The sequence below is a fragment of the Bacillus pinisoli genome, assembly GCF_023036475.1.
In the GTDB taxonomy this organism is placed as follows: Bacteria; Bacillota; Bacilli; order Bacillales; family SA4; genus Bacillus_BS; species Bacillus_BS pinisoli.
In genome coordinates, this window is record NZ_JAJQKI010000002.1 from 1 (window position 1) to 115,343 (window position 115,343).

Annotated in this window: 117 protein-coding genes, 2 pseudogenes and 1 riboswitch (1 of these 120 running past the window's edge); of the genes and pseudogenes, 26 read left to right on the plus strand and 93 right to left on the minus strand. The window is 35.9% G+C overall.

What is annotated here, in order from left to right:
• Positions 1-907: 907 nt before the first annotated feature.
• From LT143_RS02335 to LT143_RS02365, 7 genes are all read right to left on the minus strand, one after another.
• Complete coding sequence (locus LT143_RS02335; protein ID WP_246939185.1) at positions 908-1,483, minus strand: hypothetical protein; 576 nt, start codon at positions 1,481-1,483, stop codon at positions 908-910.
• Between the two features lie 114 nt (positions 1,484-1,597).
• On the minus strand, positions 1,598-3,391 hold the full coding sequence (gene pepF, locus LT143_RS02340) for an oligoendopeptidase F (protein ID WP_246939189.1): 1,794 nt from the start codon (positions 3,389-3,391) through the stop codon (positions 1,598-1,600).
• Positions 3,392-4,341: 950 nt separating this feature from the next.
• Positions 4,342-4,950 carry a hypothetical protein gene (locus tag LT143_RS02345; protein ID WP_246939192.1) on the minus strand — a complete coding sequence of 203 codons (609 nt, stop codon included), beginning with the start codon at positions 4,948-4,950 and terminating at the stop codon, positions 4,342-4,344.
• 329 nt (positions 4,951-5,279) lie between these two features.
• Positions 5,280-6,083: an IseA DL-endopeptidase inhibitor family protein gene (locus tag LT143_RS02350; protein ID WP_246939195.1), complete on the minus strand. Its 804-nt coding sequence runs from the start codon at positions 6,081-6,083 to the stop codon at positions 5,280-5,282.
• Positions 6,067-6,606, minus strand: a complete 540-nt coding sequence (locus LT143_RS02355; RefSeq protein ID WP_246939198.1) for an RNA polymerase sigma factor — start codon at positions 6,604-6,606, stop codon at positions 6,067-6,069. The genes LT143_RS02350 and LT143_RS02355 overlap by 17 nt, the downstream gene beginning before the upstream one ends.
• A 163-nt stretch (positions 6,607-6,769) precedes the next feature.
• Positions 6,770-7,768, minus strand: a complete 999-nt coding sequence (locus LT143_RS02360; RefSeq protein ID WP_246939201.1) for a DUF3231 family protein — start codon at positions 7,766-7,768, stop codon at positions 6,770-6,772.
• A 24-nt stretch (positions 7,769-7,792) separates the two neighbouring features.
• Entirely contained in the window at positions 7,793-8,362 is a 570-nt protein-coding gene (locus LT143_RS02365) for a CBO0543 family protein (protein ID WP_246939204.1), read from the minus strand.
• Between the two features lie 753 nt (positions 8,363-9,115).
• Here LT143_RS02365 and LT143_RS02370 point away from each other — a divergent pair.
• Complete coding sequence (locus LT143_RS02370; RefSeq protein WP_246939206.1) at positions 9,116-9,481, plus strand: GtrA family protein; 366 nt, start codon at positions 9,116-9,118, stop codon at positions 9,479-9,481.
• Positions 9,482-9,654: 173 nt separating this feature from the next.
• On the opposite strand, the gene LT143_RS02375 is transcribed toward LT143_RS02370, so the two are convergent.
• The 16 genes from LT143_RS02375 to LT143_RS02450 form a co-directional block, all read right to left on the minus strand.
• Positions 9,655-10,119, minus strand: a complete 465-nt coding sequence (locus LT143_RS02375) for a hypothetical protein (RefSeq protein WP_246939210.1) — start codon at positions 10,117-10,119, stop codon at positions 9,655-9,657.
• Between the two features lie 21 nt (positions 10,120-10,140).
• The gene (locus tag LT143_RS02380) at positions 10,141-10,779 is read right to left on the minus strand and encodes a response regulator transcription factor (RefSeq protein WP_246939213.1); all 639 of its coding nucleotides are present in this window, start codon (positions 10,777-10,779) and stop codon (positions 10,141-10,143) included.
• A 4-nt stretch (positions 10,780-10,783) separates the two neighbouring features.
• Positions 10,784-11,818: a sensor histidine kinase gene (locus LT143_RS02385; RefSeq protein ID WP_246939216.1), complete on the minus strand. Its 1,035-nt coding sequence runs from the start codon at positions 11,816-11,818 to the stop codon at positions 10,784-10,786.
• Complete coding sequence (liaF, locus tag LT143_RS02390; RefSeq protein ID WP_246939220.1) at positions 11,815-12,546, minus strand: cell wall-active antibiotics response protein LiaF; 732 nt, start codon at positions 12,544-12,546, stop codon at positions 11,815-11,817. Before liaF ends, LT143_RS02385 begins: the two co-directional genes overlap by 4 nt.
• A 106-nt stretch (positions 12,547-12,652) precedes the next feature.
• Positions 12,653-13,288 (minus strand): PspA/IM30 family protein, encoded by a 636-nt coding sequence (locus tag LT143_RS02395; protein WP_246939223.1) that lies wholly within the window; start codon positions 13,286-13,288, stop codon positions 12,653-12,655.
• A 20-nt stretch (positions 13,289-13,308) separates the two neighbouring features.
• Entirely contained in the window at positions 13,309-13,656 is a 348-nt protein-coding gene (locus tag LT143_RS02400) for a lmo0954 family membrane protein (RefSeq protein WP_246939226.1), read from the minus strand.
• Between the two features lie 161 nt (positions 13,657-13,817).
• The gene (locus LT143_RS02405; protein ID WP_246939228.1) at positions 13,818-14,588 is read right to left on the minus strand and encodes a hypothetical protein; all 771 of its coding nucleotides are present in this window, start codon (positions 14,586-14,588) and stop codon (positions 13,818-13,820) included.
• A gap of 312 nt (positions 14,589-14,900) precedes the next feature.
• Positions 14,901-15,392, minus strand: a complete 492-nt coding sequence (locus LT143_RS02410; RefSeq protein WP_246939231.1) for a hypothetical protein — start codon at positions 15,390-15,392, stop codon at positions 14,901-14,903.
• A gap of 258 nt (positions 15,393-15,650) precedes the next feature.
• Complete coding sequence (gene mntR / locus LT143_RS02415; protein WP_246939234.1) at positions 15,651-16,070, minus strand: transcriptional regulator MntR; 420 nt, start codon at positions 16,068-16,070, stop codon at positions 15,651-15,653.
• An 84-nt stretch (positions 16,071-16,154) separates the two neighbouring features.
• Positions 16,155-17,051, minus strand: coding sequence for a metal ABC transporter permease (locus tag LT143_RS02420; RefSeq protein WP_246939237.1), 897 nt, complete (start codon positions 17,049-17,051; stop codon positions 16,155-16,157).
• Positions 17,041-18,333, minus strand: a complete 1,293-nt coding sequence (locus tag LT143_RS02425; RefSeq protein ID WP_246939240.1) for a metal ABC transporter permease — start codon at positions 18,331-18,333, stop codon at positions 17,041-17,043. The genes LT143_RS02420 and LT143_RS02425 overlap by 11 nt, the downstream gene beginning before the upstream one ends.
• A gap of 18 nt (positions 18,334-18,351) precedes the next feature.
• Positions 18,352-19,098: a metal ABC transporter ATP-binding protein gene (locus LT143_RS02430; RefSeq protein ID WP_246939243.1), complete on the minus strand. Its 747-nt coding sequence runs from the start codon at positions 19,096-19,098 to the stop codon at positions 18,352-18,354.
• 15 nt (positions 19,099-19,113) lie between these two features.
• Positions 19,114-20,049: a metal ABC transporter solute-binding protein, Zn/Mn family gene (locus LT143_RS02435; protein ID WP_246939246.1), complete on the minus strand. Its 936-nt coding sequence runs from the start codon at positions 20,047-20,049 to the stop codon at positions 19,114-19,116.
• A 525-nt stretch (positions 20,050-20,574) separates the two neighbouring features.
• Complete coding sequence (locus tag LT143_RS02440) at positions 20,575-21,081, minus strand: GNAT family N-acetyltransferase (protein ID WP_246939249.1); 507 nt, start codon at positions 21,079-21,081, stop codon at positions 20,575-20,577.
• A gap of 65 nt (positions 21,082-21,146) precedes the next feature.
• Positions 21,147-21,605: a DinB family protein gene (locus LT143_RS02445; RefSeq protein ID WP_246939253.1), complete on the minus strand. Its 459-nt coding sequence runs from the start codon at positions 21,603-21,605 to the stop codon at positions 21,147-21,149.
• A gap of 157 nt (positions 21,606-21,762) precedes the next feature.
• Positions 21,763-22,239 carry a hypothetical protein gene (locus LT143_RS02450; RefSeq protein ID WP_246939256.1) on the minus strand — a complete coding sequence of 159 codons (477 nt, stop codon included), beginning with the start codon at positions 22,237-22,239 and terminating at the stop codon, positions 21,763-21,765.
• Between the two features lie 189 nt (positions 22,240-22,428).
• On the opposite strand from LT143_RS02450, the gene LT143_RS02455 reads away from it, so the two are divergent.
• On the plus strand, positions 22,429-23,019 hold the full coding sequence (locus LT143_RS02455) for a CBO0543 family protein (RefSeq protein ID WP_246939259.1): 591 nt from the start codon (positions 22,429-22,431) through the stop codon (positions 23,017-23,019).
• Positions 23,020-23,181: 162 nt separating this feature from the next.
• Here LT143_RS02455 and LT143_RS02460 read toward each other — a convergent pair whose 3' ends face one another.
• Positions 23,182-24,555 carry an MATE family efflux transporter gene (locus tag LT143_RS02460; protein WP_246939262.1) on the minus strand — a complete coding sequence of 458 codons (1,374 nt, stop codon included), beginning with the start codon at positions 24,553-24,555 and terminating at the stop codon, positions 23,182-23,184.
• Between the two features lie 191 nt (positions 24,556-24,746).
• Between LT143_RS02460 and LT143_RS02465 the strand changes: the two genes are divergently transcribed.
• On the plus strand, positions 24,747-25,319 hold the full coding sequence (locus LT143_RS02465; RefSeq protein ID WP_246939265.1) for a YdcF family protein: 573 nt from the start codon (positions 24,747-24,749) through the stop codon (positions 25,317-25,319).
• Positions 25,320-25,566: 247 nt separating this feature from the next.
• On the opposite strand, the gene LT143_RS02470 is transcribed toward LT143_RS02465, so the two are convergent.
• The 14 genes and pseudogenes from LT143_RS02470 to LT143_RS02535 all read right to left on the minus strand — a co-directional run bounded on the left by LT143_RS02470 (position 25,567) and on the right by LT143_RS02535 (position 37,348).
• Positions 25,567-25,761, minus strand: coding sequence for a hypothetical protein (locus LT143_RS02470; protein WP_246939268.1), 195 nt, complete (start codon positions 25,759-25,761; stop codon positions 25,567-25,569).
• A 208-nt stretch (positions 25,762-25,969) separates the two neighbouring features.
• Positions 25,970-26,941: an aldo/keto reductase gene (locus LT143_RS02475; RefSeq protein ID WP_246939271.1), complete on the minus strand. Its 972-nt coding sequence runs from the start codon at positions 26,939-26,941 to the stop codon at positions 25,970-25,972.
• Between the two features lie 24 nt (positions 26,942-26,965).
• The gene (locus LT143_RS02480) at positions 26,966-27,814 is read right to left on the minus strand and encodes a M55 family metallopeptidase (RefSeq protein ID WP_246939273.1); all 849 of its coding nucleotides are present in this window, start codon (positions 27,812-27,814) and stop codon (positions 26,966-26,968) included.
• 217 nt (positions 27,815-28,031) lie between these two features.
• Positions 28,032-29,486 carry an ATP-binding protein gene (locus LT143_RS02485; RefSeq protein WP_246939275.1) on the minus strand — a complete coding sequence of 485 codons (1,455 nt, stop codon included), beginning with the start codon at positions 29,484-29,486 and terminating at the stop codon, positions 28,032-28,034.
• Between the two features lie 100 nt (positions 29,487-29,586).
• A complete protein-coding gene (locus LT143_RS02490) occupies positions 29,587-30,657 on the minus strand; it encodes an acyl-CoA dehydrogenase family protein (RefSeq protein ID WP_246939277.1) in 1,071 nt (356 codons plus the stop codon).
• Positions 30,654-31,805, minus strand: coding sequence for an acyl-CoA dehydrogenase family protein (locus tag LT143_RS02495; protein ID WP_246939279.1), 1,152 nt, complete (start codon positions 31,803-31,805; stop codon positions 30,654-30,656). The genes LT143_RS02490 and LT143_RS02495 overlap by 4 nt, the downstream gene beginning before the upstream one ends.
• A 24-nt stretch (positions 31,806-31,829) precedes the next feature.
• Positions 31,830-32,651 carry a nickel pincer cofactor biosynthesis protein LarC gene (gene larC / locus LT143_RS02500; protein ID WP_246939282.1) on the minus strand — a complete coding sequence of 274 codons (822 nt, stop codon included), beginning with the start codon at positions 32,649-32,651 and terminating at the stop codon, positions 31,830-31,832.
• Positions 32,652-32,696: 45 nt separating this feature from the next.
• The gene (gene larB, locus LT143_RS02505; protein WP_246939284.1) at positions 32,697-33,470 is read right to left on the minus strand and encodes a nickel pincer cofactor biosynthesis protein LarB; all 774 of its coding nucleotides are present in this window, start codon (positions 33,468-33,470) and stop codon (positions 32,697-32,699) included.
• Complete coding sequence (larE, locus tag LT143_RS02510; RefSeq protein WP_246939287.1) at positions 33,471-34,292, minus strand: ATP-dependent sacrificial sulfur transferase LarE; 822 nt, start codon at positions 34,290-34,292, stop codon at positions 33,471-33,473.
• The gene (larC2, locus tag LT143_RS02515; RefSeq protein ID WP_246939290.1) at positions 34,283-35,290 is read right to left on the minus strand and encodes a nickel pincer cofactor biosynthesis protein LarC2; all 1,008 of its coding nucleotides are present in this window, start codon (positions 35,288-35,290) and stop codon (positions 34,283-34,285) included. The genes larE and larC2 overlap by 10 nt, the downstream gene beginning before the upstream one ends.
• Before the next feature lie 36 nt (positions 35,291-35,326).
• Positions 35,327-35,503, minus strand: a complete 177-nt coding sequence (locus LT143_RS02520; RefSeq protein WP_246939293.1) for a UxaA family hydrolase — start codon at positions 35,501-35,503, stop codon at positions 35,327-35,329.
• Positions 35,481-35,762 (minus strand): annotated as a pseudogene (locus tag LT143_RS02525) (UxaA family hydrolase). Before LT143_RS02525 ends, LT143_RS02520 begins: the two are co-directional and overlap by 23 nt.
• 14 nt (positions 35,763-35,776) lie before the next feature.
• Positions 35,777-36,067, minus strand: a complete 291-nt coding sequence (locus LT143_RS02530; protein WP_246939296.1) for a UxaA family hydrolase — start codon at positions 36,065-36,067, stop codon at positions 35,777-35,779.
• Positions 36,068-36,082: 15 nt separating this feature from the next.
• Positions 36,083-37,348, minus strand: a complete 1,266-nt coding sequence (locus LT143_RS02535) for a nickel pincer cofactor-dependent isomerase, group 22 (protein ID WP_246939299.1) — start codon at positions 37,346-37,348, stop codon at positions 36,083-36,085.
• A gap of 312 nt (positions 37,349-37,660) precedes the next feature.
• Between LT143_RS02535 and LT143_RS02540 the strand changes: the two genes are divergently transcribed.
• Entirely contained in the window at positions 37,661-39,358 is a 1,698-nt protein-coding gene (locus tag LT143_RS02540) for an IlvD/Edd family dehydratase (protein WP_246939302.1), read from the plus strand.
• A 112-nt stretch (positions 39,359-39,470) separates the two neighbouring features.
• Here the strand turns inward: LT143_RS02540 and LT143_RS02545 are convergent, their stop codons facing one another.
• The 3 genes from LT143_RS02545 to LT143_RS02555 are packed head-to-tail and all read right to left on the minus strand — an operon-like array spanning position 39,471 to position 42,446.
• Positions 39,471-40,424: a 2-hydroxyacid dehydrogenase gene (locus LT143_RS02545; RefSeq protein ID WP_246939305.1), complete on the minus strand. Its 954-nt coding sequence runs from the start codon at positions 40,422-40,424 to the stop codon at positions 39,471-39,473.
• A 5-nt stretch (positions 40,425-40,429) separates the two neighbouring features.
• Positions 40,430-41,617, minus strand: coding sequence for a CaiB/BaiF CoA transferase family protein (locus LT143_RS02550; RefSeq protein ID WP_246939308.1), 1,188 nt, complete (start codon positions 41,615-41,617; stop codon positions 40,430-40,432).
• 19 nt (positions 41,618-41,636) lie between these two features.
• Positions 41,637-42,446, minus strand: a complete 810-nt coding sequence (locus LT143_RS02555) for an enoyl-CoA hydratase/isomerase family protein (protein WP_246939311.1) — start codon at positions 42,444-42,446, stop codon at positions 41,637-41,639.
• A 183-nt stretch (positions 42,447-42,629) separates the two neighbouring features.
• Here LT143_RS02555 and LT143_RS02560 point away from each other — a divergent pair, with 183 nt between their 5' ends.
• Positions 42,630-43,583, plus strand: a complete 954-nt coding sequence (locus LT143_RS02560) for a bile acid:sodium symporter family protein (protein ID WP_246939314.1) — start codon at positions 42,630-42,632, stop codon at positions 43,581-43,583.
• Between the two features lie 50 nt (positions 43,584-43,633).
• Here LT143_RS02560 and LT143_RS02565 read toward each other — a convergent pair whose 3' ends face one another.
• On the minus strand, positions 43,634-44,788 hold the full coding sequence (locus tag LT143_RS02565) for a lactate 2-monooxygenase (protein ID WP_246939318.1): 1,155 nt from the start codon (positions 44,786-44,788) through the stop codon (positions 43,634-43,636).
• Between the two features lie 213 nt (positions 44,789-45,001).
• Between LT143_RS02565 and LT143_RS02570 the strand changes: the two genes are divergently transcribed.
• Both LT143_RS02570 and rluF read left to right on the plus strand, forming a co-directional pair.
• Positions 45,002-46,348 (plus strand): hypothetical protein, encoded by a 1,347-nt coding sequence (locus LT143_RS02570; protein ID WP_246939321.1) that lies wholly within the window; start codon positions 45,002-45,004, stop codon positions 46,346-46,348.
• Positions 46,349-46,485: 137 nt separating this feature from the next.
• Positions 46,486-47,211: a 23S rRNA pseudouridine(2604) synthase RluF gene (gene rluF, locus LT143_RS02575; protein WP_246939324.1), complete on the plus strand. Its 726-nt coding sequence runs from the start codon at positions 46,486-46,488 to the stop codon at positions 47,209-47,211.
• 125 nt (positions 47,212-47,336) lie between these two features.
• On the opposite strand, the gene LT143_RS02580 is transcribed toward rluF, so the two are convergent.
• From LT143_RS02580 to LT143_RS02595, 4 genes are all read right to left on the minus strand, one after another.
• Positions 47,337-47,645 carry a DUF962 domain-containing protein gene (locus tag LT143_RS02580; RefSeq protein ID WP_246939327.1) on the minus strand — a complete coding sequence of 103 codons (309 nt, stop codon included), beginning with the start codon at positions 47,643-47,645 and terminating at the stop codon, positions 47,337-47,339.
• Between the two features lie 151 nt (positions 47,646-47,796).
• Positions 47,797-49,155 (minus strand): GntP family permease, encoded by a 1,359-nt coding sequence (locus LT143_RS02585; RefSeq protein ID WP_246939330.1) that lies wholly within the window; start codon positions 49,153-49,155, stop codon positions 47,797-47,799.
• A gap of 13 nt (positions 49,156-49,168) precedes the next feature.
• Positions 49,169-50,293 carry a glycerate kinase family protein gene (locus tag LT143_RS02590; RefSeq protein ID WP_246939333.1) on the minus strand — a complete coding sequence of 375 codons (1,125 nt, stop codon included), beginning with the start codon at positions 50,291-50,293 and terminating at the stop codon, positions 49,169-49,171.
• Between the two features lie 117 nt (positions 50,294-50,410).
• Positions 50,411-51,577: a CdaR family transcriptional regulator gene (locus LT143_RS02595; RefSeq protein WP_246939336.1), complete on the minus strand. Its 1,167-nt coding sequence runs from the start codon at positions 51,575-51,577 to the stop codon at positions 50,411-50,413.
• A gap of 1 nt (position 51,578) precedes the next feature.
• On the opposite strand from LT143_RS02595, the gene LT143_RS02600 reads away from it, so the two are divergent.
• On the plus strand, positions 51,579-51,788 hold the full coding sequence (locus LT143_RS02600) for a hypothetical protein (RefSeq protein ID WP_246939339.1): 210 nt from the start codon (positions 51,579-51,581) through the stop codon (positions 51,786-51,788).
• 314 nt (positions 51,789-52,102) lie between these two features.
• Positions 52,103-52,603: a hypothetical protein gene (locus LT143_RS02605; protein WP_246939342.1), complete on the plus strand. Its 501-nt coding sequence runs from the start codon at positions 52,103-52,105 to the stop codon at positions 52,601-52,603.
• 687 nt (positions 52,604-53,290) lie between these two features.
• Here LT143_RS02605 and LT143_RS02610 read toward each other — a convergent pair.
• A complete protein-coding gene (locus LT143_RS02610) occupies positions 53,291-53,629 on the minus strand; it encodes a hypothetical protein (RefSeq protein ID WP_246939345.1) in 339 nt (112 codons plus the stop codon).
• Between the two features lie 36 nt (positions 53,630-53,665).
• Positions 53,666-54,982: a S1 family peptidase gene (locus LT143_RS02615; protein ID WP_246939348.1), complete on the minus strand. Its 1,317-nt coding sequence runs from the start codon at positions 54,980-54,982 to the stop codon at positions 53,666-53,668.
• A gap of 943 nt (positions 54,983-55,925) precedes the next feature.
• Here LT143_RS02615 and LT143_RS02620 point away from each other — a divergent pair.
• Positions 55,926-56,723 carry a VOC family protein gene (locus LT143_RS02620; protein WP_246939351.1) on the plus strand — a complete coding sequence of 266 codons (798 nt, stop codon included), beginning with the start codon at positions 55,926-55,928 and terminating at the stop codon, positions 56,721-56,723.
• 62 nt (positions 56,724-56,785) lie between these two features.
• Here LT143_RS02620 and LT143_RS02625 read toward each other — a convergent pair whose 3' ends face one another.
• The 4 genes from LT143_RS02625 to LT143_RS02640 form a co-directional block, all read right to left on the minus strand.
• On the minus strand, positions 56,786-57,472 hold the full coding sequence (locus tag LT143_RS02625; RefSeq protein ID WP_246939354.1) for an aspartate/glutamate racemase family protein: 687 nt from the start codon (positions 57,470-57,472) through the stop codon (positions 56,786-56,788).
• 39 nt (positions 57,473-57,511) lie between these two features.
• Positions 57,512-58,483, minus strand: coding sequence for an alpha/beta hydrolase (locus LT143_RS02630; RefSeq protein ID WP_246939357.1), 972 nt, complete (start codon positions 58,481-58,483; stop codon positions 57,512-57,514).
• 1 nt (position 58,484) lies between these two features.
• Complete coding sequence (locus LT143_RS02635) at positions 58,485-59,030, minus strand: helix-turn-helix domain-containing protein (protein WP_246939360.1); 546 nt, start codon at positions 59,028-59,030, stop codon at positions 58,485-58,487.
• A gap of 177 nt (positions 59,031-59,207) precedes the next feature.
• Positions 59,208-59,378 carry a hypothetical protein gene (locus LT143_RS02640; RefSeq protein WP_246939370.1) on the minus strand — a complete coding sequence of 57 codons (171 nt, stop codon included), beginning with the start codon at positions 59,376-59,378 and terminating at the stop codon, positions 59,208-59,210.
• A gap of 308 nt (positions 59,379-59,686) precedes the next feature.
• Between LT143_RS02640 and LT143_RS02645 the strand changes: the two genes are divergently transcribed.
• Positions 59,687-59,860 (plus strand): hypothetical protein, encoded by a 174-nt coding sequence (locus LT143_RS02645; RefSeq protein WP_246939372.1) that lies wholly within the window; start codon positions 59,687-59,689, stop codon positions 59,858-59,860.
• Between the two features lie 204 nt (positions 59,861-60,064).
• Here LT143_RS02645 and menC read toward each other — a convergent pair whose 3' ends face one another.
• The 4 genes from menC to LT143_RS02665 all read right to left on the minus strand — a co-directional run bounded on the left by menC (position 60,065) and on the right by LT143_RS02665 (position 64,379).
• On the minus strand, positions 60,065-61,195 hold the full coding sequence (gene menC / locus LT143_RS02650; protein ID WP_246939374.1) for an o-succinylbenzoate synthase: 1,131 nt from the start codon (positions 61,193-61,195) through the stop codon (positions 60,065-60,067).
• A gap of 11 nt (positions 61,196-61,206) precedes the next feature.
• Positions 61,207-62,016 (minus strand): GNAT family N-acetyltransferase, encoded by an 810-nt coding sequence (locus tag LT143_RS02655; RefSeq protein ID WP_246939376.1) that lies wholly within the window; start codon positions 62,014-62,016, stop codon positions 61,207-61,209.
• Between the two features lie 3 nt (positions 62,017-62,019).
• A complete protein-coding gene (locus tag LT143_RS02660; protein WP_246939377.1) occupies positions 62,020-63,138 on the minus strand; it encodes a M20 peptidase aminoacylase family protein in 1,119 nt (372 codons plus the stop codon).
• 71 nt (positions 63,139-63,209) lie between these two features.
• Positions 63,210-64,379 (minus strand): LL-diaminopimelate aminotransferase, encoded by a 1,170-nt coding sequence (locus LT143_RS02665; protein ID WP_246939379.1) that lies wholly within the window; start codon positions 64,377-64,379, stop codon positions 63,210-63,212.
• A 155-nt stretch (positions 64,380-64,534) separates the two neighbouring features.
• Here LT143_RS02665 and LT143_RS02670 point away from each other — a divergent pair, with 155 nt between their 5' ends.
• Positions 64,535-64,690 (plus strand): hypothetical protein, encoded by a 156-nt coding sequence (locus LT143_RS02670; protein ID WP_246939381.1) that lies wholly within the window; start codon positions 64,535-64,537, stop codon positions 64,688-64,690.
• Between the two features lie 235 nt (positions 64,691-64,925).
• On the opposite strand, the gene LT143_RS02675 is transcribed toward LT143_RS02670, so the two are convergent.
• The 4 genes from LT143_RS02675 to LT143_RS02690 all read right to left on the minus strand — a co-directional run bounded on the left by LT143_RS02675 (position 64,926) and on the right by LT143_RS02690 (position 67,930).
• Positions 64,926-65,378 carry a pyridoxamine 5'-phosphate oxidase family protein gene (locus tag LT143_RS02675; RefSeq protein ID WP_246939383.1) on the minus strand — a complete coding sequence of 151 codons (453 nt, stop codon included), beginning with the start codon at positions 65,376-65,378 and terminating at the stop codon, positions 64,926-64,928.
• Between the two features lie 89 nt (positions 65,379-65,467).
• Positions 65,468-66,307 (minus strand): oxidoreductase, encoded by an 840-nt coding sequence (locus tag LT143_RS02680; RefSeq protein WP_246939385.1) that lies wholly within the window; start codon positions 66,305-66,307, stop codon positions 65,468-65,470.
• 99 nt (positions 66,308-66,406) lie between these two features.
• Positions 66,407-67,060, minus strand: coding sequence for a DsbA family oxidoreductase (locus LT143_RS02685; RefSeq protein ID WP_246939386.1), 654 nt, complete (start codon positions 67,058-67,060; stop codon positions 66,407-66,409).
• A 183-nt stretch (positions 67,061-67,243) separates the two neighbouring features.
• Entirely contained in the window at positions 67,244-67,930 is a 687-nt protein-coding gene (locus LT143_RS02690) for a helix-turn-helix domain-containing protein (RefSeq protein WP_246939389.1), read from the minus strand.
• Positions 67,931-68,092: 162 nt separating this feature from the next.
• Here LT143_RS02690 and LT143_RS02695 point away from each other — a divergent pair, with 162 nt between their 5' ends.
• Entirely contained in the window at positions 68,093-69,616 is a 1,524-nt protein-coding gene (locus tag LT143_RS02695) for an aldehyde dehydrogenase family protein (protein WP_246939393.1), read from the plus strand.
• Between the two features lie 45 nt (positions 69,617-69,661).
• On the plus strand, positions 69,662-70,876 hold the full coding sequence (locus LT143_RS02700; RefSeq protein ID WP_246939396.1) for an iron-containing alcohol dehydrogenase: 1,215 nt from the start codon (positions 69,662-69,664) through the stop codon (positions 70,874-70,876).
• Positions 70,877-70,910: 34 nt separating this feature from the next.
• Here the strand turns inward: LT143_RS02700 and LT143_RS02705 are convergent, their stop codons facing one another.
• The 5 genes from LT143_RS02705 to LT143_RS02725 all read right to left on the minus strand — a co-directional run bounded on the left by LT143_RS02705 (position 70,911) and on the right by LT143_RS02725 (position 76,474).
• Positions 70,911-72,002 carry a GerAB/ArcD/ProY family transporter gene (locus tag LT143_RS02705; RefSeq protein WP_246939399.1) on the minus strand — a complete coding sequence of 364 codons (1,092 nt, stop codon included), beginning with the start codon at positions 72,000-72,002 and terminating at the stop codon, positions 70,911-70,913.
• Positions 71,999-72,220, minus strand: a complete 222-nt coding sequence (locus tag LT143_RS02710; protein WP_246939401.1) for a hypothetical protein — start codon at positions 72,218-72,220, stop codon at positions 71,999-72,001. Before LT143_RS02710 ends, LT143_RS02705 begins: the two co-directional genes overlap by 4 nt.
• A 6-nt stretch (positions 72,221-72,226) precedes the next feature.
• Positions 72,227-73,372: a Ger(x)C family spore germination protein gene (locus tag LT143_RS02715; protein WP_246939403.1), complete on the minus strand. Its 1,146-nt coding sequence runs from the start codon at positions 73,370-73,372 to the stop codon at positions 72,227-72,229.
• A 26-nt stretch (positions 73,373-73,398) separates the two neighbouring features.
• Positions 73,399-74,943: a spore germination protein gene (locus LT143_RS02720; RefSeq protein ID WP_246939405.1), complete on the minus strand. Its 1,545-nt coding sequence runs from the start codon at positions 74,941-74,943 to the stop codon at positions 73,399-73,401.
• 247 nt (positions 74,944-75,190) lie between these two features.
• The gene (locus LT143_RS02725; RefSeq protein ID WP_246939407.1) at positions 75,191-76,474 is read right to left on the minus strand and encodes a Zn-dependent hydrolase; all 1,284 of its coding nucleotides are present in this window, start codon (positions 76,472-76,474) and stop codon (positions 75,191-75,193) included.
• Positions 76,475-76,626: 152 nt separating this feature from the next.
• On the opposite strand from LT143_RS02725, the gene LT143_RS02730 reads away from it, so the two are divergent.
• Entirely contained in the window at positions 76,627-77,328 is a 702-nt protein-coding gene (locus LT143_RS02730; RefSeq protein WP_246939409.1) for a hypothetical protein, read from the plus strand.
• A gap of 210 nt (positions 77,329-77,538) precedes the next feature.
• Here LT143_RS02730 and LT143_RS02735 read toward each other — a convergent pair.
• Positions 77,539-77,616, minus strand: a pseudogene (locus LT143_RS02735) (YjcZ family sporulation protein); the annotation flags it as partial.
• Positions 77,617-77,783: 167 nt separating this feature from the next.
• On the opposite strand from LT143_RS02735, the gene LT143_RS02740 reads away from it, so the two are divergent.
• The gene (locus LT143_RS02740) at positions 77,784-77,897 is read left to right on the plus strand and encodes a YjcZ family sporulation protein (RefSeq protein ID WP_246939413.1); all 114 of its coding nucleotides are present in this window, start codon (positions 77,784-77,786) and stop codon (positions 77,895-77,897) included.
• A gap of 38 nt (positions 77,898-77,935) precedes the next feature.
• Here the strand turns inward: LT143_RS02740 and LT143_RS02745 are convergent, their stop codons facing one another.
• From LT143_RS02745 to LT143_RS02755, 3 genes are all read right to left on the minus strand, one after another.
• Positions 77,936-79,150 (minus strand): lamin tail domain-containing protein, encoded by a 1,215-nt coding sequence (locus LT143_RS02745; RefSeq protein WP_246939416.1) that lies wholly within the window; start codon positions 79,148-79,150, stop codon positions 77,936-77,938.
• Positions 79,151-79,325: 175 nt separating this feature from the next.
• Positions 79,326-80,549, minus strand: a complete 1,224-nt coding sequence (locus LT143_RS02750; RefSeq protein WP_246939419.1) for an MFS transporter — start codon at positions 80,547-80,549, stop codon at positions 79,326-79,328.
• Positions 80,550-80,779: 230 nt separating this feature from the next.
• Positions 80,780-80,932: a hypothetical protein gene (locus LT143_RS02755; protein WP_246939422.1), complete on the minus strand. Its 153-nt coding sequence runs from the start codon at positions 80,930-80,932 to the stop codon at positions 80,780-80,782.
• Between the two features lie 194 nt (positions 80,933-81,126).
• Here LT143_RS02755 and LT143_RS02760 point away from each other — a divergent pair, with 194 nt between their 5' ends.
• A complete protein-coding gene (locus tag LT143_RS02760; protein ID WP_246939426.1) occupies positions 81,127-81,528 on the plus strand; it encodes a hypothetical protein in 402 nt (133 codons plus the stop codon).
• Positions 81,529-81,682: 154 nt separating this feature from the next.
• Here the strand turns inward: LT143_RS02760 and LT143_RS02765 are convergent, their stop codons facing one another.
• The 4 genes from LT143_RS02765 to LT143_RS02780 form a co-directional block, all read right to left on the minus strand.
• Positions 81,683-82,684, minus strand: coding sequence for a serine hydrolase domain-containing protein (locus tag LT143_RS02765; RefSeq protein ID WP_246939428.1), 1,002 nt, complete (start codon positions 82,682-82,684; stop codon positions 81,683-81,685).
• Between the two features lie 263 nt (positions 82,685-82,947).
• Positions 82,948-85,308, minus strand: coding sequence for an FdhF/YdeP family oxidoreductase (locus tag LT143_RS02770; protein ID WP_246939432.1), 2,361 nt, complete (start codon positions 85,306-85,308; stop codon positions 82,948-82,950).
• A 284-nt stretch (positions 85,309-85,592) separates the two neighbouring features.
• Positions 85,593-85,952, minus strand: a complete 360-nt coding sequence (locus LT143_RS02775; RefSeq protein WP_246939434.1) for a Na-translocating system protein MpsC family protein — start codon at positions 85,950-85,952, stop codon at positions 85,593-85,595.
• A gap of 70 nt (positions 85,953-86,022) precedes the next feature.
• On the minus strand, positions 86,023-87,291 hold the full coding sequence (locus tag LT143_RS02780; RefSeq protein WP_246939438.1) for an L-lactate MFS transporter: 1,269 nt from the start codon (positions 87,289-87,291) through the stop codon (positions 86,023-86,025).
• A 462-nt stretch (positions 87,292-87,753) separates the two neighbouring features.
• Here LT143_RS02780 and fdhD point away from each other — a divergent pair, with 462 nt between their 5' ends.
• Genes fdhD through LT143_RS02795 form a run of 3 tightly spaced genes read left to right on the plus strand, consistent with a single transcriptional unit; the run spans position 87,754 to position 89,810 of the window.
• Positions 87,754-88,545 (plus strand): formate dehydrogenase accessory sulfurtransferase FdhD, encoded by a 792-nt coding sequence (fdhD, locus tag LT143_RS02785; protein ID WP_246939441.1) that lies wholly within the window; start codon positions 87,754-87,756, stop codon positions 88,543-88,545.
• 19 nt (positions 88,546-88,564) lie between these two features.
• Positions 88,565-89,581, plus strand: a complete 1,017-nt coding sequence (gene moaA / locus LT143_RS02790; protein WP_246939443.1) for a GTP 3',8-cyclase MoaA — start codon at positions 88,565-88,567, stop codon at positions 89,579-89,581.
• Between the two features lies 1 nt (position 89,582).
• Positions 89,583-89,810, plus strand: coding sequence for a group-specific protein (locus LT143_RS02795; RefSeq protein WP_246939446.1), 228 nt, complete (start codon positions 89,583-89,585; stop codon positions 89,808-89,810).
• A gap of 176 nt (positions 89,811-89,986) precedes the next feature.
• Here LT143_RS02795 and LT143_RS02800 read toward each other — a convergent pair whose 3' ends face one another.
• The 15 genes from LT143_RS02800 to LT143_RS02870 all read right to left on the minus strand — a co-directional run bounded on the left by LT143_RS02800 (position 89,987) and on the right by LT143_RS02870 (position 103,405).
• Positions 89,987-90,361, minus strand: a complete 375-nt coding sequence (locus LT143_RS02800; RefSeq protein WP_246939448.1) for a hypothetical protein — start codon at positions 90,359-90,361, stop codon at positions 89,987-89,989.
• Positions 90,362-90,425: 64 nt separating this feature from the next.
• Complete coding sequence (locus LT143_RS02805) at positions 90,426-90,617, minus strand: hypothetical protein (protein WP_246939451.1); 192 nt, start codon at positions 90,615-90,617, stop codon at positions 90,426-90,428.
• Positions 90,618-91,079: 462 nt separating this feature from the next.
• Complete coding sequence (locus LT143_RS02810) at positions 91,080-91,520, minus strand: YhfM domain-containing protein (protein ID WP_246939454.1); 441 nt, start codon at positions 91,518-91,520, stop codon at positions 91,080-91,082.
• A gap of 111 nt (positions 91,521-91,631) precedes the next feature.
• Positions 91,632-92,609 carry a quinone oxidoreductase family protein gene (locus LT143_RS02815; RefSeq protein WP_246939457.1) on the minus strand — a complete coding sequence of 326 codons (978 nt, stop codon included), beginning with the start codon at positions 92,607-92,609 and terminating at the stop codon, positions 91,632-91,634.
• A 389-nt stretch (positions 92,610-92,998) separates the two neighbouring features.
• Positions 92,999-93,232, minus strand: coding sequence for a molybdopterin converting factor subunit 1 (moaD, locus tag LT143_RS02820; RefSeq protein WP_246939459.1), 234 nt, complete (start codon positions 93,230-93,232; stop codon positions 92,999-93,001).
• A complete protein-coding gene (locus LT143_RS02825; protein ID WP_246939461.1) occupies positions 93,229-93,699 on the minus strand; it encodes a molybdenum cofactor biosynthesis protein MoaE in 471 nt (156 codons plus the stop codon). The genes moaD and LT143_RS02825 overlap by 4 nt, the downstream gene beginning before the upstream one ends.
• Entirely contained in the window at positions 93,692-94,225 is a 534-nt protein-coding gene (gene mobB / locus LT143_RS02830; RefSeq protein ID WP_246939463.1) for a molybdopterin-guanine dinucleotide biosynthesis protein B, read from the minus strand. The genes LT143_RS02825 and mobB overlap by 8 nt, the downstream gene beginning before the upstream one ends.
• Positions 94,210-95,478 carry a molybdopterin molybdotransferase MoeA gene (locus tag LT143_RS02835; RefSeq protein WP_246939465.1) on the minus strand — a complete coding sequence of 423 codons (1,269 nt, stop codon included), beginning with the start codon at positions 95,476-95,478 and terminating at the stop codon, positions 94,210-94,212. Before LT143_RS02835 ends, mobB begins: the two co-directional genes overlap by 16 nt.
• A gap of 130 nt (positions 95,479-95,608) precedes the next feature.
• A complete protein-coding gene (locus LT143_RS02840; RefSeq protein ID WP_246940357.1) occupies positions 95,609-96,640 on the minus strand; it encodes an acyltransferase family protein in 1,032 nt (343 codons plus the stop codon).
• 464 nt (positions 96,641-97,104) lie between these two features.
• Positions 97,105-98,436 (minus strand): ATP-binding protein, encoded by a 1,332-nt coding sequence (locus LT143_RS02845; protein WP_246939467.1) that lies wholly within the window; start codon positions 98,434-98,436, stop codon positions 97,105-97,107.
• 68 nt (positions 98,437-98,504) lie between these two features.
• A complete protein-coding gene (locus LT143_RS02850; RefSeq protein WP_246939469.1) occupies positions 98,505-99,182 on the minus strand; it encodes a response regulator transcription factor in 678 nt (225 codons plus the stop codon).
• A gap of 106 nt (positions 99,183-99,288) precedes the next feature.
• Positions 99,289-100,485, minus strand: a complete 1,197-nt coding sequence (locus tag LT143_RS02855; protein WP_246939471.1) for a S1C family serine protease — start codon at positions 100,483-100,485, stop codon at positions 99,289-99,291.
• A 233-nt stretch (positions 100,486-100,718) separates the two neighbouring features.
• Positions 100,719-101,279 (minus strand): DNA-3-methyladenine glycosylase I, encoded by a 561-nt coding sequence (locus LT143_RS02860; protein WP_246939474.1) that lies wholly within the window; start codon positions 101,277-101,279, stop codon positions 100,719-100,721.
• A 98-nt stretch (positions 101,280-101,377) separates the two neighbouring features.
• Positions 101,378-102,331: an ATP-grasp domain-containing protein gene (locus LT143_RS02865; RefSeq protein ID WP_246939477.1), complete on the minus strand. Its 954-nt coding sequence runs from the start codon at positions 102,329-102,331 to the stop codon at positions 101,378-101,380.
• 21 nt (positions 102,332-102,352) lie between these two features.
• Positions 102,353-103,405, minus strand: a complete 1,053-nt coding sequence (locus LT143_RS02870) for an LLM class flavin-dependent oxidoreductase (RefSeq protein WP_246939479.1) — start codon at positions 103,403-103,405, stop codon at positions 102,353-102,355.
• A gap of 214 nt (positions 103,406-103,619) precedes the next feature.
• Here LT143_RS02870 and LT143_RS02875 point away from each other — a divergent pair, with 214 nt between their 5' ends.
• The gene (locus LT143_RS02875; protein ID WP_418909796.1) at positions 103,620-104,540 is read left to right on the plus strand and encodes a CobW family GTP-binding protein; all 921 of its coding nucleotides are present in this window, start codon (positions 103,620-103,622) and stop codon (positions 104,538-104,540) included.
• A 202-nt stretch (positions 104,541-104,742) separates the two neighbouring features.
• On the opposite strand, the gene helD is transcribed toward LT143_RS02875, so the two are convergent.
• Complete coding sequence (gene helD / locus LT143_RS02880; protein WP_246939483.1) at positions 104,743-107,073, minus strand: RNA polymerase recycling motor HelD; 2,331 nt, start codon at positions 107,071-107,073, stop codon at positions 104,743-104,745.
• Positions 107,074-107,392: 319 nt separating this feature from the next.
• Here helD and LT143_RS02885 point away from each other — a divergent pair, with 319 nt between their 5' ends.
• Entirely contained in the window at positions 107,393-108,709 is a 1,317-nt protein-coding gene (locus LT143_RS02885) for a YheC/YheD family endospore coat-associated protein (protein WP_246939485.1), read from the plus strand.
• 46 nt (positions 108,710-108,755) lie between these two features.
• Here LT143_RS02885 and desB read toward each other — a convergent pair whose 3' ends face one another.
• Positions 108,756-109,880 (minus strand): Delta(10) desaturase DesB, encoded by a 1,125-nt coding sequence (gene desB, locus LT143_RS02890; RefSeq protein WP_246939487.1) that lies wholly within the window; start codon positions 109,878-109,880, stop codon positions 108,756-108,758.
• 190 nt (positions 109,881-110,070) lie between these two features.
• On the opposite strand from desB, the gene LT143_RS02895 reads away from it, so the two are divergent.
• The 3 genes from LT143_RS02895 to LT143_RS02905 all read left to right on the plus strand — a co-directional run bounded on the left by LT143_RS02895 (position 110,071) and on the right by LT143_RS02905 (position 112,351).
• Complete coding sequence (locus LT143_RS02895) at positions 110,071-110,361, plus strand: hypothetical protein (RefSeq protein WP_246939489.1); 291 nt, start codon at positions 110,071-110,073, stop codon at positions 110,359-110,361.
• 152 nt (positions 110,362-110,513) lie between these two features.
• On the plus strand, positions 110,514-110,759 hold the full coding sequence (locus LT143_RS02900; RefSeq protein WP_246939492.1) for a DNA alkylation repair protein: 246 nt from the start codon (positions 110,514-110,516) through the stop codon (positions 110,757-110,759).
• A 335-nt stretch (positions 110,760-111,094) separates the two neighbouring features.
• Positions 111,095-112,351, plus strand: a complete 1,257-nt coding sequence (locus LT143_RS02905; protein WP_246939495.1) for a two-component system sensor histidine kinase NtrB — start codon at positions 111,095-111,097, stop codon at positions 112,349-112,351.
• A gap of 104 nt (positions 112,352-112,455) precedes the next feature.
• On the opposite strand, the gene msrB is transcribed toward LT143_RS02905, so the two are convergent.
• The gene (gene msrB, locus LT143_RS02910) at positions 112,456-113,418 is read right to left on the minus strand and encodes a peptide-methionine (R)-S-oxide reductase MsrB (RefSeq protein ID WP_246939498.1); all 963 of its coding nucleotides are present in this window, start codon (positions 113,416-113,418) and stop codon (positions 112,456-112,458) included.
• Positions 113,419-113,599: 181 nt separating this feature from the next.
• Positions 113,600-113,776 carry a hypothetical protein gene (locus tag LT143_RS02915; RefSeq protein ID WP_246940404.1) on the minus strand — a complete coding sequence of 59 codons (177 nt, stop codon included), beginning with the start codon at positions 113,774-113,776 and terminating at the stop codon, positions 113,600-113,602.
• 144 nt (positions 113,777-113,920) lie between these two features.
• On the opposite strand from LT143_RS02915, the gene wrbA reads away from it, so the two are divergent.
• Positions 113,921-114,529: an NAD(P)H:quinone oxidoreductase gene (gene wrbA / locus LT143_RS02920; RefSeq protein ID WP_246939501.1), complete on the plus strand. Its 609-nt coding sequence runs from the start codon at positions 113,921-113,923 to the stop codon at positions 114,527-114,529.
• A 436-nt stretch (positions 114,530-114,965) separates the two neighbouring features.
• A riboswitch (SAM riboswitch) is annotated at positions 114,966-115,077 on the minus strand.
• A 52-nt stretch (positions 115,078-115,129) separates the two neighbouring features.
• Here the strand turns inward: wrbA and LT143_RS02925 are convergent.
• On the minus strand, positions 115,130-115,343 hold the 3' portion of the coding sequence (locus LT143_RS02925) for a hypothetical protein (protein ID WP_246939504.1). 272 nt of this gene lie beyond the right edge of the window; 214 of the gene's 486 nt are visible here — the last part of the coding sequence; its start codon lies beyond the right edge, outside the window — the gene reads right to left on this strand; its stop codon occupies positions 115,130-115,132.

The window sequence follows — 115,343 nt, forward strand, 5'->3', positions numbered from 1 at the left end:
CGCGTTAGCGAAAATAAACTTCCTTATTATGCGCTGGCATTAATAAGTTTTCAAAAAATTGTTGTCGGTTTTATAAACCAACACGCTTGACGTTTTGTTTAGTTTTCAAAGAACTCTTTAGAAAGATTATCAATATACCATGTTTCAATCAAAGATTTCAATATGAAGTTGTTTCCAATTAATTCACCGTATATCAAATCTACTTACACTCGCAATATAGAGCGGACTATCAATATACTATGTTTCAATCAGAGATTTCAATATGAAGTTGTTTCCAATTTAATTCAACGTATATCAAATCTACTTACACTCGCAATCTGGAGCGGACTATCAATATACCATGTTTCAATCAGAGATTTCAATATGAAGTTGTTTCCAATTAATTCACCGTATTTCAAATCTGCTTACACTCACAATATAGAGCGGACTATCAATATACCATGTTTCAATCAGAGATTTCAATATGAAGTTGTTTCCAATTAATTCAACGTATATCAAATCTACTTACACTCGCAATCTGGAGCGGACTATCAATATACCATGTTTCAATCAGAGATTTCAATATGAAGTTGTTTCCAATTAATTCACTGTATATCAAATCTACTTACACTCGCAAACTGGAGCGGACTCTTAATTTATCATAAACTAAACAGCAACGCTAATGTTGTTTTTTTCCATTATAATTAGATCGTCTACCATGCAGCAATATCTAATAGTTAGTAGCTAAAAGCTTGCTAGTTATTGGATGGGCTAAAATAGATGTATCCTTTTGGTCTTTAATTAGAAGTGTTGGACTAGAAGATGATTAAAAACTCATTATTTTGGATCTAAAACGAAAAAACCTTTAGAACCGGTATATACCAGTTTTAAAGGTTTTTAGATTTTTTTAGATAAGCTAAATTTATGACTACTTATCTTTCTCAGCTTTCATCTTGTATAGAAGTACAGTATAACCCTTTTCTATCATCTCATTAATGGAATCTTCGTCTTGAAAGTCGAATGATTCTATAATGTTATTTGTACTCTGCTGAAAAACTGCCAGTGTTATCGTTTCTCCTGACCTAATTCCAACTTGATCATTACTTATCCCGTATCCTGAACCAAAAGGTTTAGAAGCCTCTATTGGATTAAGGCTAATGTGATGAGGCTCTACTCTTCCAGAAGGAGTATAGATCATCAAGGATTCCTCTCCAGTACTAGGTTTAAATAATGCAAAACCTAAACGACCTTTTTCTTCTTTTTCAGGACTGTGCCCGAATCCAATTCCCGATAAATCCTCTGGAAGCTTTTCACCATCCTTATAGCCCTCAATCCAAAGATTCACTTTCGTCTTGTCCGCATACGGTAGGTCAATTTGAAAATCATAAAGGATCCCCATCCCTAATTCTTCTATTGTCTTTTCATATTCTGATTCAGGATTAGCCGAAATATAGGCAACATAATTCTCACCATTGGTTGGTTTACTACAACCTATTAAGAACATAAGTATTATAGCTGTTAGAATTAACTTAAATCTTCTTTTATCCAGATATACCACTCCCTCTGTTACCCATTAAGAAAAAAAGAGAATATTCATTGAACATACTCGTCTTATCTGTTATGACTTTGAAAACTCATCAACTAAATCACTAAAAATAGCTAATGCGTTTTGAATTGGCTCAGGTTTGGATAAATCTACTCCCGTTTTTTTAAGAAGTTCTAATGGGTATTCTGAACTCCCACTCTTTAGGAAAGTCAAGTAATTCTCTAGGGTTTCATGGTCACCTGAAAGAATTCGGTCGGCAATTTCAATGGCTGATACATATCCTGTTGCATATTTGTATACATAGAATGGACGATAGAAGTGCGGGATACGAGACCATCCATATTTCACCTCGTCGTCAAGAACGAGAGTATCACCGTTATATTCGCTGAAAATCTCTTCATATATTAAATTAAAAACATCAACATTTAATGGCTCACCGTTCTCAGCTTTTTCGTGTGTAATCTTTTCGAACTCTGCAAACATGACCTGTGTAAAGAAAGTACCCTTAAAACTATCTATAAAATAATTTAGAAGATATTTCTTCATCTTACTGTCTTCTGTTGTTTTTAATAAGTAACGAATTAATAAAATCTCGTTGACGGTTGAAGCGACTTCAGCAACAAAGATTGAATACCCTGCACTTATTTGCGGTTGATACTTACCGCTATAATATGAATGCATGGCATGACCACATTCATGCGTTAACGTAAATAAGCTTCGGATATCATCTTGATGGTTAAGTAGGACATAGGGATGGACTCCGTATACCCCCATATTATAGGCTCCTGAACGTTTGGCTGGGGTTTCCCTAACATCAAAATAACGTTTTTCTTTAAAACTCTTTAATGTTGAAACATATTCCTGCCCAAGTGGCTCAAGACTTTTTAACATGATATCATAAGCTTCATCGTATGATATTTCCTTTTCAACCCCTTTAACAAGAGGGACACTTAAGTCATACGGTCGCAATTCCTCGACTCCAAGCAGTTTTTTTCTAATTTCTGTGTATGTATGCATAGGAGAAATATTCTCTTTCGTTACCTTAAGGAGGTTTTCGTATACTTCCTTAGGTACAACATCAGCAAATAAGGCTTTCTCTAAGGCGGAAGGATATTCCCTTAACTTTGTAGTTAACACATTGTTCTTGATGGCAGCAGCTAATGTTGCGGCAATCGTATTTTGACCTTCTACGTATGGCTTGTAATACGCTTTATATGCTTCTTTCCGCTTTTCTCTATCTTCATTCTTCATAATTTTTGCGAACATGCCACGAGTCAGTTCCACTTTCTCTCCACCATCACTCGTAACTTCCCCAAACTTAATATCCGCATTGTTGATCATGCCAAAAATCTTACTTGGTGCAGAGAGTGCTTCTCCCATTAAGGCAAGTACTTCTTCTTTTTCCTTTGTTAGAACATGTTTTTTATATCGATATGCTTCATATAGATCCTTTTCAAAATATCGAAGATCATCCGCTTCACTTATGTATTCTTTAAGAGTTTCTTCATCCAAGCTTAACAAGAAAGGCATGAAGAATGATCGAGCAGCACTAATTTGTTGTCCTAATTGAGTCGCTTTATCACGTAATACCTGCGCATGTGTAACGCGAGTATCTAGGTCATTTAACAGCATTCCATAAGCAAAGACTTTTCTGTAGAGGAAGTTAGTTTCTTCTTCTAACTTCAAATATGTTAACAAGGACTCACCATTGTGAATGTTTTGATAAAATTCTTTTAATTTTGTTGTCAATTCAACAATCTTATCATAATCAGTTTGCCATGTTGACGAATCACTATAAATATCTTCTAGTCTCCAGGTTTCTTTAGCCGGTACGGACTCTCTTGTCTTATATGTTGTAGTACTCATAATTTAAGCTCCTTTCTACTTGTCTTATTCATTATACGTTATTTTCCAAAATTTTGTATGTATTTAGAATCATCTAATCTTATTAAATAGATAGATTGTTCTGCAAACTAGATGACTTTCTTCTAATCTCTTTACATTTAAATTTTAACTAATGTATTTTTTCATTGTACTGGCCTTCTATTGAAAGTACCGGCATTGCGACTTCAAGATTTTGACTAGATAAAACTTTTAATAACTCAATCTCAGATTGTAAATGATCAAGAGATTTTTCTTCGACATCAATAAATCTTAGAAATTTTGTCAAACCTTTTTCTTTGAACACAACTATAAAATTTGAAGAGGCACGGTAAAAATATGCAGAACCAGGATCAGAATTCCACCTATAAAGGATTTCATTTTCAATAAAACTTCTATTCCAGTTTTAGTCTACAGTTCTTAAAATTTTCATCATCTTACTAAGTTTCATCATAGTGTAAGCTCCTCTTTCTTTTAGGCTCTTTTCTAAGACTTTGTTGCTTTTCAAGCTAACACTTCTAAATATCCACCCTATTTTGTACGAAAAAACGAAGTAATAATTGTTAGAAAAGAGCAGCTCTCTCTATTTAAAGGACTGGACGTTGTACTACCTAGTAAAAATCCGGCTTCCTGAGATTTTTACGAAAGCAACAATCTTTGCGAAAACAGCCTTCTATTACGTAATACTTTGGTTCAATAACCCTAGAAATACAGCCTTTAATTGAAACAAAAAAAACCACAGGGGTTTCCGTTACCCTGTGGCTAGCTGGTTATACTAAATAATACGTCTATCACTGCTTCTCTATCACGTAAAAGTGAGAAGCAATGATATTAAGTTCCAAGGTTGTCTTTACTTTATTGTTCATTACACGATCTCACTCCCCGCTAATTTATCTTCCAAAAAAGAAATGTAAACATCTACGAAACATTAAGTGTCATTCGCAATCATTTTCCAAATAAATTGATTCAGAGACTAATAATTTCCCTTGATATAGCTCTAGCTTTTCTTTCTCTTGGATCGTGTATGCCTCTAATAAATGTAAATCTCCCTCATTTTTTTCTAGCTCTACAGGTCCGGTTACAAAAAACGTATTGTCGTCTTGGTCTATAAGTTGTAAAACAACACCAGCTACACACGAATCAGTTTGGCTAAGTTCATCAAACCAAAATAAACCATCTGATTGAAGAGATTTAGAAATAAATGATGTCTGAACAACAGAGTAAATCGTGGGTTTCTCTTTTGCGATTACTTTTCTTACATTCTCTTTTAGTTCGATTAGTTCCATCGTTTCCTTATGATCCTTAATCAGTGGGAACACGGAGAATATAAAAGTAAAGAAAAAAATGAATGCCCCAAGAATACCTAATATTCTAGTAGAGGATACCGTTTTCAACGTAAAAACAACAACTAAAGTAATCGTTACGAATAACACAAAGATCGTCAGAATAGAAGTAATTCCTGTCTCCTCTATTAAAATACTAACAACGTCGTCAATACTAAACTCTTCTCCTTTACTACTATAGCTTTTAAATCCAAATAACATTTATAACCACCTTCACTTCTCACACATACAGTTTATATTTAATTATAAGTCAAAACACGTTATTACAGTCTTATTATAAAAACGTGACATAAAAAAAGACCGCTAACTTGCAGCAGTCTGCTAATTTATTAGGCTCTTTTCTAAAGCTTTGTTGTTTTTCAAGCTAATATTTCTAAAAACGTACCCTTTTTGTAAGGTATATCGAAGTAATTATTGTTAGAAAAGATCAACTCTCTCTATTGATAGCACTGGACGCTGTACTACCGAGTAAAAAATCCGGCTATTAAGATTTTTACGAAAGCAACAATCTTTACGAAAACAGCCTTTATTCATTCCAATGTAATTGGCAAAAAGCTCGCGACTCTCCATCCCTGATCTGCAACATACTTTAATCGTACTACCTGGGAGGTGTACTTCGCTTCTTCATCACTTTGTTTTTCAAAATAAGGTACTTCTAGACTCACTTCCACTTCCGTCTCATTTATTTGACTAATAGTTGCAGTACCCTGTTGCCAATCTAAGAAATTACGTCCCTTAAAGAAATAATCATCTTTATGTGGATGCGCCAAACGTCCTTCATGCATCATAAATTTATAATCAGTGTAAATTTTTTCTACTATATCAACGGTATAGCTATTTAGTAAATATTCATAGAGGGCATCTTTAGAATTGAAGAAACTATCTCCTAAGTAGCGATAGGTTTCTCCATTATATTCAAAGGTTTCTGCTTGCTTGCCGCCACCCTCTTGATGCAGCACAATTGTAAAACTTGCGAATGCACTTCCTATTAAGCCCTCTGCTTGTTTATAGTTAATGGAAGGCACCAACTGGTTTGTTTCTGTTGACTCCTTAGGAGTTTCCACTATATTAGAAAGTACATCTTTATTTTTTGTGTCAAAAATAGCTTGCTCACTTAGGGATAACGAACTTATATAGAAAATGCCTATTAAGAACACACCAACTGTTAATATACGAGGGAATAAAGACAGCCTGATTCTTTTTTGAACAACGATCGGTTGATGGATATCATTTAGAATACGATTTCTTATTTCACTATTATTATCTTCGTTTATTATTGTATTTAGATCTAGTTTCTTTAAAGCAGTATCTAATGAATTATCGATTCTCTTCATAAATAATCCCCTCTTTTAAAAGCTTAGTTTCTAAAACTTTTAACCCCCGAGCCAATGTATTCTTTACTTTACTTTCTGACCAGCCAAGAATCTGACAAGTTTCTAGTATGGAAAACTCCTTAATTTTTCGGAGTATGATTACTTCTCGATGGGATTCTTTTAGACTAGTTAAAGCTTTGTATAATTGAACGGACTCCTCTCTTATTTGATACATTCTTTCCGTCTCATTAGATGCCTCTATTTGACTTTGAAATAAATTCAACAAACTTCTATATTTATTTTGTCTTCTCATATAATCAATCGTAATATTTCTTGCGATACTAAAGAGCCATGTTTTAGGATGAATCATTTGTTCTCCTTGATTCAATTTGTTAAATGCACGTATGAATGTCTCATGAGTTAAATCCTCTGCACGATGATAATCTTTTATCATCATTGTTATATATTTTAAAATACTGTCACTATATAAGGAGTATAAATCCAGTAACTCCTGTTCTCGGTCTATCTTTTGGGCAGTTATCATTATCATCCATCTCCAATTTGTTCTTATCATTAATTAGACGTTTCACAGAGTGAAAAAGTCTGACGTGAACGAAAAATTAATATAAAAAAACCATACTCCAAAAAGTATGGCATAGAAAAATAATGGTATAAAGAAGTTATTTTATAACTTTTTTTCACGAGTACTACTTCGTTAACTGATCTCGATTTACTGCCTGCGGTGGGCGTTCCATCCAGTTATGCTTAATATTAATATTAGCCCCATCTTCAGCATATAAGCCAGTCTCAGCAATATACTTTACATACATGGCTGCAAGATCTTTTCTTGGAGATAAAGAGAGAGCAAGACCATAATTACCCATCCCTGTAGCACTTAATAGGCCAATGTGATACATCATTAGCTTATCAGAAAATGGTGCAATTGTAGACTCTGATACCATCTCATCAGAAGTCATTGGAACAGGAAGATAGTTTGTTTTTAAGAGGTTTGAAAAGCTATCTATATGCTTTTTGGTAATTTCAATGCCCCTTAGCATATATTCCTTAACTTCCTTTTGTTTTGCAGATTGAGCAAAAGCTAATGATAATGATTGTCCTAGCTTATTTGTTTGTATGTTTGCGTATAAGTGTGTAATCTCCAAACCCGAAAGAGGCCGTTGTTCCCCTAACCACCCCGATAGAAAACTCTGCTTTTCTACAAATTCAACCTGTTGTTGATAAGGAATATATGGTGATCTAACTTCTAACCCTTTTGACAAAAGCAAGTCTGTAGCCTTATCGTACAACTCCATTGTAGAGGTAAGACACGATATAAAATAATGACGTATGTCTTGTCTAAACACATTGGGTAAAACAGCAGAGTATGTAGCTAAACTTCCTTTTGTTACATGCTTTATGTATTGTAAATAGAATGTATCTTCAAATAAACGTGGTGCTTGAGTATTTACATCTTCACTCGTAAATCCTCGTGGAACAGGTATTCCTTCTGCTTCAAATATTTTTGAAATTATATTTAAATGTTGTTTTGAAATAGACAATGCATGCTCAACAATAGGTTTTATCTCTACGTCCTCGATATGAGAAAGAAAGAAGGTAAATATACAAATTGACATACTGTCACCAATATAATTTGCCCATAAACTAGAATACTCGGACGAGGTTAGTTTAACCTTATGCGCCTCCATTTGAATTCCCCTTTTTATTTATTTTCAAGTAACTGAACTTGTTCTGGAATATTTATGAAAGATCTTAGTAATGATGACCGCAATGACTACCCCTCCTATATAATATAGAAAAAGCTTAGGATAAGTCATAGTAGGATTTAAATAGAATAGACCCATCTTCTCAAATAATGGTTTAACAATAAATGAAAACAGAATGGCCAAGCCAATCATACCTGTATAGAAGATGAAACCTTTTTTGTAAGTAAACTGATACATAAACATACAGCTTATTGGAAGCAGAGAACCGTCCAAAGCAAAATTTGAAGCGAGGTAAGAAGTTACTTGATAAGGATATCCCCAATATCCTTCGTGAATCCCAAATACATCTAGGTAGATAGAAATGGAATGAATAGCAAAGCCAAAGAAGCCAATTTCAAAAATACGTTTTCTGTCGATAAAAAGAGCTAAGAGTACAAGCGGGATTAGTAGAAATGAGACGTTTACCCAAAACTGCCAAGTATGAAAACTAGAATATTGTTCCCAATATTGATGAAACAAAGATGAAAGCTCTCGTCTTCTATCTATGATCTGCTGAAATAACTCTTGTTGACTCAATTTATCCCACTCTTTTCTTAGATTAGATATTTATCAAATCGTGAATCCTTCAATTAGGTCTTTTCTAATCGATAAATACGAAAATTTATTCATAAAAGTGTGTTGGACTTCAGATGAATTAGGTTAGTAAGCAACAAAGTTTTAGAAAAGAGCCTTTATTTAACATGTTTTCAATTACGTATATTTTGTACAAAAAACAACAGTTTAGCCGGAAAGTTTACATTTTTATTCCCTATTCACTAATGGATATAATTGTACTTGTTTGTGGACATCACAAAATTTAGTATTCTTAGCTGTTATTTCTGGACTTTCTCAGATTCAAAAATACTTTAACCCAACAAAAAAGAGCACTTCTGCTCTTATTTCTTGCAAAATGCCTAAGAAAATTCGGCTTATCATCTCGGAGTATTTCATCAAGAGTAAGCTGTAGTTAGATCTTTTTCTATCCTTTCAACTAAAATCAGTTTATTTGTGTACAATCCCAACTAGTGAATCCTGCGCTTTTCATCGATCTTGAATAAGTGTAAACTCAGTCTTGTAACCTAAACTATCTAAAACAGGATTTTACGTATAGATTTGTTTGCTTCCATACAAGTTCCAAATGTCGGATAGTTGCCTAGTCGTTCATCGTCTACGCTATTAGTCTAGAGAGTTGCACTACTTCAAACTATAAAAATGATTCTTATGAAATAAAAAAGGATGAACAATAGAAAAAATAGAAAGGAACTCTATATGTTGGTAGTAAGAGATTTTTTGAGTAAATTCTTAAAATACAGTGGAGTAGGTATTATTAGCACGATTATATACTTTCTGTCAGTCTACATTTTCGTTGAAGTTTTCAGTTCAGAACCTGTATTAGGGTCTGCCATAGCGTTTATCATTATGACATTTTTCTCTTTCATTCTTAATAAGACATTTACATTCGGAGGGAATTATACGAAGAAGAAGCTAACTCGCTTTTATATAGTAGCGGCTATTGGGTTTACTCTAAACTATTTCATTATGAATACAATTGTAAATGTACTTAGCTATCACTATGTTATTGGAGAATTAATAACTATTGTCATCATTCCAATAATTAATTTCACCCTGAATTACTTCTGGACGTTTAAGGGGTAATTTGGAATTTCCGATGATTTAAGATAATTTAAGGTATGTATTTTTCACATTGTAATTTCCGCTCTTATTATCGTTTTGAGCTTTTCAGGTGGATTACAAAACGGCTGGTTAATGTAGATTTCACGTTTCTCTCCTCTTATACTATAATCGTTGCTAGTGCAGTAATTGGTTATTTATTTATATGTTTCATTTATTTGGTTATAGGGACCTAGATGGGTTGCTTGAACAGCAAGCTGTTGATCATATATTTCTAACCTGACTGGTACTTTTACGTTACGATTACGCCTTTCTAATTCTAAAAGAGCTTGAGTAAACATATCAGAAGTGATAAATTCTGGCAGCTGCATGTAAGCAGTCCACGTCCAATCACTCGCTTCTGTCTCCACCTTTGACCAAATTATTACTAGAGGCATTAGGTTAAATTTTTTCTGCGAATTATTTTTAGACATATCCTTTAGCCGATTAACAACCCTGCTTAATGACCATAGCCCTTCTCCTTCATGTATGCTATATACATTTCGCTGACCCTTTCCTTTGGTCACCACATAATGTAAGGATGGCACCTCTACTATTTCTATTAACTGAGGATTACCTCTATATAAATTTTTGTATATTTTTCTATAGTCATAGACTTCCATACCTATACTCCTATGTGAAATTTATTCTGGACTGATTAAATTATGTTTAAATGCATAAATTACAGCTTGCGTTCGGTCCTGAACATGTAGTTTTGCTAAAATGTTGCTCACATGTACTTTAACTGTCTTTACAGCAATAAAGAGTTCATTTGCAATTTCCTGGTTAGTCTTGCCATCTGTCATGAGTAACAGAATCTCACGTTCTCTTTCTGTTAATTCATCATGAGGTTGTGTTATATGTTTCTGTCGCATCTTATTCATGATCTTGCCAGCGACTTCAGGCTCTAAGATCGTTTGTCCTGCAAAGGTTGCCCTAATTGCATCAGCTATTTCATTAGCTTTTGACGTTTTAAGCATATAACTCGCTGCACCTGCCTCTAAAGCAGGATACACTTTCTCGTCGTCTAAAAAACTAGTTACAATAATAATCTTAGCTTCCGGCCATGATTCTATTATTCTCTTCGTAGCTTCAATACCATCCATTTCCTTCATAACAAGGTCCATTAAAATAATGTCTGGTTTATCTTTCAGAGCAAGTTCCACTGCTTTTGTTCCATCATCTGCTTCTGCAATAACTTCAATATCAGGTTGTGCAGATAAATAAGCTGATACACCAATTCGAACCATTTCATGGTCATCCACAAACAATACTTTTATCATCATCTCACCCCTCATTTGTTATGTATGGGACTTTAACTTCCAAGCGAGTCCCTTGGTTCTCTACACTAACAATTTTTAATGTACCTCCTATTTCTAGTGCACGCTCTTGCATATTTTGCAAACCATACGAACTTGATTTTACATCATCTACTTTAAATCCAGCACCGTCATCTTCTACACGCAAAATGACCTGCTCATCACGCTTGATTAAGATAACTTGTAAAGAGTTGGCGCTAGCATGACGAAGTGAATTTGAAACAGACTCCTGAAGTATTCTAAATAGGTGATCCTCTACTCCTTTATCCAGCTCAAAGGATTCAACTTTCCAATTTATCGTCATAGGCACTTTGTGAGTCAGTTCTTTTAATAATTCTTCAATACCCACTTTTAATGACTTTCCTTTTAATGCAACAGGGCGTAAATGTAATAGTAGTGCTCTCATTTCTAGTTGAGATTGATGAATCATGTTCTCAACTAATAGTAACTGTTTCTTTAATTTTGACTCAGTATTGGAGGAAGTTTCATTTATTGCAGACATAAGCATAGAAGCTCCGAATAGCTGCTGACTAACAGAATCATGAAGCTCTCTTGCTAGTCTATTACGCTCTTGTATGACCACCTCTTGTAAACTTTGTTCCCGTTCATTTGCCCTTTCTGTAACAAGTCGTTGGGAAACTTCTGCCTGTCTCATCAATTTTCTTTCCAGCCTAATAATTTGTTGCTCAATCTCTATCATTTCTTTAAGACTTTTGTTATTACTTACGACAACTTTCTTTCCTCTTACTAGCTCTTCAAGTTGCAGATGAATCCGGTTAAGTTTTTCTCGCCAAAATAATGCGTACGTAATCCCGCTAATAAATCCAATGCTAATTGTAAGAATAGAAACGAGCATCCAATATGAAAATCCGTACACATGGGCTGACCATATTTCATTGATCTGGTCTGGAGGGAATGTTAAAAAAGTAAGAAGCAAAACTAATAAGATACCTATCATGAAGACCACTACAATAACCACTGTCTGTTTTAAAACTAGAATCATATTCTCTTCACCTCAATATCTCCAGACAATATAGAGGTAATAATTTTCACACGTGGTTTATTTATTAAATAATCTTGTGTCTTATAAGAGAGCGTTTGGTTTATTAGTCTTTCACCAGTGTTACCAAATATATTTACTCTCCCCAATAGAGAACTATGAAGTAAACTTACTTCAACCTCATATGGAACATAGACAGTGATATTCCCGACAAAATGTCTAATTGAAATAATGGCTTCATCTGGCAGAACGGTATTGCTTAAATCAATCACTCTATTTCCAAAACCTCCATGAATATTTATATCGTTCCATTCGTAGGTAAGTTCACTTGTCTTTTCGTCTCCAAATAGCCTTTGTTGTAATAAAGGTTCAACCTTAATTAAAGATTCTTGATCAGATGTATCTATGTTACGAGATTTATAAGGTTTTATTTTTGATGGAGACTTTTGATACTGAAAATAATTAATCAAAAAGAAAATAATGGCAGCAACTAATAGAAAGCGAAAAGTTGTCATATTTAAAATTGTAATGATTAGTAAAACAAGACCAAACCAGAAAAATACTTTACCAAAAAGTTTGTTGTATTTCTTCCATCCTAGATAGACTACTAAAGAAGAAAAAGCAACTGTGAAGATTAATCCTTCATTCATGAAGAGCAGCTCAAAAATTAAGAGGGCTGTCCCTATAATTAATAGTTTATTAAGTGTATCAGTAGATAATCGATTAAACATAAGGTCCCCCCTTTCATTGCTGGATCAATATTGAACTGCTTTTTAATTGACGAAAAGACGCAGTACTTTTCTGCGTCTCATATATCTACTCTTAGAATACCATATTCTAGTTAATGGTAGTTTTTTCTTTTAACTCTTTTTCAAGCATCGCTATTTTACTGTCAAAAGTATTACGATAAAAAGCACTGTTTACTTTGTGTTCCAAGTTCTGAATATATTGATCTATTTCATTAAATCGCGAAAATGATTGGTCTGCTGTATTTTCGAATATTTGATTAATTTGGTAAGAAGCTCTGGCTATATTTTCTCGTCCCATAAGTTCCATTCTTCTTATTTGCATATCCTTTAACCGATGCTTCATTTGCTCATATTTCTGTTCAAGCTCAAGGAGTTGCATGTTCGAAGAATCATACATCTCTTTCATACGTGAAGCACGTGCCTCGTATTCTCCAAATTCCTTCAGAGCATAATTTTCTAATTCGTTCTCTTCGGCATGTCGAGCGACCTCTGCTTGATATTTTCGTTTAGTCGCCATATTCATTGCTTGTTGATATTCTTTTTGGAATTCCTCCTTTAATCGGTATTGTCTTTCAACTAGTTTTCTAACCTTCTCAGTTTCGTGTTCACTTTGACGTAAATAATGGTTTAATTTAGCAATAGGATTTTTCTCTTCTTTTGCATCCACCAATTCGTGCAAGTCTGCTGAAATTGAATCCCTTAGTCTTGAAAATAAGCTTGCCATTATACATTCTCCTCTACTGTTTATTTTGTTAATTCTGCCCATTGTTTTTCAAAATTTGTAAAAGGGTCATTCTCGTTTTTTTCATCTTGTGCAACTTTCTTTACTTTCCACTCTTTCACAATTAGGTAAAGACCGTATGCGGCAACCACGCCGATTATTGCATAAATATTAGCTACTGCAATACTAAGGACTACAAATCCAACTATCACCCATCCGCATTTCATTAAAGTTGAATCGACTTTAACAAACTGCTTAAAAATCAAATAGAGCAGCCAGACACTAATTCCTAATAAAACCATTGGGCCTAGATTAGCAACGACGATGGCTAAAGCAGTTAGACCTCCAATAAATAATAAAAACTTTTTCATATAAGTTTACCTCCTTTCTAATCTCTTGCATTCATTCTATCTCGATTAAAGATTTTCTATAATGAACCTTAGCAATATTTTCTACTAAGACTTGGGGCTTATATTGTCTAGGACCGAAAAGAGCAATTAAAAAAGAACCGGTCAAAACCGATTCCTTATCTTTATTCTTCAACTGTCCATTTAACAAAATAACTTCCTTGTAGGTCATCACCTTTCAACACTATTTTATATGCTTGTTCCCTTTCAGCTTTTAATGAGTATGTATGATTATTCGTTTCATTTATGCCAACTAGATTATTATGATCATCGAGTATATGTAGTCCATGTCCTCCACCATTTTTATTTATTATGTCAACCGAGAAGGTTAAAGTATTTCCCTTTTCCACATGGATAGGAATTTCGTGATGCCCGTTAAAGTAGTCAAACTCTGCTGAAAAAGTTTTATTTGTATGATCTAACCGCTCAACCCAGTGCTTCTTGACAGTAAAATCTAGACTGGCTACTATTACTAAAATGATAGGTAAAGCAATGGAAAAGATATATTTAAACAACTTTGATTTTGAAGAGAGATTCATTGCTATATAGAATAGAAATGCTGATCCAGCACCAATCACTCCAGCCATAATCGTTATCAGGTTTACCCCTTGAATTAGAAAAATTATAAATCCGGCTCCTATATACAGTCCTCTTCTCACAACATCATTTAAATTATACTTAAGATTTAGTAAGTCAATGACAAGTGAACAGAAGATTCCATAACCGTATAGAATCACCCATAAGAATGGAGTTGATAAGGTTTCACTAAAGTCAAATAAATCAAATCTATTATTAATTAATAGAAACAAACCAATTAGGCTTAATATAAAGCCAGCACCAGCTAATTTAGTTAGTATGTATGTATAGATCTTGCTTGCTGTCCATTTATTAGACATGATTTCTCTCCTCGAAATTAGTGATTTAGTAATCCAGATTCACTCCACTACTATCTTTATGATCTAACTCGTGTCAAAAAATAGACTTTATCTCTTTCTATGAATCTACTAAAGTATAGCTGTTAATTCCTCTTTAGATATCTGTCTTGATACACCTTTTATATTAACATATTTTCCAAACTAGTAAGTTAATTGGTAAGACAGAGTTTGAGACATAACCAAATAGAAGACCCGAACTTCTTAGGTTAAAGTTTTAAAAGATTACCTAATAGTTCGGGGCTATTATTAAGGGAAATACTTGTGTTCCAGCTTCTAGTAGCTAATCATACATTCTCGATTGATATCCCTTAACGTTATGTATCGACCTCTACCTATGCGTTTCTTCACAACTTTCCATTTTTTCTTATTTCGTTTTATTTCTAACAGAACATTCGTTCCGTTCACCTCTTTATAGTATATATACCCTCGTGATGCATCTGCTAATGAATGAGTATGATTATTCTTAAGAACTAACAAATGTTTATTGCCTAAAGATGAACCATGAAAAAGTTGGATTAGAGATTCCAGCCGTCGGTCACGCTTATTACTTTTACCGATTTTCTTAGCTATTTCCTCATAGGTATAGTGCCAATGATGATGATCTTCTTCAATTACTTTTAAGTCTGGGAAACTTAGATATAAATCTTGTTGAATCTCTTCATTTAATAAGGCTATACAGTCGTCCAACGTTAATGAGGCTGCATCAAAACTTTGTTGCTCAAACATAAAAAACAGTAGAAAGAAAGATAATAATACCTTTACCAAGAAAGATGCCCTCCACATATACTTTTTTGGTTATCCTTCCTAATTAATTATATTTTATGCATATTAGTACTAAGAACTACGACTGTATAATTATCTTTATAGACTTTAATTTAGGCTCTTTTCTAATACTTTGTTACTTGTTAGGCTGATTCTTATAGTAACTATCTTTCAAACTAAATTATAATTCTTAGTACGAGGGAATAAATGGAGCAAATCATTAAAAATAGGATTGATCCGCCAAATAGGATCAATCCTTAGTTATGTTTCATTTTGAACCTGAACCTTTTTTAATTCCTTAAGCCTGCTTTCTTCTTCTTCAAAAAATTGGACAAGGTCTCCAATTCTGTCGATAGAATCCCAACTTAAGTGATGCTCAATACCTTCTACATCTGAATAAATATTTTCTTCTTTAACCCCTATCAATCGTAAAAACTGCTCTAATAGCTCATGACGATACACCAGTCTTTTTCCTATTTTAGTACCTTTTGATGTTAGGATAAGACCTCTATATTTCTCATAAATTAAATATTCATCTTTATCAAGCTTTTGAACCATTTTCGTTACTGATGAGGGATGTACAGATAAAGCTTCGGCAATATCGGATACTCTGGCATATCCTTTATTCTCAATAAGGAGAAAGATTTGCTCTATATAATCTTCCATACTTGGTGTAGGCATTCTGTACCCTCCAATTTTTCCATATATCACAAAATTTTACTATAAGTACAGAATGAATACAACCTTCCTTATAATTTAAACGGTTTATTGTTCTAAAAATGTTTTACTTTTTTCACTGTAACTTCTTTTCATCCATTTAGAAAGAAGTCCATACTTAGGAGAAAACATCCATGAACATAAGAATACGAGACCTGCTGCAACTGCCATTGATCCAGATATGGAAACATCAAATAATTTTGCTCCATAATAGCCTATCACTGAGTCAAAAATACCGATGGCTCCACTCAATAAAAGCATTGTTTTAAAACGGTCCGTTAGCAAATAGGCAGTCGCTCCTGGAGCTATAAGCATGGCAACAACCAAGATTGCACCAACACTATCAAAAGCAGATACCGTTGTAACAGATACCATGCCCATTAAAATGTAATGAATGGCTAAAACGGGAATGCCAATTGCTGCTGCCATACTCGGATCAAATGAAGTGATTTTGAATTCCTTATAAAACAGATTGATTAATAGTAAATTTAAGATAAAGATAGACGCTAACATCACGACTGCTTTCGGAATATCTCCTATAAACGGAAGGCTTATTGTCTCCCAAGGGATAAATGAAATCTCTCCCATTAATGCATGCTCAACATCTAAATGTACATCACCTGCATAAAGAGATAGTAAGATAACACCCACTGCAAATAATGAAGTGAATACAACCCCGATCGCTGCATCTTCTTGAATTCCTCCAGAACTTAATAATTGAACAATAAAGGTTGTTACAAGGCCTGCCACTGCTGCACCGATCAGCATGTATACACCGTTTAAACTATGACTAATTAAAAAGGCTAACACAATACCTAATAAAACTGTATGACTAATAGCATCAGCAAGCATTGACATCTTTCGAAGAATTAAGAAACAACCCATGATTCCACAAGACAAGCCAACTAAGCCTCCTGTAACCAAGATCCAAATCTCATAGCTCATAGCTGGTACCTCCTCTTCTGGTTAGAAAAGGATGTTGTTGGTAAACTTGATTTAGCATTCTCTTCAATGCTTGAAATTGCTCTTTTGAAAGTCCTTCTTTCCGACTTTCTTCAATATAGTCTAGATTTAAACTACTAAGTTCACTTGGATACATTTCTTTTAATTCAACTAACTCATCAACAAAGATATATTCTTCAGCACGTTGTTTTCCTTTATCTGTTAATATGATGTGATTGTTATTAAAAGTGACAAATCCCTTCTTGCTAATTTCTCTAATTATTTTCTGATAACGGGACTGAGCCATTAAGTGTTTTGTATCTAACTGTTGCTCTTTTATTTGAGTTTCTCCTTGTTCAGCTAGCTTATATAGCTTCTTTAATGTTGCACGTGCTGCAATTCTATGGTCATTTGCTTTTCTCCTTATCCAAATAGCAAGTAATCCTCTACTTGGTGCAAATAACATAGAGAATAAAAACACGATCGTAGCAGCTACAACAATAAAGGGTCCTGTTGGTAGTCCTTTTCCAAGTGTACTAATTATAGTCCCAATTGCTCCAGACACACCACCGATAATTCCAGATATGACCACCATGACTCGAAGCGAATCAGTCCAGTATCTAGCCGCGATTGCAGGTGTAATTAAGAGGGCAGCCATTAAAATGACTCCAACTGCTTGAATACCTACAACAACTGTTAACACAAGCAGTGAGGAGAATAGAAGATTAAGAAATCCAACAGGCAAGCCGATCCCTTTTGCAAATTGAGGATCAAATGTACTCACCTTAAGCTCTTTAAATAGTAAAGCAGTCACGATTATTAGAGAAGTAGCTGTAATTCCCATTATCTTTACATCCGTACCAACTAGAGCTGCTGCCTGACCAAAAATATAATCATCTAATCCACTTTTATTACCTGATGCCATTTTTGTAACCTTTGTTAAAAGAACGATTCCAAGTCCAAAAAAAACAGAGAGTACTAGGCATATAGCTGTGTCTTCTTTAATTCTAGTTGTATTTCTAATAAATTGAATGGTATAGGCAGCAAGTAATCCAGTAGCAGTAGCACCTATTAGTAAGAAAAGGAAGTCTCTTTCTCCTGTAAACATAAAGGCAAAGCAAATTCCTGGTAAGGCTGCATGAGCTACTGCATCACCAATTAAACTTTGTTTTCGTAGTAAGGCGAAACTTCCCAGTACACCACTTGCCATTCCAAGAAGCAATGTACTTAGTAACACCCATTGCGTGTTTCCGTCTGTCATAATTGAATACCATATATGACTCATTTTAATATCAACACCTTTTTATTGTTGAATTAACATTTGATCTCGTTCAAGAAAAGACAATCTTCCGCCATACGTTTGTTGTAAATTTTCAAGTGTAAACACTTCATTTGTCGGCCCACATTTAATAGCTTTACGGTTTAGTAAAAGTGTCCAATCAAAATACTCTGTAACAGTTTGTAGGTCGTGGTGTACGACAAGGACTGTTTTACCTAGTTCCTTTAGTTCGTTTAGTAAGGCGATAATCGCCTTCTCCGTTGCTGCATCAACGCCAACAAATGGTTCATCCATGAAGTATACTTCAGCATCTTGTGCTAATGCTCTAGCTAAGAAAACTCTTTGTTGTTGGCCCCCAGATAATTGGCTTATTTGTCGTGAAGCATAACTTTCCATCCCTACTTTTTCAAGACATTCCATCGCGAAGTGGATATCATTTTTCGAAGGACGTTTAATCCAACCTAAATGACCATATCTTCCCATCAGCACAACATCTAGTGCATTGGTAGGGAAATCCCAATCAACTGATCCTCTTTGAGGGACATAGCCGACTGTTTTGTTTTTAGGTGAGTATTTTTTATTAAAAATACTCACCTCACCAGAAGTACTTGGGATTAGACCGAGAATCGCTTTGATTAAAGTGGATTTCCCTGCACCGTTTGGTCCTACAATCCCGATAAGCTTACCCTTCGGAACTGAAAACTTAACATCTATTAACACTGGCTTTTTATGATAGGCAACTGTTAAACCAGAAACGTCAACAGCATTCATATATACTCCTCCTTACTATTTAAGCGCGCCTACAATCGTATCAACATTATGACGATACATTCCAATATAAGTTCCTTCTTCCGTACCTTCCTCCCCCATAGCATCAGAGAAGAGTTCCCCACCAATTTTCACTTCATGGCCTTTATTTTTTGCCCCTTCAATGACCGCATTGATGGAGTCTTCAGAGATACTAGATTCAACAAATACTGCTTTAATATTACTATCGACTAACGTGTTCACTAGTTCTTGAATATCACCTAAACCAAATTCCGAATCTGTGCTTAAACCTTGTAGCCCCATTACTTCAATATCATATTTTGCTCCGAAATAATTAAATGCATCGTGCGCTGTTACAAGGACTCTCTGTGTTTCAGGGATCGTTGAAATCTCTTCTTCTGCGTACTTCTTTAAATCTGTTAGACTAGCAAAATACGCTGCTGCATTTTTTTCATAGTCTTCCTTATTTTCAGGATCGAGTTCAATTAAACCTTCTTTTACTTGCTCTAACGCAATAATCCAAAGATCAATATCAAACCATACATGGGGATCCATCGCCGTTTCATCGTCTTGATCTTTACGAAGTTGTTCTTTTGGAATAGAGTCTGCAATTGCATAAGTAGGTTTATCTTTATTCATCTTTTCAAATATCTCTAACATTTTTCCTTCTAAGTGCAGTCCATTATAAAAGATAATGTCTGCATCTTGGAGTTTACTAATATCCGATTGAGAAGCTTGATATAAGTGAGGATCAATACCAGGCCCCATTAGACTATCTACTTCTACGTGATCTCCTCCAATATTTCTAACGGCATCAGCAATTTGTGCTATAGTAGTTGTCACTTTTACTTTTCCAGACGCTTCTTCTGATGTTGTAGATGCATTGCAACCTGTTAAAAACAAGCTTCCAACCACCAATAGCGTTAGCATAAAATTAGATAGACTTTTTTTCATTTTCAAACCTCTCCTCTAATTACTTATTTTGTTGTATTGTTTTTCATAATTCATACTTTTTTAACCAAAGAAACAATAGTTTCCTTAATGCAACTTTTTAAGCATAACGGCACCATATATAAATACGACACCCCTTTACGTTTACATATGTCGCCATCTCCTTTCTTTTGCTTCTCCATATAAACTACAATCTTTAGTACTTTATGCAAGAAAAGTTTGGTTATTGCATACTTTTTTTACTAAGTAATTATTTTTTAGCAATTACACACTTGTTTTATAGAGTTATAAAAGTTTCCTTAATGCAAATTTTATAGAGTAGACCACAACATGTCAATAAAATGTTTAATAATACCAAAAAAAATAACCCATAGGTAATATGAGTAACTTTACATGAAGCTCTTACATTTAGTCTTGTTCTTTCCCTATATTCAGGTCAATGTCCTTTGGTTTTTCAATTTAAACTAATTTAATAAGAAAAAGGAAATCTTGCATATGAAATCATATGTCAGCTTTCCTTTTTGTTCATTATAAATGCTGTATATCTTTCCATCCAAAAGCAACTTCTACGTATTTAGCATTACCAATGGCAACTTCCATTGAATCTATTCTTTGACCACCAATAGATTCGTAGAAACCGGCAGATGGATTCTCCTCGAGTACCCAGATTAACATGGAGTTGATACCTTTACTGTTCAAATCGTCTTTAACAGCTTTAATAAGTTGTTTTCCGACCCCTTTACGTTGCTCACTTTCAAACAAATAAATGGCGTATACTTCTCCAAGAAATTCTGGATATTCAGCAGTTCTCTCCCTACCACCTGATACGAAACCTACAATTTGGCCTATATCATTCTCGGCCACATAGACACCACCACTGGGTATGACAGTTTTCCATAGCTTTTCGCGAGCTTCAACTGACAGTTCATCAAGATAAGATTGACTAACAATATCTTTATAGGTAGTTCTCCAACTGTCAACATGGACTTTAGCTATTGCATTTGCATCTTCAACCAGTGCTGGTCTAATATCCATCAGCAGTCACCTTCACAATCAAGTATACTTTTTTATTACGCCTTAAATGGTAAAACAAAAACGGTTTATTCGGTCCGGCTCATTAAGATTCGTTTCATTGCTTTCATCTGGCCCAAATGGTCCGCCTCATGGTATAACATAAAGCCGAATAAGTCCCTGAAGGTTTCAACATTTCCAACTGGAAAAGTAAACGGCAAATCTTTAGAGAAAAATTGTTCCGGTAATTCTCTAACTCTTTCTGCTTGATCTTCTAGTTGTTCAATAAGTTTCTCCAGAGAAGGAATTTCATGTTTCCAATTAGATGGTCTTGTTCCCATTCCGAAAAGCTCAATGTAAGATAATGATAGATTGGTAGATTTTTTAGGAAAGCCGAACATAAAACCTTCAGTAGCCACTAATAAATGACCAGCATGCCAACGTAGTGTATTGTTAAAGCCTTTAGGTTGATCGTCAAAAAGGGTAGCATCAGTTTCTTTTAAAAACTTAATTAATTGTCCTCTTGTCAACTCAAATTGTTTGTTCATTGGACTTTCTCCTCTACATTTAATTTTCCATCATGTTAACTATAACGTAGTAGGAAATAAATAACAATTATCATATTTTCATGAAGGTTTCTCATTACTAGTATGTACGATGGAAAAAAGAAGAATCAAAAAAACCAAATCAACCTTTGATTTGGCGTTATTTTTGCTTTGCTTTTTTGAAACCTTCCTCTTCTAAGTACTGCTTCGCCTCATTATATGATGGAAACGTACCATCTAAAAGTTTACCTGCATAGACATTCCACATTTCATGCTCATATGTAACGACTAAGGTATGTGCATCTGAATTGATCCAGGTCTCTTCTACAAAATCTTCTTGCGCAGTCTCTACTTCAATGTTTCCTGTTAAAGAGTCAATTGATTCCCTTATTACCAATCGTAGCTCTTCTTCCGTAAAATCCCTAATATTTGTCATACCTCTTTCATCGTATTCATACTGGCCAATAAATTCAGTATAGACAAAACCATTACCATTCGGATGTAAGTGATAGACCACATTCTTTCTATCGTTGTTACTTTCCTCATAATGAAAATTTACCCGTTTTAACGAAACGTCTTTACGTGTTAGCTCTGGAAAAGATTCTATAATATGTAATTTCTCTTCAAATGTAAGCATATTTCCTCCGTATAATAAAGTAATTCACTTGGATTATACCATTAGTAGCAAAAAGTCCAAACTAATTCTCGTAGAATGTTCTCCTATAAGTAGGATAAAAATATTCCATCTTTTTATAGATAATTGATATTAACATGACCACAGTGGGACAAACTATACTCAAAACCTAAAAATGTGGTGTTTCTGTTGTTGATTCTGATTATACAAGACTTATTCCATTTATATGTAATGAATTCTATTTCCTTAGATCAATTACTTGAAGTAGAAAAAGATTTTTACCAAACATTGCAGACTTATTGGCGACAACATAATTACTTACAACCAAAATGGTGGTTCATTATTTCATTAAGTGCTCTTTCACCTATTGCGTGGTTCTTTCTTATTGATAAAAAACGAATAACTGAAATTACTTGTTTTGGCTTGTTTTATGGGACTGCAGCCTCCATTCTTGATTCAATTGGAAGTAATGCGTTGTTCTGGATTTATCCTGTTCGGATTACACCCTATATATATCCGCAGTTTTATCCTTATGATGTAGGTATCGTCATCATTCCATTTATGATCGCTTATCAAAGATGGCAGCAAGATTTCAAAAAATTCTTCTTAGCTTCTGGAGTTTTAGCAGCATTCCTTGCATTTATAGCCGAGCCGACTATGGAAGTACTTGGAATCTATAAAGAACTAATCTGGAAGAATTATTACTCTTTTCCAATTTATTGGCTATTAAGTGTTGTTTGTTGGAAAATTATACAAAAATTTAAAGCATGGGAAAAAGGATAAGTACCATAACATTTGGACATACACAGAGAAAAAACCATATACCTACAAAATAAAAACGCATCGTTGTTAAATACAAACAGTTTTGAGGAGAAACATTCAGGTAAGAATCCCTTATGGTTTGTACTTTGAATGTGCGTTTTTTATGTTCTTACATCATGAAGATTATGAAGAAGAAACATCCGTCCATAGCTCACTATACTTTTTCTTCTGAATATAAATTAGTCTACCAGATAACCCGATACCTGCAGCAAGCAACCCTATTGTAAGACCAATCCAATAACCAGCTGCTCCAAAATCTGTTTTATGCGCTAAAAGATATCCCAGCGGTAAACAGATGAGCCAATATGAAATTAAAGTCATAATAAATGCTATATTTACATCCTTATAACCACGTAAGGCTGCCTGTGCTGTTGCCTGAAGGGCGTCAGCCATTTGAAAGAATAAAGCGTATATTAAAAAGCTTGCAATTAATGTAATGACTTCCAAATCATTGGAGTAAAAAGCAGCTACCTGATAGCGGAAAATCACAACGAGTATGCCTGTAAATAACGCAACCAATATGGATAACCATATTCCTAACCAACTATAGATCTTTGCATCCTTATACCTTTTTGCACCAACCTCAAACCCAACCAATACAGTTAAAGCCATTGATATACTAATGGGAATCATATAGAGGAATGAAACGATATTTAAAGCTGATTGATATGCTGCAATTGTAGAAATTGCATATTTGCTAATAAGAATAGTGACGACCGCGAACATACTTGTTTCAAAAAAGCTAGATAGACCCATAGGTACACCGATTTTTAAGATCTCTTTACTCTTATTCCAGGTAAACGATTTAAAGTCTGCTAAAAATAAATAAAGAGAAAAAGGTTCTTTCGTTTTAGTTATCCACGCAGTCATAAGTGCAATAATCCAATAAGTAATAGAAGTTGCATAGCCAGCTCCTGCTCCGCCAAGCATCGGAAAACCCCATACACCAAAAATTAAAACATAGTTTAACACAAAATTTATAGGCAAGGATGCCACCATAATAATCATCACTACCCTTGTTTCTCCAAGCGCATAAATAAATGAACGTAGTACATTAAATATGAATAATGGAATAATGCCATAACTAAGTCCAACTAAATAATCATAGGCAATCGTATGAACCTCAGGTGCAGCATTCATTAAATCTAATAAGTCATCAAGAAAGAAGATTCCTAGAATTATAATGAGGAAAGCAATTAGAAAAGCTAAATAGATTCCATGAGTGACAATGGATGAAACTTCCCGGTTTTTCTTTTCCCCAAATCGTTGTGCCGCAATAGGAGATACCGCAAGTAATATTCCGCTTAAGCCAATAAAAATTGGACTCCAAATAGCAGATCCAATAGCTACCCCTGCTAAATCAGAAGGATTGAACTTCCCTGACATAATTGTATTAAAGAAGACCATAGAAAACATACCAAGCTGAGTAATCAAGATCGGAATTAGCATAAAAAATATTTGTTTTAGTTTTTCTCTGATTGTATATGTTTGTTTCACGGTCTTATCTCCTAGTATGTATAATTTGCAAACTTTATTATAGTCTATAAAGAGGTAAATTACCCGATAAAAGTTTTCCCAAGATTGTTGGTACATTAATATAATTTACATTCTATTAAATTACAACATTTTACATTCCAAACAAAAAAAAGTTTATAATTTTACATATGGTATTTTTAAAGGAGAGTTACATGAAACGTATTATTCGACTGGTAATCTATTTAACTTTGATTGCATCAATCTCTTATATCAGCATCATTCACAACCTCATTGCAGAAACCGCTAAGAATGCCCCACCCCGTCATGCTGATTATCTTGTCATACTCGGTGCAAAGATAAACGGAAAAGAAATGTCACTAGCCTTGTACAACCGCGTGAAAGTTGCTTTACGTTACTTAAAAGAAAACCCTCAGACCATAGTTATAGTTTCTGGAGGTCAAGGACCTGGTGAAGATATTACGGAAGCAGAGGCTATGTCTACCTATCTAATAAAAGAAGGAATATCCGTCGATCGAATTATTTTAGAAGATCAATCTACAACAACTTATGAAAACTTATCATACTCTATGAAATTGCTCAACCCTAATAAGCAAATGATTATCGTAAGCAATGATTTTCATCTATTCCGTTCTAAAATGATTGCTGAACGCTTAGGTTACAAAGAAGTATATACGCTTCCAGCAGAAACACCTTGGATTGTGAAACCAAAGTTATGGATTAGAGAATACGCGGCTGTATGTAAGACTTGGTTGTTCGATCGATGAGAAGGAGAAATAATAAAGGTTGTTTTCGTTTATATTGTTGCTTTCGTAAAATTCTCAGGAAGCCGGATTTTTATTTGTTAGTACAAAGTCTCTGTTTTAAATCCAGTGAGTTGCTCTTTTCTAATCTTTAATAAATCAGTTTAATCATACTTAATATGGCAAAATTGCTGAAATATAAGATTGAAAAGAAACAAAGTTTTAGAAAAGAGCCATAATAAAAGATCTACTAACGTTTAATGTCATTTTGTTATGCATTTTTTCTCTCCTTTTTAATTTGGTTAAGAGTTATTACCAAACCAGTAAATCCTGCAGCAAAGGATGGTGGAATGCTCCACACCAAGTAGCCCCATTGCCCTGTACATAATGATATGACGAGAAAGAAAACTGGAAAACCTATTAACACCATTAAAGAAACAACTAGTGCACATTTATTACTTATCATAAAAAAACCTCCATAGAAAAACACTCATTGTGGGACAGCTGTATTCCAAAATTACCAACTTAATTTTACCATATAATGCTAATAGTTCTTGTTCTTCTCAGAAAAAATCTAAAATGAATATGAATAACAAGGAAAATAGCACCCTATTTCACACTATGACAATAACTAGCATGTCAAAATGTAAAATGGGTGCTTTTTATAGATAGTTCTATAAAGCTTCCTCTGTACGATCTGTTGCTGGTGGCGGAGTGATAGATAAGCCTGAAATTTCATCACGCCATTTAGAAGTCATGTCAATGTCTAATGCGGCCAAGGAATACTCTAGTTGTTCCACATTTCTAGCTCCGATAATAGGAGCCGTTACAGAAGGATGAGCCATAACCCAAGCTACAGCAAGTGTTGCTGGGTGAACTTCATGTTCATGTGCGTACGCAGTAAAACGTTCTGCCACTTCAAAGTTTAGTTGAGCTCCATAACGCTTTGTATAATTTTCTTGATCAACAATTCGACCCTCACTAGGCTTACGATTCACTCCATACTTTCCTGTTAATAGACCTCCACCAAGTGGACTGTATGTAATGACGCCCATTTGTTCTGATTCAGCTAGAGGAAGGATTTCCACTTCAGCCTGGCGTTTCACAAGATTATACATGGGCTGGATTAGTTCAAATCGTGCTAGCTGTTCTTTAGCTGAAATTCCAAGAGCCTTTGCAATCTGCCACGCAGCAAAGTTACTAACTGCAGGATAAATTATTTTTCCTTGTCTTTGTAGGTCATCAAGTGCACGTAATGTCTCCTCAATTGGGGTAGTAGCATCAAACTTATGTACAAAATAAAAGTCAATTCTATCTGTTTTCAATCTACTTAAGCTTCTTTCAACTTCTAACATAATATGTCGACGAGACAGTCCCCCTGCATTCACATCTTTTCCTGTAGGGAAAAATACTTTAGAGGTTAGAACAATTTCATCTCTACAATCAGAGATGCATTCACCCAATATTTCTTCCGCTTCTCCATTACTGTACATATTAGCACAATCAAAGAAATTAATTCCCGCTTCTCTCGTTCTCTTGAACATTGCCTTGGACGTTTCCTTATCAGCATTACCACCAAAAGACATTGTTCCAAAGCAAAGGCTTGAAACCTTAATTCCCGTTCTTCCAACTGTCCGATATTGCACTTGTATCCCTCCATTTCTCTTTATTTAAGCATTAACATGACCTAAAACACCATTTGTAGCTGTCATCGCAATAATCACACAACCCCACATATGTTTATATGCAGTAACCATATCTTCACATGTGAAGCGGATTGTTTTTGGATCTACTAGCGTAACAGAAGGAATTGTAGTTGTCATAAGTGCTTGAGAGGGACTCTTCATTTCAATCTCAAAAGTAATTGGACCTTCCACTTTAAGAGGGCTAAATTGATCAATCCGTCTTACAGCTTTCTCCACTCTTTCCATTATTAGCTCATGAGCTTTTACAGGATGAAGCAATTCTGCTGAAAAACGATCAATCCCTCTTTTTACAATTGCTGATTCCACATCTGGTAATGTTTCAAGTACTTCATTCACATAAGAATCATCACCTGAAATAAAAATAGCTGGGACCTGAAATTGTCCAGCAACCATCGCGTTCATTTCCGTTTCTCCAACTACTCTCCCGTTAATTTTCATCTCATTCACACAGATACCAGCTAACGTATGACTAATCACTGTTCGTTCAGATCCACCCTCGCGTCCATGATGCCCAACAAAGAGAATACCAGCAAAACTATCATCTAATCCCTCTAGTTGACACATCACACGGTTGCTACCTTGAACAAGTGTTGCTCTCGAATCTAAATCCTCTATAAAGATGTTAGACATATTACCGTGCCCATCTGCTACAAGAACTTCAGTTGCTCCACCATTAAAAGCCCCTTTAATTGCAGCGTTCACATCCTGAGTCATTAATTTTCTAAATCGTTGATACTCCGCTGGTGTCTTAAGCTGTTGGCCGGTAGCTACTCCTGATATCCCTTCAATATCTGCTGAAATAAACAGTTTCAATTGCACTCTCTCCTTTTTCACATTACCTACAAGTAATTTTTGTTATGTAACGATTATTTCAATTAAACAATACTAATATGATTAATTAAGAAAAAAGTCTATCCTACCAAAGAATAGACTCCATTCACTTTTATAAAAAGGCTGTTTTCTAAACATTAAATACTACATTTTTCGTTAAAAGTCAGAGAAATTCAGATCATATAGGTTAGAAGAAAACTTATGAAACAAACAGTGGTAGGGTTACCGTAAATGTTGTCCCTCTACCCACCTGACTATCACAATTTATTACACCTTGATGATTTTTGATGATTCGTTGTGTAATCATCAAGCCTAAGCCATTCCCCTTTGTTTTAGTTGTATAGAAGGGTTCTCCAATGCTTTTTATTTTCTCCTCGGTAATTCCACAACCTTCATCTATTACCTTTATACTTACTTCATGGATTGTATGACTACAAACAACTCGTACTTTGCCTTTCATACTTGATTCCATTGACTCAATTGAATTTTTTATCAAATTAATAAATACTTGTTTAATTTGATTTCTATCGCCATTAATTAGTAAGATATCTTGATCAGAAGTAATTTCCATATCGACGCCACTTGTAAACGCCTGTGATTCCATCAAGAACATAACATCTTTTAACAAAACTACTATATTAAATGGAACCATTTGAAGTGCTTGTGGCTTTGCGAGCATCATTAATTCACCGGCTATTCGGTCTATGCTCTCAATTTCAGTCTGAATGACATCTAGATACTCTGGTTTAATATGAGCGGGATCTTCCTTCATCATTTTGATAAATCCTTTTATGGTAGTTAGAGGGTTACGAATCTCATGGCCAATGCCAGCTGAAAGTTCACCTAACAATGACAGTTTCTCTTTTTTTACAAGAGCTTCTTCTGCTCTTTTTTTATCACTAATATCAATAGTTGAACCAATGATTTGTGTGGTCTTATGTTGTTCAACGACAGGACTAAGGACCGTTAGTAATGTTCCTCCCGTTTGGTCTTTTTCTTCAAACACGATTTTTTCCTGGTTATTCCAACATTGGTTATACCTATTAATAATTTCAACAGCAATCTCTCTCTCCATAATGTCCTGTGGTCTTTTTCCAACCACTTCCTTAGTAAGTTCTTCGTAGTTTTGAAGAATTTGTCCGTCAAACAGAGTGTAAATATAGTCATCGGCTTTCTTCTCTAAACTATAAATTAGCCCTTGTTGGTGATGAATCACTTTTTGAAACATTTCCTTAGTAGACAGTATTTCCTCTTGATATCGTTTTCGTAAACTTATATCACGTGCAATACCTATTATATTAATACAAGTGGTTTCATCTTCTTCAAATACTGGAATTATGGTTGTTTCAAATGTCTTTATAATTCCATTTAGAGTTATACATTCCTCATATGTTAAAGAACTTCGAGAGAGGATCGCAGCTTGATACTTTCGGATAACCTCTTGCGCTTCTTCGTAGGGAATAATATCTTCTACTCTCTTATTTATAATTTGCTTCTTCATAAGTCCAGAACTCTTCAAGTAAGCATTATTTACTTCAATACAACGGTAAACATCATCTTCTTCCACTCTTATTACGAATATCATATCCTCTAGATAATTAAAAAGAGATTTAAAATTAATTGTCTTATTTTCTAACAATCTACTTATAATCATGTTTTACCCCTGTATATTTGTTAATAAAGTTACTAATATTATACATTTATCTATAATGAATATCTATCCTTCTTTTTACACATGCGCTATACTAATAGGATTATTCTTTAAAGCTAGTAATATAAGGCCATAGTTGATCAAAAGATGTTGTTAATATTTCTTGACCAAGTGCTTTTGCCCAAGTTGTCTCCGCTCCACATTCTTCTCTCCAAGACCACAATCTTCTTGTGCTCTGATGAAGAGGATGTTCATCAGTAAAGCCCATTGCAGCATGAACTTGATGTGCAATTCTAGTAACTTTTTCTGCTGCATCCCCTAGTTGAATTTTTGCCATCGCTACTTCATCTTGTCCGATTTTACGATCCACTTTATTTACAATATAGTCTGCAACTGCCATAGAAGCTGTAACCTCACCCGCTAATATTGCTAATTGCTGCTGTATCGCTTGAAACTTACTGATGGGCTTTCCAAATTGTATTCTCTCTTTTGAATAAGAGACTGACAATTCTAGAACCCTTTCAAGAGCTCCGGTCATCATCATAACCCGTGTTAAAGTTAGTAAATTTAATAGCTCTTCTATTTTTATTGGATCAATTTCCTTTACTGATTCCAAAGTGATTTCAACATTTTTTAATAAAATACAATTCCTAGGTTCTCCCGCTAAACTGTTGTTTGAGTGAATCTCACAATCCTGTAAAGGTATACTTGCAGCTAATTTATTTCCATTTGGGTCCATCCCTATTACAATGATAAAATCTGCATCTCTTCCCCATGGCACAAAGCTTGCAGTGCCATTAAGGCTATACGTGTCACCCATTCGATTAAAATTAATCACATCTTGTGATAGCTCTTGAGAGAATGTTGTAATCCCCGGAACCATCGTAAATCCTATAGATGTTAAAAACCAGTTTGATAGAATATGTTCTGCATATGGAATGGGAGCGGCATAATAGCCAGTTAGCTTTAATATAGAGAAAAAATCACCTAGGTCTCCACCTGAGCCACCATTCTCTTCCTCAATTGCCACAGAAGTGACTCCAAGTTCTTCTAATTTCTTCCATAGGCTTACCGGAAAAACACCCTGTTCTGCTTGAGTTATTAGTTCTTTAGAACAATGATCCTTTAATAGTTTAGCAACAGTTTCTTCTAACATTTCTCGAATGTCACTCATCGTACTCCTAACCCCCTTGCAATAATTCCACGCAGAATTTCTGTTGTTCCACCACGTAGAGTAAATCCAGGTGAGTGTAATATGGCTTGAGCTAATAATTTATCATATGTTGATTCAGCTGTGACAGATGGTTTACTAGGAATTAATAAACGAGCTACTTTTATCACTTCATTTTCATATTCAGTTCCTAAGTCCTTCACTAAAGCTGCGGCTACTTCAGGGGTAACCCCTTTTTCTAATAGGCCTGCAACCCCTAATGACATATGTCGCAATGTCCATAACCTTGCAACCAGTCTCCCAATCTCAATAGTAGCATGATCACTTGAAGTGTAGGATAGCTGCTTAACAAGCTCCGCTAAAAGGGGATACGTACTCATAATTCGTTCAGGACCGCTTCTTTCATAGGCTAACTCTGCCAAACTCTGTTTCCATCCCTGACCTACTTCACCTATAATCATATCGTCTGACACTTCAACATCTTCCATAATCACTTCGTTAAAGTGATGCTCTCCAGTCATTAGATGAATCGGACGAATTGTTACACCTGGCGCATGAAGATCTAGTAATATTTGACTAAGACCCTCATGTTTTTTCTCACCTAAAGCTTCTGTTCTACAGAGGGTAACCATGTAATGACAATGATGAGCGCCACTTGACCAAATTTTACTACCGTTTAAAACCCATTTCTCTCCTACTCTTTTAGCACGAGTGGATACTGAAGCCAGGTCAGATCCGGAATTTGGTTCACTAAGCCCAATTGCAAAATACACCTCACCCTTTGCGATTCCTGGAAGGATTTTTCTTCTCTGTTCTTCTGTTCCATACTTTAACAATAATGGACCTGTTTGACGATCAGCAAACCAATGGGCTGCAACCGGTGCGCCACTCGCTAGTAACTCCTCTGTTACGACAAATCGTTCCAATGCTGAACGTTCTTGACCACCATACTCTTTAGGCCATGTTAAACCTAGCCATCCTTGTTCCCCTATCTTTCTGCTGAACTCGGCAGAATATCCACCTAACCAAGAATCACATTTTGGTTCAAAGCTTCCTTTTTCTTTTTCCCTAAGTAAAAATTCTCTAACCTCTTGCTGAAGGTGTAATGCTGATTCTGGTAACTCTATACTCGGTAGCTTTAGTTGTCTCATAGTAAGAACCTCCTTGAACTATTTTTATTCACCAAGTATGACTCTTAATACGTTAGGATGGTTCGGGAAGTCTTTTGTCCCTGCTCCATATCCTACTGATTTAATTGTCATTGACGGAATAGGACCAAAATGATTGCATACTGCTGCTAACACTCCTGCTCCAGTAGGAGTAGTTAACTCACCTTTTACGTTACTTTCTGTTATCGGAATTCCAACTAATAATTCCAGTGTGGCTGGGGCTGGTACTGGATAGATCCCGTGATCAATGTGAATTTTCCCAGACCCTACAGGAACAGAAGAAGAATAAATACGCTCAACATTTATATCATGCAAGAGAATAGATATCCCTACAATATCAACAATAGAATCGACTGCCCCTACTTCATGGAAATGAACGTCCTCAACAGGTACACCGTGGATTCGGGCTTCAGCTTCTCCTATTTTTCTAAAGATGGATATGGCTGTTTCCTCAATATCCGCTCCCAATTCAGCCTCTTTAATTAACTTGACTATAGATGAATAACTGCGATGTTCATGGCTGTGATGGGTATGATGGTGTTCAAGTTGGTGGTGAATATGCTCGTGGGTTGTATCTGAATTAACATGATTGGCCGGTTGTAAAACTGTTTCTTTGACAGCCTCGGACTGAGATAGAAGTACATTACATTTAGTGGCTACAATCCCCTTCTTATTTACTTTCTTTATATGTAGCTTAAATTCATGAGATAGTCCTAGTTTTGCTAACTGCATTTTTAATTTCTCAATGTCTGCACCACAATCAATCAGTGCTCCTAACAACATATCCCCGCTAATTCCTGAGAAACAATCTATGTATAAAGTACGCATGAGGATCACCTACCTTTTATTTACTTGTAGAGCTCTATAGAATGACTATCTTTCTTGATGAATCATACGGTGAATGAGTCCAGCATTATAACCACCACCAAAACCGTTATCTATATTAACAACGCTAATACCAGATGCGCATGAATTAATCATGGATAATAATGCGGATAATCCTCCAAAATTTGCTCCATACCCCACACTTGTAGGGACAGCGATAACAGGATGTGACACCAGTCCGCCAACAGCACTAGGCAAAGCCCCCTCCATTCCAGCAATGACAACAGATACGGTTGCCCCTTGAATCAGTTCTAAATGATGCAGCAATCGATGTAATCCTGCAACACCTACATCATGGATACGCTCTACTCTGCATCCCATAGACTCCAGTGTAACAACTGCTTCTTCTGCGACCGCTAAATCAGAAGTTCCCGCGCAAATGACAGCACAGTAACCTGGATATAGAAATGTCTGTTCTTGTCGATCCTTCCAACTCAAAGTTTTGGCTAAAGAATTATATGTCAATTCAGGAATCTTCGATAAAATAATTTGTGCTTTCTCTTTAGATACCCTAGTCGCTAATATTCTTGTCACTGAGTTGTTTCTTAGCGACTGGACAATATTAACAATCTGTTCAGCTGTTTTACCTTCGCCATAAATAATTTCGGGAAACCCTTGTCTTCTCTCACGGTGGAGATCAATGGTTGCAAACCCAAGTGCATCAAAGGTTTTTAATTGATGCTTTGCTTCTTCAACCCTTAGTTCTCCATCTCTAACTTTTTCTAATATTTTTTCTATATTTCCTGTTTTTCCTGTTGCCATCTATTTCACCTTCAAGACTTCGTTCATACTTCCAGTTCGATATCCCATTAAATCAACAGTTACGTATGTAAAGCCTAGCTCCTTTAATTTTTCATCAATCCTCTGATTATGGAAGAAAATACTCTGAAGCTCATCTGCATCCACTTCAATTCTAGCAATTTTGTCATGATGTCTAACACGAACCTGCCTTAGACCAATCTCTTTTAACAGATAATTCTCTGCGATATCCAGTTGATTGATCGCTCTTTCTGTAATCTTTGTTCCATAGGGTATTCGTGAGGATAAGCATGCAAAAGATGGTTTATTCCAAGTCTTTAAGTTCATCTCTCTTGAAAGTTCCCTTATCTCATCCTTCGTTAAATCGGCTTCCTTTAAAGGACTCCTTACGCCTTTTTCTCTAAGTGCTTTCATGCCCGGTCTATAATCGGTTGCATCACTCGCGTTTGTACCATCAAGGATAAAGGGATAACCTTGCTCTTTTGCAAGAGTAACGAGTCGGCTGTGAAGACCACTTCTACAGTAGTAGCACCGATTTTTATCATTTCTTAAGAAATCCTCATTTTCAAACTCTTTTATATCAATTGTAAAATAGGGTACTCTTAATTCTTCTGCTAGTGTAATAGCTTCATCAAATTCTCGTTGTGGAAATGTTTCAGAGGAAGCGGTAACTGCCAACATCTTGTCCCCCAGTTCCTGTTTAGCTCGAGCTACAAGAAACGCACTGTCTACTCCCCCGGAATAGGCAATTAGAACATTTCCCATTTCTCTCAGAATTCGGCCAAGTTCCTTATTTTTATCGTATATGGTCTTTGTTACATCCATTCTTTAACTCTCCTTTCCTTGTTCGATACAACATGACGTCCGTATAATTTCTGTATGTGATACACCGCTTCTTGGTATATAAGTTTTAGCGGTACTGCATTCTTCAAAGCTAATCTTTTACAATCCTCATATTCAGGTGAAACTTGTACTGTTTGCCCTTCATACTTGGCTATTTTTATCTTTATTTCTCCCCACGCTGTCTCAACTACTTCATTAAACCTCCCAAGGCGATGCACATCCACCCTCATTTTTCTAACACCAATCGTTGTCGTTTCCGTGAAAATTATTGATTCCATTTTCTTTAACATTCTATTCTGACATAGGATATTTAACATAAAGGCATGTCTACCTTTTTTCATCATAATAGGTTGTGCAAACACATCGTTTGCACCAGCATTCAATAACTGCTCCATTACATATGGGAGAATTTCTGGGTTCATGTCATCAATATTTGCTTGGAGAAGTAGCATGTCTGTGTCAACATGCTCATAAAGGTGAGAATGATGTTGTTGAACGTCTTCTATTTTTAAAATATAAACATGGCAATCAACTAAATCTGTTGGTATTGTCACTTTACTCTTAATTTGAAAAGTTAAAGTAGACTCTTCAACTTGATATTGTAATAGTTGGTGTGTATTTAACACCCTTAAAATACACGCCATAGAGGGTGAAAATTCATTATTAACATGCTTGTCATACTTGACTGTTAATCCTGTTAAATTAACATTACTAAACAGCGTTCTCTCTGAGAGCACATGTGGAAAAACTAACACATAATCTATCTTATGTTTTAAAATCCATTTAAGACATGCAATACCATTCAACACTTCTTCGGGATCAACGGTTACAGTTTCACTTTTTAGATTAGAAACGTACTCAAGAATCATAGGATGTTCTTCATAAATAGATATTGATTTATCAAAAGGAGAAATCGTACATAAACCCTCAAAGAGCTGTGATAAAGTTAATACTTCAATCTTTTCTATTAATAGTTTCAAGGTTTTCTCCCTTCTCTATCTTTATTAATCTAGTGATTATGGTAATCTTGTAACACAAAACTGTTCGTCATGTCCTAGCACTTCAGATTTCACCATTTTTCCAGAAGCAACCTCAAGTATTTCTTTATAAATCTCCATTCCCATCTGCTCTAAAGATTTCTGGCCTGTTAACACTTTACCCACATTTATATCAATATTCTCTTTCATTCTCATAAGGAGAAAAACGTTCACAGCCTAACCCCACCACCACTACTCCTGCAAAATTAGGATTTTTACCTATGGAAATTAGTGTCTTGGCTGTAACCTCAAGGTCTTCTTCTACCTGACTTCATCCAACAGGGTGTCGGAAATACACACTACCAGGCACTTGGAAAGCAATTCGTTCCGCCAACTTTGCAGAGCAGAATACAGAAGGAATTATCGCAATTAGGTTTCTGACTCCTACAGAACCGTCTTTTCTCTGATAGCCCATGAAAGTGTCTGTCACTATTTCATCCCTCTTTCGCAATACATATTGTGATGATGAATATAACCACCCTTTTGTATGCCTACACTCATTCTGCCAATTTCCTCACAATACTTTAAAACTTCATTTTGACTTATGTCTCTTAACGCAAACTTATGACCAAAACTAATATCTTCTAAGACCGTCATACACTCTACTCTGTTTGGAAAGCGAACAGAACACTGATCACCCTTTGTTAAATCAGTTAATGCAACAGCTACATTGTCAGAAACATCTATAACTAATGCTGCTTTTTGAACTTCATATTCCATTGGCCACCCCAATTCTTAATGCTGTTTACTAATTCTTCTTAAAAGAACTCCCGAATCATTAAATTGAAGTACATGCGTTCCTTTAATATGGAATCTCCTTGATGTGGTATGTGTCATCTCATCGAGGACAGCTTTTGAAACGTACACTCGACCTAAATGAAGAGTATTTGCTATCTGTACAATTTTCAACTCATTATGATTAAGTTTGGGACCAAGACTTTGTATGGCCATTTCTATTGATTCTTGTTCTGTCTCATAAATCATCGGCAGCATAGCTCTCCTTAAATAAGTAGCTGTAATGGCATTTGTATAAGTAGAGTTTCGGTCTATCTTATTGACAAGTGTTTGTGTAGTAAAGTCTGCAAGTCCTATACCCTGGGCATTTCCAAAAGACTTCTCTGCCAAATCCAAAATGGCAATTCTCTTTATACTTGGATGTTCTGGCTCTGGAACCCCGTCAATCCTCCATCTTCCTATGATATTAGGATCCATACCTGTGCCACTAAAACATTTTCCCATCTCCTCAACAATTAAAATATCTACATCATCAACTGGGAGACTAGGCATCATTGATTTGGAGTATTGAAGGAGTTCTGATTCTTTTGAAATCCAATTTTCTTTTGGGACTCCCACAATATCTGCTGTTTCATCAAATCCGTTTTCAACAATGGCTAATCCCATAAGGATCGGGCTATTCATTAATGCAAATGTACAAACATCCTCTATGTTCTCAGCCATTTTTAACGCTCCGTCACTATGAACGAACGTTGCACCCTTTATTTTCCCTAGGCCAATTGTGACCATTTTACTTAACCCGCTTTCCACTTTACCTTTGAAAGCAGTGTGAGCTTTGATTCTATTAATAACTATAATCCCATCAGAGTGGTAAGCATGACGATCCATATACACCGGCTGACCGTTCGGCGTTTCACCAAGAAACACAACATCCATAGAAGAGCGAATTTCAACTTCCAATACCTCTTCTGTGATACCAAGATGTTTTAGAACTTCTACTTGTCCTTCTGCAGTACCACCACCATGGCTTCCCATCGATGGAACTAAAAATGGAGTGTACCCTTTCGCTTTTAAGTACATGATTGTTTCTTTTAATATAGTAATAATATTAGAGATTCCTCTACTACCAGCTGTGATTGCAATTTCTGCACCTTCTGGTAACGAAAGGTGACTAAGGTGACTGTCTAACTCATTTTGTATCTTCACTTTTATATTTTTTAATTTTTGATCGGGAAAAACTTGTTCAATCTCAATCAATTCATACATAGAGCACCTTCCTTTCATTAATTAAGATTATTCTCTTGTAGCTTGTAACAATTATGAGGTTAAATGTGAATACAATATGAAGTAAGAATCTAAGAGGGTTTTAAAATGATGTAAAAATTGTAGGGATTGACACAACCAATAAATTTTCCATAAAATAGTTATATAACAATTATATGATAGTTCAGAAAATTGGGTCAACAAACGTTTACAAATGGTTGATTTTAAGAAGTAGATAGAATGCTAGATTATTTCTAGTGAAAAAATTGGTCTTACCATACTATAATCATAACCTATTGCATCGGAGTGTGAAATATGTCTACTACAAATAAATCGAAAAAATTAACATCTTATGGTGACAGAGGTTTTAGTCAATTCATTCGCCAAGCGTTCAACCGCCATCTAGGGTACGAACCAGAGGATTATCAAAAACCAGTCATTGGAATTTGTAATACGAAAAGTGAAATTAATCGTTGTCACGCACATATCGGACCTCTTATTGATGCCATAAAGACAGGCGTGTTAATGGCAGGGGGAATCCCTTTAGAGTTTCCAACTATTTCATTAGGAGAAATTAATACAAGTCCCACAACTATGTTATATCGAAACCTTGCCGCAATGGATACAGAGGAAATGATAAGAGCTCAACCAATTGATGGTGTTGTGTTAATTGGTGGATGTGACAAAGTAACACCCTCTCAGCTGATGGGAGCTGCTTCAGCTGATATTCCTTCCATTATTATTACTGGTGGGCCTATGAATAATGGCGAGTATGAAGGCCGAACATTAGGAGCTTGCTCAGACTGCCGCTTTTTCTGGCAAGAATACCGTGGCGGAAAAGTAAATGATCAAGAAATTGACGAAATCAATCAAGCACTTGCTCCAACTGCGGGACACTGTATGGTAATGGGAAGCGCCAGTACAATGGCTGTCTGTGCAGAGGCGATGGGGATGATGCTTCCAGGGGGGGCCGCTATACCGGCAACAGAAAACAAACGATTGCAACATGCTATTCAGACTGGTAAGAAAATCGTTGAACTAGTAGAGAAGGATATAAGACCCTCTCAGATCATGACTAGAAATTCTCTAGAGAATGCTATTAGAATGCTTATGGCTGTTGGAGGTTCAACCAACGCGGTTATTCATCTTGTAGCCATTGCAGGTCGATTAAATATTGAACTTCCCTTAGATTTATTCGATGAGTTAAGTAAATCTACTCCATTTATTGCAAATCTTAGACCGGCTGGTAAATATCAAATGGAAGATTTCTATCGTGCAGGTGGTGCACCTGTTGTGATGAAGGAGCTACAATCTGTTCTTCATTTAGAAGAAATGACAGTCACCGGTAAGTCAGTGAGAGAAAATCTCGAGAGTGTTAAGTTCTCAGAGACATACCGTGATATTATTAGGACGTTTGAAGAACCTTTACATAAAGAAGGAGGAATTGCTGTTTTAAAAGGAAACTTAGCACCAAATGGAGCTGTTATTAAACCAAAAGCAGCTTCAGCTGAATTGCTAAACCATAAAGGTCGTGCAGTTGTCTTTTCTTCCTTGCAAGACCTTGAAGAAAGAATAGACGATCCTCATTTAGACATTAATCCAGAAGACATTATGGTTCTGCAAAATGCGGGGCCAGTCGGTGGTCCAGGAATGCCTGAAGCCGGAATGCTTCCAATTCCACAAAAACTATTAAAACAAGGAGTTCGGGATATGATTCGTATCTCGGATGCTCGGATGAGTGGTACGGCGTTTGGAACAGTTGTGCTCCATACAGCACCAGAAGCAGCTGTTGGTGGTCCAATTGGGCTTGTTAGAACTGGAGATCTCATAGAATTAAATGTTGAAAAACGTTCGTTGACTCTACATGTCGATGAACAAGAACTGGAAAATCGCAAAAAGGATTGGAAGCCAGTTCCAATCGTAGGTAGAGGGTATACTAGACTTTACCAAAAACATGTCCTCCAAGCAGATCAAGGGTGTGACTTTGATTTTCTACTAGGCGAAGAGAAGTAATGGCTGTTTGTTGTTAACACTAGACAAACCGGTTTGTAAGTTTTTAAAAGTGCCACAAAAAGAGAAGGCCTAGTCCAAACTTTGACTAAGCCTGCTCTTTATTGTTGGATTACTAAAAAGTGTTAATTAAACTTGGAGGTCTCTCATTGTTTAAGCCTTTTACAATATTCTCTGCTGCCAACCACGCCATTTTCATTCTTGTTTCCTCTACAGCAGACCCAATATGAGGCACTGTTACTACCTGTTTTAAGGATAACAAAGGATTATCCTCTTCGATAGGTTCTTTCGTAAAAACATCTAGTCCAGCTCCGAGGATTTTTCCACTCTGTAGTGCCTCAATTAATGCCTGCTCATCAACCGTTTCCCCTCTTGATCCGTTAATAAAGATAGCCGTTTTTTGCATAAGATTAAATTCACGTTCACCAATTAGGTGGTAGCTTTCATATGTTAATGGAGTCATTAAACAAATAAAATCAGCTGTTTTTAAAAGGTCGTCAAGGGAACAACGCTTTGCTCGATATAAATTTTCTGCTAGTTCATTTTTACTTCGATTATGGTATAAGATTTCCATATCAAAACCCATATGTGCTCGTTTAGCAATTGCAGTACCAATTCTTCCCATACCTATAATTCCAAGCTTCTTTTTATTTACGTCCACTCCAAAAAGATCTCTACCGATATGCTGCTTCCATTCACCTTTCTTTACATATGTATCAAGTTCGGAAATCCTCCTAGCTGCAGCAAGCAATAAACCGAATATCAAATCAGCAGTGGTATCTGTTAACACATCCGGTGTATTCGTGGCCATAATTCGTCTTCTTGTTAATTCTTCTAAGTCAAAATTATTATAACCAACTGAAACATTTGAGACGATTTTTAAATGTGGAGCCATGTCTAAAAATTCTTTGTCAATAAATAACCCACTCCCAATTATACCTTGAGCGTCTTTTACTGCTTCAAAAAATTGTGGGTCTTCCGAATCTACATAATATGCGTCACAAGTTTGATTTAAATAATTTACCACTTCTTTTGGCACCCTTTTATAAACGATGACTTTTGGTTTCATAGTGATTAAATGACACCTTCTTCTCTTAATCTTGATACTTCCTCACTAGTAAGGCCCATTTCCTCTTTAAAGAAGGTTTCGGTATGTTCACCTAGTAGTGGAGGATGCTTTCTAGTTTGAACATCAAGGTTAGAGAATCTTAATGGACTCTTGACTAACTTTACAGTTCCGACTGTCGGATGTTCTATTTCCTCGACAGTTTCTCTTGCTCTTACTTGTTCATGCTCAAAGACTTGTTCAATATTATTAACGGGGCCAGATGGCACTCCCGCTTTTGAAAATATGCTAAACCATTCATCTGCCGTTTTCTCAGAGATGACCTGTTGAATCTTGTCCGTTAATTCCTCACGGTGGGTTATTCGTTCAAGATTGGTTTTGTACTTTTCATCTATAGCCCATTCAGGATGACCCATTGATTCACATAGCTTTCTGTATAAACGATCATTTCCAGCACATATCATTAGAGGACGGTCACTGCATTGAAATACCTGATAAGGCACTATGTAGCTGTGACCATTTCCGATTCTGTTTGCAATCGTTCCTTTATTTAAGAAGCTGCTGGATACATTCGCTAGTGAACTAAGCTGGACATCCATTAAAGAAATATCAATATGTTGCCCTTTCCCCGTATGATCTCGTAATCTAAGAGCCGAAAGGATACTAATTGTCACATATTGAGAGGTCATAATATCTACAACCGGAACACCTACTCTCGTGGGCTCTCCATCTGGAAATCCAGTTACATCCATCATTCCCCCTATCGCTTGGATGACGGGATCAAAGCCAGGCTCATGACTAAATGGGCCTGTTTGTCCATATCCCGTAACAGAGCAAAGGATAAGTTTTGGATTAAGTTGTTTTAGCACCTCATAGCTAAGTCCCATCCGTTGCAACGTACCTGTTTTGAAGTTCTCAATTACAACATCTGCCGTTTCTACCATCTTCTTAAAAAGCATTTTACCTTTATCGTCTTTAAGATTAAGAGTGACTGACCGTTTATTACGGTTTGCACTCATATAATATGTACTTTCCCCCTCAATAAACGGAACCCAATCCCTCATACTATCAGTTCCACTTGGTGATTCAATCCGAATTACATCAGCGCCTAAATCTCCAAGAATCATAGAACCACCTGGTCCCGCATAAACCCTTGATAGATCTAATACCTTTATATCCTCTAAGGGCTGGTTCATTTTATTCCTCCTTAATAGACTATGATTTCTTTGTTTTCATTTTCTCTAATAATGTTACATACTCATGAGTATCCGTAACCACTGCCATGTGAGAAGAAACCATATCTAGATGTGTTCGCAAACTGATTTTATCGTGATTTTTGACAAGCCTCTTAATCATACGAAGTGCATTCTGAGGTTTTGAGCATAATACTTGAGCAAATTGTATGGTTTTCTCAAGTACTTCATCAGCAGGATAAACATAGTCAACCATGCCAATTAGCTTTGCTTCATCAGCGTTTATTCTATCACCAGTCCAAAGTAACTCTAATGCCTTTGATTCACCTACAATCTTTGGCAGAAAATAGCTGCCTCCATCCCCGGGCACGAGGCCTAAATGGATATATCCCTCTCCTAATCTTGCCGTATCTGCACAAAAGCGAAGATCACACATGAGAGCCATATCCAGTCCTGCTCCTATGGCATCTCCATTTATACATGCGATAACCGGTTTATCAATTTCCTCTAACAATAAGGGGATTTTTTGGATATTTTCCCACAGTGCAGCCTTTCTCTTAACCGCATCACTCCATAAATCTTCCTCCGGCTCCCCAATAAAGCCTTCACCTTTTGAGAGGGCTTTAATATCTCCACCAGCCGAAAACGCTTTCCCGGTTGCCGTTACAATTAGAACCTTCATTTTTTTGTCATTCTTGAATTCATTAAGTGCGTCATACCAACTTGAGATCATGTCATGACTAAACGAGTTTAACGCCTCTGGTCTATTCAGGGTTAGAACTGCAATACCCTCTTCTCTGCTTTCGAATACAATATGTTTACTATTTTCCATACAATCACCCCTTGTCAAAATCTTCAGTCTATTACTATTTCTAGATTGATATAGTTATCCCTTCCACTATATGCGAGAGTTTGTACAAAAAGGATGAAAAACCCCAACTTCATAAAAGACTGTTCATATAAACCGATAAATCTTATATAATTTTTATATCTTGTAGAAACTGAGGAAAGTAATATGACTCTACTTGCAAACTTCTTATCTAAAAGACTATCAATTATGATTATTCTTCTAGCAATAGGAACATATTTCTCACCTGTTTACTGGGATGTTGCCCCGTGGGTCCCCAGTCTTTTATTAGGAATGGTTATTTATTTCTCAGGTCTATCTATTAATATTGATTCGATTCAAAAGGTTAAATTAAAGAAAACAGAATTATTGTTCATTACTTTGTTAAAATGGACATTTACCGTTGTCCTTTCATTCATACTTGCCCTACTATTTGCCTCTCATCATCCTGAACTTGCCGCAGGATTACTTTTAGCGGGAACAGTCCCAAGTGCTACTGCAGCAACAGTTTATACGTTTATTGCAGGTGGTAATGCTCCCCTTGTCGTAGCTGCTTCCCTCATTGATGTAGCCATAAGTCCCATTATGACACCTATCGCTATGATGGGTTTATCAACTCAGGAGGTAACCATCTCATTTTTAAGTTTATTGCAATCTTTTTTACTTATTGTATTTCTACCCTTAGTTTTTGGAATTATTTCTCAGAAATTAGTTCCACGCTTTGTATCGTATTCCAGAACAATCACTAAAATTGGTTCTTCTGTAGCTTTATTGCTCGTCGTGCATATTATTGTTGGAAGTGGTAAGCTTGCCATTTCGGAAGAATTACTGATTCTACCTTTTGTCATAGCAGCCACCTTCATCCAAGTAACATTACCAATGTTTATCGCATATTTCGTTTGTAAGAAAATGAAGATGCAAGAAGAGGATTGCCGTGCAGCTCTCTTTCAAGTTAGTCTATGTAACTCTGCGCTTGCGGCAATCTTAGCGTATCAATTTATAGGCGAGCTGGGAGTTATGGCTCCAATCTTAAATATGGTCTTTAACTTATCAATTGGTGCCTTTATAGCAAACACTTTTGCAAAGAAATTCGAAAAGTCACTTCTGGAAAAAGCGGTGTAAACAGAAAAAGGTTCAGCCTAATACTGAACCTTTTTACTACATGTACAGATTTACACTTGTGCTCTCCGTAATAAGTCCTTATGAATTTCAGAAACCTTTGATTTTCCTGATAGTGCCATCGTAAGGTCAAAATCTGCAAGAAGATTTCGGAGGACCTGTTTGACCCCTTCCTCACCAGCTAATGCTAAACCGTACATATAAGGTCTACCTACTAATACAGCTTTTGCCCCTAATGCTAATGCTTTAATTATATCCGCCCCTCTTCTTATCCCACTATCTAATAAGATAGGAATTTGGTCTTGTACAACCTCACATATTTCTGGTAATGCGTCAATACTAGTAATCGCTCCATCCACTTGTCTACCACCATGATTACTCACAATAATTCCATCGACTCCATGCTCTAACGCAAGCTTTGCATCTTCTGGATGCAAAATACCTTTTAACAAGATTGGAAGATCGGTTTGGGATCGTATATATTCTAAATCCTTCCATGTTAAAGCAGGATTTCCGAATATTTTTGCCCAAAGCATGATGGCTGATGTCATATCCTCCTTTGGAGAACGCTCTAATCGTGATAAGAAAACAGGATCTTCTAAATAATTTCCGATTCCTTTCCCTTGCAAAAATGGCAGATATTTATGTTCAATATCTTTCTCACGCCAAGCCATCATTGGGGTATCTAAGGTAATAACAATCGCACTATAGCCGGCTGCTTCTGCACGCTTAACCATACTTGCTGCAATTTCACGGTCACTACTCCAATAGAGCTGAAACCACTTATCACCGTTACTTTCTTGTGCGATTTTCTCCAAACTATATGTAGAAGCAGTACTCGTGATGTATGAAACTCCCATTTCCGAAGCACCTCTTGAGCTCGCAAGCTCTCCTTCTGGATGAATAATCGATTGCACACCAACAGGTGCACACATTATCGGGTATTGATAGCGCTTACCAAATAATTCAACACTAAGATCTCTTTTGGACGTATCACATAACATTCTAGGAACGATTTCCCATTTCTCAAATGCTCTATTGTTATTTCTAGCGGTTACCTCGGCTCCCGCTGAAGCAGCTACATAATAATAAGGTTCTTTCGCCAAATGAGCTTTGGCCTTTTGTTCTAGATCTTCATATGTAACTGGAATAATATGATCCTCGAGCTGTTGATACACCTTTAATTGCACGTGATTTCCATACGTCATTTACTTCCCCACTTCCTATGTAAATTTATGCCATTAGCTAAATTATAAAAGTAGTAGCTGGGTAGGTCAATGAATTGTAAGAATATTCTTTATTTATAAAACACGCCTCTATTTCTGTCGGATTATGAAGGATTTTTTGTCACGATAAGGGTTGAATAAATATTCAGAATAATACAACATTAAAATGTAAGATAAATAGAAAGGAGAAATGCTATGTTTAAAAAGTCAATAATGGCTTTAACATTAAGTGCCACGTTACTTTTAACAACTGGTATTGCTAGTGCTGCTCCGAAAAGTACAAACAAAGGCACTCAAGCCACTACACAATATTATGTAGATGAATCAAAGTTACCGTTCAATGCTCTACCTACCTACGAGACAGATCGGTACTGGGGTGTACATAATGGAGCCGGTTACCGAATTGAAGTTCCAAAAAATTGGAATGGTGAACTTGTCCTTTATGCTCATGGCTATCGAGGTACTGGTTTGGAGTTAACTGTAAGTAACCCTCGAATTCGAGAACATTTTTTAAAACAAGGTTATGCTTGGGCGGCATCTAGTTACCGTACGAATGGTTATGATGTAGCACAGGGTGTAAAGGATACTCATGCTCTAGGTACACTATTTAACGGCCTAGTTGGAAAGCCTAAGAAGACCTATATTACTGGACATTCCATGGGTGGACACATTACAGCTGTTGCAGCGGAACATTATGGAAGCACTTACAATGGCGCACTACCGATGTGCGGGGTTACTGGTGACACAGAATTATTTGATTTCTTTACAGATTATGGTCTTGTTGCACAGGCTTTAAGTGGAATTGAAAAGGAAGATCAGGTTTTCCCTGCGGATGAAAACTACTTTGCTGTAACTGTACCTGAAATGAAAGCAAAACTTGGCATTGGTGAAGCAAACCAGCCTGATTATAATATTACTGAGGAAGGCGAAGTTTTGAAAGCGATTACAATGAATTTAACTGGTGGTGATCGTCCTCTGTTTAATGTAGCATGGGGAGCGTATAAGCATTTTTTATTTGACAGAATGCCAACAGATCCAAGTTTTATTGTAGCACCTAAGAATGTCGTCAATACCACTGACTCTATTTATCAATTTGATCAAGATCCTTCATTATCAGCTGAGGAGAAAGCCTTTAATGATTCCATCCTTCGTATTACAGCTCACCCTTCTTCTAATCAGAAAGGATTGACTGGAGTACCTGAGGTTCAAGGGAATCATACTATGCCAATGATTTCACTTCATGATATTGGAGATTTATATGTACCTTTCCATATGCAACAAATTCATGCTAAGCGTTCAAAAGAGAATGGAAGCGAATTAGTGACAAGAGCGATTCGAGGAGTTGGGCATTGTGATTTCACTCCGGCAGAAGAGCAAGAAGCCTTTGATGATTTAGTGAAATGGGTCGAACAAGGTGTTAAACCTGAAGGCGATGATATATTGAATCCAACTTTAGTTGCGAATCCATATTTCGGTGCAAATTTTACAAGAGGATATAGAGTATATGATCCTTTAAAATATTTACACTCATCCTCAAAATAGTATAAATGTAGAGAGCCATAATGGCTCTTTTTTACTTTCATTGCTAATCTTTTCCCCTTACCTCAACAAGGATTATATTTTCGGTCACTCATAAGGTATACTAGTAAAAGAATGATACAAGCAAGGTGGGTTATAAATTGAGAATCAACAAATACATAAGTGAAACTGGAATTTGCTCAAGGCGAGAGGCCGATAAATGGGTTGCTGACAAGCGAGTAACGATTAACGGAAAGCTTGCGGAGCCTGGAAGTCAGGTTGAAGAAGGTGATGAAGTTCGTGTTGACAACAAGCCGATAAAAAGTAAACCTAAGTTAGTCTACATTGCCCTAAACAAACCAGTAGGAATTACCTCTACAACTGAAAGGCATATTAGAGGAAATATCGTAGATTATGTGAATCATCCGTTGCGGATTTTTCCGATTGGTCGACTTGATAAGGATTCAGATGGTTTAATCTTAATGACTAATGACGGAGATATTGTAAATAAGGTGCTTCGGGCTGAAGGAAAGCATGAGAAGGAATATATCGTAACTGTGGATAAGCCTATAACCCCACAATTTTTAAGGGATATGGCTGCAGGAGTTGAAATCTTAGATACAAAAACTCTCCCATGTAAGATTTATAAAGAATCTAAGTATGTATTCAGAATCATATTAACACAGGGTTTAAATAGACAAATTCGCCGAATGTGCGCAGCCTTTGACTATAACGTGAAAAGACTGCAACGTATTCGGATCATGAATATTCATTTAGGTAAGCTACCTATTGGGAAGTGGAGAGACTTAACGAAAGAAGAACTACAACAGCTCTTTAAAGATACACACTATGAACCTAATCGAGAAACAACAAAAAGCTCTTTATAAAGTAGGTAGACCTGATAAAAGGAAATATCACTTCCTAACCATTTATAGGTGTACATAAATTTCAGAAAATCACCCATTTTATAAGCACCCAATTACGCTTGGATTAAACTTAGTCCAAGCGTATTTTATTTAGGTAATACTTTATTATTCGTGAGTAACTCAAAACTCTTCATAAAAAACCAAATGAAACCAGCATAAAAGCCAAGGAATGGATGCTTAAACGATGCGGGCTTATTTCGTTCAAAATAAAAGTGACCAATCCATGAAAAAACATAATGTAATAGAGTACAGTAGATGGTTACATATATATTAATAAACAAGAATACCCACGCAATAAATGCAAACAAAAAAGCAAAATAATGAAGAACTTGATTCCACTTATTTCGATGTGCTTTTTGATATTGAACCAAATCATTTCTTAATCGATCATTCATTCTTACACCTCTTTCTCTTCTAGCTCCACCGTCTCTATATGTATGTTAACATAAACTTACATTTTTGCTGATAAAACAAAAACCCAAATCGCAACTGATTTGGGCTTTTAATATATAGTTCTGATGTTAAACCTACTATTACTTTACTTTATTAAACTAGTATCATCCAAAGGATAATTGTTGTAATGATTGCTGTGACACCTTGGATTAAGGTTGCCATGGTTTGAGCTTTATAAGCATCTGTTACTTTCATGCCGCTAAATTCTTTAACAACCCAGAAATAGCTGTCGTTCACATGGCTGACTGCCATTGCACCTGCACCAATTGCCATGACCACTAATGCAAGTGGTAGTGCCCCTTCAATTCCCATTTGAGGAAGTAAAGGTGCAACAAGAGTTGATGTCACAACAAGTGCTGCTGTTGATGAACCTTGTGCTGTTTTTAAAGCTGCTGCAATGATAAATGGAATAATTAAGACAAGTGCTCCAGATAGTAAGCCTCCATCTGCGACTCCTTTAATAAGGTCTGCTACAGGTGTAGCTTTAATAACTGAACCAAATGCTCCACCTGCACCAGTAATTAGTAGTATGGTAGATGCATCCTTCAGTCCATCTCCTACCCAACCAGTTAATGTTTCTTCATTCCATTTTGGCATTAAGAAAAAGGCTGCTAGGACACCTATTAATAAAGCAACTAAAGGCGAGCCAAGGAATAATAGGAAATTAGCAAAAGTGCCTTCAACATTCAGAAACTTTACAAACGAACCAATCCCAATTAAAAGAATGGGAAGTACAATTGGTGCAAAAGATTTTGCTGTAGAAGGAAGTGCTCCAAATGACTTGACGATTTCATCATAATCAAGCTGTAACTCTTCTTCTCCTTCTACCTCAATCTTTGTGCCAACCTTCATTGCCCAAATATAACCAGCAATAATTGTAGGAATCGCAACGATGATACCAATTAAAATAATTGTTCCCAGATAATCACTCGCACCAATATTACCAGCTGCTGCTATTGGGCCTGGAGTTGGTGGTACTAATGTATGTGTTGCATAAAGTCCCGTAGCTAAAGCAACTGCCATTGAAGCAACAGCAACCTTTGCTCTTCTAGCTAATGACTTCTTTAAGCTAGATAAGATAACATAACCTGAATCACAAAATACTGGAATACTGACAATTGCACCTATGAGTGACATAGCCAACTGTGGTCTTTTTTCTCCTACGATACGCAGAACGACTTCAGCCATTCGAAGGGCTGCCCCTGATCTTTCAAGGATTGTTCCAATAATGGTTCCGGCTACAATTACGATCCCTATGTAGCCCATTAATCCACCGAATCCTCCATTAACTGCCTCTACAATAGAAGCTAATGGTAAGCCTGCTAAAATACCAACAAGAAATGCTGCAAATAATAAAGATAGAAATGGATGTAGCTTTAACTTAGCTGTTGCAAATACAATAAACGCTACACCAATGACAATGATTAAAAACAATAATGGTCCTTCTACCATCATGACTCCCCCTTTATTTCCTAGCTAGTAACCTAGCAATATTTTTGGCTTTTTTATATAACAAGTCCTCTGCATGATTCATACATTCATGTAATGGCATTGGACCAGTGGCTATGGAATCACAGCTTAAAAAGTATTGATATAATTGTTCATATCCTCTACCTAAACTGCCCGAAATTAAAATAGCGTTTACATTTCGTTCCAAAGCAAGTTTACCTATATATCCGGGCACTTTTCCATAAAGTGTTTGATCATCGCTTTGCCCTTCTCCAGTAATGACAAAATCAGCTGAACCTAATTTTTCTTTCAATCTAGCTGCTTCTCCGACCAACTTTGCTCCAGAGACCATTTCACCACCTAGAGTTAAAAACGCAAATCCTAATCCTCCTGCAGCTCCAGCTCCTTTCACATCTTGAAAGTTTAATCCAATTTCAGCCTCTACTAGCCTTGCATAATTCGATAGTGCTGAATCCAATTCACTAACCATTTCAGGATTGGCCCCTTTTTGTGGTCCAAAAACTGCTGTTGCCCCTTTCAATCCACATAATGGGTTTTCTACATCACTAGCAATCTGAAAAGTACATTCTCTTATTCTAGGATCAAGTGTAGAGAAGGAGACTCTCTGAACTGTATTCACACCGTAGCCAAAAGGTCTTACAGGTTTTCCATCCTGATCCAAAAATGTGACTCCTAATGCTTGCAACATCCCGAGACCACCATCATTTGTAGCGCTTCCTCCAAGGCCAATAATAAAATTACGATACCCATCATTAACTGCCTGAAGAATTACTTCTCCAATCCCATACGTTGTTGTAAAAAATGGATTTCGTTTTTCCTCAGGAACCATCGGAAGACCTGAGATTAATGCCATTTCAATAACAGCAGTTTGTTCGTCCCCCAATACACCGTATTGTGTATCAATTATTTTACCGAGTGGCCCTGTGGCTTCGACTTGAAAGCGCTTGCCGTTTGTTGCGAATAAAAGTGTGTCGAGAGTTCCCTCTCCTCCATCAGCCATAGGAATGACGTCGACTACTGCATCTGGTACTTCACTTAAGATTCCTTTTTTTATTGCTGCTCCTGCTTCTATTGCTGAAACACTTCCTTTAAAAGAATCTGGTGCAATAATAATGTTCATACTCAACACCTTTTCAATTCATTTTTACATGTTAATAGTAACAATATTTAGAAAACAAAAGCATTGGTAATAGAGCCAAAATTTATCAATAATCTCCTCGTATTTTTGTGCAAATGACTAGTTCTCTTTATTTAACTTTTGCATAAGCATTATGGTTTGAATGATATGTAGATCGTTTACAGATCTTGGATTTAAATGTAAAAGCTGATGAATATTATCTAATCGATAGGCAAGTGTGTTCCGGTGAATATGGAGCCTACGGGCAGTCTCTGTAAGGTTATGATCACACTCAAATAAGACATCCAGTGTCTTTTGTAATTCAGCTGGCAATACATCAATGGGGTATTCTCTTACATATTCTTCTCTAAGGGTGATTGGAATTTGGTGTAACAGGCGGATGAGACCCCATTCTTTGATTTGGCTGATGTTTGCGTCTTTTTTAAACGTCTTCATGAGTTCTAGGCATTGCTTTGCTTCTGAGAACGATTTTCTTAAGCCTGTAATAGAATTATTTCTATTGCCTAGTCCTACCCTTGCATCGTTAAATATAGACTGAAATTGTCCTTTTAACCTATTGTAAAAGCGATTAACACTCTCAAATTCTGATTGATTCGGAAGTAATCTGAGACCAAAGATCAAGAAATCATCCATTGTCATGCCAAAGAAGACGACATTATATCCTTGTTTATTTCTTGAAACAAATCGGGTTAGTTCATTTTTTATTTCAGTTCTCTTTATATAGCCTTCTAGATCTTTCCTGTTATGTAATTGAGGAAGATCGATTAAACCAATTACGACTTCTTCCTCCACATTAAAATGAAGAAAATGGAGAGCATGCTTTGCCAGCAATTTTTCATCTTTTTCACTAGAATGAGTGAAATCTCCTATCCACGTGTCCATCATTTGTTGTTCAACATCAGCTTTTCCCCTAATATAATTTTGTTGGAGCATTAGCTCGACCGTAATCTTCGTCATTTCTGCTAACTGCAAAAGCTCCTCTGGGGCACCTGTGATTCCAACTACTCCTATAATTTCTTCCATAAATTCAATAGGAAGGTTTACTCCTTCTTTTGTACCCATAAATTGATTTGTCTGGTCTTTATAAATAATTAGGGCAGATTTTGTGTCTAATACTTTTTTTGCTCCCTCATGGATACTATTCAAACGATTTTCATCTGTACTAGCAATAATAACACCATGTCGATCAATAATATTAATGTTGTACTTTACTGTTTGTGATAGTCTTTGAATGATCGGAAATGCAATATCTTTAGTAATTTTCATTTTGTACACTCCTACAACCTATATTTCTTATAGATTACCACTATCAGTTGTATTTAAAGAAGAGGATGAAAGCTTTGTACAAGAAGAATATGAAGTGTCATTAGGATATCATGAATTGCTGCTAGTCCATCTTAAAGATGAAGAATTGAAGCCGAAATATAAATTAAATCTACAACATATAAAAAATCGCCTAGTTCTTCTTAAGAGCTAAAATTGAGGACTTTGGAAAAACCGATGGAATTTCTCTATATGAACATTTAGTTGTTGAAAAGGAAAAAACACCTTCTAGGGAGCGGGTTATTAATACCATAAAAGCTATTGTTCAAGAGGATAAAAACAGTACCTTAGATTGCATCTTTAGTTTCAACATTAAAGAATTGTTCAAGGGAAGTGTAAAAGATGCAAGCTGAAATTACTCTAAATAAGAAACCGCTAGTATTTGAGAAATCTTGGTTTATGTGGTTGTGACTAATTCTCTTTCCGCCATTAGGTATATCTGTCATGTGGAGACAAGGTCGTTTTATGATGAGATCCCGTGTAATTATTTCTTTGATTGCTAGCTTATATTTTCTTTCACCTTTTATTGCTGCAAGTATGGCGACCGTACCGCTGGTTTATACATACGATGAGTTTGAAGATGCCTATAACCAAGGATTAGCGAAGTTGGACTTATCATTTAAGCTTCACAATGTTAATAAAGAAAAAGAAACAATTACTTCAAACATAACTAAAGACATCACATTAGTTGAGAACATTGATGATTTGGGAGCCATTCATGAGTTGGTTATGATTGGACAAGGTAATGGGATGGATATTGTTCTTGCAATGGCACTGCTAATTGGTGTCACCAATCCAGAACTTTCAAAAGAAGAAATTGGAAACGGTCTAGAAGAACTTCGGCTATTTGACGAAAGCTATAAATTTAAAAAGAACGAAACGACAGTGGAGTTAGACACTATTAGGTACAACTTAAAGTACTCGCAAGAATCTGGTGTTATCTTTACAGTATCAAAGATTCAGAATTAAATTTAAATAAACAAAGCTTAATTTGTCCTTCTCTTTTTTTCTTGGCTTATATATAAGGATAAAGCCGCTAGTTTCAATATACCTAATGCAAGTTTGGTCTCACTTTTTATTATAAGGCCATCTTGGGAAGGGGAAAATGTATTGTTTTTTTGCTCGCTTTAATTATTATTGTTCCTGCATTAGAAATTGGACTGTATTTCTTTCAGGTAAAACATTTGATGTTCCTGTGCCATCATATTAATTGGAACAGGTTGTATTAGGTGCATGGTTGGTTAAGAAACAAGGAACACGAGCAATCCAACAAGTCACAGAACTCGTTGATAAAGCTTCATAATTTATAATTAAGCATGGTTTTATTTGAGATAGCTAACTAGATGCCCGATTTAGCTGAAGACCAGGCTACTCATTTAATCGTAAGGGATATGGACTTTATTGGGTATATTCTCTACTGTGTACCTTTGTTCTTTTGGTTCTTCAGGATTTACCTAGCAGCTAAAGATTTCTACGTTTTAGAATATTTACGTAATTTCTATTTCAACCGATATAAAAAGTAGGAAGCTCCTCTTGGTGCTTCCTACTTAATAAGAGATTTAAAATTTATTGTGTTCTGAATTTTGATCGTATTTTGTTGTCTAAAAAGACTGCTTAAGAAGGTTATTAACTGCCCTAAGTCAGTATTAAATCATCTTATTCTCCAAATGCAAAGTTGGTCCTATCTATAATCGAACCATCGTCTACATTTATTTGATACATAAGATTTGGAGTAGGCTTATTAGCGTTTGATTCTTGAGAGCTTAAAATGATAACCCAAGAGTCATAAAGTTTTATTGAATTTCGATAACCCATTTTTTCGCGTTCAATACTTACAATACTAAAGTTACGATTGTCAGGTTTAAACTGAGGAGCATCTTCTAGAGCAATTGTTTCAGCCATTTCTTTGCTAATCGGCGTACTATTATTGCTTTTTCCACAACCAACAGTAACAAGTACAAAAATAACTATCAATAAAATTTTATAAATTTGCACAAGTTATCCTCCATTTGTCTGTGTTAACAGAGTTTTTTAATTTATCTTAGGTGTTCCTGGTACTTTGCTAAGAATATAGTGTACATGACTGAATTTACCGTTTGCTGCAGTATGGATCCCTCTTAGTTCATTTCCCCAATATACAGTACCTCCACTATCACCACCGTCGGAATAATAGGAGGCATCTCTTAAGTACTGGTAATAAAACTTTTGCCCTCTTGTTTCTACATTCCCACTCCAATTTCGACTTTCTATTTCCCCAGCAGATACATTGGTAGTAGCTCCTATTTGAGCTACAAGTTGACCAACATAATCGCTATTCACATATTGATATGAGGTTAGTTGTCGGTCATTATAAGATTCTCTATAAATACCATTGGTTGTTCTATTTTGGTCCAACCTTATAACCCCAACATCAGCATAGCCTCCTTCACTTGTTGAGTATACACTCCCTTTATAATATCCTCCTTGATAAAAAGAGCTTCTTCCCCTTGTGCAATGCCCAGCAGTAACGACAAAATATCCTCTTTCAGTAGTTAATGAAAAACCGTTTGTGCAATAACCAGTTGTTCCTGTACTATTAGTACTAGTAGGAGCGATTTGGAGACCACCATACATGTAATAGTAATTTTTTGTGCGACTTTCTCCAACAGCTTCTTCTTCTTCAACAACCTGAATTAAATCATCTCCATAAATTTCTTTTAAAAAATTGGCTGCTTCAGTTGTATAGGGAAATATTCCAACTTGAATTTTATTTTCTTTAATATTTGAAGTTACAAATGTAAAAGGAACTCCATTTTCTTCAAGGTAGAATCTGTCATTGGATATTTTATTTACTATATCATCAAGTTGTTGCTCTGAATAATCAACTATATTAAATTCAATTTTATTGAAGGCTTCTGCAGGAATCTTATTTTTTAACGATTCAATAATATTTTCATTGTCAAATAGATTATCTTTAAGTAGGTTTACTACTAATAACCCACCATTTTTGTTATCCTTGTAAAAGGTCCCTTTGTTACTATTATTATTTTCACCTCTGAGTTCCTGAATAATAATAGGGGCATATAGAGCAGCGAATTTTTCCCTTTCTCTCAAATCTATCAATTCCTCTTCAGTTAATGGAATTTGATATTCATGATTAGTAGATAAATTTGATACTTCTAATAATTTCTGTAATGAATTGTTTAATCCAAACGTAGTACGAAACTCTACTTGTTTTTTTATTTCTTCCGAACTGATTCCTCTCTCAATTAATTCAGTAAAGGATAAGGATGCGTGAACTTTTTCATTAGAATTAAAAAGACACAAAAAGAAAATAAGAGGGAGAATATAATATCTAGAAAATTTCATAGTCTACCATTCCTTTCGAATATAAATGCGTTCGAACAATTTACATAATAATACAAATTTATACAAAATATATAAAAAATTGTAAAATTATACTAATTAACTATATAAGATACTACCTATTTACTATTCATGAAAAAAAATTATCTTCCTTCGTCAAAAAATTATTGTATTTGATAATATAAGTTAATGTAACTGAATTTAATTTAGTAAAAAAATCAATTTCAACCGATATACAGAGTAGGAAGTTCCCTTGAACAAGCTTTGTTTTTTTATTTTTTTGTTATTGTTATTGTTATTCCTATTGATATAACATTTAATTATGAGGTAGTACTCTTATACCAATGTAATCCTTTAAATAGATAGGTTTTTTTCCCTTCATAAACATGGTGTGACCTATCCTTTTTTCAAGGTCAATATACTTTTTGTACAGATCAGGATTATGGATAGCTCCATGTTGTAGATCATTTTTGCAACCCATGATGCAAAAGACAAAACTAAGGCGTTTGTTTTGAATGTAAGCCTAGAAAGGTTGTTGTCCTGCTTCAAAGATTGATTTAAAGACTTCCTCTGTACTTAAATGAAAGATGGGTAGCCAATCATAAACGTGCCTTTTGACTCGTTTGTTTAACTAAGATGCTTGTTGTAAGTGAAGGGTTCTTTTTTTGCCCTTGCAGACAATTCTCCTGCTCTTAATCCCATACAGTTGACTGCGATGGTAGCTCCACGTTCCTTTAGCTCTTTTCGAATAAATTGGTCAATCGGTAAACGTTTTAAATGGGATGTACATTATCTAAATGCTGAACTAGTCCATTTCCCACGAGCCTCTACCATCTCTAAAAATGTCTTTTTGGCTTTTACAATATTCAGCGGGTGAGAGGTGGTAGCTCAAATGTGTTCAATCACGACTTAGTCATTCAATATTTTTAAAAAGGAGTGATAAACCATGTCTGTTAAATTTGATCATCTCGTTCATTTTACAAATCAACCTGAATTGGTAAAAGAGAGTTTTAAAGAACTGGGCTTTCAAGCTATAACTGGAGGGAAGCACCCTAATTGGGGAACGTATAATGCATTATGTTATTTTGAAGGACTTCGATATTTGGAATGGATTGGGTTTTCAGACATGAAAGTTGCAAAATTATCGGATAATATCTTAATTCAACAGGTTCTTGAGGATTCACAAGTAGACGAAGGTTTTTCACAAGTAGCTTTTCGTACGAACGACATAGTGGGACTTGCTGATAGACTAAAAAAACAAGGATTAGATGTAGTCGGTCCTGTACCTGGAAGCCGTAAAAAAGAGGATGGATCCGTACTTAACTGGTCAATGTTATTTATTAATGAGGAACAACCGTTAGGTCTTCGTGCTCCATTTTTTATTCAATGGGGAAAAAATGATGAAGCACGAGAAATTGAAATGAAGGAGCTTTTTACTCACTCAGAGCAGACTTCTACTATTTCTTATGTTGGTTATGTCGTGCATGATATAGAAAAAGCTATAGAAAAATATTCATCAATTCTTGGCATACCTTCAGATTCTACAAATAAATATGAAGATGAATTTGGCGAATATAAAGAGTTTCATATGACTGGTTTTACGATACGGTTTTATCAACCGACTACAAGTGAACTAATAGCATTGCTGAACAATAAAGGTGAACGACCATTCTTAAGTGGAATTTCTAGTGTTAGCAAGGAAAAGACGGTTCTCATGGCTGGTGGATATTATCGACTTGAATAAAATTTACTTTTCCTACATCAAAAGACCCCAAAATACACACTGATTTTGGGGTTACGTTTCACCTATAATGCAACATTCACTGCTTCTTTTGCATGAATATGTGCTGTATCAAAAAGAGGAACTTCTGCGTCTTCTGGTTTAATGAGTAGGCCAATTTCTGTACATCCTAACACAATTCCTTGTGCACCACGTTCGACTAATTTTTGAATGATCTGTTTAAAATAATCTTTAGAAGATTGCTTTATTTTCCCTAAACATAACTCCTCAAAAATAATTTTATTTACTAATTCAATCTCGTCTTCCATAGGAATCAATACATCAATATTGTTTGAAATCAACCGTTCCTTATAAAAATCTTGCTCCATTGTATACCTAGTTCCAAGCAATCCAACTGTACCAATATCTAGTTTATTTATTTGGTGCGCTGTAGCATCTGCAATATGTAATATAGGAATACCAATATGTTGTTCAACGAGACTAACTACTTTATGCATTGTATTTGTACAAATAACAATAAAATCTGCTCCTGCTTGTTCCAAATTCCTCGCGATATTTCCTAACATATACCCCGCACGTTCCCATTCACCTTCAACTTGATAACGCTCCACTTCATCAAAATCCACACTGAATAAAATACATTTAGCTGAATGTAAACCTCCAAGCCTATTTTTCACTTCTTCATTAATGATCCGATAATACTCAACAGATGACTCCCAGCTCATCCCGCCAATTAATCCAATTGTTTTCATCTTTACCTCCAGTATGTATAAAGAACTACCTTGGCAGCTCTATATGCTATTTAATTGCTCTTTATTTGTTTGAGAAACATGTTTATCGAGCCAACTCTTAATTATTGGCTCAAGCTCCGGATGGATGGGCAAAGAAGCTTCTTTTACTAAATCTTTCTTTATCGAAAACATTGTTGATGTTTCGGATTGGTATTTTAAGGAGTGCCCCATATTATCAATTATATGGTACTCTGAGTCTCCTTTTACATACTTAGCGAGATTTCTTAACACATTTGGATTTGCCTGTATATCTCTTGCACCTGTGATAGCCAAAACTGGGACATTTACTTTTTCTAGATCTTTAATTACATCATATTCAAAGTGCTCGCGAATCCATTTGGCATTTACTTTCTGAAACTGAACTTTTATTATATCTTCTTCAGTTGCCATCACCTTAGCTAGGAACTTTTGCGCCTGAGGCTCTATCTTTTTATGAGTCTTGAAAGCTCTTAAGAGCCAACCAAGGAAGCCTTTTTTACTCATAATGTCATCTGCTGCTATCGAGCGCTGTCGTGCCATAGCTTCTTCTAATCTCTCAACAGCTCCTGATAACAGAATAAGACCTGACACCTGTTCACGAACAGCAACTGTAGTTCCAAGCATAGCACCCTCACTATGTCCGAGTATAATTACCTTGTTAGGATCTACTTCAGGACGCTGCTTTAAAAAGTGAATACTTGCTATTGCATCTTCTACTAAATCCCACATCCCAGTACAGTTGAAATCACCATCACTCTCTCCTACTCCTCTTTTATCATAGCGAAGAGTTATAAACCCTAAATCGGTTAGGGTATGGGCCAATTGACCATATACCTTTAAATCCAATTTTTCGCTAGCCTTACCATTACGGTCAAGTTTACCTGAACCTGCCATTAATAAAATAGCTGGCAACTTTTCATTTACTTGCTCTGGTAAAGCAAGAGTTCCCTTAAGTTTATACATGGAAGGAATCGTAACCTGCATTTCTTTCATATTAATCTACTCCTCTACTTTTAGATTCTGGAATAATTAAATTAGCAAATGTCCGTTTTGTTCGATTTGGTGTAGGTTGGTTTTTTATTACCTTGGCATATACCTGACCTAATTCTCCTATAAGTTCTTTAAATTCTTCATCTGAGAGATTGATTGATACCTGCCTCATAGAGACTCCATCTTTTTCAAAATCTACTAGTTCTTGCGATACGTATTGCTCATATTCTGTCAGTAGGTTTGCCATGTATTTCATAAATAGTGACATATATTGATCCTTCGAATAGCCTTTTAGTTCATCTGCTGTAATGGAAGCATCTTTTGGTTGGAGGGCGTATTGCTTTTCAACTGTGCCTCTAATCTGTTGTTCATCGACCACAAACACAGTCCCTGATTCATATAACTTTTTCAGATGACGATATAATGTTGCTTGTGGGATTTCTGGTAGTCTTTCCTTCATCTGTTGGGCAGTTAATGAGTCGTTTACTAATAATTGCAGAATTTTCATACGGATAGGGTGTAAAATTAAGTCTGCTTTAGTTTCCTTCAATTTATTTTCATTCCTTTTTTATCATTATCGATAATGATAATATAAACAATAATTGGAAAAATGTAAAGAGGCGTTTTATAAATATTTAACTATATTTTTCTCAAATGCACCTTAGCTATTTCTACGCACAAAAAAGGGCGTGTGACCAAAAAGTTGATCACACGCCTTTTTTGTTTTTTATGAAATACTCTGTTTAATCGCACTTTCCCAATTTGGAAAATAGTGAAGTGCATGTCTCATTAATTGTGGGTGTGCTTCTTTTACCTTCTTCTTACTTAAACTCTCTTCACGGTCATTTAGTCTCCTAATTCCTATCATAACCTCATCCATGCTCATATTAATTTCCATTTCTTACCTCCTTTTTATTTGTGTTATTGTTAAATTTAACCAATATTCGACAAGAATAAACAATAATTTACAAAAAAGTATATACTTATTAATTATTGCTAGCTATTTTAGTATTAGGATTAATTAAAAGTTGTGCATTATAAATTACATATTGGGGTATTTCTGATAGTATAAAGATAGTCTTCTTATAGAAGTTAATTATTGAAAGGATGAACGACATGATTATTACAGATGAAGCTCGTGATTTTCTAAAACAAAGCTCTAAAACTGTACGTATTTATTTTGCAGGCTTTGGCTGAGGTGCGCCAATGATTGGACTGGCTCTGGATGAGCCTGAAGCAGAAGATGAAATCTTAACAATTAATGATACTACAGTTGCTATTGAACCTAGAATTAAACAAAATACGGAAGGCTTAGTATTAGATTTAAGCGGAGATAAGAGTGGGTTATCTCTAATAGGTGATACTGGCAATTGTTGTTAAAAGAAGGAACCCAAATCGGGTTCCTTCATTTGTAAAATTCTTAGAATTTTATATAGGTTACGATCTTATAAATACCTATAGGTATATTTGCTATTTTAAACTACCCTCTTCAAAAAATGATGATTAGTTGCTATGTCTAGTTTACATAATAATATTATTGTCAATTTATCTTATTACATAAATTGTTATCGTTTTTTCATACTTTTAATTAGTGTATTTTGCGTGAAAAATTTGTTTGTCAACTCGATAGGATTCTAGATTTGTCCAGTTTACATCAAAGCCAATTCCAGTTTTAGATGGAACATGAATAACCCCGTTATCCACCAACACTTCAGGTTCAATAATATCCTTTGTCCAATAACGACTTGACGCTGCTGTATCTCCAGGTAAGACAAATTGATCTAAGGTCGTTAATGCAATATTATGAGCACGTCCTATGCCGGCTTCAAGCATACCTCCGCACCATACCGGAATGCCTTGTTGTAGGCAATAATCATGAATTTTTTTGGACTCTGTTAATCCGCCAACTCGACCAATTTTCACGTTGATGATCTTACAACTACCTAGTTCAACTGCATGTCTTACATCATCGAAGGAATGAATACTTTCATCCAGACAAACAGGAGTGGTGATTTCTTTTTGTAGTTTCGCATGGTCATATATGTCATCATGTGCTAATGGCTGTTCAATCATCGTTAATTGAAGATCATCTAATCGTTTTAAATGGTCAATATCCTTAAGTGTATAAGCTGAATTAGCATCAGCCATTAAGGCAGTATTAGGAAACTGCTTCCGTACCTCTCTTAATACATCGACATCCCAGCCCGGCTTAATCTTAATTTTTATTCGTTTATAGCCTTCCAAGACATAATTTTCAATGACTTGAATTAGCTCTTTTACGCTAGGCTGGATTCCGATACTTATTCCAACATCAATTTGACTCTTTCTACCTCCTAAAGCTTCAGAAAGTGTTAAATTGCTTCGTTTCGCAAAGAGATCCCAGATAGCTCCTTCTAACGCTGATTTTGCCATATTATTTCGACGAATAATAGCAAAACGAGTAGTAACCTCATCTGGATGATGAATGGGTGCTTGAAATAAGAGAGGAATTAAAAAGTCACATATGACATGTTCATTTGTCTTTACTGTCTCCTCGCTATACCATGGGCTTGTGAATGCAACCGATTCTCCAAAACCTTGGAATCCATTTTCATCGACTACTTCCGTAACGAAAAACTCTTTATCTTGAAACGTTCCGAAACTTGTAGAGAATGGGTCCTTTAACTTCATCACTAGTTTATGGAGTATAATTTTTTTTATTTGAATTGGATTCATGTTTACCACTCCTATATTTCTACATTCTCTTTTTTAACAAAGAGATAGTTACTTATCGCTAGTTCAGACTTTCTTTCAAGATTCACAGCTACATAACCACTTGAAAATAGTTGTTGAAAAATCATTCTTGTTCTTAATCTCCATTCTATTGCAAGTTCAGGGTCTTTCCTTTTCATACCTTGAAAATCATCCGGTATTGGGACAATATAACACTCTTCTACCAGATTTTTATTATTGTTTATGCTTGTGATTACCGGCAAGCCAGCTTCCTGAACTCTAGTTTGGAGCAGTGATTTGCAATCTTTCGTAGTTATCATTCTTGTTTCATTTACGTGTGTACTGTTAATCCACCATTCCACTATGAATCGGTCAGTGGGAAGTCCCTGATTCAAAGAGTCATTGAGATTACCATAGTGGTTCTCTAAATATGACTCTGTAATTCCTTGTAACTTATGAATGTTTAGATATGCGTTAACACTTTCTAGTGGGTCAAAGGTCCATGTAATTAATGTATACCCCATTGATTTGGCGAGCTTAAGTTGGTATTTCTTCATTCTTTCGCCTAGTCCACCTTTTCGGTAGGATGGTAGAATCCCGAGCATGTGTGAGCATAAATAAACCATACCATTCTTATATCCTGGGAAGCTGTATAAAAAACCGATTAATTGATCTCCATCATAGGCACCAAGAAGAATTCCACCGTTATGTATGACTGTATATATTTGATGATCCGGAATAGGCTGAGTGTTCCATACTTGTTCTTCAATAGATTGAACTTGTTTGATCTCATCTAGTGATGTTAATGAACGTATATCATACATGTTTTATCTAACTTCCTTTTGTAAAGTTAATAGAACCGCTTTCGTGAGGATGGATGTCCCAATTGTTAAAGCGCTCTGATCAAAGTTCATCTTTGGGTGATGAAGTCCCGGTTGAAGATTACACCCTAACCCCAGCATCGTTGCTTTAAGATGTGGTCTTTTAATGGTATAGAAGTGGAAATCATCTCCTCCGGTTGTCACTAAAGGAGGTTCAACATTTTGTTCACCTAGAATGTCACTTATTGCATCATTCATGATACTTTGAGCCTCTTCATGCACTTTAGCAGCTGCGATATGAGCGGTAAAATTAATAGGAATCTGCACTTGATAATAGGCTTCCAATGAAGTAATTCGCTCCTGGATTGTTTTAACAAGCTGATCCATTGTCTCATTACTCTGAGCACGTAAATCAAGACCGAATGTAGCTTTACCAGGGATTATATTTAAGCTCTTTCCTCCAGCGTGAAAAGACGTCATTTTCACTGAGTAAGGAATCATTGGATCCAGATGAATTCCGTTTGTCATCTGAACAAGCGCTGCCCCCACTTCAATCGCATTTGCACCTAGATGTGGTCTTGCCCCATGCAGATCTTCTGCAATAATTTTACCTTCTATAAATCTTGCAGCCCCGTGGATAATGGCAGGTGTTGCTTTACCACTCCCCATCTCTTGAATCGGTCGTAAATGGACACCAAACAGATAATCAACGTCATCCACGACCCCTTCCTCCACCAACTTAAGTGCTCCTGTCCCCTTCTCCTCAGCTGGCTGGAAAATAAGGCGAACCGTTCCATTCGGAAGCTCAGCTACATTATGTAATTCCTCAATAATTCCCAATACCATTGCCATATGAGCATCGTGACCACAAGAATGATTCGCTTTAAATTCCCCATCTACTTCCTGCCAAAGTGCATCCATATCTGCCCGAACGGCAACAACAGGTTTACCCTGACCAATCTCACCGACAACACCAGTAAAACCAGCAAACGTCCTCGTACGATATCCACTTTCAACTAAGACCTTCTCAATATACCTAGTCGTATTTACTTCCTCAAAACTCAACTCAGGATGCTCATGTAAATAATGAAAATGTTCAAGTATTCTCTCATTAGTAGACTTCACTCGATCTCCCCCTAATCCGGAATGCCTTTCCTTTAGTACATTAACGCATCGGGGGCCAGGCCCCCGATGCGTTAACGCGTTAAAATACCACTCTCTTTTATTTTATTAACGGCTTTTTGTAGTACTTCTTCTGGTTGGACAATACCTACTCTTACGTAGCCTTCTCCTTGTGTGCCAAACGCATTACCTGGTATCACCACAACTCCAGCCTCATCTAACAATTTGTATGTAAATTCTTTTGATGTATAGCCTGGAGGTACTTCTGCCCATACAAACATTGAAGCTGGTGGTGAGGATACTTGCCAACCAATTTCACTTAGACCATTAACAAAAACATCTCTTCGTTTCTTGTAGATCGCTCGTAATTCAGTTGTGAACCCTGAGTCATTTCTTAATGCTTGGATTGCTGCCTTTTGAATAGGTAGAAAGACACCATAATCTAGATTCGACTTTAGACGGTCGAGGCCTGATATGATTTCAGCATTACCTACGACAAAGCCTATTCTGCAACCTGCCATATTAAAACTCTTTGACATTGAATTAAACTCAATCCCAACGTCTTTTGCTCCTTCAACAGATAAGAAACTAATAGGCTTTTGATCATAATAAAGCTCACAATACGCAAAGTCGTGAAGGACCAGGATATTATATTTTTGGGCAAACGCCACAACCTCTTTAAAAAAGTCTAATGTCGCCATGGCTGGTACTGGATTACCAGGAAAATTAATAATCATAAGCTTAGCTTTATGACAGACTTCCTCTGGAATGATACTTAAATCAGGTAAGAAATTATTTTCTGCTTTAAGCGGCATTGGATAAGGCGTTGCTTCAGCTAATGAAATTCCAGCAGCGTAAGCAGTATAGCCAGGATCTGGTACTAAAATAATGTCATTTGGATCTGTTACTACCATTGGCAAATGAACAAGTCCGTCCTGAGAACCCATTAGCATTAATGTTTCGTCGGTTGGTGAAAGCTTTACTCCGTAGTTTTCTCTATAGTAATGACTAACTGCTGTTTTGAATTCAGCTGTTCCGGTTAACGTATATCCATAGGAAAGTGGATCTTTTGCATAAGTCGACAGTTCATCCATTACAAATTGGGGTGGCGGTAGATCCGGACTCCCCACACTTAAATCTATTATTTCTTGTCCATCTTGCAGCTTTTGTTTTTTATATGAAGACAGTTCATTAAATATACTAGTTTGAAAACTGTCCATTTTCCTTGAGAATTTAATGCCCATGGTCACACCTCGATTTAAAATATACCCTATTATAACAATTAATGAGCAGTTATACGTATGACTTATCTAAAAAATAAAACACATCTCGTTTAAAAAGTCACCCTATTGTAGAAAGTATAAGAATAAGAACAGAATTCTTGGAAAGGAGCATGTTAATGAGCAGTGAAAATGGTCATCTCGAGAACGAAGTGTTTTATGTGACAAATGAGCAATATATACAGTCAGTCGACAGCGAAGAACATAGTGATAGTCAAGCGTTCAATGAAAAAGTAAAGGACGCCAAACTACGTCTTGATTTATACAAGCATTAAAAAAAGAAGGTGCAAACACCTTCTTTTTTTAATATAGGCTCATTTCGTATATTTCGTAAAAATCTCAGGAAGCCGGATTTTTACTCGGTAGTACTGTGGTCAGTGCTATAAATAGAGAGAGCTGCTCTTTTTTAACAATTGTCACTTCGGTCTTATAGTATAAGAAGGTATGTTTATTATTAAAGTAGGTTGAAAAGCAACTAAGTTTTAGAAAAGAGCCTTAATGAAACATGTATTATTTTAATGCTTCAGTTAGTATTTCGTGGACTTCGTTATCTAATTTTTCAGCAAGTTGTGCATCGTATGTTTTTTCGTATGCAGGTTGCTGCGTTACTTTACCGCCATAGAAAATGACATCTTCTACTTCTTTAACATCTACAGTGATGACACGATATTTCATTGTTTTCTCGATAATCTCAGATACTGTTCCTGTTCCCTTTACAGAATAATAGCTTTCGTCTGCAAAAAAACCTAACGTCACATTTGGATTCTGTTGCACATTCGACATACTTGAACCTTTATGACCTACTGCAATACCAATTTTTTTACCATCTTCGCTTGATAATACCCAAGACACTGCACTAACCTCAGGATTATTATGTTCATTTACTGTGATAAGTGAAACAATTACTTCCTTTTTTAAAGTTTCAACTAATGCCTCTGGTAAAGCATCAAATGTCTTTGCCATAACCAACACTCCTTTTTATATCTTTCACTCTTTTTACTCTACCCGATTTTACTAATCTTTAACAAGTATAGTAACTTTTTCTTTTTAAACTATTTCAACTTATTTAAAAAGATTTTCTCCCACATCTGCCATGGGATTAAATGCTTTAAAGCAATTCCCTGTTTTACTCCTTTTCCAATCGGAAAGCGCAGAGGTGGATTTTTTTGTTTCGCTACCTTAACAATTAACTGCGCGACTTCGTTTGGTTCACCGAATGATGATTCCCCTTCCTTCAATAATGCTTCAAGTTTTTTCATAAAAGGGTAATAAGGAGAATCAATTTGTAATGACCTTTCCGTCACTTGCTTCCCTGTAGACCATATATTGGTCTGATATGAACCCGGTTCAATTAAGATTACGTCTAATCCAAACGGTTTTACCTCAAGTCTTAATGACTCACTCCAACCTTCTAATGCATGTTTTGAAGCTATGTAAGGTGATAATCCAGGAAAGGCAATTCTTCCACTTATGCTACTGATATTTATAATCTTCCCTAATTTTTGCTCTCTCATCATGGGCAAAATGGCTTGTGTAACTGAAATCACTCCGAAGACATTTGTTTCAAACTGCTTTCGATATTCATTAATCGGGATTTCTTCTACAAATCCTGCTCCAGCATAGCCTGCATTGTTTACTAAAATGTCAATTCGGCCAATTTGCTCCATATATCCTTTCCAACTTTGGATAGATTGTTCAGACGTCACATCAAGTGGATATACATGAATAGAATCCCCTACATTCAAAAGAGCAGCTTGTTGAATAAGCTCTTCTCCTCTGTCCGTGTTTCTCATTGTAGCAACAACGCGATATCCTGCTTTTGCAAAGGCCAAACAAGTATGTAAACCAAAACCACTCGAAGACCCTGTCACGACAACTACCGGTTGGCTCATATTCTCACCCTTTTTTAAAACTATTGTAACATTCTCCTTTAATGAATCGTATTAAAAAAACCTCTTCCTAAAATTGAAGAGGTTCTTGTCATACATGAATTATGAATCACAACCATCCGGACCACATACCATTCCTTCGGTATGAAGTGGGATAGGTTTCACTTTTAATTCTTCCTCAATGATCTGTTCTAATACTTCTTTTGGTCGCGCCCCTTGGACGACCGTGTTCCCTATGATAAAAGTTGGAACTGCCTGAATGTTAGCTTCATTATAAGCATGTTGTAAAGATTGGAGATGCAATTCCTTGTGTTTTCTTGTTTCTAGGGCAAGTTTGTACTCTTCTGTATCCAGTCCAAGCTCAGCCGCTATAGAAGTTAAGACATCAATATCACCTATATCTAGTTCATCCTGAAAAAAAGCAGTAAACATTCGATGATTATATTCATTAGCCTTACCATGCTCTTTAGCATATTGATACCCTTCAAATGCAAGATGAGTATATGGTTGTGGAGAAACTTTAGGTAATACCATTTTTACTCCATAATGATCGGCCATAGGGTAAACACTGTTTTTCCATGCATTCTGAAGATATTCTCCTTCAGGTCTAAGCGTTTCAGTAGGATATGGTCGTAATTCATAAGGCATCCATTCAACTTCAACATCTTTTCCTTTTATTGCCTCTTGAAGCGGAACCTCCGCAATTAAGCAAAATGGTCAAACATAATCTGAATAGATTTTTATGGAAACTGTCATGATAACCTCCGAATCAATGGTAGTAATAAATATAGTAACCAAGTTTATCACGATCTAGTTAGAGTAGATAGTAATCTGCATTAAGAGACCTCTCTTTTTTTCTCACTGCAATAATTTAGAAATTATTCATACTTGATTGTTATTGCCCTCTTCTAGCGTTATTCCATCAAACTTAAGTATTAATTAAGAAATAATTCCAGTCCGAAGAGCCACACCAACAGCTTCTGCTCGATGTTTTGTACCGAGTTTCCGATTAACAGCTGTTAAATAATCTCTCACAGTATATTCACTAATGTTCATATCATCTGCCATTTCCTTCAGGCTATAGCCATAGGAAAGTCTTTGGAGTACTTCTATTTCACGATTACTTAATACTTGGTTGTTGTGTGGTGCTGAGGTTAGAATTTCTGCCGCTTTTTTATAGTAGTGGTATACACTAATTGAATCATAGTTTTCTATAGTTTGGATTTCCTTGAAGTGGTCTAAAAACACAGTACCAATGACAGTGTGATTAAAACAAACAGGTATGATTAGCATGGAGGTTAAATTGAATTGTTTTACATATTTAAGAGGAAAATTCTTACCTGTTGGATCTATCTTTATCGTAAGCGGTCGTTTATTCGTGATGGAAAAATAAAGTGGTGGGATCGTCCTAACATCCTCTTTGATGGAGCACATTGGATTAAATTTTCCATATTCAATCTGTAAAATACCTTCTCCATAATAGTTTAAGGGTGAATAAGTAAAGATAGAGGCCCTTTGAAAAGGAAAAAACCTCGTGCACCCCTCTAGAATACCTTCCATTTTTTTATCAGGATTCTTTAGTAGCTTAAGAGATTCAAGGTAATTACAAATCTCCTTATCCAACATTCGACAAATCCCCTCCCTACATTTTCAGATATATGAATAAAAAGCATGTTTACTTATGATTTATGTAAGCACTTACATTACCATTTTACCTTGTTTGTTCAGAATTTTCAAATACCATGTATGCGTTTTAAGTATTCAAGTTCATTCTAAGGAGGAAAAAGTATGACGACCCATGTGGAATTAAAGACATTTCATTTATTTATTAATGGACAATGGACTCCTGCAACAGGTAATGAAACCTTTAATGTAGTTAGTCCTGCAACTGGAGAAGCTTTTGCTAGAGTTTCCAAAGGAACAAAAGAAGATGTTGATCGAGCTGTTCAAGCGGCAAGAGCTGCCTTTGAAAACGATTCCTGGCGGGAAATGAAGCCAAAGGAACGTGCACAAGTATTAAACAATATCTCCTATCAAATTATTGCACATGCAGAAGAATTAGTTTATCTGGAAGTTATGAGTTCCGGGGGAACTGTCCGTCGTGTTTCATCTAATGATATTCTCCAAATGGCGGATCTATTTCAGCAAATGGCTAAATTTGTAGTGGAATATCCCTTTTCAGAAACTCTTCCTGTTCCTCCATTCCCAGGCCCATCTCATAACTTTGTCTGGAGAGAGCCAATTGGTGTTTGTGCAGCCATTACTCCATGGAATATGCCGATGCTTATTGCTACCTGGAAGATTGCTCCTGCGCTTGCAATGGGTAACACCATTGTACTTAAGCCGGCAAGCTACACACCATTAACGACACTTAAACTTGCAGAAATCATCTCAAATGTTGTACCTCCAGGAGTTATTAATGTAGTTCCGGGTTCAGGAAAAGAAGTAGGAGAATACCTGGCTAGTCATCCTGAAGTGGATAAAGTGGCTTTTACAGGATCAACCGAAGTTGGCCGTAGGATTATGGGTCTGGCTGCCGAAACGATTAAAAATACCACGCTAGAACTTGGTGGAAAATCTCCAAATATTTTACTTGAGGATGCAGATTTAGACATTGCAATTCCCGGTAGTTTATTCGGTGTATTTTTACATTCAGGTCAACTTTGTGAGTCAGGAACTAGATTATTCGTTCCAGACAACCTTTACGATGAAGTGGTAGAGAGATTAGTAGAACTCACAAAGAAGGTAAAGCTCGGTCACCCACTTGCTCCTGAAACAGATATGGGACCTGTTATTTCTAAGCAACAAAGAGATACCATTCTTTCCTATATACAAGCAGGGAAAGAGGAAGGTGCCACAATTCTATGCGGAGGAAATGAAGTGAATGTACCTGGATGTGAGGGTGGTTACTTTATTGAACCTACGATCTTTACTAATGTCACAAACAAAATGAAAATTGCCCAAGAAGAAATATTTGGCCCTGTTCTTTCTGTTATTCGATACAGTTCTGTTGAGGAAGTCATGAAAATGGCGAATGACACAATCTATGGATTAGCTGCAGGTGTTTGGACAAAGGATGTAAATAAGGCATATGACGTTGCTAAAAAGCTTAGAGCAGGTGTTGTATGGATTAATGACTGGCATATGCTTCGCAATGATGCTCCTTTTGGAGGTTATAAGCAAAGTGGAATTGGACGTGAAATGGGTAAATACTCACTAGATGCGTATACACAACTTAAACATGTCCATACTTCCATGGTTCCTCAGCTTGAAAGAAGACCATGGTACCAGCTATTATTCTCTCAATCTTAGTGAGACGATGACCCAGCGTACAAATAATAATCATGAGGTGATTTCATGTTAACATCAACACTCTCTCAATTTAACCTGAGAACTGCCATAAATTCAGGTAGTAACACAAGAGCAATGGTTCCAGATTTGTTTAGAGGTTTAGGGGCAAAAAGAGTCGTTTTATTCAGTGATCGAGGTTTAGAAAAGGCCGAAATTGTTGAAAAGGTTGCTCAGATTTTCAATCTAACTTCACAAGGAGTTGGACCCGAACTTGTTGGGATGTACTTGGACATTCCTCAAGATGCAGAATCGTTAAAGGTTAACGATGCTGTAAAATATTTTAGAGAAGTTGGTGGAGATGCTTTACTTGCAGTGGGTGGAGGAAGTGTATTGGATACAGTTAAAGGTATTAAATATGCCCTTCACAAAAACCTAACGGATATAAGAGAAGCTATACCAGGAGGATTCTTATATGAATCGTTTCCACAGGCTACCCATATCCCAATACCACATATCTCGATTCCTACAACTGCTGGTACAGGATCAGAAGTTTCACCGATTGCTGTCATTTATAACGAAGAGTTAAAAATGAAAACAAATATCATTAATCCATTTATTGCATCTGATATTGCGATTTTGGATCCCGATTTAACAGTAACTTTACCACCAAGTATTACTGCTTTTACCGGGTTTGATGCATTGACGCACGCTATTGAAGCTTTGGCTTCTCCTACTGCAACTGCATTAACTGATGCATATGCTCTTCATGCTATTCGTGTCATTGAAAGGAACTTAACTACAGCTGTCGAGGATGGACAAAACATTACCGCCAGAATGGAAATGCTCCAAGCGAGCCTGATGGGAATAACGGCGTTCAGTTTTGCATTAAATGCTATTCCCGTTCATAATTTCGCTCATGCATATGGTGGATTATTTAGAATCCCCCATGGGTTAGCTAATGCTGTTTTCTTACCAGTTGTAATGGAAAACATCCCAATGCTCTACTTACCTAAAGTAAAAGAACTTGCTCAAGCGTTATCGGTCGGAAATCCAAGCGATGAAGCCGACACACTTTTGTCTAAAGTCGTAGAAAAAATAAAAACGCTTCAATATAAAGTCGGTCTTCCAAGTGATTTTTCTGCTTATCCAATTACAAGCGAGGACTTCGAAAAAACAGTTGCAGCTGTTTCTTCAGACCCTGCAGCACTTAACTTCCCTATGCCAGCCGAACTCATCCGTTCAATTGGTGAAAAGGTAGTACCTTTAGTAGTTAATAGATAAATAAGGAAAAGACCCGCCAACTATAGCGGGTCTTTTAAGTAGAGTGTTGATTTTTCAGTTCTTTTTGCTTCTTTGTCCTCATGAAGAAAAACAGGCCTACAATTAATACTTCTAATACAAGGCCGATTATAGTGAAGGAATAAAACGAGAACTTTAAATGTTCAGCATTACTTTCAAATAAAATAATAGATAGTATCCCAAGTAATAAGGAAACTGGTGCGAATAATAAATTGGTCTTAGTCACTTTTAACCTTACTAAGATTCGAAATATACAGTAAAGTGTTAAGGTGATTTTGCTTATGAAACACGGCATCCATACTGTAACAATTACCAAGTCAAGACGATCTAAGAAGTCTGTAATATTAATTTCTTGAATCATAATAAAATTCGGATAGGTCGCTTTTGAGACAATACCACTACCTAACACGGCAATATCTAAGGCAATAAGAAGTGTTATTAAAAAAAAACCAAGGCCAGTTCCATACATTGCGGCTTTTTTAACCTTAGCTTTGTCTTTGCCTGAAATACTAGTAAGTAAGAGGAACAGTACGACCACTTCTCCCATCCAAGGTAACATGAAAACGGAAGATTTCCCTAAATCAGAAAGTACTCCTGGACGAACAATTGGCGTTAAGTTTTTCAAGTCAATTTCATTCAATAACAACAATGGGGCAAAGATGACAATGACAATAAAAACTATGAATTGAATGACCGTAATACGTGCTATAACTTCTAAACCACCAATAGATATATATAAGCATGTTAATGTTAACAAAATCGCTATAACCTCAATCGGTGTCTTTGGTAATAAACTTGATGAGATAAAATCAACAAATGCTCGCAAATCTCTTATATACAGTAGAACTAAGAATATAAGGAGTACACTATAAAAACCTTTAGACCATATGTCATCTTTGCGGTCAAGAGTCTGAAGAAACAATGTCCCTTTCCCTAAACCGAACAATATCATTAAAATGATTACAGGGAATACCAATAGTGGAGTAAGCCAAGCATTTTGTCCAGCTATCTGTGTAAGTATTTGTGGTAGAGTAATTAATGATGCCGTCAAGAGTAAGTTAGCTAAAATCATGGCAATTTGAAGTGGAGAAATGGTTTCTTTCTTCATCCTGTTACCACCCATTTACTTATAGATCCTAAAATACTGTTAACATAGGTCATTATGACGCTTGGAGTGTATGGTAAAACGAGAAACAGTGTAGATGCGACTGTAAGTAATGAGAAAAAAACTAGTTTATTTCTCTCACTTTTATTCTTTTTTATCGCTTTACGTTGTAATAGAAGGATGACTGTTAATGAAATTAGCACTAGTAATATTCCAACCATTATGCATCATTCCTTTATATTTATTCCAGAGTTGATAATTCTCTTAATTTCAGCCTCTACGTTTACTTCTATATCAAGTTCTGGGAGAATTTGATCCCACCGATCTTTGAACTTCTCATTCCAGATATAATTCTCACTGCGAAACAAATGCCATCCTAATCCCACCATATCAATTCCTTCCGAAGTAGAATGGGTGATAATTTCCATGACTTCTTCTTTTATCTGATTTTCCATTTTAGAAGTGGCTTTTTCATATTGTTTTTCATCTTCCATATCTAGATTAGGTTCGTTTTGCATCATATCAGCCTTCACCTGAATATCAATCGTAAATTTAGGTACTTTATGACGAATGGCACTAGAAATATCTACTTTTAACTTATTAATAAACACATTCAGCTCTGACTCTTCATCCAGTGAAAATGTATAGTTTCGTCCTTGATATTTACCATTTAGCCAGAGAGTTCCTGCCATTTCTTTTTTACTAGTAAAGAACTTGAGTTGATCATGTTTCATAATACCGTAGCCATCAAGTAAATACTCATCCCTTTTATCTTTGGATTCACCATTTTGTGTCTTAACAACTTCTATGACAGGGATAACAGGGTCAATCCCGTCTCTATACAAATCAATGAGTACATTTTTAACCGTTATTGCATCTCTTGATTTTGCCATTTCTCTTACTGCTTCTGCTGGTAATTGTTCTAAATGAGGTTCTGCATTTAGTACCTTCATCGCTTCTCCTTTTGTTAATAGCACATAAGAAGATAATCGAGATTGGGGTTGTTCAAATACTACGTCCAATGACTTCTTAAATCCCCCTCTTGCAAGCTCTTCACCAAACACTAGGACACGACGATGTCCAAAATATAATTCTCTAGACATTCTTTTTTGTAAGTCATCATTACTTTCCCGAACATTTCGACCAACACCTGAATCGACGTAAAAGGGACCCCCACTAGTACCTCCTCCGCCTCCGCTCGTTCCCTCACCCATTGCTCCTGGCAAAGGGACCTGAACAGACACGCGATATAAATTTTCTTCCACTTTATCGAAACCTGTTGCAATGACAAAAGCAACGTCATTCACTTCGCCTCGGTCCCAGCAGCCGCTTAGAACGAATAAACATAATATACATATAGACAATTTCTTCATGTCGATTCACCCTATTCTTCGGCTTCTTAATTCGTTTCAGGAGAAGGCTTTAGATGATCTCCTTCTCTAGTTAAGTCCTCATTAGCCATTTCTTCAGGTCTGTTGTTCATCTCCCACCAAGGTACTCGAACAAACACATCTTTTAACTCGCTCCATTTCAACGGTCCCAGAGGACCAAAGAACGGGACTCCAAATGAGCGTAAGCTACAGAGATGTGTTAATAATATGATGGATCCTAGCACAATCCCAAATAGTCCGAATAGCCCAGCTAAAACCATCATCGGGAACCTTAATAAACGTATGGAAATAGCCATATTAAACCTAGGTATAGTAAAAGAGGCTATTCCAGTTAGTGAGACAATAATGACCATGGGAGCAGACACGATTCCGGCTTCTACTGCAGCTTGTCCAATAACAAGTGCTCCTAATATACTTACTGCTTGTCCTATTACTTTTGGTAAGCGAATTCCTGCCTCTCTCAATGCTTCAAACGCTGATTCCATGATCATAGCCTCTACAAACGCTGGGAAAGGAATGGCCTCTCTACTAGAAGCTATACTGAACAGCAAATTAGTCGGAATCATCTCCTGATGATAAGTAGTAACCGCGATATAAAACGCTGGTAAAAGTAAAGCTAGAAACAAAAGTGACACACGTAAAATTCTTAGAAAAATTGCAATATGGTACCTTTGGTAATAATCTTCACTTGCCTGAATAAACTGCCAAAAATTAGCTGGTAATATTAACGCGAAAGGAGTTCCATTTACAAGAATGGACACTCTTCCTTCAAGTAGATTTCCTACAACAGTATCAGGACGTTCTGTATTTTGTATCTGCGGAAAAAAGCTATAGGGACTATCCTCAATCAGCTCTTCAATATATCCACTCTCGAGCACGCCATCAATTTTAATACGATCTAACCTGTCCTGTACTTCTTTAACCAATTGGGGAGATGCGAGGTTTTCCAAATACAAAATCATCACGGTGGTTTTTGTTTCTGTACCTATTTCTTTTGAGATGGTTTTTAGATTAGTGGATCGCAGTTTCTGTCTAATGAGAGCTGTATTTATTCCGATATTCTCTGTAAAACCTTCGCGTGGTCCTCTAACTGTAGCTTCTGTTTCCGGTTCTGTTACAGACCTCCGCACTCCACCTTTGGCATCTAATACTAGTGCTTTCGTCAGTTGATTGACTAATAATACTGTTTTTCCATCAAGTATATGGTTTATTAAGCTTTCTAATTCATCTGATTCTACAACCTGGTTGACAGATACGATATGTTGTTCTAAATATTCTACGGTTAATTCTTCAGTTGAAGCTTCTGAGAGTAATTGGTGTAGTGCATGAAGCTCAATGCTCACTGTATCAATCAAACCATCAATGAAAATAATAAAAGCTCTTTGATTTCCTACCATTAATGGTCTGAATTTTACATCGACACACTTATCAAACTGTTGTTTGAGTATTTCAATATTTTTTTCAAGTTTATCTTGAACTGGTGTTGATTGTTTTTCCTCATTTTGATTACTTTCTTTCTGGCTTAGCTGCTTTGGCTTTCTAAGATTACGCATATACATTACTCCATATGTTTTAGTTAGGCTCTTTCCTAAACTCAAGTAATTAAAGCTCTATTGTATGTTTAGAAAAGAGCAACTCTCTAGATGACAAGTACACGAGATAATAGTAGTAAGATAAGATATAAATTTTTAGAATTTGCGTTTAAATCACCCTTACTATTCCACAAAACCTGGGCTTATATCCAGTAACATCCGATAAAGTAAAAAACTCTACCAATATGGCAGAGTCTTACTTTTTCCATTATCTCATTAAGCTTTCAATAAAATCCTTTAAGACATGAACCCCCATTACACAATCATTTAAGGAAGACCATTCCTTAGGATTATGACTAATACCATCCTTACTTCTTACAAAGATCATGGCTGTCGGTACTTGATTACCAATGATCATGGCATCGTGTCCCGCTCCACTTGGAACATATAACGGCTGAACATTATTCTTTATAAACGTTTTTTCTAACTTCTCATGTAACTCTTTACTTATAGGAACTGGTTTAATTCTGAGCATTTCATCGTTTGTTACGCTAATGTGGTGCTTTTCTGCAATTTCCTTTGCTAACTCTAGAACTAACTGAATTAATGAATCTCGAGTGTCTTCAAAGATATCCCTTATATCTACATATAACGTCACCTGACCTGGTATTACATTTACTCCATTAGGTTTTACTTGCATTTTACCTACTGTAGCCACTGCCGTTGGGCTCACCTTACTAGGTAGAGATTCTACTTTATAAATAAATTCGCTTGCTGCAACGAGCGCGTCCTTCCGATCATCCATCGGTGTGTTACCGGCATGGCCTGCCTCACCATAAAAGTTTAATTCCATCCATGATGGTCCAGCGATACCAGAAACAATTCCAACCGGCAGATTGGCTTTTTCTAAACGCTTTCCTTGCTCGATATGTACTTCTACGAATAATTCTACTTCACTTAAATCACGTTTAGCGAGTCTAAATTTCTCTTCATTACTTCCATACTCTAGAAGTACTTCTTCAAATGTTCTTCCGTTTCCATCTACTCTTTTTAGTTGTGATGAATAATCTAGTTGGCCAGTGATGGCTCCACTTCCTGTAAAACCTCCGTTGAACCTTGCCCCCTCTTCATCGGTGAAGATAGCAATTTCAAAACTCTTTGAAGGCGTTACATTTGTATCCTTCCATGCTTCTACAACCTCTAACGCTGTAAGAACACCTAAAGGTCCATCAAAATGCCCTCCATTTGGAACACTGTCAACGTGTGAACCAGACATAATGGTTGAATTTCCTTCTATATTTCCTTGTAACTTACCAAATACATTTCCTGCTCCATCTTCAGTTACTTCAAGGCCCGCTTGTAGCATCCATTCTTTAACAAGGTGTTTAGCTTCCTTTTCTTCTGAAGAAAGGCCTAATCGAAACGATCCGTTATCTTCTGTTAATCCTATTTTTGAAAGTTGGTAAAGTCGCTCAGCAAGTCTTTCTCCATTTACCCCTCCGTAGCTTAACTGCGAATTATAGTCATGAAGTAATTTATCTTTTAGATTCATAAGAAACATCCTCTCTATCCATATGTAATAAACAAAATTATACCATTTTTAAAATATTGTAAATAATTTAAATAATTTTTTTGAAATTTTTATTATGTCTTTACCTTCAAATGGGAATGATGATAGAGAATACACTATAAGGAGGGTTTTTCATGAGTTTAGAATGGTTCCATCGAATGGAGAATGCAGTAAGAATTAGTTTACCTGACCTTTGTGAGTCATTTGATGAGTTTGAGATTTTATTTGATACAAATACAACGACCTATAATCCGGAATTTATCTTCTCTATTCAAACTGTGGATGATATTGAGGATTTTTGTATTATTAGCTTTGATCCGACGAATCAGGAATTTCTATCGTTCTATTATCATGAAGACCTTGATATTCAATCTAAGGTACTGTTTAGAGATGCAGATGAGATCCTTGGATATGTCCATGCCACCTTTCATGAATACATAGGCGATATTGATGAAGATGATGTGCTAGAAGAAGATGTTGATGAACTGGATGAGTACCTTGATGATGAAATGTATGAAGATATTGCTGATGGTGAAGAATTTCAAAGCACTGAATATGTTGGAGATGACCTAGATGAATTAAAGGAAACTATTGAATGGGTTTCAAACGATAAGCATCTTCATATAGAAGACGAAGAACGTGATCAATATAGTATCCATCTCCGCCTAGGAAGAGATACAGAAACCGGTGATGGGGTTTTATACCGCCATACTATTATGAAGCATCATGAAGAAGATATTGAAGATGAGATGATTTTTTACTTTAAACAGGATGAAGCAAGTTACATTGCGGACCTGTTTAATGAGTTTATCGGAGACAATCATATTAGTCATTAAATAAAAAAATCCCTATCCGGGATTTTTTTATTTATTGGCTCTGTTAAACTTGGTTGTTGATTTTCGTTACGGGACGCTCGCTTTCCACGGGCAGGTTCGGGAGTCTCCCGTAGGGGGCTAATATCTACAATGTTCTTTAACAGAGCCTATTCATTAATAACCGTAACCACCATATCCATATCCACCGTAACCAGCACCTTTGTAGCCACCAGCACCTACTACGATTAGAAGGATAAATAGAACTACGATTAATGCAAATCCTGCTCCATATCCGCCTACTCCACTCATAATGTCACCTCCAATTTCAATGATACATCTTATCGTATGTCAGAACGTCAGGTGAGATTGGACTCCTGTCACGATTATTAAATAAGTATTGCTCCTGGGTATATGCCCTGTCATCTATCTGCCTACTGACATAGGGTATAGTACATGACAACTGGAGGTGAGCTTAAATGTACGGATGTGGATACGGTTATACTGCACCTGTAACAGGTTATGGTAACAGCTTTGTGTTAATCGTAGTATTATTTATTTTATTGATCATCGTTGGAGCTGCTTGGGCTTAATGATCAATACACTAAGTCCTACATTAATGTGTAGGACTTTATTTTTTACTCTCATAATCTGCGAGACCTCCGTTTGGCGAATAGAGGAAAGCTCGATCTCCAATATCATTCCAAATTTTAGTTTTATCCAGCCACCATAGTTTGTCCTTCTCGCTCTCCTTTGGCTTCGAAGTTGAGTAGACAGAAACAGATTCCCCTGCTTTCAAAACAAAATCAGGTGGAAACTGAAAAATTTGGTTTCCAGCCTCACTAATAATTTTCCATCCCATCATCAGAACGTCTTGATCTCTGTTATTTTTTATCGTGACTTTCTCCTTTTTAAGGTCCAGTTCAGTTATAGCTAAATTTCCTTTATATGTTTGCGGTTCTATTGCACTCAACTGCCCATTCTTATCTTGTATTTTAGAAAATACCTTATATGACCTTCCATTTGTTTTGACGATAACCGATTCATAGTCTGCTGTTGAAAACATCTTTATATCATTATCTTTCAACCTTTCTATCACTTCCTTATGTGGATGACCATAAGGGTTTTCCTTACCGAATGATAAAATGGCCACTTCTGGCTCGACACTCTGAAGAAATTCTTCCGTAGAGGAGGTAATAGACCCATGATGTCCGATTTTGATGATCTCAGAGTCAATATGGTACGAAGATACCATTTCTAATTCTGATTTTTCTTCTGCATCAGCAGCCAATAAATAATCAATTTTCCCCAGTGTCATTTTTAATACAATGGAAGCCTCATTATTTTCCTGATCAGCATTATTACTATTCATTATCTGGATTTTCACTTTCTTATCAAGGTCAATGCTTTGTCCTTCTTTGGCAATCTCTATGGGAATTTGGTGACTTCGTATGAGTTGTAGATACTCTCTGTAGGTATCAGTTGTATGAAGTTTACCACTATCCAATACTTTATTAACTTTAACATATTGTAATACATCAAGTAGCCCTCCGATATGGTCTGCATCCGGATGAGTTGAAACCACTAAATCAAGTTCCTTAATTAGATGCTTTCTTAAATAATCAACAATCTTTGGACCACTTTCTCTTGGTCCTCCATCAATGAGCATCTTTTTGCCATTTGGAAGTACCACCAAAATGCTATCACCTTGACCAACATTGATAAAATGTGCTTCTAAATGAGGAAAATGAAACCAGTTTGCCTCTACTTTATAACTGTTGGTAGAACCCACTGGTAAATTTAATAGGAATACAATGACAAGAAAAGAAGAAAGTATCTTTTTCATTGCTATATCCCCCTTCAGATGTTTGTGCAATTAGAATGCGTGGGAAGCGGGAATATTATGTAAACGTATAAAAAAGGATGCATTCTAATCATTTAGCTCTTTAGTAGGTCTTTACTAAGTTTTTATTGTTGCTAATTAAGCATGAAAAAGACAGGTCCCATATGGAACCTGTCTTTTAACTTGTTTCTACAATTGTGACATGCTTTTGTTTGTTCTTCCATATAAGTGTAACAAGGAGAGCCATCATATTAGCCGTAATAAACATTCCATGAAGAATCCAAACCATATTTTTCAAAGAAAAAGCTTCCATAAGAATTGGCGCTACGATAAAGCCAAGCGCAAATCCCAACGATTTTAAAAGCATACCTACTCCGAAAATTCTGCCACGAATCTGATTATTAGATTTTTGTAAAATTGTTGCATATAAAGTTGTATAGGATGCATCAAAGAGACCCGTAAAAAAAGCAATGATTAAAATCAAAGGAATTGCTTCACTTGATAAAAATAAGATGAAGCCTGTTGACATTAAGATAGCTGCAACATATGCCGTAGAGAATAGACGTTCGTCTTTTAACCACTTTAATTTCGGTAATGTGTAGGTGGCAAGTACAGATCCTACTCCCCATACTCCCCAGATTAAACCATAATAAAAACTTTGTCTTAAAGGATCAATCTGTTCTGCTAATAATGGGATTCCTAAGTTATGTGAACTACCAGCAAATGCTCCAATTAAAAATACTAAATTAAACATAAGTAATACTGGTAGCAATTTTAGGTATTCATAAACTTCCTTTATATCCTTGCCGATACTAATAAGCTTTTGTTTAATCCCAGGTGCCACTGCTTCAGACTTATTTGACATTGAGTCCCATTTAATTCTCATTAACACTATTGCTGATAGTATATAAGTAGTTGCGTCAATTAATAGTGTAATTTCATAGCCAAGTATATCTGTAATTATCCCTGCTCCTAGGAATCCTGCAACTAAACTTATTGAAGTTAGTCTCGAGATCAAAGAATTCGTTTCAAGTACCTTAGACTCCCCAAACATCTGTGGAATTTCTGCACTAAAACTTACATGAAAAAAGCTACTAATAAATCCTATTAAAAATGAACCTATAATAATCACCGTTGGAGTCGGGAAAGGTATCAGTAGTAGAATAATAAGTCCTCTTAGTATATCTGCCCAAATCATTACTTTTCTACGATCTAATCGATCGGCAACAACACCGGAAAATAAACTAGCAATTACCCCGCCTAAAGTCCTCGAGGCAAGAGTTGCAGCGAGCCAGGTCGCACTCCCAGTAGCTGAATAGATGACTACATTTAGTACAATCATGTCCATGAAGGTTCCAAAATCAGATAAAGCCTTCATATATAATATTAGTTGTCTCTTCATAAGCAGCTTCCTTCTGTTCATATTCTTTTCTTCATTGTAATCTAGAAGTATTTATTTCGCAATACGAAATATAATTGGTAGGATAGATAAAGATTACTACTTCAAATATTTAGAAACGATTATCACTTCAGATCTAAAGTGTTAAAAGATAGTGTTATTAGTAAAATAATCCTAAAAACCATAAAGTTTTAAAATAGACCCTTAAAAAAAGATAAGCATGTAGCTTATCTTTAATCCTCCATAAATTGTCTTGCATAGTATAAAGATTCCTCATCAAGGTCGTAGCGACTTTTGACATCCTCTAAGTCCTCTTTTCGATTTTCATTCATGATCTGGAATGATCCCGAAACATTCAAATGACTTTGTTCATTTTTTTTCTTCATTATATACTCCTTTATGTTGGCTCTTTTCTAATACTTTGAATACCGAGTAAAGATCCGGCTTTTAGGATTTTTACGAAAGCAACATTCTATATGAAAACAGCCATTATTTTAGATTCATTTTTTAGTATAAACATTTAATTTTTTTGTATGAGCATTCTACCTTTCGGGACAATATAAAAATGGAGGTGCTATACATGAAGAATCTAGTTATATTTATTTGTCTTATTTCTTTTCTAACAGGTTGTCAATTACTAATGAGTGGACCAACTCAATCCGATCATAATTTTCATTACCCTTCTTCCTCAGTGTCACATGGAGTTACACCTTCCAAGTATGAACCGAATGAAATTATTTCAACCGACAAACTACTAGAAGAACGAATAAGTGGTAAGATAAATCAGGCTTTCTCAGACCAAACCATCCAAGTATTAGTTGACCGAAACAGAATAATTGTGAGCGGAGTCCCGACAGACGATGAACAATCCGCTAAACGAATTAGAGCAGCTATAGGGAACATGAGCCATAAAAGAAAGTTGATTATTGTTGAAAAAGATGTATTCAATATGTATAAAAAAGCACATGAGAATATAAATTAAACCCACTCTAGTTATGAGTGGGTTTTAGGCTGCGCTGAAACTATCCAAATTGTAGCATTGCAAACCATGTTCTCGTGGTCTCTGTGAATAACAAGAGCAAATTTAGACGTTCAGTATCTATATTTGTTCTACAAACAATACAGACCTTGCCGTATTACAAAAAAAGATCAGCCGCTTTATTGCTGAATTCTTTTATAAACTTTAAGTACTCTCTTCCCCCATAATTTTTTTCTTTATTATACATCTTAGCAACGACCACCTTATAATGAGGGATAACTAAAATAGTTGGACCTGTAATTCCTAGAATCTGATAAGAGCCTTCAGGCACGCGTTCCCCTAATTCACTCATTGCTGCCGGGGACCCTTGTACATACCAAAAAAGTCCATTTAAAGGTAAACTTAGATCTTGATATGTTGGACTTTGAATACTAGTAGCAAGTTCAATAACCTCTTCTGGGACAACCTGTTTACCATTCATGTATCCTCTATTTAAGTGGAGTTCCCCCCATCTTATGAAATCCCTCGTCGAAACAAATAAATTAGACTCAGATCCTTCTTTTGATTTACCTACTCTAGAAATCTCTGGCAGTTCCGGTTCGACTATAACTTTTACTAAATTCTCTTGTTCTTCTGTATACCAACCTGTTTCTGTTAAATCTAGAGGAAATAACACTCTTTCTTTTATCAATTGTGTAAAGGGCTTACCATATAAATGCTGAATTAACTCACAAATCATAGTGGTATTAATTCTCCGGTACGCCCAACCTTCTCCTGGTTTAAACTCCCTAATCACACTTCCATCACGTTGTTCTTTTAGACCATGTGAATGAGTACATAAATGTCGAATCGTAGTTTTATCTAGTAGGTCTTTATCATAACCTTCTAAGTAATCTGAAATGCAATCATCTAGTTTCACTTTACCTTCATAAATGGCATAGGCAACAGATAATCCTAAGTAGCTTTTTCTGGCAGAAGCAACATTGAATTGAGATCCTGCAGAGATGACCGGTGCATGAGGAGCACGTGAATGTGTACCACTATAATGTTCTAATATAATCTCACCGTCTTGCTGAATCATTAATGAAGCAGCTGTACAATGGTTTAATTCTTTTATGTTTTCAACAAAAGAAATTAATTCATTACAAGTATTTCTCATTATTTCGACTCCTTTTTATAATCTATAATTCTAGTTTACCATGTAATATTTAGGTTAATTGTAAAATTTTGTAGATTATATATTAGGAATAATACTAGTAGTAATCGTTTTAGTTAGATTTATGGAGTTCAATCATCGTGTTTTACGTGGACTGTTTTATTGCGGGAAGTTTTTAATATATGCGTGAAAATTTAAATTTATGAGTACAGCATTACTAGCAAAAAAAAGATAGGGCGAATTCGCCCTATCTTTCACTCCATCTATTAAGCTGGAGCATCCACTTCTAAATCTTCAATACGCTTTTCAACATATTGAGAATCTTTGCGTGCAGTGTAACGCTCAGCTTTTTCAACAGTTGCTGTGATATTGTAATCTGGAATACCAGCAAACTTTTCGTAACGACCTCTTGGTAGTAGGAAGTTTCCTTCTGGGAAGTGAACCTCAATGTTTCCTTTTGCAATATCAACAAACTTCGCTTTACCTTGGAACACACCGAAGCCGTTATATACTACAATTGCTTCTCCTTCAACAATGCTTAATTCTTTACCGTCTTCCGCGCTCATTAATACATCATAACGCTCTGCATTGTTAAATGGATCAACTTCCTTGTAAACCATAGAGTTAAATTGCTTACCTCGACGAGAAGTCACGATAAATTGACCTTCTTTTTTGTTTAAGTCTGGTATTTCAACAGAGATTAAGTTACCTTTTCCGTCTGGAGTTGGACAAATTCCATCTTCACATAGCCATGCTCCACCCCATTGGAATACGTCACCTTTCTTCTTCAGGTGTTGAACTCCGTCATAGTTAGTATTTGCAATGGCAATTTCATTGCGAATATCTTGACCTGTTTTAAAATCAACTAAGTGAGCAGTTTCAGGCTTTACACGCTTAGCAAGGTCGATGTAAATCTTCCATTCAGCACGAGCTTCTTCAATAAGGTTTTTGTTTCCTTCAATCTCAGGCGAGAAGTAAACCATACGCTCGGTAGAAGTTGATGTACCGCCACCTTCTTGCTCATAACGAGTTTTTGCAGGTAGGACGATAACTGCTTCTTTTGCGTCTACTAGTGTAGAAGTGTTGAAAATGATATCTTGGTGAACACGAATATCAAGTTCAGATAATGCTTGTTCAACGAAATTTGGATCAGGCATTGTTTCTAAGAAATTACCACCTGATAAGTAATAAAGCTTAATTTTACGTTCATGATCTTCAGGAAGTAAAATATTTTCAAGTGTTACCCCAACAATGTCACCTTGCCATTTTGGAATCTCAAAGTTCCAAATCTTTTCCATACGCTCGATACCACTTGGATTAAAATCACTGCCAGGTAATACGAATGGATCTGCACCCATTTCACCAGAACCTTGGACAGAAGAGTGTCCACGGAATGGCATTAATCCACTGTTCTTTTTACCTAAATGTCCGCGTAATAATGCTAAGTTTGCAACTTGTGAAATATTATCAGTAGCAAATGAGTGCATAGTAAGTCCTAGAGCCCATACATATACAGCGTTTTTACTATTTGCTAATATTTCAGCTAATTCAACTGTTCTCTCATAAGAGATACCTGAAGATTTAACGATTTCATCCCAAGAAATTTTTTCAACAGTTGCTTTTAGTTCTTCGTAACCATTTACATGTTCTTGTACAAATTGATGGTTGATGGCAGAACCTTGTTGCTTCTCTTCCATTTCGAACCAATGTTTCATAATACCGTGCATGAAAGCAATGTCTCCACCAATATTTACTTGATAGAAGTCATCTGCAATCTTTGTTCCAAATAAAGCAGACTCCATATTGGAAGGAATCCAATATTTATCCATTGCTGGTTCTTTATATGGGTTGATAACAATAATCTTTGTACCTCTCTTCTTTGCTTCTAACATATATTTAGTAGAAACAGGTGAAGAGTTAGACGCAATACTACCCCAGAATAAAATTACATCTGTTCCAAACCAGTCTTGATAGTTTACAGTTGATGCACCTACTCCAATTGAACGCTTTAGTGCTGTTTTACTTGGAGAGTGACAAATACGTGATGCGTTATCAATGTTATTTGTTCCAAGGAAACGAGCTACTTTACCCGCTACATAATATGATTCGTTGGTAATTCCTCTAGCTGTTAGGAAGAAAGCATATTGTTTTGGATCTAGTTGCTTCATCTTATCTGCAATCATATCCATTGCATCATCCCAAGTAATACGAGAAAACTTTCTTTCTCCTTTGCGGCGAATTAATGGATAAGGAATACGTCCAAGCTTGCGAAGCTCAGTACTGCTGTATTTACGTAATTCATCAATATCAGCATGAACAATTTCTTCTTTTAAAGCAGGCATTGTATTTAAACGTAAAACGTTCATTCTTGTTGTACACATATGTGGACCTTTAAGTGTTTGGTCTGAAAGACCTGATACACCTAATGCACATCCATCGCAAACGCCTTCTGTAATAATTTTTGTTGCATAACCCAAATTATCTCTATTATCCCAAGCGACTTTCATTGTATCGCGGAAATGATGAGGCTTCACCTTGCCTAAACCAAATGGTACAGGACTTACCCAGTGCTTAGGTTGTAGGGCTTTCGTTGCCTTCATTGGACCCTGGTGTTTTGTTTTCCCCATTTTAAGTTCACTCCTACTCTATTTAATCCATTTTAATTATATATTTAGAAAAACTAGCCTAACGACAATTGCATTACTAATTATCAATAGGCTACTTTTACTAGCTAACATTCTTAAAGTAAGCCTATAGATACTATAAGACTTTTCTACTTTAAAGTTTTTTCGACATTTTTTTCATTACAACCAAAAGAAAAAACCACCGTGATCTAAGTGCAAAAAATAAACATGCATTAGATGATACGGTGGTTAGTCTTTAGCAGGGTCGCTACCAAGTGCCAAACCTGTTATTTAGAAAATTTCTGCTGTATATCCTCATCAAATACGAATATGGACATACCGAAATCTCTGTCTATATCAATATCAACAAATAATTCCACAAATTTACACTGCAAGAAATCTTCCATTTCAATCGGTGGATTCTTTCGATAGATATCCTTTACCATTTCTGTTCTAGCAGCTCGGAGCGCTTGTTTCCCTTCATTTGCACTTGCGATAAACTTTTCTACAGGAGAAAGGTTACCTTCCATTTCACAAATTGCCCAATTTTTCACAAATGTTGTTGTAATCTTACTTGGACCTTTTCCCATATGTTTTTTTCTGAATGTGCGAACTAGGTTGCTAAATTCAGCTTCATACTTATTCATGTGATCCTCCTACCTTGAGGTTAAATCATGATAGGTATTTTAACACATATAAGTTAAAGAAGAAAGTAAATTAGCTTACTAAAGATTTTTTTGTTACAGCTTCATTTTGTTGACGGATTTTCTTAATATCTGCCTTCATAACTAATGAAACAATAAATGCAACGATTAATAGCCCAGTGAAAATATAGAAAGCCGCGTTATAGCTGTTTGTAGTTTCTCTAATGTAAGAAACTGTAATAGGCCCAACTACACCTGCTAATGACCATGCAGTTAAAATATAACCGTGAATAGCACCTAATTGCTTAGTACCAAACAGGTCCCCGATAAATGCAGGTAATGCAGCAAATCCTCCACCGTAACAAGTTAGAACTAAAAGAATTAATAATTGGAACAAGAATGCGTTTGTCGTCATAGGAATTAAAATGAACGCCGCAATTTGAATACTGAAATATGTGATGAAAACTGCTGGACGACCGATGAAATCTGAAATAGAAGACCATCCAATACGACCTGCTCCGTTTAATAGTCCCATTAGACCTACCATCGTAGCAGCAGCAGCCGCTGACATACCTACCATATCTTGAGCCATAGGTGAAGCAACAGAGATAATCATAATTCCAGAAGATACGTTAATAAAGATCATTGTCCATAATAACCAGAAGCGCTTTGTCTTAACTGCTTCATTTGCTGTAAGTTGTGACAAGTCTGTTTTTGCTTTTGCACCAGCTGCATTTTGTTTTGCATCAAAGCCTTTAGGTGCCCATCCTTCTTCTGGACGCGCAATATAAGATGCACCTAGCATCATTAGAACTAGATATACAACACCTAGAATGTAGAATGTGCTTTGGATATTGATTGAAACGATTAGGTTTGCAGCAATTGGACTAGTAATTAGTGCCCCTGCACCAAATCCGAATACTGCCATACCAGTTGCTAGACCACGACGGTCAGGGAACCATTTTACAAGTGTTGATACTGGAGAAATATAACCAATACCAAGACCAATCCCCCCAACAACCCCATACATGAATAAGAATAGTGGTAAAGATTCGATTGATACCGCAAATCCAGAACCTAAGTGACCTAAACTAAATAAAATTGCAGAAACTGTAGCAGATTTTCTTGGACCATATTTTTCTACATATTTCCCACCAATTGCAGCAGCTAAACCAAGAAACACAATAGCAAGTGTGAAAGCTAGTGAAACTTGAGTACCACTCCATCCAAGTTGTTCGCTAATAGGATTTTTGTAAACACTATAAGCATAAGCTGAACCAATTGATAAATGAATAAAAATTGCAGATAAAGCTATAAGCCAACGATTTTTTGTCTTTTTCACCCTAATTTCCCCCTTATAATATCTACCAAAGAACAAATAAAAACCGCCAAACACAGTTATGATGCAATGGTTTTACATCAATTAGCCGGAATGACGGTTAGTTTCAAGCAGGTTACGCTACTATCGGACCAACAGTTTTATCGCTTACAATTCTTAACATTTTGAGACGAGGACAGGGTCGCTATCTCTGAATCAACATGTTACGAATTTATGAACTTTGTAAGCAAATATTATCACCAAATTTCGACAACCGCAACAGTTTTTTATCATAATTCTTCTGTAAAAAACTAACATAATTCTTTTGGCTTGTTTCTTTTAAATTTCTATGTTTATATTTTTAGTAATCTAGACTGTATCTTTTCAATAAATATATTTGCAGCATCTAGGGAAAAAAGTCTTCTATTGTATTGACCAATATAAAGGTTTAGTAAAGACCTTAATTTATGATAATAGGTGATTAACATGACTCAAAACATGAGTATCAGACAAAAAATTATTAAATACGCCGATGGTGTGCTTCAAGACCATGAAGATGACATTGTATTAGAATTTCCTCTTACCGTTTTCGTTAATGATATGGAATTTGCTACAATGGTTTGCACGCCAACGCATTTTGATGAAATGGTTATTGGCTTTCTTGCATCAGAAGGTGTAATTCGTTTTAGAGATGATATTAAATCATTGAATATTGATGAAGACAAGGGCTATGCCTATGTCGAGTTACACGCTGATATTACCACGAGTCAAGAATACTATTCAAAGCGTTTTATTGGATCTTGCTGCGGGAAGAGCCGTCAGTTTTACTTCCACAATGATGCTAAAACGGCGAAGACATCAACGTCTACCACTACCCTAACTCCTGAGCAATGTATTAAACTCATGAATGAAATGCAACATAGTAGTATCGTATTCCAACAAACCGGTGGTGTACATAATGCTGCACTATGTACGCCTAATGAAATGATGATTAGTCGAACTGATATCGGTCGTCATAATGCCCTAGATAAATTATATGGATATAGTTTATTAAATAGAGTGCCTGTTCGTGATAAAGTAATCGTATTTAGTGGTAGAATCTCATCTGAAGTCCTATTGAAAGCGGCTAAGATTGGTGTAGGTATTGTATTATCTAAATCTGCCCCTACAGACTTAGCCATTAAATTAGCGAATGACTTAAATATAACAGCTGTTGGATTTATACGTGGAACATCTTTTAACGTATACTCTCATGCTCATCGTATTGTAAAAGAGTAGAAAGGAGGATTGATTCAAGTTGACTAAACCACAAGTACTTGATCAACTTAATCGCCCTTTACGTGATTTACGAATTTCAGTTACAGATAAATGCAATTTCCGATGTAGCTATTGCATGCCAGCTGAAATATTCGGACCTGATTTTCAATTTTTAAAAAAGGACCAACTTCTATCTTTCGAAGAATTAGAAAGACTAACGAAGATTTTTGTTGACTCACTTGGTGTTCAGAAGATTAGAATTACTGGTGGAGAGCCTTTAATGCGAAAAGATTTAGACCACTTAATTACAAAAATAAACGCAATAAAAGGTGTAGAGGATATTGCAATGACAACTAATGGCTCTCTCCTACCTAAGTATGCAAAACCTTTAAAAGAAGCTGGTTTAAAACGTGTATCTATTAGTTTAGACTCGTTAAAGGATGAGGTTTTTGGCAAAATTAACGGACGCGGTGTAACTGTTCAAACCGTCCTAGATGGAATAGATGCAGCTGCTGATGCAGGACTTCAAGTGAAAATTAATATGGTTGTCAAAAAAGGGATGAACGAAGACGAAATTATCCCTATGGCTAAGTTCTTCAGAGAAAAAGGACATATTCTACGTTTCATTGAGTTTATGGATGTAGGAAACACAAATCAATGGAAACTTGATGATGTATATTCAAAGAAACAAATTATTGAAGATATTAATTCCGTTATGCCCCTAGAAGCCATTGCCCCTAATTATACAGGAGAAGTGGCAACCCGCTTTAGATACGTTGGATCACATGATGAAATTGGTGTCATTTCTTCTGTATCAGACGCCTTCTGTTCTTCCTGTAATCGTGCTAGGTTATCTGCAGAAGGAAAGTTATATACTTGTTTATTTGCAACAAATGGCCATGATATTAGATCTCCATTACGTTCAAACTTATCAGATGAAGAGTTAACAGAGCTTCTGCAAAATCTGTGGAACGGAAGAAAAGATCGCTATTCTGAAGAAAGAGGTAGCGTGACAAGAGATAGAAGTAAAGTCGAAATGTCACATATCGGAGGTTAGTATGAGTAATTGTAAGCTTGACCATTCACTAGAGGATGTAAAAAGTAAACTATATAGCCAGAAGGAATTTCTGCCAGAGGAATTGTTTTACAAAACAGAAAATTTCTTGGAGAAATCACCGAATCAAACAGAATTGAATGAGATTTTTCATTTATTAAAAAAGTATGATTTAGTAAGTGATAGTGAAAAATCAGAACGAAATCACGTTTTAAACACTATACTGAAATAATAATATCTCAGTATTTGAAGGTATAAAAGTGTAACCATAACTAACGCTTGGACTTATTGTCCAAGCCTTCTTTTTTCTTACAGAACCAAATACTTTTAATTATTCAAGTTCCATTTGGTCAAGAATGGATAAGATGTGTTTTTTCACCTTTTCTTTTTCTGCTTCTGACATACTATCTAATCTATATTCTCCATACGAATCAATTGGTATAAGAATGGTTGAAGGCTCTTGAATTTCTTTCTTACATCATCTCCTTCTTTTGCATGAATTACATAAGATTTATTGTATTGGGAATGAAGGATGGTTGTTTTCAGGTAATTTCCTTCTAAGTCATAGTAATCTTCTATTGTTTTAAGATCTGTTTCCAGATGATGATTACTTTTTTCAATCGTTGTAATTGCGTTTACTTTCTTATATCCAGTTTGCTCTCCAAACCCTTCCTCCTTTTCCTCGAATGTAATTGCCATAAACACTTCAACATCTTGCTTTGTATCAACATTCGCACACGCACTCAACATGACAACAAGTAGCAATGTTAAATAATTCATCATAAAAGGCTGGCTTTTACTCCTTCACTCCCTTTCTTTTTCATAAACCCAAATTTAAAGATAGATACTAAACGGTATAACGAATTCCCCAACTTTTAGGAAATTCAAGTTTATTAGCATACGCATAACGAATTAACTGTCCGTGATGCTGAACCTCATGCTCTAGTAAATCAATTAATAGATTAGTGTTAATTTCACACATGATTATATCTTGTAAGAATGTCTCTATGTTTGTACGAGTCTCTATTAATTTGCTCACTAGTAAAGTTTTATTATCAGTTTCAGGTAAACTACAATTAAACCCATCCCACTTGCCAACTTTTAATGCTTTTAAATAACTTTCTCTAGCTCCGACAATACAATAAGCTTGTTGTCCAATAGTATTGGAAGGGACTTCCGTAATTCTTAATCTTAAACAATTTTCATCTAGATCATCATAGAAGTCTTATGTTAAACATAATGCATGTATAACCCTTTGTATTAATATTTCCATTAACGATTTCCTCCAGTTTTTTTGCACTCCAACTTTCTAGTACATGAAGAACTAATCCTATTAATTCCCCCCTATTTCTCTTTTACTATCATTATTTCTGTGATCTAATAGGTATTTGTTTTTCTTTTTCTGGACTCTCTAGATAACCAACTATAACTTCATATGCTTCCAATTAATACATCTTCGGGTTATTGTAAAGTTACAGTTATTAGCATTTCTATATCAGTTTTAGTCATTTACTTCAAAATCTATCTCACCCGATATAAAACTCACATTTCCCTTTTCTTCAAAGAATGCTTCAAGCTCCCTAACTGAATTGTTATCTATTTTGAAGGTTCCATTTGGATCTGGTAGAAGTCGTTGAATATATCCTTCACCCTTCTCGGTAATCCAAAGATGATATTTTTTGGATTTATCATCTTTTATACCTAACGAAAAAGACAGTAATGGCTTGGTTTTTATAATTTTTTGTTCATTTAATTTCTTTGCGTTGTTTACTGTATTAACAAATATTTTAACTACATCCTGCTGATTAATTAACTCATCCTCTGATTTTTTTTCCTCTGTTTCCCAATAAATAAGATCTACTCGTTCTACATTCTCAACAACATCTGAGGAACAAGCAGTTATGAACAAAACTAAAAAAGATAATAAATAAAACCTACGCATCCCTCTTATTCACCTCTATTTTCATCTTTATAAATTTTATCATCTTCCACTTCCTTCCCTTTGTATTGTAAAATACTTTTTTAGTAACCTTTTCCAAGACCATGTATTCTATTAAGTAACCTTCAATAGAACTTTCCCAATACTTTGTCGGCTTTCAATCCAGCTTTGAGCTTGCGCTGCTTCTTCCAATGGAAAATGCTTACCTATCTTAATATTAATCCTACCGTCTGCTAACAAAGGGATTACTTTTTCTGCAATAGCCCCGATCAATTGTGGTCTTTTCTTTCTAGTTGTTCCTAGGCTAAATCCAAGAACAGACCGACAGCTTGCATGAACATCAGAAGTAGTAAATTGGCCAACTCCCCCGCTTGAATTACCAAAATTAATAAGTCTTCCGTACGGAGTTAAACATTCTAAACTTTTACCTGTTACACTTCCTGCCACGGAATCAAGTATGATGTCTGCGCCATTACCACTTGTAATCTCATTGATTTCTTTTGCGAAGTCGCCTTCTTCATAAGATAAGACATAATCCGCACCAGCTTCTAAAGCAATATTAGCCTTAGCAAGGTTCCCAACCGTTCCGATCACTGTACCGGCGCCTAATAGTTTAGCGAACTGAACCGCTGTAGAACCGACACCCCCAGCAGCTGAATGTACAACTACTGTTTCACCTTTTTTCATTCTTGCCAAATCAGCTAAAAGGGTGTAGGAGAGAAAGGAGACAATTGGCGAAGCAGCAGCTACTTCTAAACTAATTGACTCAGGTATCTCATATGTAAGTAATTCACTAGCTACTACATATTCAGCATACGTACCACCGTGTGGAAAGGAAATGACACGTTGCCCTACTTTTAATCCTTTTACATTAGAACCAACTTGTTGAATGGTACCAGTTGCATCTAACCCTGGTATAAACGGTGGAGTATTTGCTCCTTTCTGTCCAAAACGGGCCTTAATGTCTGCATAATTAACACTTGTTGCATCAACCTTAATAAGTACTTCATTCGACTTAACTTCCGGTAATTCTACTTCTGTATATTTTAATACCTCTGCACCACCGAATTCAGTTACAAGTACTGCTTTCATTGAAATCCCATCCCCTCTAGAATAATCGAACAACTTGATATTCTAATTTATTCTCTATATCCCATTGATATCCTTTCGCATGGTCAGTGATATTTTTGTTTTATCAGTAAAAGAAGGAAATTACTTTATTTCAAGTACACTCCCCAATCTCACCACAAAAAAAGAGTGCATATGCACTCCTTTTTTTGTAAAGGCTCTTTTCTAGAACTTTATTGATTTTTTAAAATAATTTTTTAAAATAAACTTCTCTTCTAATACTATTAAACTGAAGTAATAATTGTTAGAAAGAAGCAGCTGTCTTTATTTTTAAAAAACCACTGTACTACCAAGTAAAATCCGACTTTGGATTTTAGAAAAGCAACTATTTATACGAAAAAAGCCTATATAAATCAGCCTCCACTAACTGGAGGAATTAATGCTACGGTATCACCAGACTTAACTAGATCTTCCGAAGTTGAATACTCTTCGTTCACTGCAACCATGACCTGCTCAAGGTTCGTTAACGAGTGCTTTTCTTGCAGTATTTGTAGTAGTTCCTTAACTGTCAATTCTTTGGCATCTACAACTACCTTTTCAGCGCCAGCCTGATCTTTCAAATTAGCAAATAATAAAATTTGTATCACGTTAGGTCTTCCTCCTCTGGATGCCCTTTTGGATATTCTTTCGTTTCAAGCTGGTTTCCTATCCACTTTTCCCCATCTTCCCAATGCTCTTTTTTCCATATAGGCACAATTTCTTTAATCCGTTCAATCGCATATTCATTCGCTTGATAAGCATCTTTACGATGAGGGGTTGATACAGCAATGACAACAGCGATATCTGTAATATCTAAACGACCTATCCGGTGGGTGATGGCTACTTTGGCATCTGGCCATTGCTTCTGGATTTCCGCTCCAATCTGCTCTAATTTTTTTTCAGCCATGGGAATGTAAGATTCATATTCTAAATAAAGAGTCTTCTTCCCGTAAGTTAGTTCACGAACTGTTCCAATAAATGTTGTGATTGCCCCTGCATTGCGGTCAAGCACTTTATCGATAATACTCTGTACTGGAATTGGTTCTGCAATAATTTCAAATAGTTTATCATTCATCAAGGTCTCCCCTTACTTCTCTCATAATATAAGTCATATATTTATCTTCCTCTGACCTTACAAAAAATTGATAGTTGGTACGATATTCCGCAGCTAACGGTATTTCTGAAATGACACAAAGAATATTCGATAACTTTTGTAGAAGCAAACAATCTTCCTGATTGCGAATTAACACGACCTTAGGATAATGTTCGGCTTTATAGCCTTCAATCAAAATCATGTCAAGTGAAAAGGAATGATACAAGGAAATGATATTTTCTAAGCTCCAATTTATTTGCCCAGCTGTTAATTGGAGAATCCCCTCACCTTCAACTCCTACGACTGCCGCACCCGCTTGCCTGTGGAAAGCAGTATCCTTACCTTCGTCACCAAAATCAGGTGTTCCACCATGTCCATGATGTTTAATGGTCCCTACTCTATATCCTTTCATAGTAAAACTACTTACTAGTTTTTTCATTAAGGTTGTTTTTCCACTATCTTGATATCCGACAACTTGCAAAATAGGGAGCTTTAAGCCCATGGCCATGAACTTCCATCCTCTGTATCTAATAATAGAGCGTCTACAATCATCCCCTTCTCATAACCCCTAGTACCTCCTGGAAGGATCATAAACGCATTAGCAGCAGCTAAAGATGAAACCGCGTTGGATTTATCAAACCCACTTGGTGCCACCTTCAAAGTACCAGCCTCGTAAGATATTCGGCTCCGAACAAATCTTGTAAATGGATTTGGTTTAGGGTAATTCTCATCTAATATCGCTTGTACTTTTATTAAATGTGGTTTCGAATTAAATAAAAACGTTTGAACGATAGGTCTTGTAAACAACTCAAAACCTACGTAGCACGCTGAAGGATTACCGGATAATCCAAATAGCAGCTTACCATTCATCTCTGCAACAGTAGTAACACTTCCAGGTCTCATTGCAACTTTATTAAATAACACGGAAGCCCCAAGCTTCTTATAAATATCAGGTAAATAATCATAATCCCCTACAGAAACGCCACCAGTGGTGATAAGGAAATCCACTTGGTCAAGACTATTTTCAATCATCTTATAACAATGCTCAAAATCATCTGGAAGAGTACCAAAATAAAGTGGAATAGCTCCACTTCTTTCTATTTGTGCGCAGATCATATAAGCGTTACTATTTCGTATTTTTCCTGGTTGTAGTTCCTCATCGACTTCTAGTAACTCAGTTCCTGTTGCAAAAACGCCAATTTTAGGCTTCTTAGCGACCTTCACGGTTCCGTATCCAAAGGTTGCCAATAACGCCTGTACACCAGGATTAATTTTTGTTCCTTTTTGAACTAATACTGTCCCTTTTTTTGTATCTTCACCTTGAAATGAAATATTATCACCTGAGTTAAAAGAACGTTTAATACTCATATATTTTTTTCCTTCACGCTCAATTTCTCTTGCTAACTCCAGCATAACGACAGCATCACAGCCAACAGGCATTTGTGCACCAGTCATAATCCTGACAGCTTGAAAAGGCTGTAACTCCTTTGTAGCAACATAGCCAGCCCCGATTTCCTCGACTACCTCAAATTCAACTTCTTGTTGCAGAGAAGCCTGCTGACTATCTATCGCTCGAATGGCAAAGCCATCATAAGGAGACCGATCAAAAGGAGGGACATGATTAGTTGCGATTAAATCCTCACCTAAATACCTTCCGTATGCATCTATAATAGAGACTTCTTCAATTTCCCCTGACTTTGCAAAGTTCATTACTTTCTGAACCGCTTCACTTACTTGTATTGGTTTTCTTCTTTCAACCAAAATCGTCACTCCTAATTATAAATTACAATTTATTATAAGGTAACTTTAGCACAAATTCATAACAGTTTCATTTTTAAAGGTAGGAGAAATAAAAGCAGGTGTCATCCTTGTTTATATTTCTCCTCCATCACTAACGATTCTGAAGTCTTCTAGAACCGGTTATATCCTTCAACTGCTGTTTCCAGAAATTTGATTTTGCTTCAACAAACGGTTGTGTTAGCTTTCTAATCAATCTACTTGATAACATCATCGTTAAAAACATCGACACAATTAGAAGAAGGAGTAATTGTTGGGACCTGTCAATTAAATGAACAAGCTCACTACTTCTAAATAGTTTAACAAAAAAGCCATGAAGTAAATAAACGTATAGGGTACTCGTTCCCCATTTTGTGAAGAAAAGTCGTCTGGAGGGTACCAATGTTAGGAAGGCTAGCGTTGTCACAAATGACAAACTATATAGTGCCAAACGAATGATAGGACCAGAAACACCAAATGCCCCTAACATTTCATATGGTTTAGATCCAAATAACCATTGATAGTTAAAGTCAGATAAATAGTAAAACAGAGTAAAAGTAGATACCATGACTACGACTGAGATAAGCTTTACATGAAGTACCTTCATGTTTTGAAAATGTTCTTGATTCAGATAGAAGCCCACAAGAAATAATGGGAAAAAGACAAAAGTACGAGACAAACTTAAAAAGCTATTTATTTCATTAATATATCCAACTCCTAAACCAAGAATTAATGATAATACAATCGCAGCATAAGCTTGTAGTTTTGTGAAGACATATATCATACAATTCCAACAAAACAAGCTAATCAGAAACCATAGTGACCAGTGAGGGTCCAATGGATTGAGAGAGGATAACTCTTCACCTTTTATGACGTAATAAAAAAAGGAGTATATGCCTTGAAATATTAAATAAGGTAAGATTAATTTTTTCGCAACTTTTTGTAGATACCCCTTTTGGTTAAATCCTTTTGCAAAGAAACCTGAAATAAGGATAAAAGCTGGCATATGAAAAACATAAATGGAATGATAAAGAGTTAAGATGATCTTGTTTGTTTCAATAAAAGACTGAATCAAATGACCAAACACCACTAAGAAAATTAGCAAAAACTTGGCATTGTCGTAGTATGCATTTCGTGAACTCATGATGACCTCCACTGTTTTTTAATAAGGCGCTTTCGACTAATCAAGACCTATGTCTACTTTAGAAGCGATACGAACTTGGATTCGAAAAAGCAACAATAAATATAAAATAGCTGTTTTTGTAAAGATTGCTACTCCTGTAAAATTTTCAGTGCTTTAGATAGAGAGAGTTGTCTATTCTAACGATAAATATGGCATTTTATCGTTTAGAATAAGCTATACTGCAGATAAAGTAGTCTAAAAAGCAACTAAGTTTTAGAAAAAAGCCTATAAAATACAGCCTTTAGTAAATAACTTTTCGTATGAACAGGTTTCGATAACTACAGCAGAGGTACGACCGCTTGTAATTGCTTCGTAACAGTTTTGTAAAATAGTAAAATAAAAAAAGCAGTATTCGTATGGATTGTTGCTTTCGCAAAAACAGAAAACAAAAAACACCAATGGGCCAGAATTACCTAACCCATTGATGCTTATATAATCGGAAATTTTACGATAAAAGAGGATCCTACTTCTTCTTTATTTGATACAGAAATGGTGCCTTTATATTTCTTTACTAGTCTTTTGGCTATTGCAAGGCCTAGACCTGTTCCACCCATATCCCTACTTCTAGCTTTATCTACCCGGTAAAAGCGGTGGAAAATTTTTTCCTTTTCAAGATGCGATATCCCAATTCCATAATCTTTAACTTCAAGTACAATAGAATTTTCCTCTTTAAGAACCTTTACATTTATGCGTTGATCCTCGAGTGAATACTTAACAGCATTATCCAATAAAATTAATAAAATTTGTTCGAGATGATGCTTAGAGATTTGGACCTGTTGATGACCGAATACCTCAGTATGACAAGTAATCTCAAATTCAGGATGAAGTACTGAAAATGATTTAGTAAGCTGTTCAATAACCTCTGTTATCTCGATTGGCTTAATATCTATTTCTTCTATTACTGCTTCAGACCTTGTTAGATCAAGTAGCTCGACAATCAACTTTTGTAACCGATTAATCTCTGTCTTACATACTTCAAGTGACTCTTCTAAAACTTCCGGGTCATGTTTCCCCCATCTATTTAGAAGGGAGAGATGGCCATCTATAACTGCAATAGGTGTTCTTAGCTCATGAGATGCATCTTCAACAAATTGTTTTTGCCCTTGTAAAGTATCTTCAACCCTTTCCAACATTTCATTAAAAATCTTGGTCAGCTCTTTAAATTCATCCTCGTGTTTTGATTCCTTCACTCTTGTTTGAAAGCCTTCTTCTTTAATTTTCATAATGTCTTCATTGAGCTCTTTAATAGGATTAATATACTGTCTTGAAATAATAATTCCACTAACGATGCTAATTAAAATAGTGGCGGACGCAAAACCAATGGTAATTAGTAAGATGATATGGATTAAATCTTGGAAGGAAGTTAAATTTCTAACTACCTCTACAGTCCCTTGAAAAGATCTAGTATTTACATGCTCCCATGTTACAAGGTAGTCATCACCTTTATATCGAAATTGTTCAATTCCTTCTATGGTCGGATAATCAGCTGGGGCAAGTTGTTGTTGAAACTCATTCGACACAGAGATTACGATATTATGGTTTCTATCTAATATTCTGATGACCTGGTGCTTATCATTTAGTTTTAACAAAACATTTTCTAGATCCCTTATGTGAATATCTTGATTTGGTCGATTGACTTGCTGATAGTATGCAGCAACCTCATCACGAGTCTTAATTACCGCTTCTCTCTCCTGATCTAGCAACCAATTATATAGAATTTCATATTGTGCGATACTAAATAGGATGAAAGTTAGAAACATAAGAAAAGAGCTCGAAAAGGTCAGTCTCCATTTGAGTGGGATGTTTTGAAATAATTGAAGGAACCTATTCATGTTCTCATCACGTAACCAGTTCCACGTACAGTTTGGATATAACTATCGGTAGCACCTGAATCAATTTTATTTCTTAAGTAGCGAATATAGACATCTACCACATTTGTTTCCACTTCTGTTTCATAACCCCAAACCTTATTTAATAACACTTCACGGCTCAACACGATATTTTGATTCACCATCAGTATATACAACAGTTCATATTCACGTTTAGTTAGATCAATATTTTGACCATTTTTCAGAACTTGTCTTGCTTGTACTTTTAACATCAAGTCACGAAAAGTTACTATTTCTTCATCACCGTCTGAAATGGTAGATGACCTTCTAAGCATTGCACGTATTCTAGCTAATAATTCTTCAATGGCAAATGGCTTTGATATATAATCGTCCGCCCCGCTATCTAAACCAGACACCCGGTCCATCACACTATCTCTGGCTGTAATCATAATGATCGGTGTGGCTTTACTTGTTCTAATTCTTCTGCAAACTTCAATGCCATTTAACTGCGGAAGCATTAAATCTAGCAATATACAATCCCAATCTTCCTCTAGTGCTTTTTCAAGACCCAAACGGCCATTATCTGCTGTACTGACACTATATCCTTCATGCTTTAGTTCTAATTCTAGGAATCGAGTGATGTTCTTTTCGTCTTCTATAATCAATATTTTCTTCATAATCACCGGCTCCTTTTTTTACTCTTATAATAGTATGAGTTGATGATATTTGAAAAGAAGAAACCGAAAGAAAGAGCTATCTCCTTCAGATAGCTCTTTCTAGAGTTTAGGATTGACTTGGAATTTCTTCCAGCTTCATGGTTGCTACTTTCTTTTCTCCGTTACGATAATACGTAATGTTCATCTCTTCTCCAACTTGCTTTTGTAGGTATAAAAACTTACGGAGTTCCACTACCGTTTTAATTTTTTGACCATCTAGCTCGGTAATGACATCCATTTCTTGTAAGCCTGCCTTTTCGGCTGGCGAACCTGTGCCAATTTGATCAATAAACACTCCTTCTGTTACTCCTTCTGGTAAATGGAAAGTTTGCTGCCAATGATAGCTCGCTACATCAGACAAGGAACGAGTTGCCACTCCTAAATATGGCCGTTTTACTTTACCATGTAGCTCAAGACTTTCAATAATTGGCTCTGCAATTGAAATCGGAATAGAAAAGCCAATACCTTCAACTGCAGTTTGATTAATTTTCATTGAGTTAATCCCGACAACATCCCCATTTACATTTATTAAAGCACCACCGCTATTCCCTGGATTGATCGCTGCATCTGTTTGAATAACATCCGCCTCCCAATCAGCCTCTCCATCTTGGTTCAAGTCAACTGGAATGGACCGATCCAAACCACTAATAATACCCTGTGTAACCGATCCTGAAAATTCAAGCCCTAACGGATTACCAATTGCTATGACTGGTTCCCCAAGCTTAAGAGATTCAGAGGATGCAAATGTCGCAACATGTTCAGCCTTTGTACCATCAATTTCAATAACTGCCAGGTCCATAAATATGTCACTGCCTAGTAACTTCCCCTCTACTCTGTTGCCATCTTCTAAACTTATTTCTATTTTATTAGCCCCCTCAATGACATGGGCATTTGTGACAACGTACGCTTTACCATTTTCATTTTTGTAAATAACACCAGAACCAGTTCCGGCTTCTTTATCCGGTTCAAGCATGCGATTATTCTGAATATTAATGACTCCTACCACCGCTCCACTAGCTTTTTCAATTGCTTTTGTTATATCGGTTTCCACATTGACACTTACTGTTTCAAACGAATTCCCCATTGCTGCTACATTTTCTTGTTCACTAACGGTAGGTTCGGTTTTCCCTTCAAAGATTGGTGAGACCGCCATTAACGTAATGATTGAGCCTATACATCCACCAATCACAGTTGAAACAAAAACATTAGGAGAACTTTTTTTTGTTTTTGATCTAGTTTCAATATGTTCATCATAGTATCCCATATTACATAACTCCTTTTTGATCTCTTTGTTATACATAATGTACCGTTTGCATCTTAAAGAAACCTGAAAAGAACATTAAAATTTGATGAGAATTTTGTTTTTTTCGCTGCACAAACCACTTACGCACGTATTTGAGGAATATCTGCACAGTTTTAAAGTTTTATGCACGTTTTTTAAATTTTCTACACGAATCTCAAACTGTTCTGCACACATTTTCAACTATCTGCACAACACTATCTATTCTTTTTATAACAATGACAAGATACAACATGATCATTGACCATACCCACTGCCTGCATAAAGGCATAACAAATGGTGCTACCTACAAATTTAAAACCACGCTTTTTTAAGTCTTTACTTAATTTATCACTGATTGACGTAGTTGCAGGAACTTCTGCTAAACTCTCAAAATGATTTTGAATAGGTTTACCATTAACAAATGACCATATGTACACAGAAAATGACCCAAACTCTTCTAACACTTTAAAATATGCATGCGCATTACCCACGACCGCCTTTATCTTTAAGCGATTTCTTACAATCCCTTCGTTTTGGAATAGCTCTTCAATTTTCTTTTCATCATAGGTGACAATGATTTCAGGGTTAAAACCATCAAATGCTTGTCTATAATTTTCTCGTTTTTTTAAGATCGTAATCCAACTTAATCCTGCCTGTGCCCCTTCAAGATTCAGTAATTCAAACAGTAGCCGATCATCATGAACAGGTACCCCCCACTCATGATCGTGATAGTCAATATATATAGGATCTTCCGTTACCCAGCCACATCTCTCCATATGTACCACCTTTTAAGATTTTACTTTCATCATATTCTTTTTTGCCCTACAAATAAAGGAGACTTACTTTCATTTAAGAAAATAAGTCTCCTTTATTACTAACCAACTAAAGATCCTTTAACTATTTCCAGCTCATCTCGTAAAAACTTAGCTAGTTCTAGCATTCCAAATTTACCCGCTACCTGTTCGGCTTCAGGATTGTAGTTCGTATTTGTATTGACATCATACGTGAAAATTTCACCTTCACTATTTCGTATGAATTCAATTCCAGCTACTTGAATTTGATTCACAGCAAGGAAGGTTTCAAACTTTTCAATAATCGGATCATTGAATCCTTCGATGATTTGAAACTTTGGCTTTGTTTCCACTTCTTCACCAACTGGACAGAATAGGTCACCGATTTGGCATGCCTCAGCAGGACAAAGCTCAAATCCTTCCGACGTGTCCACTCTAACTGCATATTGAAAGTTCCCACCAACAAACTCACAACGCGTAATAGAACTGTCTGGTGATTGGATATACTCTTGCACTAAAGTAATGCCATCTATTGGTTCTTCAAATTGATCACTTCTCACATAGTTTTCAACTGCACTTACACTATCAAAGAGTTGAACACCAAGACCTTTTCCAGCACGATTATGTTTTGTGATAATTTTTTGACCATCAAATCTTTTAGCAGCTTCTATTATTTGTTCTTTCCCAGCAGCTGCCACAGTCCTTGGTGTGCGAATACCCAATTGGTTTAAAGCCATATATTGCTGAAGCTTACTAAGTTCAAGCTGTAGTGCTCGAGTTCCATTAAAAACTTTTCGTCCATGTTTTTCTAACCATGCAAGAACTCCTGCCGTATGTTCAGGTGCATAACGGTGGCCTCTTGTATGAGAGGAAGCACTCATCCTACTATAAAAAACACCCTCTGGCGGTTCAGCGCTTAAATCAACTAGGCCATTAGCCATATGCCAAACCTCATATGGTAAAGCTAGTTCATCTAATCTTCTCGTCAAATGAATCGTCCATTCATCGTTCTCGTGTATAACATAAATCTTTTCCATGTGGTGACTCTCCTCTTTAGTTTACTTTTTCAATAATGCTGCTCTCTTCTCTTCTACTAATGGCATAACTGTTTTAGCAAAGCGTTCCATTTCCTCATATTGAGGAGAAAATTGCATTAATAATAAGTCAAGACCTGCTTGTTCATATTGCAAGATACGATTTGCAATTTGTTCTGGCGTTCCAATTAATTGAGGACGAAGCCCACGATTAGATACGGAATAATCCTGAAGTTTTATCTCTTGCTCGAGGTGTGACTTACTAGTAAAGTCTTTATACCCCGCATAAGCGCTGCCTTCCTTAACATTTGTAATACGAGCAAGTTCTTGCTGTGCCTCCTCCTCTGTATCACGACAAATTACATAAGCGGCCATCCCAAAACTTCCAAATTCCGGAAGAGCTAATTTATTTCTTCTCTCTTTCATATCCCGAATTTTAGCAGCTATTTCTTCAACACTACCGCCATGCATCACATAAGAGTCACAAGTTTCAGCAATTGTTTGTTTACCTGCCTCACTCTCTCCACCTGCATAGAGAATTGGATTTGGTCGTTGAACCGGCTTTGGATGTAACTTAGCATTTTGAATATTGTAATAGTTCCCGTTATACGTAAATGTATCTTTTGTCCATAGTCCTTTTAATACATCAATGAATTCTTTTGTACGTGCATATCGTTCATCATGCTCAGTGAAGATTCCGTTATATTGTCGTGCTTCTTCTTCCCACCATGCCGATACCACATTTAAAGTGAATCTTCCGTTTGAAAGTGCATCAATATTTGCTGTCATCTTAGCTGCAACAGCTGGATTATGAAAGCCTGGTCTTATGGCAGTCATAATTTCAATTTTATTAGTAACGGCAGCTAAAGCAGCGGCAGTTGTCCAAGCTTCTAATGAATCATGTTCGGGACCTTTTATATCGTTTAAGTACAGTTCAGCAATTAAAGTCGTATCGAATCCCCACTCTTCTGCTGATTTAATGACTTTTTTGGCATATTCAAAAGTTGTAGGCATATTTTCATCTTCCACATTACGTAGCCAGCCTCCAAAGATCGGCAACCAAAATCCATATTTCATTTTTCTCGTCTCCCTCAAATGAATTTACAAGCCATTGAAGTTAGCAATTTTTCTTTATACTATTCTTAAAATCTACTGTTTTGTTAATCTCAAGTAAACATACCACAAAACTTGGTTTTAAACAATTAATCAGATTCACTATTTAATACGTATTTACCTTGCCTTCTTATGGATTTTTCACTACTATTAATTTAATTAAAAATTTGAGGAGTTTATGATGAAGATACCTATATACATTCTTTCTGGTTTTTTAGGTGCTGGAAAAACGACATTACTTAAAAACATATTAATTCAAGAAAAAAATAAAGACCGCAAAGTAGCCGTTCTTATGAATGAGCTAGGCGAGGTGTCCATAGATTCAGATGCAGTTGATGGGGAGACACCTTTAAAAGAACTTTTAAACGGTTGTGTATGCTGTACCATACAAGGTCAATTAGAAGCACAGCTTCAAGAGCTGATTACCCTCCACCAACTGGATGCAATCTATATTGAAACAACCGGAGTAGCTCATCCCATTGAGGTCGTAGATGCTTGTATGTCTCCAATATTGGTTGAAAAAATTCATGTTGAATCTGTCATTAGTTTAATAGATGCTAAGCGTTGGAGAGACCGAAAATCACTAAGCCCACAGCTTCAATCATTAATTATCGAACAGGTAAGACATGCGGATGTCCTCCTTCTTAACAAAGTGGATGAACTATCGGAAGTAATTCAAGGTCAATTAGCATTTGAGGTTCAGCAGATTAATCCTTATGCAAAATTACTTTTCACAACTTTTGCATCCATAAATATTAAAGATTTCCAAGGAATTGAGAGAAAAGAAAAAGAAGCACACCAAGAACTCCGTGTTGACAAACAATTAAAATTAAAGACTTTTGTTTATAAATTCCAAAAACCTGTTGACTTTGACATATTTGAAAACTGGCTCAGAAGGATGCCTGATCAAATATACAGGATAAAGGGGTATATAAGATTTACACACTCTGACACTTTATATTTATTTCAGTATTCTTACGGCATGCCAATTTATATGAAGGAATTAGTTAAGATTCCAACTAACCTTGTTTTTATCGGCGAACAACTCCCTGTTTCTGACATACGTCAACAACTTCAGGAAATGGAAGAACAATCATAGATAAAAGTTAACTTCGTTTTATTTCACTTGGTAGTACGATGTCCCATGCTTTGTATGGAGAGAGATTTTTTAGTTATAACAGTCTAAACAACAATGTTTTAGAAAAGGGTATAAACAAAAGGAGCAGAACGTTTTTTAACGTAATGCTCCTTTTACTTTTCGGCTTTTTTTTAAGCTAACTTTTCAATTGTGGTTCTACCTGTCACCTGTCTGCCTTCTCATACAGTTCTTTTGGTACACTTTTTAAAAACGGATTAACTTCTTTGCTATATTGAATAAACAGCTTATGCATTGCTCGCGTACATGCTGTATAAAACAACTTCCGTTCACTTTCTCTTCTATATACAGAGGCATCATATATGATGACTGAATCAAATTCAATTCCTTTAGCCAAGTAACTTGGAACGACTACTACGCCCTTTTCAAACGTGGAAGTTTCACCTTTAATCAGTTTAAGGTCGACTTTTTCTTTCAATGCTTCATATACGTTTTCACTTTCGGTTGCTGTTTTACATATGATAGCTACACTTTCTGAACCCGTCTCCTTCTCCCGTTTTATCCTATCTACAGTGAGTTGAAGTAGATCTTCATCACCTTCACCTGCAACAATTAAAGGTAGAGATCCCATTCGATTAAACGGTTCAATATGATTACTCTCTTCTAACAACGCTTTCGTAAAATCGACGATTTGTTTTGTTGAACGATAGCTTTTAGTCAACGTTATACTTTTCTTTGACTTTCCGTCCTCTACTAATTGTTCCTTAAAGAAAGTTCCATTTACGGATTGTGGAAAAATCGCCTGATTAAAGTCTCCTAATAGTGTAAATCGGCTATGAGGAAATAACATATATAAAGTAGCTAGCTGAACAGCTGAGTAATCTTGTGCTTCATCTATAAATATATGTCGCACTGAGGTATTCTTATAGATTCCAGTAATTCTCTCTTTTACATACAAATAAGGTGCTGCATCTTCAAAGAATAATTCCTCTTGCTTTAATGCCTCTAAGGTAAACTTGCAGATTCCTTCCCACTCATCAACAGAGAATGAATTTGAGGATCCAGCTTTAAAAACACCTCTATATATATTGTTATAATCAATAAAATTTAACGCATTTATTTGTTGTCTAATTGGTTTAAAATGTGTTCTTACAACTAATTTCGAGAGAAATTTCTGTTCGGAGGCTAGGTCGTTAAAAGATTGTTCAGAGTATTGCTTTTTATTTTTTCGCTGGAGCTTTTGATAGGCTTCCAAATAATCAGCTTTATCCAAGTATTGTGTTTCTTCTTCGACCCATTTTTCATTCATTTCCCTTTTAGCTAGTCTCTTTAACTTTTTCAACAAATGTTCCTTTACCATTTGGATTCTATTAGGGATAGAGCTTGTTGAATCTATACTGTAAAATAACTCCTTAATATAACTAGATGAAATTAAAACTTTTTCCCCAAGTAAGATATCACTAAATACAAAGCCATCTTTAATCAAAGAATTTATATATTGATCTAATTCCTCCAGAAATGGTAGCGAAGACTTGTATTGAATACCTAGAACCCGTGCTCTATTTGTAGCGCTATCAACTTCACTTAAGGAGAACTCCATTTGGGCAAATGGAGTTTCAATTGTAACTTCTCCACTAACTTTATGATGTAGAAAATCCTGATAAGTGGTTTGTTGCATATTTTTTTCACCAAGCTCTGGTAAAACGGAAGAAATATAATGATTAAAAAGTGTGTTTGGAGAAAACAGAAGAATATGCTCAGCTTGAATGGTTTCACGGTATTTGTATAGTAAGTAAGCTACCCTCTGTAGCGCTGCTGATGTCTTTCCACTACCTGCTGCACCTTGGACAAGTAGAATATGACTATCCACATCTCGGATAATTTTATTCTGTTCTTTTTGAATGGTGGCAACAATCGTCTTCATATGATTGTCAGAATGTTGACCTAGTACTTCCTGTAGCAATTCATCCCCGATCGCTAATCCCGTATCAAACATCCCTTTAATGGTTGATTCCTTTATTATAAACTGCCTTTTTAAAGACATTGAGCCTTTTACAACACCGTTTGGCGTAAAATACTCAACTTGTCCAGGAAGTGAATCATAATACAAACTTGAAATAGGGGCTCTCCAATCATAAATAAGAAACTGGTCTTCTTGATCTAAAAAAGAAGCAATTCCTAAATATATGGGAGCTGTTTCTTTTTCATCCTCGAATCTGACATCAATCCTACCGAAATAAGGTGATTGCATGAGTCTTTCTAGCTTGACAATTTGGCCATAACCATGGCCATGACTTCGTTCACGCTCCGATAAAAACTCTGCCTGCTGTTTAATGGTTGTAAAGGTTTCAATTAATTCATGTGGTTCATCTACGTTAACACGTACATCATCCCAGAAGCTTTTTCGTATTTCAACGATATCGGACTTAATATTAGTCAAATGTTTCTCCATGGAAATCTTCTTTTTCCCAACTTGTTGAACTACATGGTTCACTCGATCCTGCTCTTTATGCCAGTCTTGAGGAGAAATGCTCATGAAATCACTCCCAACATTTTTTCTTACCAGTTGACAACATCTGTTTATTTGTGTTATGATAAGATTGCAATAATTTTACACACACTAACACCAGCTAATGGTTAAACCGTTTTTTATCATAACATGATTATTACAACAATTCAATAAACACTTCCTAAAAGGTCACATTTGTTGTGACCTTTTTTTGTTATATCTCTTACATATACACATTTTGCTATATTTAATTAATTCGGGCTTATTCTTCTATGTTTTGTCCAATCCGTTATTCAATAATTGAATAGGATATTTCTGTAATCAAAACAATTAAGGGTGATTTGTTATGAACAAGGTTTCGGTCCAATATATAGAGAATATTAATTATCTTCTAGTTTCCTACGAGTTTTTCACACACCACTTGCTAAAGAACCCCTCTCTCACATTAAAGATAGGAAGCTGGACAAAAGAAATCCCAGTAAAGCACTCTTATGAAATAGATAATATGACCTTAGGAATACCAACAGATCTACTACCTTTTTACTTACCAGAAGCATTAACCTATGAGATAAGAGTTGACAAAGATACTCTTCATCTTGGGCCAATAATTGGGATTTTAAACAGCTCAAAATCTAGTAAAACTTTAACAAGACGAAAAAAAAATGTCCTGAGAACAAGACTTCAAAACTATACATCTATTAATGGAGTAGTTTTTATATTCTCTTTAGAAGATTTAGATTTTGAAGAAAAATTAGTTAAAGGTCAATACTATGCGCCAAACGATGAAGACGAATGGATAGAAGCAACACTCCCATTTCCTGACTCCATTTACAATCGAATTAGGCTACCACAACAGATGAGTAAAAAAATTAGTAATGAAATTGGTGATACCTTATTTAATTCCAATCATTTTGATAAGTACAAGCTTTGGAAAGTAAGTTCTGAAGATCCAATTGCTCATCAATACGTCCCCGATAGCATCTCGTATACAGAAACCAATGACTTTTTTTCCATAATAAACAAATATCCGCAAGTGTATATAAAGCCTATAAGAGGGATGCAAGGTAAAGGTATTATTGTTGCAAGGAAAAATAAGGACACTATTATCTTTCAAACTAGTAATGGTCAAAAAACTGAATGCCAATCCACACAAGATATTGTCTACTATTTGGAAACACACTTAAAAGATAAATTTGGCTATATTCTTCAACAAGGTATTGATTCTCTATATAAAGATCAAAAGGTAGATTTTCGTTTTTATTTTCAAAAAAATGCAGAGATGAAGTGGATATGTCAGGGTGTAGTCGGGCGTATCGCAAAAAAAGATAGTGTTGTGACCAACTATAAACATTTAAAAACATTGCTCTCAGGTAACAAGGCTATTAGAAGACTTTTTAAAGTTGATAAAAAAGAAGCCAACACTATCCTAGATTCAACCATTGAAAAGTGTAAGGTTGTTTGTGAATTAATCGATGAGAAAGTTGGCCACTATGGAGATATTGCCATTGATGTCATTTTAGATCGTCATAAACAACCTTTCATCTTGGAGATCAACAATCGTATTTATGGTACGAAGAGCTTAAAGAGATTGAAGAAAAAGAAGATTTATAGACAAATTAGAACCACACCGTTAGCCTATGCAAAAGCATTGGCAGGATTTTAAATTTTGTATAAGGTAAAACAGCAGCAAAAAAGGAGTTAGCAAAAAGCTAGACTCCTTCTTTGTTTTCTCTCTTCACTTTTTGTTTTTCTTCTTCAAATAACTTTCGCTTCTCTAGAGATAACATCTCTTTTCTTTTTAACGAAATATCTTGAGGGTTTAGCCCATGACCCAGAGAAGCAAAAACATTTCCCTTATGAGGATCAACTAACTCTTCACCATTGTAATACAAACGAGGAGTTTTCCATAAAGCTTTTAATGCTTGAGTTAACGGCATTTCATGGTAACGCTCAGGCCACATTCTTTTGATTTGCTCTTTTACTAGCGGATAATACTTGGAGCTCATTCCAGGAAATAAATGATGCTCAGTATGATACGAAAAATTAAAATGCAACACGTCAACCCATTTTGGGACTGTTACAGTAAGACTATTCGCCAACGGATCATTAATCTCAGTGATAGGATTTAATCGATGATTAGTCGAAATATACATCATCACAATAAAATTTGCAATTAATAATGGTAACAAGAATGCAAAAAACCACTTAACAGGACCAAACCAAAATAATAACCCAATCCAAGATGCCCAAGGCAGGATTGCTTCTAGCCAAACAGCTGGTCTCTTCTTAGGATTAAATTCCTTCATATATAAATGTAACATCCTTGATGAATGTAAAGTAAATTGAACAGATAGTGAAACAAAACTTGCAAGAGCACGAAACGAATGAGGCAGCTTGTATACCCATCGTAAGAACTTGCTTTTGGCTAATTTCTCAAAAGTCGGCCATGCATCAGGATCGTTTTCTTCATGCTGTGTATGTACATGATGGGTTAAGTTATGCCATTTTCTCCAAAGTTTTGGTCCGGTTGTGAGTGGCCAAAAAGCAATGGCTCCTAATAAGTCACGTAACCAAGCTGTTCGAACGACTGTGCCATGCAATATTTCATGTCCCAAAAATCCCATTGCCGCAAAGCTAGCTCCTAACACGAATGCAATTGCTAAATAAATCAATGGATTTAAATTAAAAGCTCCTATTGTTACGAATCCGGCAACTGTAAGTAATAAATAAGCCAGCCCACCCCATAATCTTGCTCGAACAGGTTTAAAAACTTTTTTTGGTAAATGTGGTGAAATTCTTGCTGCATACCAAGCAAATGAATGTAAATCTTTCACTGTAATCCCCTTTCTTTATACTTTTCAAGTTAATTAACGAAACGTTGAATTGAACAACTTGAATGATTATTTGGACACGGTTAGTATCACCGAAATATTTCATCTCATTACAAAAAGTTCCATAAAAATAAACTTCTATTCAGTCTCTCTTCCGAATAACCTGTATAAAGCTTGTCTCAGGGGGGATTAGATGCGAAAGAAAAGCTTACTAGTAATATTAATTTTTATATTCCTTTGCGCTTGTAGCTTTGTTGGGGGACAACCAAGAGAAAAGGATGTTGAACTCGAGGAACTGCAATTTCTAAGGCACTATGATAAAATCGTGAAGCATGCAGAAGAGTACGCAAGTAAAACAACAAATGCAATTGTTCAATCTGTGTATCAACATCAAGACGATTCAATATGGAAGATTGAGTTCACAGATGGTTTCATTGTTCTTTACGATGAAGAAAATGGAGAACTTACACATACTAAAAATTAGTTCTCATTTTTAGAGAACATACTAATAGACAACTAGCTTTACGGCAAATCCAAAAAGACTGTTGCTTTTTAGTCCAATATAAACTTAAAAGGTGATTATACTTACATAGAATATTGCATCCCTGGGGAAAGTAAGACAGGAGGTGCATAGAAATGACGCAACCATACCTATGTCCAAACTGTAAAACTAATCGTTCTCGCTTTAATGTTATTCAGCAAGTTGCAACACCTGTTAAAATGGATCCACACACTGGTGAAGTGGTACAAGAATTTACAAGTGAGGCTCTAGACCCTTTTCACTTACCATACAGAGGTCCAGAAAGAAGAATCCAATGTGGTACTTGCGGTTTAATTGAGGATGAAAACACATTTATTAAAAGAGCGCAATACGGAAAGTAGGCTAAGACCTTATCTTAGCCTTTTTTAGTTTAGTATGTTTTCGTATAGATTGATGCTTTCGTAAAAATCCCAAAAGCCGGATTTTTACTTGGTAGTACAAAGTCTCTACTTTAAACCTAGATAAGTGCTCTTTTCTAACCTTTAAAAATTAGATTATCGTATTAAATATGGCGAAAATTGCTGAAAAATAAGGTTGTAAAGCAACAAATTTTTAGAAAAAAGCCTTAGTTTAAAGCTCCTGCATCATTTGTTCTCGTCATCCCCTACACGGTATTCCTACACTATGGTATAGTATAGGCATCATAGTATGGCATAATTTTGCAAGGAGTATAAGAATGAAGAATACAGCAAAATGTCAGGAAGATCGAATTAAACAATTGGAACAGGAACTTCAAGCCTACCGGGAGATGTTAAAACATATTCCTTCTTCACTATCGTATAAAGACTTCGAAAAGGGCATTCACATTGAAAAGCAACCAGGTTCCTCCATGCCCACACTTACTCACATACATAAAAAATTCTTACCTAAAGAGTTTGAACAAGATGTTTTAATTGAGCAGGAAATACCCTTTGAGAAAATAGAAAAATTAATCCAACCTATTTTTGATACTGTTCCGCATCATCTTGTGTTTATTGATAAACATGGAATGATAACTTCGTGTAATCGTAAGGCTGCCGAAGATTTAGGTGTAGATCGTGACTCTACCATTGGTAAACATATTCGCGATCTGCTAAATCTTCCCGATGAATTAATTATGCTTTTAGAAACTTTAAAAACAGAAGAACCGATTATTAACCGAGAGGTACTTGATAGCAACTACGGAATTAATAACACTAGAATTTACCGGAATCAGCATGGTGAAATAATAAGAGTACTAGGGTCATTTCAATACCTAAACATGGTAAAAGAATCAGAGAAACAAGCATTAGCCGGAAGAATTGCTGCCGGTATCGCTCATGAAGTTCGGAACCCATTAACAACCGTAAGAGGTTACCTACAGTTCCTAAACAACGATTTTGAACCGGAGACATCCGATCTAATAAGATCATTATTAATCCCTGAGCTTGATCGCGCTAACAAAATTATTACAGACTTTTTAACGATAGCGAAACCTTCTGATTCTAAGCCTGAATTAGTTAATATTAATCAATTCATAATAAACGGTTTAGGACCCTTCCTTAAAAGTGAAGCCATATTGCATAATGCGGAAGTTATCTTTGAGTGCTCTGATGAGGTGGATCCTTACTGGGTTTCTATTCGTACTTCCGAAATTCTTCAAGTGTTTATCAACCTTTTAAGAAATGCCCTTGATGCTAAGGGGGGGCAACCATTACAAATAAGGCTCCAAACTAAACTTGATCAACAGCGCATCAATATTATCTTCTGTGATAATGGTACAGGGATCCCACCTACAATCTTAGAACACATCTTTGATCCATTCTTTACAACAAAGGATGAAGGAACTGGCCTTGGTCTTTCTATTTCACGAAAAATGGTAGAAAATCAAGGTGGAACTATTTCAGTAAGAAGTTCAGAAAATGGGACTTCGTTCTACATTCAACTACCGTTTAGTAAGAAGCTCTCTTCCTAATAAATCAATTTAGGAAATATAATACCCGAATTAAAAGGTGAAATTTTTTAAAAGATCACCTAATAGTTCGGGTTTATCGTTGTCTAATACTTATGTCCAAGCCTTTATTTTTCGAATAATGAACGATACTCGCTATATCCTTCTTCATCAAGCTTATCAACTGGTATAAAGCGCAATGCTGCAGAGTTAATGCAATATCTAAGTCCACCTTGATCACGTGGCCCATCCTCAAATACATGACCCAAATGGGAATCAGCTTCTTTACTGCGCACTTCAGTACGTACCATATTATGCGAAACATCTAGCTCTTCTTTTACCGTCTCTTTTTGTATGGGCCTAGTAAAACTTGGCCATCCACATCCGGAATCATACTTATCCTTTGAACTAAACAATGGTTCTCCAGAAACAATATCTACATAGATTCCGTCTTCCTTGTGATCCCAGAATTCATTTCGAAATGCTGGTTCTGTCCCACTATTTTGCGTTACCTCGTATTGAAGGGAAGTCAAACGTTTTTTTAATTCTTGATCTTTATCTTGGTCTATCCAAGCTTCTTTTAAAAACTTTTCTCTACCTGACCCTGTTCGATATAGTTTATAGCGAATGGGATTCTTTTTATAATAATGTTGATGATAATCCTCTGCTTCATAAAATGGACCCGCTGCAACTATTTCCGTTACAATTGGTTTTTTAAATTTCCCACTTTGTTGTAATTCCAATTTAGAAGCTTCTGCAAGTTCACGTTGCTCTTCATTATGATAAAAAATGGCTGTTTGATAAGATTCCCCTCGATCACCAAACTGGCCTCCTGGATCAGTTGGATCTATTTGCTGCCAGTACAAAGTTAACAGCTCCTGGTAAGGATAAACCTCTGGATCAAACGTAATTTGAACCGCTTCAAGATGCCCCGTCTTATTTGAACAAACTTCATCATATGTAGGATTTTCTTTTAAACCGCCCGTATACCCAGAAACGACTTTATGAATTCCCGGCTGTTCATCAAATGGTTTTACCATACACCAAAAGCAACCACCTGCAAACGTTGCGAGTTGAAGATTTTCAGACATCAATGATTCCTCCTCTATATACTTTTTTGACTATTGTTCCCTATTATAGCAACTCATACCACATTCAGCTAATACATTGCTTTTGGTTCATTCACACATATGTATTTAACGTAGAAAAATAGTAAAAATGCCAGAACGACGGTCCTGACATCTCACCATTTTTCCTTTTACATACTTTTAATTATTTTGACATCCATTCCGCCTTACCGAAACCCTTAAATTCGGCATCAATGATTTTTTCGAATTCAGGAGATTCTACCATCTCTCTACTATCTTTTGAGAATGTTGCATCTAAATCAAAGGCTCTTTTCGCATAGATTGTTGCTTTCGTAAAAATCCCTTTAGAGAAAATGTACAATAGTTTAAGAACTCATCTAAAACTTGTTGCTACTTAACCTACTTTATCCAAAGTTGTGCTTTTCCTTAGTTAAAAATAAAGTTTAGAAAACTTACTATAGGGAATTATTAAAGTGTATTCTTACATAGAAAAGAGGGGTTTATCATGACTAATGTTAAATTAGCGATTATTTATTACAGTTCTACTGGTACGAATTACCAACTTGCACAGTGGGCTGAGTCAGCTGCGAAAGAAGTAGGTGCTGAGGTGAAGGTGTTAAGAATACCTGAAACAGCTCCGGATACCGCCATTGATACAAATCCAGCGTGGAGAGGACATGTTGAGGCGACAAAGGATGTACCGATTGTTAAGTTAGATGATTTAGAGTGGGCAGACGCATTAATCTTTAGCGTTCCAACTAGATTTGGTAATGTTGCTTCACAGTTCAAATCCTTTATTGATACAACAGGCGGCTTATGGTTTAATGGCAAGTTAGCTAATAAAGTAGTTAGTGCGATGTCCTCAGCTGCAAATGCACATGGAGGACAAGAGGCCACAATTCTATCCATTTATACGTCTATGTATCACTGGGGTGCTATCATTGCTGCACCAGGATACACAGATCCATCTATATTTGCAGCCGGTGGAAACCCGTACGGTACCTCTGTTACTATTAATCAAGAAGGCAAGATGGTAGAACATGTTGAGGATGCTGTTAAACATCAAGCGAAACGTACCGTCTCTGTCGCTAAAGCGATTAAAGTAGGTCTATAATAGTTTAAGGTCGATGTACTTAGATTACTCGTAATACCAATGTGAAGACTAGCTATTCTATCAAACCAGAGAGTCCATTTTTATGGATTCTCTTTATTATTGGCTGTTTTCGTATAGATTGTTGCTTTGCGTAAAAATCCCAAAAGCCGGATTTTTACCTTAGTATTTAGTTATTACTATACATAAAGAGAGTTGCTCTTTTCTAATCCAACCTCGTTTTGCTACTAAAACTGGTTGTACATCCAGAATAATTGTACTAAAAGCAACAAAGTTTTAGAAAAGAGCCTTATTATTTTATTCCCCGTCAAGATTAAACCTTCTTTTACCTATTTACAGAAACAAAAACGAACACTCATCCACAATTGATTCTAGAATAAAACAAAAAGCCCCTTTCCATTTAGAAAGAGACTTAACCTACAAACATGTACTCAACTCTTTCTTATCTATCAGACTATAAAAGTCTGTTGGAATTGGCACCGTTTATCCAATAAAGATAATGGTTGCCGTGAGTTCATAGGACCAATTTCCTCCCCCACTCTTGATAAGTAAAACACTATTTAATTATATTTCTTTATATCTATCCCAAATGTTTAAGTTTTGTCAATTTAATTTCGGACTAGTTGATTTCACCAATATCCTTGTCATCATGTCTATTAAGGATGCTTCTTCATCCATTACTTTATATAAGGTATTTAAATATTTATTTGTAAGTTCAAGGTATTCAGAATCATTTTGGTTTTGGCATACTTGTGTATATAATTCAAGCTGGCCTTCAAGAATAATCATTTCTTCATAGCTAATAGAAAATGAAAGA

What these genes read in the sequence shown, in the direction of transcription:
- LT143_RS02615 (WP_246939348.1), bottom strand. Translation starts at nt 54,982, where the DNA reads ATGAAATTTTCTAGATATTATATTCTCCCTCTTATTTTCTTTTTGTGT.
- LT143_RS02630 (WP_246939357.1), bottom strand. Translation starts at nt 58,483, where the DNA reads ATGAAAGAAATGCAGGTTACGATTCCTTCCATGTATAAACTTAAGGGA.
- LT143_RS02535 (WP_246939299.1), bottom strand. Translation starts at nt 37,348, where the DNA reads ATGTATGAATTGATTGAGATTGAACAAGTTTTTCCCGATCAAAAATTA.
- LT143_RS02745 (WP_246939416.1), bottom strand. Translation starts at nt 79,150, where the DNA reads ATGAAAAAGATACTTTCTTCTTTTCTTGTCATTGTATTCCTATTAAAT.
- LT143_RS02360 (WP_246939201.1), bottom strand. Translation starts at nt 7,768, where the DNA reads ATGGAGGCGCATAAGGTTAAACTAACCTCGTCCGAGTATTCTAGTTTA.
- LT143_RS02495 (WP_246939279.1), bottom strand. Translation starts at nt 31,805, where the DNA reads ATGAGACAACTAAAGCTACCGAGTATAGAGTTACCAGAATCAGCATTA.
- LT143_RS02865 (WP_246939477.1), bottom strand. Translation starts at nt 102,331, where the DNA reads ATGGAAAAGATTTATGTTATACACGAGAACGATGAATGGACGATTCAT.
- LT143_RS02400 (WP_246939226.1), bottom strand. Translation starts at nt 13,656, where the DNA reads ATGAAAAAGTTTTTATTATTTATTGGAGGTCTAACTGCTTTAGCCATC.
- LT143_RS02590 (WP_246939333.1), bottom strand. Translation starts at nt 50,293, where the DNA reads ATGAACATTATTATTGCACCAGATTCTTTTAAAGGAAGTGTTTCAGCA.
- LT143_RS02385 (WP_246939216.1), bottom strand. Translation starts at nt 11,818, where the DNA reads ATGATTCTAGTTTTAAAACAGACAGTGGTTATTGTAGTGGTCTTCATG.
- LT143_RS02760 (WP_246939426.1), top strand. Translation starts at nt 81,127, where the DNA reads ATGAAGAATCTAGTTATATTTATTTGTCTTATTTCTTTTCTAACAGGT.
- LT143_RS02670 (WP_246939381.1), top strand. Translation starts at nt 64,535, where the DNA reads ATGAGCAGTGAAAATGGTCATCTCGAGAACGAAGTGTTTTATGTGACA.
- LT143_RS02580 (WP_246939327.1), bottom strand. Translation starts at nt 47,645, where the DNA reads ATGAATGATCGATTAAGAAATGATTTGGTTCAATATCAAAAAGCACAT.
- larC (WP_246939282.1), bottom strand. Translation starts at nt 32,651, where the DNA reads ATGCGTACTTTATACATAGATTGTTTCTCAGGAATTAGCGGGGATATG.
- LT143_RS02815 (WP_246939457.1), bottom strand. Translation starts at nt 92,609, where the DNA reads ATGAAAGCAGTACTTGTAACTGAATTCGGTGGTGCAGAGGTATTAAAA.
- LT143_RS02565 (WP_246939318.1), bottom strand. Translation starts at nt 44,788, where the DNA reads ATGACGTATGGAAATCACGTGCAATTAAAGGTGTATCAACAGCTCGAG.
- LT143_RS02550 (WP_246939308.1), bottom strand. Translation starts at nt 41,617, where the DNA reads ATGAACCAGCCCTTAGAGGATATAAAGGTATTAGATCTATCAAGGGTT.
- LT143_RS02690 (WP_246939389.1), bottom strand. Translation starts at nt 67,930, where the DNA reads ATGTTGGATAAGGAGATTTGTAATTACCTTGAATCTCTTAAGCTACTA.
- LT143_RS02845 (WP_246939467.1), bottom strand. Translation starts at nt 98,436, where the DNA reads ATGTTTCTAACTTTCATCCTATTTAGTATCGCACAATATGAAATTCTA.
- pepF (WP_246939189.1), bottom strand. Translation starts at nt 3,391, where the DNA reads ATGAGTACTACAACATATAAGACAAGAGAGTCCGTACCGGCTAAAGAA.
- LT143_RS02715 (WP_246939403.1), bottom strand. Translation starts at nt 73,372, where the DNA reads ATGAAGAAATTGTCTATATGTATATTATGTTTATTCGTTCTAAGCGGC.
- LT143_RS02640 (WP_246939370.1), bottom strand. Translation starts at nt 59,378, where the DNA reads ATGGAAATTAATATGAGCATGGATGAGGTTATGATAGGAATTAGGAGA.
- LT143_RS02545 (WP_246939305.1), bottom strand. Translation starts at nt 40,424, where the DNA reads ATGAAACCAAAAGTCATCGTTTATAAAAGGGTGCCAAAAGAAGTGGTA.
- LT143_RS02740 (WP_246939413.1), top strand. Translation starts at nt 77,784, where the DNA reads ATGTACGGATGTGGATACGGTTATACTGCACCTGTAACAGGTTATGGT.
- LT143_RS02885 (WP_246939485.1), top strand. Translation starts at nt 107,393, where the DNA reads ATGAACAAGGTTTCGGTCCAATATATAGAGAATATTAATTATCTTCTA.
- LT143_RS02395 (WP_246939223.1), bottom strand. Translation starts at nt 13,288, where the DNA reads ATGGCAAGCTTATTTTCAAGACTAAGGGATTCAATTTCAGCAGACTTG.
- LT143_RS02625 (WP_246939354.1), bottom strand. Translation starts at nt 57,472, where the DNA reads ATGAAAACAATTGGATTAATTGGCGGGATGAGCTGGGAGTCATCTGTT.
- LT143_RS02350 (WP_246939195.1), bottom strand. Translation starts at nt 6,083, where the DNA reads ATGAAGAGAATCGATAATTCATTAGATACTGCTTTAAAGAAACTAGAT.
- wrbA (WP_246939501.1), top strand. Translation starts at nt 113,921, where the DNA reads ATGACTAATGTTAAATTAGCGATTATTTATTACAGTTCTACTGGTACG.
- LT143_RS02430 (WP_246939243.1), bottom strand. Translation starts at nt 19,098, where the DNA reads ATGAATGCTGTTGACGTTTCTGGTTTAACAGTTGCCTATCATAAAAAG.
- LT143_RS02420 (WP_246939237.1), bottom strand. Translation starts at nt 17,051, where the DNA reads ATGAGCTATGAGATTTGGATCTTGGTTACAGGAGGCTTAGTTGGCTTG.
- LT143_RS02345 (WP_246939192.1), bottom strand. Translation starts at nt 4,950, where the DNA reads ATGTTATTTGGATTTAAAAGCTATAGTAGTAAAGGAGAAGAGTTTAGT.
- menC (WP_246939374.1), bottom strand. Translation starts at nt 61,195, where the DNA reads ATGAATCCAATTCAAATAAAAAAAATTATACTCCATAAACTAGTGATG.
- LT143_RS02870 (WP_246939479.1), bottom strand. Translation starts at nt 103,405, where the DNA reads ATGAAATATGGATTTTGGTTGCCGATCTTTGGAGGCTGGCTACGTAAT.
- LT143_RS02905 (WP_246939495.1), top strand. Translation starts at nt 111,095, where the DNA reads ATGAAGAATACAGCAAAATGTCAGGAAGATCGAATTAAACAATTGGAA.
- LT143_RS02765 (WP_246939428.1), bottom strand. Translation starts at nt 82,684, where the DNA reads ATGAGAAATACTTGTAATGAATTAATTTCTTTTGTTGAAAACATAAAA.
- LT143_RS02665 (WP_246939379.1), bottom strand. Translation starts at nt 64,379, where the DNA reads ATGGGCATTAAATTCTCAAGGAAAATGGACAGTTTTCAAACTAGTATA.
- LT143_RS02680 (WP_246939385.1), bottom strand. Translation starts at nt 66,307, where the DNA reads ATGAGCCAACCGGTAGTTGTCGTGACAGGGTCTTCGAGTGGTTTTGGT.
- LT143_RS02465 (WP_246939265.1), top strand. Translation starts at nt 24,747, where the DNA reads ATGAAACGTATTATTCGACTGGTAATCTATTTAACTTTGATTGCATCA.
- LT143_RS02695 (WP_246939393.1), top strand. Translation starts at nt 68,093, where the DNA reads ATGACGACCCATGTGGAATTAAAGACATTTCATTTATTTATTAATGGA.
- LT143_RS02825 (WP_246939461.1), bottom strand. Translation starts at nt 93,699, where the DNA reads ATGAATGATAAACTATTTGAAATTATTGCAGAACCAATTCCAGTACAG.
- LT143_RS02795 (WP_246939446.1), top strand. Translation starts at nt 89,583, where the DNA reads ATGAGTAATTGTAAGCTTGACCATTCACTAGAGGATGTAAAAAGTAAA.
- LT143_RS02540 (WP_246939302.1), top strand. Translation starts at nt 37,661, where the DNA reads ATGTCTACTACAAATAAATCGAAAAAATTAACATCTTATGGTGACAGA.
- LT143_RS02675 (WP_246939383.1), bottom strand. Translation starts at nt 65,378, where the DNA reads ATGGCAAAGACATTTGATGCTTTACCAGAGGCATTAGTTGAAACTTTA.
- LT143_RS02730 (WP_246939409.1), top strand. Translation starts at nt 76,627, where the DNA reads ATGAGTTTAGAATGGTTCCATCGAATGGAGAATGCAGTAAGAATTAGT.
- LT143_RS02425 (WP_246939240.1), bottom strand. Translation starts at nt 18,333, where the DNA reads ATGAGTCATATATGGTATTCAATTATGACAGACGGAAACACGCAATGG.
- LT143_RS02555 (WP_246939311.1), bottom strand. Translation starts at nt 42,446, where the DNA reads ATGGAAAATAGTAAACATATTGTATTCGAAAGCAGAGAAGAGGGTATT.
- LT143_RS02440 (WP_246939249.1), bottom strand. Translation starts at nt 21,081, where the DNA reads ATGGATATTAGACCAGCACTGGTTGAAGATGCAAATGCAATAGCTAAA.
- LT143_RS02700 (WP_246939396.1), top strand. Translation starts at nt 69,662, where the DNA reads ATGTTAACATCAACACTCTCTCAATTTAACCTGAGAACTGCCATAAAT.
- LT143_RS02710 (WP_246939401.1), bottom strand. Translation starts at nt 72,220, where the DNA reads ATGGTTGGAATATTACTAGTGCTAATTTCATTAACAGTCATCCTTCTA.
- LT143_RS02595 (WP_246939336.1), bottom strand. Translation starts at nt 51,577, where the DNA reads ATGAAAATTACTAAAGATATTGCATTTCCGATCATTCAAAGACTATCA.
- LT143_RS02450 (WP_246939256.1), bottom strand. Translation starts at nt 22,239, where the DNA reads ATGCTTACATTTGAAGAGAAATTACATATTATAGAATCTTTTCCAGAG.
- LT143_RS02380 (WP_246939213.1), bottom strand. Translation starts at nt 10,779, where the DNA reads ATGATAAAAGTATTGTTTGTGGATGACCATGAAATGGTTCGAATTGGT.
- LT143_RS02705 (WP_246939399.1), bottom strand. Translation starts at nt 72,002, where the DNA reads ATGAAGAAAGAAACCATTTCTCCACTTCAAATTGCCATGATTTTAGCT.
- LT143_RS02445 (WP_246939253.1), bottom strand. Translation starts at nt 21,605, where the DNA reads ATGAACAAACAATTTGAGTTGACAAGAGGACAATTAATTAAGTTTTTA.
- LT143_RS02895 (WP_246939489.1), top strand. Translation starts at nt 110,071, where the DNA reads ATGCGAAAGAAAAGCTTACTAGTAATATTAATTTTTATATTCCTTTGC.
- LT143_RS02770 (WP_246939432.1), bottom strand. Translation starts at nt 85,308, where the DNA reads ATGGGGAAAACAAAACACCAGGGTCCAATGAAGGCAACGAAAGCCCTA.
- LT143_RS02645 (WP_246939372.1), top strand. Translation starts at nt 59,687, where the DNA reads ATGATTGGACTGGCTCTGGATGAGCCTGAAGCAGAAGATGAAATCTTA.
- LT143_RS02405 (WP_246939228.1), bottom strand. Translation starts at nt 14,588, where the DNA reads ATGTCTAATAAATGGACAGCAAGCAAGATCTATACATACATACTAACT.
- LT143_RS02810 (WP_246939454.1), bottom strand. Translation starts at nt 91,520, where the DNA reads ATGCGTAGGTTTTATTTATTATCTTTTTTAGTTTTGTTCATAACTGCT.
- LT143_RS02655 (WP_246939376.1), bottom strand. Translation starts at nt 62,016, where the DNA reads ATGTATGATATACGTTCATTAACATCACTAGATGAGATCAAACAAGTT.
- LT143_RS02335 (WP_246939185.1), bottom strand. Translation starts at nt 1,483, where the DNA reads ATGTTCTTAATAGGTTGTAGTAAACCAACCAATGGTGAGAATTATGTT.
- LT143_RS02585 (WP_246939330.1), bottom strand. Translation starts at nt 49,155, where the DNA reads ATGGTAGAAGGACCATTATTGTTTTTAATCATTGTCATTGGTGTAGCG.
- LT143_RS02570 (WP_246939321.1), top strand. Translation starts at nt 45,002, where the DNA reads ATGTTTAAAAAGTCAATAATGGCTTTAACATTAAGTGCCACGTTACTT.
- LT143_RS02470 (WP_246939268.1), bottom strand. Translation starts at nt 25,761, where the DNA reads ATGATAAGTAATAAATGTGCACTAGTTGTTTCTTTAATGGTGTTAATA.
- larB (WP_246939284.1), bottom strand. Translation starts at nt 33,470, where the DNA reads ATGGCAACAGGAAAAACAGGAAATATAGAAAAAATATTAGAAAAAGTT.
- LT143_RS02435 (WP_246939246.1), bottom strand. Translation starts at nt 20,049, where the DNA reads ATGAAAAAAAGTCTATCTAATTTTATGCTAACGCTATTGGTGGTTGGA.
- LT143_RS02850 (WP_246939469.1), bottom strand. Translation starts at nt 99,182, where the DNA reads ATGAAGAAAATATTGATTATAGAAGACGAAAAGAACATCACTCGATTC.
- msrB (WP_246939498.1), bottom strand. Translation starts at nt 113,418, where the DNA reads ATGTCTGAAAATCTTCAACTCGCAACGTTTGCAGGTGGTTGCTTTTGG.
- helD (WP_246939483.1), bottom strand. Translation starts at nt 107,073, where the DNA reads ATGAGCATTTCTCCTCAAGACTGGCATAAAGAGCAGGATCGAGTGAAC.
- LT143_RS02375 (WP_246939210.1), bottom strand. Translation starts at nt 10,119, where the DNA reads ATGGAAGTCTATGACTATAGAAAAATATACAAAAATTTATATAGAGGT.
- LT143_RS02520 (WP_246939293.1), bottom strand. Translation starts at nt 35,503, where the DNA reads ATGAGAATGAAAGAGAATATTGATATAAATGTGGGTAAAGTGTTAACA.
- LT143_RS02855 (WP_246939471.1), bottom strand. Translation starts at nt 100,485, where the DNA reads ATGGGATACTATGATGAACATATTGAAACTAGATCAAAAACAAAAAAA.
- LT143_RS02750 (WP_246939419.1), bottom strand. Translation starts at nt 80,549, where the DNA reads ATGAAGAGACAACTAATATTATATATGAAGGCTTTATCTGATTTTGGA.
- larE (WP_246939287.1), bottom strand. Translation starts at nt 34,292, where the DNA reads ATGGATGTAACAAAGACCATATACGATAAAAATAAGGAACTTGGCCGA.
- mobB (WP_246939463.1), bottom strand. Translation starts at nt 94,225, where the DNA reads ATGGCCATGGGCTTAAAGCTCCCTATTTTGCAAGTTGTCGGATATCAA.
- LT143_RS02485 (WP_246939275.1), bottom strand. Translation starts at nt 29,486, where the DNA reads ATGATTATAAGTAGATTGTTAGAAAATAAGACAATTAATTTTAAATCT.
- mntR (WP_246939234.1), bottom strand. Translation starts at nt 16,070, where the DNA reads ATGCCTACACCAAGTATGGAAGATTATATAGAGCAAATCTTTCTCCTT.
- LT143_RS02860 (WP_246939474.1), bottom strand. Translation starts at nt 101,279, where the DNA reads ATGGAGAGATGTGGCTGGGTAACGGAAGATCCTATATATATTGACTAT.
- LT143_RS02560 (WP_246939314.1), top strand. Translation starts at nt 42,630, where the DNA reads ATGACTCTACTTGCAAACTTCTTATCTAAAAGACTATCAATTATGATT.
- LT143_RS02725 (WP_246939407.1), bottom strand. Translation starts at nt 76,474, where the DNA reads ATGAATCTAAAAGATAAATTACTTCATGACTATAATTCGCAGTTAAGC.
- LT143_RS02800 (WP_246939448.1), bottom strand. Translation starts at nt 90,361, where the DNA reads ATGATGAATTATTTAACATTGCTACTTGTTGTCATGTTGAGTGCGTGT.
- LT143_RS02775 (WP_246939434.1), bottom strand. Translation starts at nt 85,952, where the DNA reads ATGAATAAGTATGAAGCTGAATTTAGCAACCTAGTTCGCACATTCAGA.
- LT143_RS02530 (WP_246939296.1), bottom strand. Translation starts at nt 36,067, where the DNA reads ATGGAATATGAAGTTCAAAAAGCAGCATTAGTTATAGATGTTTCTGAC.
- LT143_RS02875 (WP_418909796.1), top strand. Translation starts at nt 103,620, where the DNA reads ATGATGAAGATACCTATATACATTCTTTCTGGTTTTTTAGGTGCTGGA.
- LT143_RS02620 (WP_246939351.1), top strand. Translation starts at nt 55,926, where the DNA reads ATGTCTGTTAAATTTGATCATCTCGTTCATTTTACAAATCAACCTGAA.
- LT143_RS02605 (WP_246939342.1), top strand. Translation starts at nt 52,103, where the DNA reads ATGAGATCCCGTGTAATTATTTCTTTGATTGCTAGCTTATATTTTCTT.
- LT143_RS02900 (WP_246939492.1), top strand. Translation starts at nt 110,514, where the DNA reads ATGACGCAACCATACCTATGTCCAAACTGTAAAACTAATCGTTCTCGC.
- LT143_RS02755 (WP_246939422.1), bottom strand. Translation starts at nt 80,932, where the DNA reads ATGAAGAAAAAAAATGAACAAAGTCATTTGAATGTTTCGGGATCATTC.
- LT143_RS02720 (WP_246939405.1), bottom strand. Translation starts at nt 74,943, where the DNA reads ATGCGTAATCTTAGAAAGCCAAAGCAGCTAAGCCAGAAAGAAAGTAAT.
- fdhD (WP_246939441.1), top strand. Translation starts at nt 87,754, where the DNA reads ATGACTCAAAACATGAGTATCAGACAAAAAATTATTAAATACGCCGAT.
- LT143_RS02355 (WP_246939198.1), bottom strand. Translation starts at nt 6,606, where the DNA reads ATGATAACTGCCCAAAAGATAGACCGAGAACAGGAGTTACTGGATTTA.
- LT143_RS02490 (WP_246939277.1), bottom strand. Translation starts at nt 30,657, where the DNA reads ATGAGTGACATTCGAGAAATGTTAGAAGAAACTGTTGCTAAACTATTA.
- liaF (WP_246939220.1), bottom strand. Translation starts at nt 12,546, where the DNA reads ATGTTTAATCGATTATCTACTGATACACTTAATAAACTATTAATTATA.